This window comes from Peribacillus sp. NPDC055009 (assembly GCF_053608705.1).
Map to the genome: position 1 here is coordinate 126,168 of NZ_JBSGVZ010000004.1, position 115,343 is coordinate 241,510.

The 115,343-nt window shown below is 41.5% G+C and carries 118 protein-coding genes and 2 riboswitches (1 of these 120 only partly in view); of the genes, 96 read left to right on the top strand and 22 right to left on the bottom strand.

The genetic code is table 11. The features are described from left to right. The 3 genes from ACWF5P_RS08855 to ACWF5P_RS08865 all read left to right on the top strand — a co-directional run. The coding region (locus ACWF5P_RS08855; RefSeq protein ID WP_452444810.1) for a hypothetical protein at positions 1 to 294 on the top strand (294 nt) is incomplete at its 5' end. Beyond that, a complete protein-coding gene (locus ACWF5P_RS08860) occupies positions 275 to 1,588 on the top strand; it encodes a DEAD/DEAH box helicase (RefSeq protein ID WP_434167405.1) in 1,314 nt (437 codons plus the stop codon). The genes ACWF5P_RS08855 and ACWF5P_RS08860, both read left to right, overlap by 20 nt. A 12-nt stretch (positions 1,589 to 1,600) precedes the next feature. Further along, entirely contained in the window at positions 1,601 to 2,497 is an 897-nt protein-coding gene (locus ACWF5P_RS08865) for a deoxyribonuclease IV (protein ID WP_101222586.1), read from the top strand. Between the two features lie 89 nt (positions 2,498 to 2,586). Here ACWF5P_RS08865 and ACWF5P_RS08870 read toward each other — a convergent pair whose 3' ends face one another. Then, positions 2,587 to 2,847: a DUF2624 family protein gene (locus ACWF5P_RS08870; protein WP_063233031.1), complete on the bottom strand. Its 261-nt coding sequence runs from the start codon at positions 2,845 to 2,847 to the stop codon at positions 2,587 to 2,589. A 215-nt stretch (positions 2,848 to 3,062) separates the two neighbouring features. On the opposite strand from ACWF5P_RS08870, the gene ACWF5P_RS08875 reads away from it, so the two are divergent. From ACWF5P_RS08875 to ACWF5P_RS08885, 3 genes are read left to right on the top strand one after another with little or no spacing between them, the layout of a single operon-like run. After that, a complete protein-coding gene (locus ACWF5P_RS08875; RefSeq protein ID WP_053535720.1) occupies positions 3,063 to 3,827 on the top strand; it encodes a metal ABC transporter ATP-binding protein in 765 nt (254 codons plus the stop codon). Positions 3,828 to 3,848: 21 nt separating this feature from the next. Next, positions 3,849 to 4,682: a metal ABC transporter permease gene (locus tag ACWF5P_RS08880; RefSeq protein ID WP_063233033.1), complete on the top strand. Its 834-nt coding sequence runs from the start codon at positions 3,849 to 3,851 to the stop codon at positions 4,680 to 4,682. A gap of 13 nt (positions 4,683 to 4,695) precedes the next feature. Then, positions 4,696 to 5,121, top strand: coding sequence for a Fur family transcriptional regulator (locus ACWF5P_RS08885; RefSeq protein ID WP_101222584.1), 426 nt, complete (start codon positions 4,696 to 4,698; stop codon positions 5,119 to 5,121). A 36-nt stretch (positions 5,122 to 5,157) separates the two neighbouring features. On the opposite strand, the gene ACWF5P_RS08890 is transcribed toward ACWF5P_RS08885, so the two are convergent. Continuing rightward, complete coding sequence (locus tag ACWF5P_RS08890) at positions 5,158 to 5,742, bottom strand: 5' nucleotidase, NT5C type (RefSeq protein WP_260358089.1); 585 nt, start codon at positions 5,740 to 5,742, stop codon at positions 5,158 to 5,160. 168 nt (positions 5,743 to 5,910) lie between these two features. Here ACWF5P_RS08890 and ACWF5P_RS08895 point away from each other — a divergent pair, with 168 nt between their 5' ends. Continuing rightward, complete coding sequence (locus ACWF5P_RS08895) at positions 5,911 to 6,381, top strand: DUF4190 domain-containing protein (RefSeq protein WP_232782915.1); 471 nt, start codon at positions 5,911 to 5,913, stop codon at positions 6,379 to 6,381. A gap of 104 nt (positions 6,382 to 6,485) precedes the next feature. Here ACWF5P_RS08895 and ispG read toward each other — a convergent pair whose 3' ends face one another. From ispG to ACWF5P_RS08915, 4 genes are all read right to left on the bottom strand, one after another. Continuing rightward, entirely contained in the window at positions 6,486 to 7,598 is a 1,113-nt protein-coding gene (ispG, locus tag ACWF5P_RS08900) for a flavodoxin-dependent (E)-4-hydroxy-3-methylbut-2-enyl-diphosphate synthase (protein ID WP_185116202.1), read from the bottom strand. A gap of 214 nt (positions 7,599 to 7,812) precedes the next feature. Further along, positions 7,813 to 8,145 carry a LysM peptidoglycan-binding domain-containing protein gene (locus tag ACWF5P_RS08905; protein WP_230177020.1) on the bottom strand — a complete coding sequence of 111 codons (333 nt, stop codon included), beginning with the start codon at positions 8,143 to 8,145 and terminating at the stop codon, positions 7,813 to 7,815. A gap of 114 nt (positions 8,146 to 8,259) precedes the next feature. Continuing rightward, on the bottom strand, positions 8,260 to 8,403 hold the full coding sequence (locus tag ACWF5P_RS08910) for an anti-repressor SinI family protein (protein ID WP_101222582.1): 144 nt from the start codon (positions 8,401 to 8,403) through the stop codon (positions 8,260 to 8,262). A gap of 364 nt (positions 8,404 to 8,767) precedes the next feature. Next, positions 8,768 to 9,535, bottom strand: coding sequence for a DUF1189 domain-containing protein (locus tag ACWF5P_RS08915; RefSeq protein WP_157831004.1), 768 nt, complete (start codon positions 9,533 to 9,535; stop codon positions 8,768 to 8,770). 163 nt (positions 9,536 to 9,698) lie between these two features. On the opposite strand from ACWF5P_RS08915, the gene ACWF5P_RS08920 reads away from it, so the two are divergent. The 9 genes from ACWF5P_RS08920 to phoU all read left to right on the top strand — a co-directional run bounded on the left by ACWF5P_RS08920 (position 9,699) and on the right by phoU (position 20,501). Further along, positions 9,699 to 10,184, top strand: coding sequence for a DUF456 domain-containing protein (locus ACWF5P_RS08920; RefSeq protein WP_101222580.1), 486 nt, complete (start codon positions 9,699 to 9,701; stop codon positions 10,182 to 10,184). A gap of 145 nt (positions 10,185 to 10,329) precedes the next feature. Then, entirely contained in the window at positions 10,330 to 10,938 is a 609-nt protein-coding gene (gene sodA, locus ACWF5P_RS08925) for a superoxide dismutase SodA (protein ID WP_034308436.1), read from the top strand. 1,376 nt (positions 10,939 to 12,314) lie between these two features. After that, on the top strand, positions 12,315 to 13,535 hold the full coding sequence (locus tag ACWF5P_RS08930; protein ID WP_101222578.1) for an MFS transporter: 1,221 nt from the start codon (positions 12,315 to 12,317) through the stop codon (positions 13,533 to 13,535). A 193-nt stretch (positions 13,536 to 13,728) separates the two neighbouring features. Beyond that, positions 13,729 to 15,897, top strand: coding sequence for a penicillin-binding transpeptidase domain-containing protein (locus ACWF5P_RS08935; protein ID WP_434167401.1), 2,169 nt, complete (start codon positions 13,729 to 13,731; stop codon positions 15,895 to 15,897). A 204-nt stretch (positions 15,898 to 16,101) separates the two neighbouring features. Continuing rightward, the gene (locus ACWF5P_RS08940) at positions 16,102 to 17,064 is read left to right on the top strand and encodes a PstS family phosphate ABC transporter substrate-binding protein (protein WP_452444811.1); all 963 of its coding nucleotides are present in this window, start codon (positions 16,102 to 16,104) and stop codon (positions 17,062 to 17,064) included. 138 nt (positions 17,065 to 17,202) lie between these two features. Further along, on the top strand, positions 17,203 to 18,102 hold the full coding sequence (gene pstC / locus ACWF5P_RS08945) for a phosphate ABC transporter permease subunit PstC (RefSeq protein WP_434169698.1): 900 nt from the start codon (positions 17,203 to 17,205) through the stop codon (positions 18,100 to 18,102). Positions 18,103 to 18,105: 3 nt separating this feature from the next. Beyond that, positions 18,106 to 18,984 carry a phosphate ABC transporter permease PstA gene (pstA, locus tag ACWF5P_RS08950; RefSeq protein WP_101222575.1) on the top strand — a complete coding sequence of 293 codons (879 nt, stop codon included), beginning with the start codon at positions 18,106 to 18,108 and terminating at the stop codon, positions 18,982 to 18,984. Between the two features lie 21 nt (positions 18,985 to 19,005). After that, positions 19,006 to 19,827 carry a phosphate ABC transporter ATP-binding protein PstB gene (pstB, locus tag ACWF5P_RS08955; RefSeq protein WP_397315861.1) on the top strand — a complete coding sequence of 274 codons (822 nt, stop codon included), beginning with the start codon at positions 19,006 to 19,008 and terminating at the stop codon, positions 19,825 to 19,827. Positions 19,828 to 19,847: 20 nt separating this feature from the next. Next, positions 19,848 to 20,501: a phosphate signaling complex protein PhoU gene (gene phoU, locus ACWF5P_RS08960; protein ID WP_230177017.1), complete on the top strand. Its 654-nt coding sequence runs from the start codon at positions 19,848 to 19,850 to the stop codon at positions 20,499 to 20,501. A 68-nt stretch (positions 20,502 to 20,569) separates the two neighbouring features. Here the strand turns inward: phoU and ACWF5P_RS08965 are convergent, their stop codons facing one another. Together ACWF5P_RS08965 and ACWF5P_RS08970 are read right to left on the bottom strand one after the other, a co-directional pair. Continuing rightward, on the bottom strand, positions 20,570 to 21,022 hold the full coding sequence (locus ACWF5P_RS08965) for a hypothetical protein (protein WP_434167399.1): 453 nt from the start codon (positions 21,020 to 21,022) through the stop codon (positions 20,570 to 20,572). A 2-nt stretch (positions 21,023 to 21,024) separates the two neighbouring features. Continuing rightward, positions 21,025 to 21,405 (bottom strand): hypothetical protein, encoded by a 381-nt coding sequence (locus ACWF5P_RS08970; RefSeq protein WP_434167398.1) that lies wholly within the window; start codon positions 21,403 to 21,405, stop codon positions 21,025 to 21,027. A 428-nt stretch (positions 21,406 to 21,833) separates the two neighbouring features. On the opposite strand from ACWF5P_RS08970, the gene ACWF5P_RS08975 reads away from it, so the two are divergent. The 5 genes from ACWF5P_RS08975 (at position 21,834) to ACWF5P_RS08995 (ending at position 25,418) form a co-directional block, all read left to right on the top strand. Then, the gene (locus ACWF5P_RS08975; RefSeq protein ID WP_434167397.1) at positions 21,834 to 22,442 is read left to right on the top strand and encodes a hypothetical protein; all 609 of its coding nucleotides are present in this window, start codon (positions 21,834 to 21,836) and stop codon (positions 22,440 to 22,442) included. 118 nt (positions 22,443 to 22,560) lie between these two features. Then, positions 22,561 to 22,710 (top strand): 50S ribosomal protein L33, encoded by a 150-nt coding sequence (gene rpmG, locus ACWF5P_RS08980; protein WP_028391797.1) that lies wholly within the window; start codon positions 22,561 to 22,563, stop codon positions 22,708 to 22,710. Between the two features lie 167 nt (positions 22,711 to 22,877). After that, positions 22,878 to 23,450: a 5-formyltetrahydrofolate cyclo-ligase gene (locus ACWF5P_RS08985; protein ID WP_434167396.1), complete on the top strand. Its 573-nt coding sequence runs from the start codon at positions 22,878 to 22,880 to the stop codon at positions 23,448 to 23,450. Positions 23,451 to 23,525: 75 nt separating this feature from the next. Next, positions 23,526 to 23,714: a hypothetical protein gene (locus ACWF5P_RS08990; RefSeq protein ID WP_101222568.1), complete on the top strand. Its 189-nt coding sequence runs from the start codon at positions 23,526 to 23,528 to the stop codon at positions 23,712 to 23,714. Between the two features lie 165 nt (positions 23,715 to 23,879). Further along, positions 23,880 to 25,418 carry a rhomboid family intramembrane serine protease gene (locus ACWF5P_RS08995; RefSeq protein ID WP_427572026.1) on the top strand — a complete coding sequence of 513 codons (1,539 nt, stop codon included), beginning with the start codon at positions 23,880 to 23,882 and terminating at the stop codon, positions 25,416 to 25,418. Here ACWF5P_RS08995 and ACWF5P_RS09000 read toward each other — a convergent pair. Then, positions 25,413 to 26,270 (bottom strand): hypothetical protein, encoded by an 858-nt coding sequence (locus ACWF5P_RS09000; RefSeq protein WP_434167395.1) that lies wholly within the window; start codon positions 26,268 to 26,270, stop codon positions 25,413 to 25,415. The genes ACWF5P_RS08995 and ACWF5P_RS09000 overlap by 6 nt on opposite strands. Positions 26,271 to 26,483: 213 nt before the next feature. On the opposite strand from ACWF5P_RS09000, the gene ACWF5P_RS09005 reads away from it, so the two are divergent. The 5 genes from ACWF5P_RS09005 (at position 26,484) to ACWF5P_RS09025 (ending at position 33,007) form a co-directional block, all read left to right on the top strand. Beyond that, a complete protein-coding gene (locus ACWF5P_RS09005; RefSeq protein WP_101222565.1) occupies positions 26,484 to 26,693 on the top strand; it encodes a YqgQ family protein in 210 nt (69 codons plus the stop codon). A 14-nt stretch (positions 26,694 to 26,707) separates the two neighbouring features. Then, on the top strand, positions 26,708 to 27,679 hold the full coding sequence (locus tag ACWF5P_RS09010; protein ID WP_434167393.1) for an ROK family glucokinase: 972 nt from the start codon (positions 26,708 to 26,710) through the stop codon (positions 27,677 to 27,679). Positions 27,680 to 27,859: 180 nt separating this feature from the next. Beyond that, positions 27,860 to 29,713 (top strand): sulfatase-like hydrolase/transferase, encoded by a 1,854-nt coding sequence (locus ACWF5P_RS09015; protein ID WP_434167392.1) that lies wholly within the window; start codon positions 27,860 to 27,862, stop codon positions 29,711 to 29,713. 781 nt (positions 29,714 to 30,494) lie between these two features. After that, the gene (locus ACWF5P_RS09020; protein ID WP_434167391.1) at positions 30,495 to 31,661 is read left to right on the top strand and encodes a M14 family zinc carboxypeptidase; all 1,167 of its coding nucleotides are present in this window, start codon (positions 30,495 to 30,497) and stop codon (positions 31,659 to 31,661) included. Positions 31,662 to 31,834: 173 nt separating this feature from the next. Beyond that, positions 31,835 to 33,007, top strand: coding sequence for a YqgU-like beta propeller domain-containing protein (locus ACWF5P_RS09025; protein WP_434167390.1), 1,173 nt, complete (start codon positions 31,835 to 31,837; stop codon positions 33,005 to 33,007). A 41-nt stretch (positions 33,008 to 33,048) separates the two neighbouring features. Here the strand turns inward: ACWF5P_RS09025 and ACWF5P_RS09030 are convergent, their stop codons facing one another. Further along, a complete protein-coding gene (locus tag ACWF5P_RS09030; RefSeq protein ID WP_101222560.1) occupies positions 33,049 to 33,222 on the bottom strand; it encodes a DUF2759 domain-containing protein in 174 nt (57 codons plus the stop codon). Between the two features lie 231 nt (positions 33,223 to 33,453). Between ACWF5P_RS09030 and ACWF5P_RS09035 the strand changes: the two genes are divergently transcribed. Together ACWF5P_RS09035 and ACWF5P_RS09040 are read left to right on the top strand one after the other, a co-directional pair. Next, complete coding sequence (locus tag ACWF5P_RS09035; RefSeq protein WP_101222559.1) at positions 33,454 to 34,080, top strand: MBL fold metallo-hydrolase; 627 nt, start codon at positions 33,454 to 33,456, stop codon at positions 34,078 to 34,080. Between the two features lie 298 nt (positions 34,081 to 34,378). Next, positions 34,379 to 35,479, top strand: a complete 1,101-nt coding sequence (locus ACWF5P_RS09040) for an SAM-dependent methyltransferase (RefSeq protein WP_434167389.1) — start codon at positions 34,379 to 34,381, stop codon at positions 35,477 to 35,479. Between the two features lie 52 nt (positions 35,480 to 35,531). Here ACWF5P_RS09040 and ACWF5P_RS09045 read toward each other — a convergent pair whose 3' ends face one another. After that, positions 35,532 to 35,774, bottom strand: a complete 243-nt coding sequence (locus ACWF5P_RS09045; RefSeq protein ID WP_076365317.1) for a DUF2626 domain-containing protein — start codon at positions 35,772 to 35,774, stop codon at positions 35,532 to 35,534. 85 nt (positions 35,775 to 35,859) lie between these two features. Continuing rightward, positions 35,860 to 36,561, bottom strand: coding sequence for a helix-turn-helix domain-containing protein (locus ACWF5P_RS09050; RefSeq protein WP_434167387.1), 702 nt, complete (start codon positions 36,559 to 36,561; stop codon positions 35,860 to 35,862). A gap of 214 nt (positions 36,562 to 36,775) precedes the next feature. Between ACWF5P_RS09050 and ACWF5P_RS09055 the strand changes: the two genes are divergently transcribed. The 9 genes from ACWF5P_RS09055 (at position 36,776) to ACWF5P_RS09095 (ending at position 41,622) form a co-directional block, all read left to right on the top strand. Then, a complete protein-coding gene (locus ACWF5P_RS09055) occupies positions 36,776 to 37,156 on the top strand; it encodes a Spx/MgsR family RNA polymerase-binding regulatory protein (protein WP_101222556.1) in 381 nt (126 codons plus the stop codon). A 96-nt stretch (positions 37,157 to 37,252) separates the two neighbouring features. Next, entirely contained in the window at positions 37,253 to 38,338 is a 1,086-nt protein-coding gene (gene comGA / locus ACWF5P_RS09060) for a competence type IV pilus ATPase ComGA (RefSeq protein WP_434167386.1), read from the top strand. Then, on the top strand, positions 38,322 to 39,356 hold the full coding sequence (gene comGB, locus ACWF5P_RS09065) for a competence type IV pilus assembly protein ComGB (RefSeq protein WP_434167385.1): 1,035 nt from the start codon (positions 38,322 to 38,324) through the stop codon (positions 39,354 to 39,356). The genes comGA and comGB overlap by 17 nt, the downstream gene beginning before the upstream one ends. A 76-nt stretch (positions 39,357 to 39,432) precedes the next feature. Next, positions 39,433 to 39,744, top strand: a complete 312-nt coding sequence (gene comGC / locus ACWF5P_RS09070; protein WP_290370120.1) for a competence type IV pilus major pilin ComGC — start codon at positions 39,433 to 39,435, stop codon at positions 39,742 to 39,744. A gap of 7 nt (positions 39,745 to 39,751) precedes the next feature. Further along, positions 39,752 to 40,195, top strand: coding sequence for a competence type IV pilus minor pilin ComGD (gene comGD, locus ACWF5P_RS09075; protein ID WP_101222554.1), 444 nt, complete (start codon positions 39,752 to 39,754; stop codon positions 40,193 to 40,195). Then, complete coding sequence (locus tag ACWF5P_RS09080) at positions 40,182 to 40,520, top strand: hypothetical protein (protein WP_101222553.1); 339 nt, start codon at positions 40,182 to 40,184, stop codon at positions 40,518 to 40,520. The genes comGD and ACWF5P_RS09080 overlap by 14 nt, the downstream gene beginning before the upstream one ends. Next, positions 40,468 to 40,950, top strand: a complete 483-nt coding sequence (gene comGF, locus ACWF5P_RS09085; protein WP_101222552.1) for a competence type IV pilus minor pilin ComGF — start codon at positions 40,468 to 40,470, stop codon at positions 40,948 to 40,950. Before ACWF5P_RS09080 ends, comGF begins: the two co-directional genes overlap by 53 nt. Next, complete coding sequence (gene comGG / locus ACWF5P_RS09090; protein WP_452444812.1) at positions 40,943 to 41,329, top strand: competence type IV pilus minor pilin ComGG; 387 nt, start codon at positions 40,943 to 40,945, stop codon at positions 41,327 to 41,329. The genes comGF and comGG overlap by 8 nt, the downstream gene beginning before the upstream one ends. Positions 41,330 to 41,436: 107 nt before the next feature. After that, positions 41,437 to 41,622 carry a YqzE family protein gene (locus tag ACWF5P_RS09095; protein WP_063233067.1) on the top strand — a complete coding sequence of 62 codons (186 nt, stop codon included), beginning with the start codon at positions 41,437 to 41,439 and terminating at the stop codon, positions 41,620 to 41,622. A gap of 46 nt (positions 41,623 to 41,668) precedes the next feature. Here ACWF5P_RS09095 and ACWF5P_RS09100 read toward each other — a convergent pair whose 3' ends face one another. Next, the gene (locus ACWF5P_RS09100; RefSeq protein ID WP_230177008.1) at positions 41,669 to 42,466 is read right to left on the bottom strand and encodes a YqhG family protein; all 798 of its coding nucleotides are present in this window, start codon (positions 42,464 to 42,466) and stop codon (positions 41,669 to 41,671) included. Beyond that, positions 42,444 to 44,132 (bottom strand): DEAD/DEAH box helicase, encoded by a 1,689-nt coding sequence (locus ACWF5P_RS09105; protein ID WP_101222549.1) that lies wholly within the window; start codon positions 44,130 to 44,132, stop codon positions 42,444 to 42,446. Before ACWF5P_RS09105 ends, ACWF5P_RS09100 begins: the two co-directional genes overlap by 23 nt. Before the next feature lie 376 nt (positions 44,133 to 44,508). Beyond that, positions 44,509 to 44,596: riboswitch (glycine riboswitch) on the top strand. Positions 44,597 to 44,599: 3 nt separating this feature from the next. Beyond that, positions 44,600 to 44,683, top strand: a riboswitch (glycine riboswitch). 138 nt (positions 44,684 to 44,821) lie between these two features. Between ACWF5P_RS09105 and gcvT the strand changes: the two genes are divergently transcribed. The 3 genes from gcvT to gcvPB are packed head-to-tail and all read left to right on the top strand — an operon-like array spanning position 44,822 to position 48,742. Next, positions 44,822 to 45,928, top strand: a complete 1,107-nt coding sequence (gcvT, locus tag ACWF5P_RS09110; RefSeq protein WP_230177007.1) for a glycine cleavage system aminomethyltransferase GcvT — start codon at positions 44,822 to 44,824, stop codon at positions 45,926 to 45,928. Between the two features lie 17 nt (positions 45,929 to 45,945). After that, positions 45,946 to 47,292: an aminomethyl-transferring glycine dehydrogenase subunit GcvPA gene (gcvPA, locus tag ACWF5P_RS09115; RefSeq protein ID WP_434167383.1), complete on the top strand. Its 1,347-nt coding sequence runs from the start codon at positions 45,946 to 45,948 to the stop codon at positions 47,290 to 47,292. Continuing rightward, positions 47,285 to 48,742, top strand: a complete 1,458-nt coding sequence (gene gcvPB, locus ACWF5P_RS09120) for an aminomethyl-transferring glycine dehydrogenase subunit GcvPB (RefSeq protein WP_101222547.1) — start codon at positions 47,285 to 47,287, stop codon at positions 48,740 to 48,742. Before gcvPA ends, gcvPB begins: the two co-directional genes overlap by 8 nt. Positions 48,743 to 48,881: 139 nt before the next feature. Here the strand turns inward: gcvPB and ACWF5P_RS09125 are convergent, their stop codons facing one another. Continuing rightward, complete coding sequence (locus ACWF5P_RS09125) at positions 48,882 to 49,265, bottom strand: rhodanese-like domain-containing protein (RefSeq protein WP_076365383.1); 384 nt, start codon at positions 49,263 to 49,265, stop codon at positions 48,882 to 48,884. Between the two features lie 203 nt (positions 49,266 to 49,468). Between ACWF5P_RS09125 and ACWF5P_RS09130 the strand changes: the two genes are divergently transcribed. Beyond that, positions 49,469 to 50,305 (top strand): lipoate--protein ligase family protein, encoded by an 837-nt coding sequence (locus ACWF5P_RS09130; protein WP_101222546.1) that lies wholly within the window; start codon positions 49,469 to 49,471, stop codon positions 50,303 to 50,305. Between the two features lie 388 nt (positions 50,306 to 50,693). Then, entirely contained in the window at positions 50,694 to 53,264 is a 2,571-nt protein-coding gene (locus ACWF5P_RS09135; RefSeq protein WP_452444813.1) for a vitamin B12-dependent ribonucleotide reductase, read from the top strand. Between the two features lie 150 nt (positions 53,265 to 53,414). On the opposite strand, the gene ACWF5P_RS09140 is transcribed toward ACWF5P_RS09135, so the two are convergent. Continuing rightward, positions 53,415 to 53,603, bottom strand: a complete 189-nt coding sequence (locus ACWF5P_RS09140) for a hypothetical protein (protein ID WP_434167382.1) — start codon at positions 53,601 to 53,603, stop codon at positions 53,415 to 53,417. 126 nt (positions 53,604 to 53,729) lie between these two features. Between ACWF5P_RS09140 and splB the strand changes: the two genes are divergently transcribed. Both splB and ACWF5P_RS09150 read left to right on the top strand, forming a co-directional pair. Further along, complete coding sequence (gene splB / locus ACWF5P_RS09145) at positions 53,730 to 54,755, top strand: spore photoproduct lyase (protein WP_350299455.1); 1,026 nt, start codon at positions 53,730 to 53,732, stop codon at positions 54,753 to 54,755. Positions 54,756 to 54,839: 84 nt separating this feature from the next. Then, positions 54,840 to 55,721 carry a patatin-like phospholipase family protein gene (locus ACWF5P_RS09150; RefSeq protein ID WP_434167381.1) on the top strand — a complete coding sequence of 294 codons (882 nt, stop codon included), beginning with the start codon at positions 54,840 to 54,842 and terminating at the stop codon, positions 55,719 to 55,721. A 22-nt stretch (positions 55,722 to 55,743) separates the two neighbouring features. Here ACWF5P_RS09150 and ACWF5P_RS09155 read toward each other — a convergent pair whose 3' ends face one another. Next, the gene (locus ACWF5P_RS09155) at positions 55,744 to 56,118 is read right to left on the bottom strand and encodes an SA1362 family protein (protein ID WP_048677789.1); all 375 of its coding nucleotides are present in this window, start codon (positions 56,116 to 56,118) and stop codon (positions 55,744 to 55,746) included. 137 nt (positions 56,119 to 56,255) lie between these two features. Further along, positions 56,256 to 57,209, bottom strand: coding sequence for a DUF1385 domain-containing protein (locus ACWF5P_RS09160; protein WP_434167380.1), 954 nt, complete (start codon positions 57,207 to 57,209; stop codon positions 56,256 to 56,258). A gap of 332 nt (positions 57,210 to 57,541) precedes the next feature. Here ACWF5P_RS09160 and ACWF5P_RS09165 point away from each other — a divergent pair, with 332 nt between their 5' ends. The 28 genes from ACWF5P_RS09165 (at position 57,542) to ACWF5P_RS09300 (ending at position 83,617) form a co-directional block, all read left to right on the top strand. Then, a complete protein-coding gene (locus ACWF5P_RS09165) occupies positions 57,542 to 58,054 on the top strand; it encodes a YqhR family membrane protein (protein ID WP_101222540.1) in 513 nt (170 codons plus the stop codon). A 94-nt stretch (positions 58,055 to 58,148) separates the two neighbouring features. Continuing rightward, complete coding sequence (gene aroQ, locus ACWF5P_RS09170; protein WP_434169697.1) at positions 58,149 to 58,595, top strand: type II 3-dehydroquinate dehydratase; 447 nt, start codon at positions 58,149 to 58,151, stop codon at positions 58,593 to 58,595. Then, positions 58,596 to 59,657, top strand: a complete 1,062-nt coding sequence (locus ACWF5P_RS09175) for a M24 family metallopeptidase (protein ID WP_434167379.1) — start codon at positions 58,596 to 58,598, stop codon at positions 59,655 to 59,657. Positions 59,658 to 59,683: 26 nt separating this feature from the next. After that, positions 59,684 to 60,241, top strand: a complete 558-nt coding sequence (efp, locus tag ACWF5P_RS09180) for an elongation factor P (RefSeq protein WP_034308328.1) — start codon at positions 59,684 to 59,686, stop codon at positions 60,239 to 60,241. 745 nt (positions 60,242 to 60,986) lie between these two features. Further along, entirely contained in the window at positions 60,987 to 61,919 is a 933-nt protein-coding gene (gene spoIIIAA, locus ACWF5P_RS09185; RefSeq protein WP_101222537.1) for a stage III sporulation protein AA, read from the top strand. Continuing rightward, positions 61,912 to 62,427, top strand: coding sequence for a stage III sporulation protein SpoIIIAB (spoIIIAB, locus tag ACWF5P_RS09190; RefSeq protein WP_434167378.1), 516 nt, complete (start codon positions 61,912 to 61,914; stop codon positions 62,425 to 62,427). The genes spoIIIAA and spoIIIAB overlap by 8 nt, the downstream gene beginning before the upstream one ends. Before the next feature lie 21 nt (positions 62,428 to 62,448). Continuing rightward, on the top strand, positions 62,449 to 62,652 hold the full coding sequence (gene spoIIIAC / locus ACWF5P_RS09195) for a stage III sporulation protein AC (RefSeq protein ID WP_034308319.1): 204 nt from the start codon (positions 62,449 to 62,451) through the stop codon (positions 62,650 to 62,652). A gap of 23 nt (positions 62,653 to 62,675) precedes the next feature. Further along, positions 62,676 to 63,056: a stage III sporulation protein AD gene (gene spoIIIAD, locus ACWF5P_RS09200; protein WP_230177096.1), complete on the top strand. Its 381-nt coding sequence runs from the start codon at positions 62,676 to 62,678 to the stop codon at positions 63,054 to 63,056. A 33-nt stretch (positions 63,057 to 63,089) separates the two neighbouring features. Then, a complete protein-coding gene (spoIIIAE, locus tag ACWF5P_RS09205) occupies positions 63,090 to 64,298 on the top strand; it encodes a stage III sporulation protein AE (protein WP_101222534.1) in 1,209 nt (402 codons plus the stop codon). Between the two features lie 16 nt (positions 64,299 to 64,314). Next, positions 64,315 to 64,923 (top strand): stage III sporulation protein AF, encoded by a 609-nt coding sequence (gene spoIIIAF / locus ACWF5P_RS09210; protein WP_101222533.1) that lies wholly within the window; start codon positions 64,315 to 64,317, stop codon positions 64,921 to 64,923. Positions 64,924 to 64,930: 7 nt separating this feature from the next. Further along, complete coding sequence (spoIIIAG, locus tag ACWF5P_RS09215) at positions 64,931 to 65,602, top strand: stage III sporulation protein AG (protein WP_260359032.1); 672 nt, start codon at positions 64,931 to 64,933, stop codon at positions 65,600 to 65,602. A gap of 14 nt (positions 65,603 to 65,616) precedes the next feature. Continuing rightward, positions 65,617 to 66,210, top strand: a complete 594-nt coding sequence (locus ACWF5P_RS09220; RefSeq protein WP_101222531.1) for a SpoIIIAH-like family protein — start codon at positions 65,617 to 65,619, stop codon at positions 66,208 to 66,210. 615 nt (positions 66,211 to 66,825) lie between these two features. After that, the gene (gene accB, locus ACWF5P_RS09225) at positions 66,826 to 67,317 is read left to right on the top strand and encodes an acetyl-CoA carboxylase biotin carboxyl carrier protein (protein WP_260359030.1); all 492 of its coding nucleotides are present in this window, start codon (positions 66,826 to 66,828) and stop codon (positions 67,315 to 67,317) included. 14 nt (positions 67,318 to 67,331) lie between these two features. Next, positions 67,332 to 68,684, top strand: a complete 1,353-nt coding sequence (accC, locus tag ACWF5P_RS09230) for an acetyl-CoA carboxylase biotin carboxylase subunit (RefSeq protein ID WP_101222529.1) — start codon at positions 67,332 to 67,334, stop codon at positions 68,682 to 68,684. 37 nt (positions 68,685 to 68,721) lie between these two features. Next, positions 68,722 to 69,126: an Asp23/Gls24 family envelope stress response protein gene (locus tag ACWF5P_RS09235; protein WP_222620245.1), complete on the top strand. Its 405-nt coding sequence runs from the start codon at positions 68,722 to 68,724 to the stop codon at positions 69,124 to 69,126. Positions 69,127 to 69,575: 449 nt separating this feature from the next. After that, entirely contained in the window at positions 69,576 to 69,968 is a 393-nt protein-coding gene (gene nusB, locus ACWF5P_RS09240) for a transcription antitermination factor NusB (RefSeq protein ID WP_101222528.1), read from the top strand. A 69-nt stretch (positions 69,969 to 70,037) separates the two neighbouring features. Continuing rightward, positions 70,038 to 70,913 carry a bifunctional methylenetetrahydrofolate dehydrogenase/methenyltetrahydrofolate cyclohydrolase FolD gene (folD, locus tag ACWF5P_RS09245; RefSeq protein WP_101222527.1) on the top strand — a complete coding sequence of 292 codons (876 nt, stop codon included), beginning with the start codon at positions 70,038 to 70,040 and terminating at the stop codon, positions 70,911 to 70,913. Between the two features lie 129 nt (positions 70,914 to 71,042). Further along, a complete protein-coding gene (gene xseA / locus ACWF5P_RS09250; protein WP_101222526.1) occupies positions 71,043 to 72,395 on the top strand; it encodes an exodeoxyribonuclease VII large subunit in 1,353 nt (450 codons plus the stop codon). After that, positions 72,392 to 72,625: an exodeoxyribonuclease VII small subunit gene (locus tag ACWF5P_RS09255; RefSeq protein WP_034308286.1), complete on the top strand. Its 234-nt coding sequence runs from the start codon at positions 72,392 to 72,394 to the stop codon at positions 72,623 to 72,625. The genes xseA and ACWF5P_RS09255 overlap by 4 nt, the downstream gene beginning before the upstream one ends. Position 72,626: 1 nt before the next feature. Next, on the top strand, positions 72,627 to 73,520 hold the full coding sequence (locus ACWF5P_RS09260) for a polyprenyl synthetase family protein (RefSeq protein ID WP_101222525.1): 894 nt from the start codon (positions 72,627 to 72,629) through the stop codon (positions 73,518 to 73,520). A 248-nt stretch (positions 73,521 to 73,768) separates the two neighbouring features. Then, positions 73,769 to 75,661 carry a 1-deoxy-D-xylulose-5-phosphate synthase gene (dxs, locus tag ACWF5P_RS09265; protein WP_101223461.1) on the top strand — a complete coding sequence of 631 codons (1,893 nt, stop codon included), beginning with the start codon at positions 73,769 to 73,771 and terminating at the stop codon, positions 75,659 to 75,661. Between the two features lie 4 nt (positions 75,662 to 75,665). Next, the gene (locus ACWF5P_RS09270) at positions 75,666 to 76,493 is read left to right on the top strand and encodes a TlyA family RNA methyltransferase (protein ID WP_230176999.1); all 828 of its coding nucleotides are present in this window, start codon (positions 75,666 to 75,668) and stop codon (positions 76,491 to 76,493) included. 329 nt (positions 76,494 to 76,822) lie between these two features. Then, positions 76,823 to 77,272: a transcriptional regulator AhrC/ArgR gene (gene ahrC / locus ACWF5P_RS09275; RefSeq protein WP_034308279.1), complete on the top strand. Its 450-nt coding sequence runs from the start codon at positions 76,823 to 76,825 to the stop codon at positions 77,270 to 77,272. A 22-nt stretch (positions 77,273 to 77,294) separates the two neighbouring features. Further along, entirely contained in the window at positions 77,295 to 79,010 is a 1,716-nt protein-coding gene (gene recN / locus ACWF5P_RS09280; protein ID WP_101222523.1) for a DNA repair protein RecN, read from the top strand. Between the two features lie 161 nt (positions 79,011 to 79,171). Beyond that, a complete protein-coding gene (spoIVB, locus tag ACWF5P_RS09285; protein ID WP_101222522.1) occupies positions 79,172 to 80,464 on the top strand; it encodes a SpoIVB peptidase in 1,293 nt (430 codons plus the stop codon). 329 nt (positions 80,465 to 80,793) lie between these two features. After that, a complete protein-coding gene (spo0A, locus tag ACWF5P_RS09290; protein ID WP_137016177.1) occupies positions 80,794 to 81,585 on the top strand; it encodes a sporulation transcription factor Spo0A in 792 nt (263 codons plus the stop codon). A gap of 1,058 nt (positions 81,586 to 82,643) precedes the next feature. Then, positions 82,644 to 82,811 carry a hypothetical protein gene (locus ACWF5P_RS09295; protein ID WP_157831001.1) on the top strand — a complete coding sequence of 56 codons (168 nt, stop codon included), beginning with the start codon at positions 82,644 to 82,646 and terminating at the stop codon, positions 82,809 to 82,811. 71 nt (positions 82,812 to 82,882) lie between these two features. Beyond that, positions 82,883 to 83,617: a glycerophosphodiester phosphodiesterase gene (locus ACWF5P_RS09300; protein ID WP_434167377.1), complete on the top strand. Its 735-nt coding sequence runs from the start codon at positions 82,883 to 82,885 to the stop codon at positions 83,615 to 83,617. A 43-nt stretch (positions 83,618 to 83,660) separates the two neighbouring features. Here ACWF5P_RS09300 and ACWF5P_RS09305 read toward each other — a convergent pair whose 3' ends face one another. Then, positions 83,661 to 83,897 carry a DUF2627 domain-containing protein gene (locus ACWF5P_RS09305; protein WP_101222519.1) on the bottom strand — a complete coding sequence of 79 codons (237 nt, stop codon included), beginning with the start codon at positions 83,895 to 83,897 and terminating at the stop codon, positions 83,661 to 83,663. 205 nt (positions 83,898 to 84,102) lie between these two features. On the opposite strand from ACWF5P_RS09305, the gene ACWF5P_RS09310 reads away from it, so the two are divergent. The 15 genes from ACWF5P_RS09310 to ACWF5P_RS09380 all read left to right on the top strand — a co-directional run bounded on the left by ACWF5P_RS09310 (position 84,103) and on the right by ACWF5P_RS09380 (position 103,325). Next, on the top strand, positions 84,103 to 86,160 hold the full coding sequence (locus tag ACWF5P_RS09310; protein ID WP_434167375.1) for a sigma 54-interacting transcriptional regulator: 2,058 nt from the start codon (positions 84,103 to 84,105) through the stop codon (positions 86,158 to 86,160). A 368-nt stretch (positions 86,161 to 86,528) separates the two neighbouring features. After that, positions 86,529 to 87,626, top strand: a complete 1,098-nt coding sequence (gene bcd / locus ACWF5P_RS09315) for a branched-chain amino acid dehydrogenase (RefSeq protein ID WP_101222517.1) — start codon at positions 86,529 to 86,531, stop codon at positions 87,624 to 87,626. A gap of 131 nt (positions 87,627 to 87,757) precedes the next feature. Next, complete coding sequence (lpdA, locus tag ACWF5P_RS09320; RefSeq protein WP_434167374.1) at positions 87,758 to 89,179, top strand: dihydrolipoyl dehydrogenase; 1,422 nt, start codon at positions 87,758 to 87,760, stop codon at positions 89,177 to 89,179. A 24-nt stretch (positions 89,180 to 89,203) separates the two neighbouring features. After that, on the top strand, positions 89,204 to 90,199 hold the full coding sequence (locus ACWF5P_RS09325) for a thiamine pyrophosphate-dependent dehydrogenase E1 component subunit alpha (protein ID WP_101222515.1): 996 nt from the start codon (positions 89,204 to 89,206) through the stop codon (positions 90,197 to 90,199). Between the two features lie 12 nt (positions 90,200 to 90,211). After that, positions 90,212 to 91,195 (top strand): alpha-ketoacid dehydrogenase subunit beta, encoded by a 984-nt coding sequence (locus ACWF5P_RS09330; RefSeq protein ID WP_101222514.1) that lies wholly within the window; start codon positions 90,212 to 90,214, stop codon positions 91,193 to 91,195. 26 nt (positions 91,196 to 91,221) lie between these two features. After that, positions 91,222 to 92,508 (top strand): dihydrolipoamide acetyltransferase family protein, encoded by a 1,287-nt coding sequence (locus ACWF5P_RS09335; protein ID WP_402938328.1) that lies wholly within the window; start codon positions 91,222 to 91,224, stop codon positions 92,506 to 92,508. Between the two features lie 634 nt (positions 92,509 to 93,142). After that, positions 93,143 to 95,020, top strand: coding sequence for a methylmalonyl-CoA mutase family protein (locus ACWF5P_RS09340; protein ID WP_434167373.1), 1,878 nt, complete (start codon positions 93,143 to 93,145; stop codon positions 95,018 to 95,020). A gap of 1 nt (position 95,021) precedes the next feature. After that, entirely contained in the window at positions 95,022 to 97,214 is a 2,193-nt protein-coding gene (gene scpA, locus ACWF5P_RS09345; RefSeq protein WP_434167372.1) for a methylmalonyl-CoA mutase, read from the top strand. After that, positions 97,214 to 98,341 (top strand): methylmalonyl Co-A mutase-associated GTPase MeaB, encoded by a 1,128-nt coding sequence (gene meaB, locus ACWF5P_RS09350; RefSeq protein ID WP_434167371.1) that lies wholly within the window; start codon positions 97,214 to 97,216, stop codon positions 98,339 to 98,341. Before scpA ends, meaB begins: the two co-directional genes overlap by 1 nt. 210 nt (positions 98,342 to 98,551) lie before the next feature. Then, positions 98,552 to 98,989, top strand: a complete 438-nt coding sequence (locus tag ACWF5P_RS09355; protein ID WP_034308239.1) for a BrxA/BrxB family bacilliredoxin — start codon at positions 98,552 to 98,554, stop codon at positions 98,987 to 98,989. Between the two features lie 312 nt (positions 98,990 to 99,301). Continuing rightward, positions 99,302 to 100,105: a transporter substrate-binding domain-containing protein gene (locus ACWF5P_RS09360; protein WP_202190591.1), complete on the top strand. Its 804-nt coding sequence runs from the start codon at positions 99,302 to 99,304 to the stop codon at positions 100,103 to 100,105. Between the two features lie 117 nt (positions 100,106 to 100,222). Next, a complete protein-coding gene (locus ACWF5P_RS09365) occupies positions 100,223 to 100,882 on the top strand; it encodes an amino acid ABC transporter permease (protein ID WP_101223460.1) in 660 nt (219 codons plus the stop codon). Next, positions 100,875 to 101,597: an ATP-binding cassette domain-containing protein gene (locus tag ACWF5P_RS09370; protein ID WP_434167370.1), complete on the top strand. Its 723-nt coding sequence runs from the start codon at positions 100,875 to 100,877 to the stop codon at positions 101,595 to 101,597. The genes ACWF5P_RS09365 and ACWF5P_RS09370 overlap by 8 nt, the downstream gene beginning before the upstream one ends. Before the next feature lie 191 nt (positions 101,598 to 101,788). Beyond that, entirely contained in the window at positions 101,789 to 102,778 is a 990-nt protein-coding gene (locus tag ACWF5P_RS09375) for an aromatic acid exporter family protein (RefSeq protein ID WP_434167369.1), read from the top strand. A gap of 31 nt (positions 102,779 to 102,809) precedes the next feature. Beyond that, positions 102,810 to 103,325, top strand: coding sequence for a L,D-transpeptidase family protein (locus ACWF5P_RS09380; protein WP_434167368.1), 516 nt, complete (start codon positions 102,810 to 102,812; stop codon positions 103,323 to 103,325). 40 nt (positions 103,326 to 103,365) lie between these two features. Here ACWF5P_RS09380 and prli42 read toward each other — a convergent pair whose 3' ends face one another. After that, a complete protein-coding gene (gene prli42, locus ACWF5P_RS09385; protein ID WP_155726463.1) occupies positions 103,366 to 103,461 on the bottom strand; it encodes a stressosome-associated protein Prli42 in 96 nt (31 codons plus the stop codon). A gap of 166 nt (positions 103,462 to 103,627) precedes the next feature. Here prli42 and mce point away from each other — a divergent pair, with 166 nt between their 5' ends. The 5 genes from mce (at position 103,628) to gndA (ending at position 110,066) form a co-directional block, all read left to right on the top strand. Beyond that, a complete protein-coding gene (gene mce / locus ACWF5P_RS09390; RefSeq protein ID WP_434167367.1) occupies positions 103,628 to 104,053 on the top strand; it encodes a methylmalonyl-CoA epimerase in 426 nt (141 codons plus the stop codon). Further along, the gene (locus tag ACWF5P_RS09395; protein WP_434167366.1) at positions 104,050 to 105,600 is read left to right on the top strand and encodes a carboxyl transferase domain-containing protein; all 1,551 of its coding nucleotides are present in this window, start codon (positions 104,050 to 104,052) and stop codon (positions 105,598 to 105,600) included. Before mce ends, ACWF5P_RS09395 begins: the two co-directional genes overlap by 4 nt. Positions 105,601 to 105,832: 232 nt before the next feature. Next, positions 105,833 to 106,954, top strand: a complete 1,122-nt coding sequence (locus ACWF5P_RS09400) for a tripeptidase T (protein ID WP_101222503.1) — start codon at positions 105,833 to 105,835, stop codon at positions 106,952 to 106,954. Positions 106,955 to 107,336: 382 nt separating this feature from the next. After that, positions 107,337 to 108,611 (top strand): DNA polymerase IV, encoded by a 1,275-nt coding sequence (locus tag ACWF5P_RS09405; RefSeq protein ID WP_434167365.1) that lies wholly within the window; start codon positions 107,337 to 107,339, stop codon positions 108,609 to 108,611. A gap of 42 nt (positions 108,612 to 108,653) precedes the next feature. After that, positions 108,654 to 110,066 carry an NADP-dependent phosphogluconate dehydrogenase gene (gene gndA / locus ACWF5P_RS09410; RefSeq protein ID WP_101222501.1) on the top strand — a complete coding sequence of 471 codons (1,413 nt, stop codon included), beginning with the start codon at positions 108,654 to 108,656 and terminating at the stop codon, positions 110,064 to 110,066. A gap of 104 nt (positions 110,067 to 110,170) precedes the next feature. Here gndA and ACWF5P_RS09415 read toward each other — a convergent pair whose 3' ends face one another. Beyond that, the gene (locus tag ACWF5P_RS09415; RefSeq protein WP_034308217.1) at positions 110,171 to 110,344 is read right to left on the bottom strand and encodes a hypothetical protein; all 174 of its coding nucleotides are present in this window, start codon (positions 110,342 to 110,344) and stop codon (positions 110,171 to 110,173) included. A 297-nt stretch (positions 110,345 to 110,641) separates the two neighbouring features. On the opposite strand from ACWF5P_RS09415, the gene ACWF5P_RS09420 reads away from it, so the two are divergent. Then, a complete protein-coding gene (locus ACWF5P_RS09420; protein WP_157831000.1) occupies positions 110,642 to 110,803 on the top strand; it encodes a hypothetical protein in 162 nt (53 codons plus the stop codon). A 44-nt stretch (positions 110,804 to 110,847) separates the two neighbouring features. Here ACWF5P_RS09420 and zwf read toward each other — a convergent pair whose 3' ends face one another. After that, the gene (zwf, locus tag ACWF5P_RS09425) at positions 110,848 to 112,347 is read right to left on the bottom strand and encodes a glucose-6-phosphate dehydrogenase (RefSeq protein ID WP_434167364.1); all 1,500 of its coding nucleotides are present in this window, start codon (positions 112,345 to 112,347) and stop codon (positions 110,848 to 110,850) included. A gap of 231 nt (positions 112,348 to 112,578) precedes the next feature. Here zwf and rnz point away from each other — a divergent pair, with 231 nt between their 5' ends. From rnz to ACWF5P_RS09440, 3 genes are all read left to right on the top strand, one after another. Then, complete coding sequence (gene rnz / locus ACWF5P_RS09430; protein ID WP_101222499.1) at positions 112,579 to 113,520, top strand: ribonuclease Z; 942 nt, start codon at positions 112,579 to 112,581, stop codon at positions 113,518 to 113,520. Positions 113,521 to 113,583: 63 nt separating this feature from the next. After that, positions 113,584 to 114,399 (top strand): squalene/phytoene synthase family protein, encoded by an 816-nt coding sequence (locus ACWF5P_RS09435; protein WP_230176986.1) that lies wholly within the window; start codon positions 113,584 to 113,586, stop codon positions 114,397 to 114,399. Positions 114,400 to 114,605: 206 nt separating this feature from the next. After that, positions 114,606 to 115,343, top strand: the 5' portion of a protein-coding gene (locus tag ACWF5P_RS09440; RefSeq protein WP_101222497.1) for an ABC transporter substrate-binding protein. It continues 258 nt past the right edge of the window; only the first 738 of its 996 coding nucleotides appear in the window; it begins with the start codon at positions 114,606 to 114,608; its stop codon lies off the right edge, out of view.

Here is a 115,343-nt window from a genome sequence, read left to right on the forward strand (position 1 = left end):
GTGAAAAAGATGATCGCCCTCATAAGGCAAAAAGCGCCTTATGGGTCAATCCCTATTTTCTTCACGAGCAACCCAGGCGCTTGCGCTTTTTGTGTAATCCAGCTTCAGCACCTAGCTCGTTGTGAAAAAGATGATCGCCCTCATAAGGCAAAAAGCGCCTTATGGGTCAATCCCTATTTTCTTCACGAGCAACCCAGGCGCTTGCGCTTTTTGTGTGAAATTTATTATAATAACAGGACATGTCTAATGACTGACAGGATAAAGGAGTTTTTTGATGAAACAAAATCAATTTGAACGATTTAATTTGAAAAGCTACATTCTAGATGCGGTTCGTACTTTAGGGTTCGATAAGCCGACGGAAATTCAAGAGCGCGTGCTTCCGTCGCTTTTAAAGGGAAGTAGCTTAATTGGACAGTCGCAGACAGGAACAGGGAAGACACATTCCTATTTGCTGCCGATCATGAACAGGCTTGATGCCGGTAAGAATGAGGTTCAAGCGATTATTTCCGCACCAACCCGTGAGTTAGCGAACCAAATCTACAAAGAAGCTTTGAAAATTGCTGATCATTTCCCTGAGGATGAGCAGATTCAGGTCCGTTGTTTCATCGGTGGTACTGATAAACAGCGAATGATAGATAAATTGAAGACACAGCCGCAATTGGTAATCGGTACACCGGGCCGGATCAAGGACTTGGTTGCAGCTCAGGCATTACAGGTTTATACAGCAAAAATGCTTGTAGTCGATGAAGCGGACCTTATGCTAGACATGGGCTTCATTGAAGATGTCGATATATTTGCATCACGTATGGCTGAAAAAATTCAAATGCTTGTCTTTTCGGCAACCATCCCAGAAAAATTGAAGCCGTTTTTAAATAAATATATGGAGAATCCAAAGTATGTTCAAGTGAATCCCAAGCAGGCGACCGCTTCGAAAATTGAACATGTTCTCGTACCGCTTCGTCACCGTAACAGAGAGCAGTTACTTCATGATATCATCGTTCGTTATAATCCATATTTGGCGATTATTTTCACAAACACAAAAAAAATGGCGGATCATGTGGCTAACTCCTTGATTGAAAAAGGGTTGAATGTCGGCCGTATTCATGGTGATTTATCGCCTCGTGAGCGTAAAAAAATGATGAAGCAAATCAATGATCTGGAGTATCAATTCATCGTTGCGACAGATCTGGCTTCCCGTGGAATCGATATTGAAGGTGTAAGTCATATCATTAACTATGAATTGCCTTCAGATTTGGATTTTTATATCCATAGGACGGGAAGGACGGCTCGTGCCGGATATTCAGGCATTGCCACTACCATTTACGATACATCCGATGAAGATTCACTGAACCGCCTTGAAAAAATGGGCATTGAATTCCGTGATGCGGATATCCAAAACGGTGATTGGGTTGATATCGATGAACGTAATAAACGGAAAAACCGTAAAAAACAAAAATCTGATATCGATGTTAAAGCGAGCAGGCACGTCAAGAAGCCAACTAAAGTCAAGCCAGGATACAAGAAGAAAATTCAACGAGATGTGGAAAACTTTAAAAAACGTGAACGTCGTATACAGAGAAAGAAATAGGGGAGAAATCAGATGCTGAAGATCGGATCGCATGTTTCAATGAGCGGGAAAGGTATGCTACTTGCTGCGAGTCAAGAAGCGGCTTCGTATGGCTCCAACACATTCATGATCTATACAGGGGCCCCTCAAAACACAAGACGTAAAAAAATCGAGGATTTAAATATCGAAGCCGGAAGACTGCATATGGAGGAGAATGGAATCAGCGATATCGTAGTCCATGCCCCGTATATCATTAATATAGGAAATACAACGAATCCAGCCACATACGAGCTTGGAGTTAACTTCTTACGCAGCGAAATCGATCGGACCGAAGCCATTGGCGCAAGGCAGATCGTACTTCATCCAGGTGCGCATGTTGGTGCAGGCAGTGAACTGGGTATCAAGAGAATCATCGAAGGTTTGAATGAGGTGCTGACTGCCGACGATAAAGTTCAGATTGCCCTTGAAACGATGGCGGGCAAAGGGTCTGAATGTGGCAGGTCTTTCGAAGAGCTGGCGATGATCATTGATGGTGTAACCCATAATGAAAAACTATCGGTTTGCTTCGATACTTGCCATACTCACGATGCCGGATATAATATCATCGAGGATTTTGATGGCGTACTGAATGAATTTGATAAATTGGTCGGTGTTGACCGCATCAAGGTCCTTCACATAAACGATAGCAAAAATGAACGCGGCATGCGCAAGGACCGCCATGAAAACATTGGATTTGGTCATATTGGTTTTAAGGCGTTGAATGCTATTGTTCACCATCCGCAATTAAGCAGTGTTCCGAAAATCCTGGAAACACCTTATGTAGGGGAAGACAAAAAAGACAAAAAGGCACCATATAAATTTGAAATTGATATGTTCAAGAATAATCAATTTGATGAAGATCTATTGGATAAGATCAGATCTCAACAATAATCATAATAGGGACGATTCATCGAAAAAGATGAATCGTCCTTTCATTTGCATAAGTATGCTCAGATAAAGCTGCAGCTGGCTTAAGATCTCTAAAAAGTGGAAGTAAGGTTGTTGAAGAGGGATTCTATTTCCCTGGCTGTGCTTGCTCCGGCAACTTTTGTAATTTGACCAAGCACGTTCTGTCTTTGACGTATATCAAAAATGTTAATATTTTTACCTGCTAGAAGTGCAGTGATATCCTGTGCTTGTTTTTGAGTGAGTGCAACCTTATGCTGTTTAGCAAGGGAAAGCAGTTCATCGGGGCGAATACTGTTGATTTTATGATTGACCATCATTTCAAATAATTTCAAACGATCTCCTCCTTTGTTAAAACATATGAAGGAGGAAGACGTATGTGAACATGAAACTTTGTTTGATTACTGTAAGTTTGGTTCAGCTCACACTTTTTTGTGGTTCAGGGTGTACCGGCACTTGTTCAGAGTACCGGTTTCTTTACATCTTGGCTTCTTTGATTTATACTAACGATTGTTAATCGTAATGATTCTTAAAAAAATAGGTGATCTCTTTGGATAATGTAGTAAACCCCATAGTTAAATTTGAAGATATATCTTACAAATATACAAAAGATCTAGTGCTGGAACATGTTTCTCTTGAAATCCCTAGAGGGGCCTTCTTAGCAATCGTTGGGCCGAATGGATCCGGTAAGTCAACGCTTTTGAAGTTGCTGCTTGGTCTGTTCAAGCTCCAAAAGGGAAAAATTGAAATTTTCGGTGAAGACATACGACGCTTTAAAGATTGGCAAAAGGTCGGTTTCGTTTCCCAAAAGGCCAACTCCTTCAACTCTGGGTTTCCTGCCACAGTTTTTGAAGTGGTTCAGAGTGGTTTGACCAAAAAAATCGGCTTGTTTAAGTTTGCAGGCAAAGAGGATAAGCAAAAGGTGAAGAAGGCTCTGGAATCCGTGGATATGCTTGAATATCAGAACCGCAATATCGGGGAATTGTCCGGAGGCCAGCAGCAGCGGGTGTTCATTGCCCGGTCACTGGTCAGCGAACCGGAATTGATGATATTGGATGAGCCTACGGTTGGCGTTGATTCAAAAAACGTCCACCAATTTTATGAAATGCTTGAGATGTTGAATAAAAAATTAGGTATAACCCTGATTTTAGTAACTCATGATGTTGGTACTGTGACCGATAAAGTCACACATGTCGCCTGTTTAAATAAAAAGCTTCATTTTCACGGGGATGCCTGTGAATATAATGAGCTGGATGAAGGTGAGCTCTCGTCCATTTATGGACATGGGGTCCAATTTTTAAATCATGATCATTAATATGTTTTGGAGGATAGCCCAATGATATCGGGGATATTGCAATTTGAATTTTTGCAGAACGCATTTTTGACCGGAATCATCATCGGAGCGATTGCGCCATTAGTGGGCGTTTTTGTCGTGGTAAGGCGGATGTCGATGATTTCCGATGCGCTAAGTCATGTTGCGCTTGCTGGGATAGCGTTTAGTTTATTGCTGCAGAAGAGCTTTCTATCTTTAGCAGGATTGAATCCACTTTATATAGGAATGGCCTTTTCTGTAGGTGGTTCATTATTCATTGAAAAATTAAGAGGGGTGTACAAGCATTATCAAGAGCTTGCAATCCCGATCATAATGTCAGGCGGCATGGGTCTCAGTGTCATTTTCATATCCATTGCAGATGGTTTCAATACGGATTTATACGGTTATTTATTCGGCAGTGTCAGTGCCGTCAGCCGGGCGGACTTATATGTCATTTTGGCAGTGGGGATAGTCGTAGCCTTGATGCTCACCCTATTGTATAAAGAACTATTTCTGTTATCTTTTGATGAAGAGCATGCGAAAGCGTCCGGAATACCTTATAAAGCGATTCATTTTATTTTTATTGTAATGGTCGCATTGGTCATTGCCGCTTCCATGAAAATCATTGGTATATTACTTGTTTCTTCGCTCATGACGCTCCCGGTAGCTGCTAGTCTCCGCTTTGCAAAGGGTTTTAAGCAGATGATTGGATATTCGGTCTTATTCGGTGAAGTGTCTGTCATAGGCGGATTATTCTTATCATATAACCTTGACCTTGCTCCTGGCGGGACCATTGTAATAATAGCTGTACTAATTCTCATCTTGTCAATTTTGTTTGATAAGTGGAAAAATCGATAGATGGGGTGATGTAATGAACGTAACTACTGCCATGCAACTATTAAAAGATAAAGGTTTTAAGCATACAGGAAAGAGGGAAGAAATGCTGCAGCTTTTCTCTTCCAGCGATAAATATTTAACGGCCAAAGATGTATTGGAGAATATGAAACAGGATTATCCAGGTTTAAGCTTCGATACGATTTACAGAAATCTTTCCTTATTTGTAGAACTGGGCATCTTTGAAGCGACCGAGTTGGAAGGGGAAAAGCGTTTTCGTTTTACATGCGGTCATTCTTCCCACCATCACCACTTCATCTGTTTAAATTGTGGAAAAACGAAAGAAATCGAACTGTGCCCGATGCAGGAACTTCAGGAAAGCTTGAAGGACTACGATGTTTCGGGTCATAAATTTGAAATTTACGGACGCTGTCCCGCATGTAGCGTATCTTTGGATGCATAAAAACCATTGACCTCCAGTCAATGGTTTTTTCTTGTCTCATTTTATAGTTGCCGGTTGCCCTGACATCCAATTATTCACCCATGCAGACGCTTCTTGCCAATTGTTGACCCGAATCACCCTTTCAGGCACGGGATCTTGGTTGTAAGGAGTATTAAATAAAATCACGGGTATTTTACACTCTTCCGAAATCGCCACTGCATTATCGTGCTTGTCCTCTAAAAAGAGATCGACTTCGAATTTTTTGGCTGCAGCCACTTTATCGTGTGAGCCTACAAGCTCAATATGATCATATAGGACTTCATTCGACGTGAACCAATTTTTGGTTACATCAAATAAACGGTTACTTCTGGCACTTATGAAATAAAGGTTAGCGTGTTCAGTCCATTTTTCCAATACATCTTTCGCACCTTCAGCCAATAATGATTCCGAATAGATGAGTGGCTCGCTCTCAATGAACCATTTAGTGAAATCCTCTTTTGGAACATTCACGAAAGGGAATAAGTCATATTCGGTAATGTCCTCATAAGCTAAATTCAGCTGGAAAGCTTTATTTAAAAAGGGGACCATGGAATCAGGTCTTGTAACAGTCCCGTCTATATCGATGCCAAAACGTTTTTTCATGATGAATCTCTCCCTCATTTTCAATACTTGTAATAGTGTAACATATCCCATCATAGCTTTGGTAAATACCCGTATTTATTTCCAAGATATGAAACCATTTTCACGATGGGATCCGCGATTTTTACATACACTATAAATGCTTCACAAATGAAAGTGAGGGATGCACGAATGGAAAAAGATCAATACTCCAGTATTGACGACGAAATGCAATTGGCGAAAGAGGGCAGTGAACCAACCGTTGTGGATGATCAGCATCATGAGCGGTATTATAATGAAGATACACCTGAAGATGACAGACGATATGAAAGTCGTGGGACCATAACCAATATGGATAACCGGTATCAGGAAGAAACGTCTGCCGAAATTTCAACACCGCCTCAGAGAATCAGGTCATATAAAAATGATGGACGTGCAGAGGATAATGGTTCTGGGGATGTGGCATCAAGAGGGAAAGCGATTGGTGTCATAGCTTTGATCATCTCCATTATATCTTTATTCATGATGCCCTTCATTTTAGGGATTGTGGGTATCATTGTAGGGATAGTGGCCAGAAGCCGGGGATCGAACTTAGGTACTTGGGCCATCGTCATTGGTGCAATCTCCATCATCGTTGGCATATTCATCCTGCCGTTCTTTTAAACACCATTAAACCCTTTGATGTCATTTTCCGAAATGCATCAAAGGGTTTTTTCAAATGGTATAAAACAAAAAATCCCGATAATGAAAATTCGGGATTCTTTGTTTTATTTATTTAGTAAAGCTGCAGCAGCAGCTTCGGCTCTTTGTTTTTCATAGTACTCTTCAGCGATTTTGTCAATTTCTTTTTTAAGTTCCTCGACCATCGTCTCTTCAGGCACTTTACGAACAATTTGACCTTTTCTAAACAGTAAACCTTCACCTCGGGCCCCGGCAATGCCGATATCAGCCTCACGGGCTTCTCCAGGGCCGTTTACCGCACAACCAAGCACTGATACCTTGATTGGCGCTTTGACCGTCTGGATGTACTCTTCAACTTCATTGGCGATGGAAATCAAATCAATCTCGATTCGACCGCAAGTAGGGCAGGAAATTAAAGTGGCCATGTTGGAAGCAAGGCCAAATACTTTTAGAAGCTCCCTTGCCACCTTCACCTCTTCGACAGGATCGGCACTTAAGGAAACACGCATCGTGCTTCCGATGCCCTGACTTAGGATGGCACCTAGTCCGGCAGCGCTTTTTACGGTTCCTGAAAATAGCGTACCTGATTCCGTGATCCCAAGATGTAAAGGATAATCGAATGCTTTCGAAGCTTTTTCATATGCCTCGATGGCTAAATTCACATCGGAAGCCTTCATGGAAACGATGATGTCATGAAAGTCCAGATCTTCCAGGATCTTAATATGGTGTAAAGCACTTTCTACCATTCCATCAGCAGTCGGGAAGCCATATTTCTCGATGATTTTCTTCTCTAGAGAACCAGCATTGACCCCGATGCGAATTGGTATTCCTTTAGCCTTCGCAGCTTTCACTACTGCTTCAACCTTTTCACGGCGACCGATGTTACCAGGATTAATCCTGATTTTATCAGCTCCGCCCTCGATTGCCTTCAGAGCAAGTTTATAATCGAAATGAATATCGACTACAAGAGGGATGTTTATCCGTTTTTTTATCTCAGAGATTGCATCAGCTGCCCTTTCATCCGGACAGGCGACACGTACGATTTGACATCCAGCTTCTTCAAGGCGAAGAATCTCTGCAACCGTTGCTTCAACATCATGTGTTTTTGTCGTTGTCATGCTTTGTACGATAACTTCATTATTGCCGCCAATCGTTAAGTTTCCGACTTTAATTGGCCGCGTCTTGGTGCGATGTATGATTTCACTCAAGTGGAATTCTCTCCTTTAGGAAAAAATCAGTTTTGATTTTTAATTTGTTTCTCTGAAATATTGTATCAATGTACATACCGCTTGACAAGGAAATAGGACGCATAATGTTTTTTCATCACGAGACATCCCCTAATTTCTGGATACAATCGATGCTGGGAAATCCCCTTAATGGTTCTTGTGAAGGGGGAGATTCCTATTATGGGGGTTATTTGTAAACGGGAATCTTATATGTTTTGCCAATCTGCATATCCTCGGGCTTCAATCCTTCATTCAAACTTTGAAAGTCAGTGATGATCGTTTCGATTGGCTGATTGGATCCGCCTTTTTCCGTTTCGACGATGGAAAGTAAGGTATCACCCGGTTTCATGGTAATTTCTTTATAGGCGGCAGATGGTGCGGATGCAGGCTTGCTGGCCGGGACGGCCTGTTCGCCTGTAGAGGCCGGTGGATGGGAAGCCGGCAGGGTACCCGTAGTCATATCAAAATAAATAATAAATAAAGTGAAACAGAATGAGATAAAAAGCAGTAGCCGTTTCAATTTTCCATCCTCCCAAGCTTGTCTTTAATTCATCTATACTTGGAGGGGGCAAAAAATATGCCTAAAAATGGGCAATTCTTCAAATGGAATATGAGAGTGGCCATTCAAATTTTTCTATTTCATTTGAGTAACATCCTTATTATTTGAATGAGTGTTAAGAAAGGAGCGAATTTCCTTTGGGGTCAGACCACTCTTTTTTGCCTCCATTATGAGTAACAACCACTGTACATCAATATGACTCTCCTTCACATCTATCACCTCTTAATTACTATTTCAACCATAAGTATAGGAATAACTTAGTGAGTATTTTGTCGAATTAAGTAGATTAAAAAAATGATGACTGTAGTCATATGCTGCAAAGGCATGGATTACCCGATTCTATTTAAGCAAAAAGAGCTGGACCCGGTGGTCGAATCAAATGGGGTTCTGTCTGAATTTAAAAAAAGTTGATTGGAACAGGTGGGCGAGACTCCTGCGGGAAAGCGTGTATTAGGGAGACCCCGCAGGCGCAAAGACCGCACTGGTTCCAATCAATGTTCGAATTTTACAAAGCCTTAAAAGACTGTAGGGAAACTCGATTCTCATCGAGCTTCCCTACAGTCTGAGTCCAATCTTATTAATGTCAATTTCCGATCTTATTGGCTGATGTTTCTTTAATCGATAAGAATAACATCATCAATGTCACAAACCAGCTAATGATGGAAGCGAACGGTACCATTGCTTGAAAAGCATCCATGATGGCGAAGAATACCGTGGCAAGCGTTATGCTGTAAGCACCGATTCTCCATAGATGCCTATAGGAAAGAGGACGGCCAAGAGCATTTTTGAAAAAAAGACCGAAAGCGGCAAGGATCGTCACTTTAATGAAGATACCGCTAGCAGTAAACAGGTATAATATAAGTAGAAGCAATGGAAGGATAATAGGCAGCACAGATTCAACTGAATCAAGCCAAGTGGATATTTCCTTATTATCTCCCTCCAGAACTGAATATGGAGAGGATTGCACATTGCCTCCGGATACGAAAACCAGATCAGACTTTAAAAGCGCGACAGCTTCATCAGCTTTAGTGGCTACATCTTCCGGGGTCAAAGCTCCCGTGCCATCTACAAAAATTTGATATCCGTTTTTATTCAGGCTAAACGGCTCATCTTGTTCAGTTGTCAACGTGCCATTTTTGATTTCAAATGCCGGTAAGTCTTCGGATACTGTTTCGTGCATGGCATCTATCCCGTTAACTATCATTGTCCCGAAATAAAAAGCTGAAGGGAGAAAGGCGATGAGACTTATAAAGAAAACGAATAATATCGTTTTCCCGATACCTTGGTTTTGAAAGGAAGCAATATCTTTAGGAGAATACAAGCTAACCCATAGTTGTTTGAATATGTTCAATGTTTTCAGCACCTAACTATATAAGATTCCTAACCAATTTTAACTATATGGGAAAAATAAAACAACCTGTATTCTGCTTCATTGGTTTCAACCATCAGTAATGAGGTAATTATGGAGAGATAAAGTCAAATTATATATCAAATGAGAAAGGGGCGTTTTAGTAATGGATACACTATTTTGGATAATAATTACCCTGATGTTCATAATGGGGTTTGTCGGTCTGATTTTTCCAATCATCCCAAGTGTTTTATTCATTTTCGGCGGAATATTGCTATATGGACTATTTTATTCTTTTGAACCATTTGGCTGGTTTTTCTGGACGGTCCAAATTTTATTCGTCATCCTTTTATTCGCAGCTGATTACATTGCGAACATGGTCGGGGTCAAAAAGTATGGAGGCACGAAAGCGGGAATTTGGGGCAGTACGATTGGGCTACTGGTCGGGCCATTCGTGATCCCGTTCCTCGGAATACTAATAGGACCATTCATCGGGGCATTCCTGGCAGAAATCCTAGTACATAAAAAAGACCCGGTCACTGCTTCGAAAATCGGGCTTGGTTCCGTTGTAGGCTTTATAAGCAGCGTCATCACAAAAGGCATCATCCAAGTTTTGATGATTGGATATTTTCTATTCGTGGTATTCTCATAGGAAATATAATCGAAAAATGAAAAATTGAGGCATAAGGTTTGAAACGGTTACAAAAATTTGATACTCTATTTCTAGCGAGCTTTATGTATCTTTCGAGAACTGAAGCCCTCAAAAAATAAAAGCTTACATAGGGAGGAATTTTATTATGGCTTTTGAACTTCCACAATTACCGTATGCATATGATGCATTAGAACCACACATCGACAAAGAAACAATGAACATTCACCACACTAAACATCACAACACATATGTGACAAACCTGAACAATGCCCTAGAAGGTAACCAAGAACTTCTAAGCAAAAGCGTTGAAGAAATCGTCGCTAACCTTGACGCAGTACCTGAAGCTGTTCGTACAGCTGTACGCAACAATGGTGGCGGACATGCTAACCACACTTTATTCTGGGAAATCCTTTCACCTAACGGTGGCGGACAACCGACTGGTGAATTAGCGGATGCTATCACTTCAAAATTCGGAAGCTTTGACAGCTTTAAAGAAGAGTTCGCTAAAGCGGCTACTACTCGTTTTGGATCTGGCTGGGCTTGGCTTGCAGTCAACAATGGCGAGTTGGAAGTAACAAGTACACCAAACCAAGACAATCCATTATCAGAAGGTAAAACACCGCTTCTTGGATTGGACGTTTGGGAACATGCATACTACCTAAACTACCAAAACCGTCGTCCTGAATACATCAATTCTTTCTGGAATGTTGTAAACTGGGATGAGGTTGCAAAACGTTACAGCGCTGCAAAATAATTTGTAATTAAAAAAGACAGGGTTCCTTTTCTGAAAAGGAACCCTGTCTTTTTTTTTGTTTCTCTAATCCGAACGGGAACATTGAAGAAAAACTATATAAAGGCAACTCGTATGCTGTTTCGCCAAAAGAAGTGAAAGAAATTCACGAGAAAACACTCCGAATTCATGAACATCCCCTTCGTCATCGCCAATCAAAGAGTTTTCTTTATACTGTTCTTCTGATTTTAAGGGAAAAGCTATTAAGGAAAACAGTATAAGGGCAACTACTTCTCTGTCATCGCCATCCTGGCTCGCCAATCGAAGAGTTTTCTTTATACTGTTTTTGATTTATTCGGGAGAGAACTTTTAAGGAAAACAGTATAAGGGCAACTACTTCTCTGTCATCGCCAATCGAAGAGTTTTCTTTACACTGTTATTAATTTTATTTGAGAGAGAGATTTATGGAAAACAGTATAAGTTCAACTACTTCTCTGTCATCGCCATCCTGGCTCGCCAATCAAAGAGTTTTCTTTACACTGTTCTTGATTTAAAGGGAAAAGCTTTTAAGGAAACAGTATAAGGGCAGCTACTTCTCTGTCATCGCCATCCTGGCTCGCCAATCGAAGAGTTTTCTTTATACTGTTTTTGATTTATTCGGGAGAGAGCTTTTAAGGAAAACAGTATAAGGGCAACTCCTTCTCTGTCATCGACATCCTGGCTCGCCAATCGAAGAGCTTTCTTTACACTGTTATTAATTTTATTTGAGAGAGAGCTTTTAAGGAAAACAGTATAAGGGCAACTCCTTCTCTGTCTTCGCCAATCGAAGAGTTTTCTTTACACTGTTATTAATTTTATTTGAGAGAGAGATTTATGGAAAACAGTATAAGTGCAACAACTTCTCTGTCATCGCCATCCTGGCTCGCTAATCGAAGAGTTTTCTTTGCACTGTTATTAATTTTATTTGAGAGAGAGATTTAAGGAAAACAGTATAAGTGCAACTACTTCTCTGTCATCGCCATCCTGGCTCGCCAATCAAAGAGTTTTCTTTATACTGTTTTTGATTTATTCGGGAGAGAGCTTTTAAGGAAAACAGTATAAGGGCAACTACTTCTCTGTCATCGCCAATCAAAGAGTTTTCTTTACACTGTTATTAATTTTATTTGAGAGAGAGATTTAAGGAAAACAGTATAAGTGCAACTACTTCTCTGTCATCGCCATCCTGGCTCGCCAATCGAAGAGTTTTCTTTATACTGTTCTTTTCCAAATTCAAAAGGAAAACAGTATAAGGGCAACTACTTCTCTGTCATCGCCAATCGAAGAGTTTTCTTTACCTTTTTTTACATAAATTCTTTTGTTTTTTCAAACACTAGAGTGGAATTTAAAGGAGAGTTAAAACAATGGGTATTTTAGAGAGATGGTTGGGTGAAGCGGGGGGAAAGAAGGATCTGCACCTCCTTTTGTTTATTGGCGGGCTGTACAGCCTAAGTATTGCTTTATCCAATACATTCGTTAATGTGTACTTGTGGAAACAATCCGGTCAAATTGTTGATATTGCCGTATATAATCTAACCGTGGTGCTTTTTCAACCGCTTACCTTTGTCTTTGCTGGCAGGTTGGCGAAAAAAGTGGATCGAATCATTGTTTTGCGTCTGGGTGTTATCTTTTTGGCCCTATTTTATTTATCAGTCCTATTGGTAGGCACACGGGCAACGGATTTCCTTTGGTTGCTTGGTGGACTGTTAGGAATCGGTTATGGGTTTTATTGGCTTGCCTATAATGTCTTGACTTTTGAGATAACTGAACCGGAAACAAGAGATTTCTTCAATGGTTTTTTAGGGATTTTATCATCCCTTGGGGGAATGGTCGGTCCGATTCTTTCAGGGTTCATCATTTCGAGGCTTGAAAAATTCACGGGATATTCCATTGTATTCGGATTGTCTTTGCTATTGTTCTCCGTTGCGGTGTTTCTTAGCTTTTCTTTAAAAAGACGTCCAGCACATGGCAGATACTGTTTCCTTCGGATATTGCAGGAACGGAAAAATAATCGGAATTGGCTTTTGATCACACGTGCTCACTTTTTCCAAGGGATACGAGAGGGCACCTTCATGTTCATCATTTCGATTAACGTTTTCATTCAGACGGATAGTGAACTTGCCTTAGGGAGCTATGGTCTGTTAAATTCGGCCATTTCATTCGTTGCGTATTTTTTTGCTTCACGATATATAAAACAGCCGATGCGAAAAAAGGCCATTCTTATTGGAGGAATCCTGTTGTATGCAGGGGTCTTATTGATTGCATTTGATATCACATTCGGGAAGCTTCTCATTTATGGGGCAATTGTAGCTACCGCTTATCCTATTCTTTTGGTCCCTTATATATCGTTGACGTATGACATTATAGGCCGTGCTTGGAAGGCAGCGGAAATGAGGATTGAATATATCGTTGTCCGGGAACTGTTCGTTCATCTTGGAAGGATCGTCTCGATATCAGGATTCATACTTTCCGTCATGTTATTCGACCTAAAGGAAGTACTGCCGATCTATCTGTTAATCGTCGGGGCAGGGCATACCGTGATATATTGGTTTATACGGAAAATCGATATCATTGACCAAGATTGAAAAAGAGGCCTTAGAGGCCTCTTTTCCAATATCAGGACTTACCGTTTTAGGATTTATGAGCCGTAAGTCACTTTTTATGTAAAGTTCGTTATATGTTTAATATTTCTAGAACACTAAGGTAGAAAAAAATATAAATGTTCTATAGAATAGTATAGGACTATTATGACTATGTAAAAAGGATGTGTGGCTTAGTGTGAATAAAAAGAAAAAGAAAAAGACGCATGTGCCTTTCAGATTGAATATTCTTTTCTTTTTAGTGTTTGTTTTGTTTTCCGCTTTAATTTTACGCTTGGGTGTTGTACAGATTGTTTATGGTGATGATTACCGGCGTGAGATTGAAAGAACAGAGGAAGTGACCGTGAATAATTCGGTGCCCCGTGGGAAAATGTATGACCGGAATTTGAAACTGATGGTCGATAACCAACCACTGGATGCAATTACATATACACGTAAACAAGGTACGAAACAAACAGAAATGGTGGAAACGGCTGAGAAACTAGCGAAGTTGATCGAAAAGGAAACAGACAAAGTAACTGAACGCGATAAAAAGGATTTTTGGATTTTGAAGAATCCAAAGCTGGCCGAGAAAAAGATTACCGATAAAGAACGGAAAAAAGTGGAAGAGGGCGAGATGGAAGAAAGTGATTTGTATAAGCTTCAGCTTGATCGGATTACTGAAGAAGAAACAAAGCTTTCGGAAAAGGATCTTGAAGTTCTTGCCATCTATAGGGAATTTGCAAGCGGATATGCCCTTACCCCACAAATTGTGAAAAACAAGGAAGTAACAAAAGAAGAATTCGCCAAGGTGAGTGAACACCTTGATTCGCTCCCAGGGGTCGATATATCTACAGATTGGGATCGTTTTTATACATATAATAAAACACTTAAATCTGTATTGGGTAAAGTTTCCTCATCTGAAGAAGGGTTGCCTAGCGAAAGCCTGAGCTACTACCTTGCACGTGATTACAGCCGGAATGACCGTGTAGGTAAGAGTTATATCGAGGCGCAATATGAGGATATCCTCCAAGGTCAGAAAGCGAAAGTAAGGAATGTGACCGATAAGTCAGGAAATGTCGTCGATTCCGAAGTGATTACTGAAGGTTCGCGAGGAAAAGATCTTATATTGACAGTTGATATGGATTTACAGCTTGCAACTGAGGAAATCATTGAAAAGCAATTGATTGCCAAGAAAAAAATGGGTAACACCAAATTCTTGGACAGGGCCTTTGTTGTCATGATGGATCCCGATACAGGGGAAGTATTGACGATGGCTGGCAAGAAATATGAGAAGGACCCAAAAACGGGGAAATCCTCCATTGAGGACTTCGCATTAGGAAATATCACGACTTCCTATACGATGGGTTCTGCGGTTAAAGGTGCTACCGTTTTAACCGGTTATCAGGAAGGTGCGATCCAGCCGGGTACGTACTTTTATGATACGAAGTTGAAAATCAAAGGTACACCTGCCAAAGGTTCATATAGTGACTTCGGGAACATTAATGATCTGACCGCATTGAAAGTATCTTCGAACGTTTACATGTTCAGAACGGCAATTAATATTGCAGGTGCGAATTATGTGCCGAATGAACCTTTGAACATTAGTTCAGGCGCGTTTTCAACCATGAGGAATTCATTTGCCCAGTTTGGCTTGGGTGTCCGCACGGGTATTGATCTTCCTAATGAAATGAGCGGATTCAAAGGTTCCGAAACATCGCCAGGTAAGCTGCTTGACCTTGCCATCGGACAGTATGATACGTACACACCGATGCAGCTCGTGCAATATGTTTCAACCATTGCGAATGGCGGTAACCGCATGAAGCCGCATATGGTTAAGGAAATCCGCGATCCAGTTGATAATAATGAGGAATTGGGACCTGTTGCCGAAGACGTTTCACCGACTGTCCTTAATCATCTTGATATGAAGGACGAATGGATTGAACGTGTTCAGAGCGGTTTCGATAAAGTTGCGATGGAACAAGGCGGAACGGCTTATACCTATTTTGGGAATAAATCGTATACAGTGGCAGCTAAAACCGGGACGGCGGAAGCATTCTATGACGGCCCGAACCGGATGAATTATAGCGAGCCCCAAGAAACGATGAACATCACGCTTGTGGGTTATGCCCCAGCTAAAAATCCTGAGGTCGCTTTTGCGGTCGTTGTTCCGTGGGCATACCAAGGACATACGGGTCACAGCATGAGTAAAGAAATAGGTGAAGAAATCATGGATACTTATTTCGAACTGAAAAAAGAACGGGCTAAGAAGGAAAATACCGAAACCTCGACTGATTTGAAAGTGGAGAATGGTAAAGACGTTCAAAAGGACCAAGCTGAAGTTAGAAAAAGCCAGGAAAATGAATAAAAGGTTAAAAACACGTTTTTGGGTAAAACCGGAAACGTGTTTTTTGCATTTTAAGACTTAGTCAATACAGTTCTTTCGTCTTTACAATTAGCACACAATTATTTACTGAATATTTACATTTGCTTCAAACGGAGTTTACAGTCTAAAAGTATGATGTGAGAGTAGGACAAAATATTCATATAAAATTCTTAGGGGGATTTACAAATGAGACGTTTCAAAGGTATGGCAATGACTGTAATGATGGGTGGAGTAATTGCAGTAGCGGCGGGTTGTGGATCCGATGACACTAAGACAAGCAGCGGTGAAGGAAAAGGATCTGGCCAACTGCAGGGAGAAGTAATTACGGATGGTTCTTCAACGGTCTTTCCGATCATGGAGGCAGTTGCCGAAGAATATATGGCTACACAGCCTGATGTGAAGGTTTCAGTGGGATCGTCAGGAACAGGTGGGGGATTCAAGAAATTCATCGCTGGTGATACGGACCTAGCCAATGCTTCCCGCCCGGTCAAAGAAGAAGAAACTGCCTTACTTGATGAAAATGGAGTTAAATATACAGAGTTGAAACTGGCATTTGACGGTATTTCAATCGTCGCCAATAAAGATAATGAATTCATCGATTCACTAACAGTTGAAGAACTTCAAAAACTGTGGATTGATAATGGAAAGGTGAAGAAATGGTCTGATATACGTCCTGAATGGCCGAAGGAAGAAATTAAATTCTATTCTCCGGGAACAGATTCAGGCACATATGATTATTTCAATGAAGTGATCCTTGAAGAAAAACCGATGGTGGAAAATGCTACGCTTTCAGAAGATGATAATGTCCTTGTACAAGGTGTAGAAGGTGATAAAAATGCGATTGGATTCTTCGGTTATGCCTACTACTCTGAAAACAAAGATAAGTTAAAGATCATTTCCATCGACAACGGCAAAGGTGCCGTAGAGCCAACGCATGAAACGATTAAAAGTGGGGAGTATGCACCATTGTCACGTCCACTTTACACATATGTAGCTAATAAGTCAGTAGCCGAAAAAGAACAAGTTGCAGATTATACTCAATTCGTCATTGAAAATGCAGGAGAGCTTGCTGAAGAAGTGGGTTATATCAGCCTGCCGGAAGAAGAGTACCAGAAAGATCTTGATAAATTAAAAGAACTGGAAAAATAAACGATATTACAGGCTACTGAAATCCCGCCTTGACTCGATTAAGGCGGGGGTAACAGCTTGTAAATCCAAATATTGTGTGTCTGAAATGGAGGATGCAAGTTGGAACTTAGAAAAACAGATACCTATTCTGTACAGCAAATGATCCTGGAAAAGAAAAGTAAGAAAAAAATGAATATGGAAAAAATCATCCCTAAGCTTTTGTTCCTTACGGCGGCAATTTCCGTTTTTACTACAATCGGGATCATCCTGACGCTTATATTTGAAACATTTATCTTTTTTGACAAAGTATCTATCGTCGAATTTTTTACAGAAGCTAAATGGCTGCCATTTGCATCTACACCGTCCTATGGGATTATGCCGCTTATCGTGGGAACATTGAAGATAACAGTCATAGCAGCGGTGGTTGCAGTTCCAGTAGGGCTTGCAACAGCCATTTTCTTGAGTGAATATGCATCAGAGAAAACACGCAGAATCATTAAGCCGATTTTAGAAGTTTTAGCTGGAATCCCTACTATCGTTTACGGCTTCTTTGCCTTAACTTTTGTAACACCGGTTTTGCGGGATTTATTTCCTTCCCTTGACATGTTCAATGCTCTAAGTCCTGGGATCGTTGTAGGAATCATGATCATGCCGATGATCGCCTCTTTGTCGGAAGATGCCCTTGTATCAGTACCGAAGTCGATTCGCGAAGGTGCGTATGCCTTAGGAGCAACGAAACTCGAAACGACAATTAAAGTGGTATTGCCAGCAGCCGTTTCAGGAATTGTGGCATCCATCGTTCTTGCTCTATCCAGAGCGATCGGGGAAACCATGATTGTGAGTGTTGCCGGTGGCTCGACCCCAAATATGAGCATGGATATCACTTCATCGATTCAAACGATGACCGCTTATATTGTACAGGTAAGTTCGGGGGATGCAGGATATGGGACAACGATTTACTACAGCATTTATGCGGTTGGAATGACACTGTTCGTCTTTACGCTTATCATGAATTTACTGGCGCAGTTCATCTCTCGCAAGTTCAGGGAGGAATACTAAGACATGAAACTGATAAACAAAAGTCATGTTGCAAAAAAAATGCCTGTTAGGCTGGCTGTTAACACGATTTGTAAAGGATTATTCTTCTTGGCAACATTGGTTGGCCTCCTCGTATTGGCCATCTTATTTTATCGGATATTCACTCAAGGAATTGGCAGTCTGAATGGGGATTTCCTTCAGAATTTCGCTTCCAGGAAACCTGAAGAGGCTGGTATAAAGGCAGCGTTGATCGGTTCAATTTGGTTGATGGTAGTGGTGGCCCCGGTTTCCCTGCTGCTTGGCGTTGGAACGGCCATTTATTTAGAGGAATATGCCCGGAAGAATTGGATCACCACTTTTATCAAAGTGAATATTTCCAATCTGGCAGGTGTCCCGTCAATAGTATTTGGACTTTTGGGTTTAACGGTTTTCGTTCGTGCCCTAGCCTTGGACCGGTCCATATTGGCAGCAGGCTTGACGATGAGCCTACTTGTTCTTCCTGTCATCATAGTGGCTGCCCAAGAGGCCATACGTGCCGTACCTCGTGATCTAAGGGAAGCTTCATTTGGAATGGGTGCAACAAAGTGGCAAACGATATTGAAAGTGGTCCTGCCTGCTGCGATACCTGGCATTTTAACTGGGGGGATACTTGCTTTATCACGTGCAATCGGTGAAACGGCTCCATTGGTGGTGGTTGGCATACCAATGTTCATCGCCTTTTTACCTCAAACGGTCATGGATACATTCACAGTGCTGCCGATGCAAATCTATAATTGGACATCCCGTCCACAGGAGGAATTCCAGCAGGTTGCTGCCGCGGGAATCATCGTTTTACTCATCCTGTTAATATTCATGAATTCAATAGCGGTTATAATTCGAAATAAATTCCAGAAAAGATACTGATAGGAGGAAGGAAGCATGAATATGACCTTAACGAGAGAAAAAGAGTCAACGGCAATCGGAATCGAAAATGTCGAATCGGCTGCCTTGACGGAAAAGGTGTATGAAACATCCAATCTCAATTTATGGTATGGAGAAAACCATGCTTTGAAAAATATTAATCTGGATATGCACCAAAATGAAGTGACCGCCATCATTGGGCCTTCAGGATGTGGGAAATCGACCTACATCAAAACATTGAACCGAATGATAGAGCTAGTCCCGGATGTGAAAACGACAGGCCAGATTAAATATAGAAACAGGAATATCCTTGATCAGTCCTATAAGGTGGAAGATTTAAGGACACAGGTGGGAATGGTTTTCCAAAAGCCTAATCCCTTTCCAAAATCAATTTATGAAAATGTTGTATACGGACCAAAAATCCATGGAATTAAAAATAAAAAAATTCTTGATGAGATCGTCGAAAAGAGTTTAAAAGGGGCAGCCATTTGGGATGAAGTGAAAGACCGACTGCATGAAAATGCATATGGACTTTCAGGTGGACAGCAACAGCGCCTTTGTATTGCCAGATGTTTGGCCATCGAACCTGATGTCATATTAATGGATGAACCGACTTCTGCTCTTGATCCGATATCCACTTTGAAAATAGAAGAATTGGTCCAAGAACTGAAAAAGGATTTCAGCATTATCATCGTTACCCATAACATGCAGCAGGCAGCACGTATCTCTGATAGAACAGCCTTCTTCTTAAATGGGGAAGTCATCGAATATTCTGATACAAACACCATCTTCTCTAATCCGAATGATAAAAGAACAGAAGATTACATTACCGGACGCTTCGGTTAAAGAGAAAGGGAGATGCGATAATGATCGTTCGTGAAAATTTCGAGCTTCAATTGAAAGAGTTACAGGAGAAAATCGTGAAGTTGGCTAATTTAGCTTCAAATGCCATATCAAAATCATATGCCGCATTGGAAAACAATAATGTAGAAGAGGCTCTTGAAGTTATTGATGATGACACAATCGCTGATTTACTGGAAGAGGAAATTAATGACTTTGCGATTTTGCTGATTGCTAAGCAGCAGCCGGTTGCGATTGATTTAAGGCGTATCATTGCTGCCATAAAAATCGCCTCTGATATTGAAAGGATGGCGGACTTTGGTGTGAATATCGCTAAATCAGCCATCCGAATCGGTGACCAGCCATTTATTCTGCCTTTAACACCATTAAAGCAGATGCATGATATTACATTAAAGATGATTCAACTTTCAATTGAAGCATTTGAGAAGGAAGATGTTGTTCTTTCAAGAGAGATCATTGAAATGGATGACGAGGTTGATAGCTTTTATGGAGATATGATTCGGAGTCTCCTTCGCCTTTCAGATGAAAAAAACCTTCAGCAGGTTACACAGCTTTCCTTAATAGCTCGATATTTGGAAAGGACAGCGGACCATACAACGAATATCGCAGAGAATATTTACTTCCTGGTAAGAGGGAGATATATCAGCAGGAATGAATGAACCGATCCTAATTGAAAAAAAGAGAGGCTTTTTTCGGACATCGTCCATTTAAAAGCCTCTCTTATTCATTAATGGGTCAAAGTATTGGCCAATTGTCTATATTTCATATTATTCGTAACAACAAACTCACCGATTTGTATTTTTTTTGAGAAATCATGGTCATTCATGTAAGCTTCAAATTCAGCAGCATCATCGATGATTTTTTCATTGGCAAGGCTATCGGCAATTTCGGTTGTGGTCATATTCGTTTTCACTTTAATTGTATAGGTGACGATGGAGGGATCTTTTTTTGAAGCCCCTTTCTCCATTGAATCCTTATCTGGATCCTTTGGTTGGACGGTCTTTTTAGCTTCCTCCATAGGGTGTGTAACGACGAATCCTTTCTTCACGAGCGATTCCTTAGCTTCCTCCTCAGTGGGAGTGGTGCCTTCGAATAATCCGGTGCCATAATGAAAGCCAGCAAAGATTGTTGTTGTAAAAATGATACCGGCGGAAAGACCTTGCAGTCTTGCTTTGTTCATTCTCATTCACCCCGCAATCTTTGCTGCTCGATCACTGAAATTGTTTGTTCCTTCGTTAATGAGGATTGTTTGGCGATCTGGTCCAAAGAAAGACCTTGACTATATAAAGATAGAACCTGGCTTTTTAAAATTTCATGAATGGATTCGCTATCATTGGAATTGACAATTGATTTAACCTTTACAGAGGGAGCAGGATCGTCCTGGATAACGAATTCCTCTTCAAGAATCTTCACCTTCTTCTTTAATTGGTAGATATCCTGCATATACGTTAGTGTCATCTGCTCCAAATCTTCCTCTAATTTGGCAACTTTATCTTTACCGAAAAAGGAAATGATGAGAAGGACGATCGCTAAAGAAAAAAGAAGGATGATAAGTGTTTCCATGTTTTCACCTCAGAAGCTAATTTTCGACAATATATTTATATTTTACACATATTTTTAAAAAAATGGAGATTTTCATATTTTTATATTTTCCGAAATGGGCCGTAAACTTCATTTATTGTCTGTTTTGTTTCAAATATTGTCGAAAAGCTTAATGAGCGTCGTTGAATAAAAAAAATCAGGCATTAAAATGGGAAAAAAACCTTTAAGAGATAACATACATAAAATTCGACAAAATGTGTTTATTGTCCATCAGCCAATTCAGTGCTAACATAAAGATAGAATAAATCGAAAAAACAAAATATTTTGAATAGTTAAAAATCGGTTGACTATAAGAAAATGGTGTGCAGCTTCCAAAGTGGATAGATTCACTGTCAGCGCCTAACGATAAGCTATATATATAAGGATAAAGAAGGGGAAGGGATGATTATATGAATTCGCTATTCGCGTATATGCCGCAGGATAACCAGGATATATTTCGTAAGGGATTAAAGTCTGGGTTATGGATGGATGAGAGTTTTGATTGGTATCCTGAGGAAGATATGATGAGTCATCCGAATGGAGAGATCCGGACACTTTCACAAACATATACCCAAGGGCAGGTGACCTTTTCGAAGTTCACGATTAGAAATACATCATTCGAGACGAAGCGCCCAAAAGTGTTTTTTCACTATGAAAACGCTTTCGAAAGGCAGGCGGTGGCTTTTTACAGCCCGAATGAACGGGCGATTTTACATGTAGCTCCTCAATCGATTGCTTTATTGGGTGGATTGGTGAAAGGAAAAAGCATCTCTCAATATTGTATCCAAGGTAAGGGAAGCCTATATCAAGAGGGATGCTTCAAATCATTGAAGGAGGGGCTCTTGGCTTATTCACCGCTCGCCAAAGGGGAAGTTACCAGTGTGTTTACGCTAGAGACTGAAATCTTGCCGAAGGAATGTGTGGAAGCTGTGGCCTGGGTCATTCATGCTGAAACGAAAGAAGAGGCGAAAGTCATAAATAATCAGCTCCTCCTGACGATGCAAAACGTAAACAATTAAGAATTCAAAAAAGTTAAAGTTGGATTTCCCAAAAAACATACTAGCAATTCGCATTGAATAATGCTATTATAGAAAAGTCCTATGTGAAAAAGTCAATATGTTTGGAGGGAAATACACAATGCGCGTAAATATTACATTAGCTTGCACTGAATGTGGAGACCGTAACTATATTTCTAAAAAAAATAAACGTAACAATCCAGACCGTCTTGAGCTTAAAAAATACTGCTCAAGAGAAAAACGCAGCACGACTCACCGCGAAACAAAGTAAGCAACAGGATTTTTCCTGTTGTTTTTTTTATGCATTTTTTTAATCCCTTCTTCCTCTCTTTCCTTTCAGGTTGCATTAATGGATCGGCAATTTCCGACACCGTATTTTTCGTATATGAACAAATATTATGAGATAATGATAGAAGTAGACTAAAGGAGTCGGAAGAGATGAAAGAAAATAAAAAAAAGCTCCGCCAAGAAGCTAGGTCCCGTTTAATGGAGCTGACTAAAGAGGAACATGAGGAACTATCGAACCGAATCGCTGAAAACTTATTTTCACTGGAGGAATGGAAAAAAGCAAAAACCATTGGCATCACCATCTCCATACCGCCCGAAGTTCCAACGGTACGGATCATCGAACAAGCATGGAGTGAAGGAAAAGAAGTGGCAGTACCAAAATGTGATCATGAAAAAAGGACAATGGAATTCAAGAAAATCTCGTCCTTCAATCAGCTGGAGTCTGTTTATTACGGGTTGCTTGAACCAGTGGCTGAAACAGCCAAGGCTCGGAAAGAGGAATTGGATGCATTGATCGTACCCGGTCTTGCTTTTACCAAGGAAGGGTATCGCTTAGGCTTTGGAGGCGGCTATTATGACCGTTTCCTATCTTATTACCGAGGAGATACATTGGCCCTTACATACGAGCTTCAATTAATGGATGAACTCCCGATAGAGGTTCATGATATAGCGGTCGGCAAACTCATTACCCCATCCAGGGTAATACGTACGTACTCCCATTAGAAGAAGTTTATTAATTATCACTTTTAGCTCATAAAAATCCTGTCCTGTATCACACTATTGATAGGAGGGATTGTTATGCTTCGATTAATTATTCAAATCTTCTTGGTTGGTTTAGCTGTTTATGCAGGTTACAAAAACCGGTACCGCCTGATAAATGTTGCGCTGTCCAACGGCATTTTAAGAAGATTTCTAGTGACTAAATCCTTGGATATGCCAATGTTCAGGGATAAAATGATGCAAAGCATGTTCAGTCAGACCAAATGAGAAAGCCTGCATCTTAAAAAGGAACCTGATCAGGGGTTCCTTTTTTTATTTTTAAGGAGCGGGAAAGCAGTCTCCTTTTTTACTTTTTTCATGATTTCGTCTATAGTTTTAATTAAGAAACAGGAATTTCAGAAGCATAAGTTTCATTGGAAAGTGGGGAAGGCATTGGGATTTAAAGAGGATTATTTGTTTTGGGAAACCATAAGGGAGTTGTCTGCCCATTATGATTATCGAATGATCACTGTCACTGAAAACCATCAGGAGATTTGGCTAGAGAGCGATAAGAATAAAGAATTTCCAGTCATTAGACTCATTCGACATGATTTGGATTGGGCTAATTGGCTGAAACGCGATATCGACCGAACTTTGCAGAATGGAGAAAGGATCAGAAGGAAATTATACAAAAAGCCCATTGACATATTAAGTATCTATGTTAGTAAATTCGCCCCGGTGGATGATCATGACTTTAGCTCACGAGTGGCTTCCTTTAAAAAAACGAATGTTAACACGTTTCTTCTAACTTGTGAAAACTTTCATGATTCGTTGCAAAACCTTGAACATGTTTTGAAAAAACCACTGTCAATTCAAGTTCTTGAAGATAATGAAATAGATGAGGAAAAGATTCTCGCAGTAAAGAAAGACGCCATCTCTGAGTCAGTCAAAAAGGCTAAGGCTGAGCAGAAGGTATTTCAAAATGCCAATAAGCCATTCTTTACATATATATTCATGGCGTTACAAATAGCTGTATTCATCTTGATGGAGTTTAATGGGGGCAGCACCAATTCCAAAACTTTGATTGAGTTTGGCGCTAAATTTTCCCCTTATATCATGCAAGGGGAATGGTGGCGGTTCTTTACACCGATGATCGTCCATATTGGGTTCATTCATTTATTGATGAATACATTTTCATTGTATTTGATCGGAGCAGAGGTTGAAAGGATTTACGGTAATGCCAGGTTCCTTTTCATCTATATATTCGCTGGTTTCGCTGGAACTCTAGGCAGCTTCATCATGACCCCGAATCTTTCCGCAGGGGCGAGCGGAGCCATTTTTGGCTGCTTTGGGGCACTTCTGTACTTCGGCATCGTCTATCCGAAATTATTCATGCGCTCGATGGGCTCATCGGTGATTGTGTTGATCATCATTAACTTAATATATGGTTTCACCGTAGCGGGAATTGATAATGCAGGGCATATCGGAGGTTTGATCGGAGGGTTCTTGGCTGCTGGAGTGGTGCATCTGCCAAAGTCCAGGAATATCTTACGGCAGCTGGCTTTTCTGATCGGGTCGGCAATACTGACCTATGCCCTTCTTAACTTTGGATTCAATCATCAGGAAAGTGCAGCTATGGATGATAATACGATGGCCATGATGGCCCAAAAGTATATTGATGATGATGAAGAGGATAAAGCGGAAGAGATGTTAAACAATTATGTTGATGCAAATCCTGATGCACCGCTATCGCTTTTTATGCTGGGAAATTTATCTTTTGATAATAAGGACATAAATAAAGCCAGGGATTATTATGAAAAAGCGATTGAAAGCAATCCGGATTTGCATGAAGCCCATTACAATCTTGCCTTAGTCTACATGAATCTCGAATCATTCGATCAAGCTAAGGAGCAAGCTGTTCAGGCTATTGAGCTTGCCCCCGATAATAAATCATATACAAAACTGCTGGCAGAAATTGAAAAGCGACTATAACTTTTGACGCAGCATGATTGGGGAACCGTCTTCCAGGGTAAACAAGACAAGTATTTCACTTTGATTTTTAGCCATAAGCAATAGGGGGATGGTGCTGCCTTGTGGACTCACAGTGGATCCATCCTCCTTTTTTATTCCCAACACGTAATTTTTGTAAAGTCCTTCCCACAGTTTTCCCACAATTTCTTCCCGTTTGAATTGGGGGAAGTCAGCAAGCCATTGATTTTTCTTTGACGGCAAATCTGTTAAAGAGATGATTTTGTACTGATCCAGATTAACCTGAAATGCTTGACCGGCTTTTTCCAAACCATTTCGAACCGTTTGATCTGTAAAGCCGTCCAGCGTTTTTTTCCACTGAACCTGTTCTTCCGAAAGGGGACTGTGGAAAAATTGAAAAACCGGTGTCGTTACTGTATAGAGTTTATCTTTACTGAGCTGCTGGGCACTGGTGAAAATTGTGTCACTCGGATGAACCTCGGCATAATGAAACGTTACCGCTTCATAACGACCACTCTCGGTTTCTTTAGTTTTCGCTTTTTGAGAGAGTTCTTGTTTATTTTGGCGCCAATTTTTTAAGGCTCCTGCCAATTTTCCATTTTTGTATAAAAGCGATACGTCTTGACGCAAGTAAGCTGTCTGGTCCAATGAAGAATCCACCCTCCAAGTGATGGTATAGGTTGAATCCCCGGTGCCCTCCGGTGTCAGGTTGGTGGAAGCATGTTCAAAATGAAGCGAGGAATCGATGGGAAAAAAAATGATGGTTTCCTCTGCCCTTTTATGATTTGATAAATATAGGATGACAAAAATGGTGGTCAAGACCAAAAAGACGGTATACTTCAATTGTACTTTCATTTTTCCCCTCCGTTTTCGCGCGTGATGAGTGGTTAAAAATATTAAGCTGTTGAATCAAATCGAAAGAGTCCACATTCTTGATATTTCATCATATGAATACAGTTGGACATGTATGAGGGGGATGGGGGAAATTATCAAAGGGGGAATTGGTCGCTTGTTACCAAAAGGCTGATTCGATATACTTTCCTAAAGAAAAGAGTAAAGAGGTTTACTATGAAAACATATTATGATCTTCAACAATACTTGAAAAGATTCGGTACATTTATCTATATTGGTGATCGCTTAGCCGAGCTTGAAATGATGGAGGCCGAAATAAGGGAAATCCACCGTATGCAGATGATGGATACGAAAGATTATCAAATGGCGATCCTTTTAATTAGACAGCAATTGTCTCTTGAAAGGGAAAAACAGAAAAAAAATTGATAAAAAAGGTGAGAATGATGGAAAAATGGCTGATGGGTGTGGATTTAGGCGGTACAACTACCAAACTGGCTCTGATCAATTTATACGGAGAGATCATTCATAAATGGGAAATCAGCACGGACATCTCCGAAAAGGGAAAATTCATTACGATTAATATAGCAAAAGCAATTGATGCGAAGCTCGTTGAACTTAATGAACCGAAGAGTAAGATAGTAGGGATAGGAATGGGTGCTCCAGGCCCCGTGAAATTTGTTAACGGTTCCATATATGAAGCCGTCAATTTAGGCTGGAAGGACTATCCCTTAAAAGATTTACTGGAAGTGGAGACATCTCTTCCAGCTGTGATCGATAATGATGCCAATATGGCAGCTTTGGGAGAAATGTGGAAAGGTGCCGGTAATGGTGCCAAAGACCTCGTTTGTGTCACTCTGGGAACGGGTGTAGGCGGCGGGATCATTCATAATGGGCAAATCGTCCATGGTACCAGTGGGGCTGCTGGAGAAATAGGGCATATAACGGTCGTAACGGACGGAGGGGCACCATGCAATTGTGGCAAGACTGGTTGTCTGGAAACGGTTGCTTCGGCAACGGGAATCGTCCGTATGGCTTTAGAAGCCTTGAATACCGCCGATGAAAAGTCATTGCTTCAGCAGAAAGTCGACGAGGGAAATACGGTTACTTCCAAACTGTTATTCCAATGCGCTGCAGTAGGTGATCCTATGTCCAAAGCTGTGGTGGATAAGGTGGGCAATTACTTGGGGCTGGCACTATCACATGTTGGGAATGTCATGAATCCAGATAAAATCGTCATTGGCGGGGGAGTTTCACAAGCGGGAGACATTTTGCTTGATACTGTCCGTGCTGCCTTCGAAAAGTATGCATTCAAACGGGTTAGTAAATCAACGAAAATCAGCCTGGCCACACTAGGCAATGATGCAGGGGTGATAGGTGGAGCCTGGCTCATTAAAAGCCAAATGAATACGTGATGCCTTGCTGCCCTGTGCTAACAGGGGTATAAGAAAAAAAGATGGATTTTTGAAAAAATTTCCCCGCTTTGATGGGTGGGGCAATCGTTCCTGCATTTAAATAGAGGGGAGAACCATGACCCATGATTGAGGCGCTCAGGACCATGGCTCCAGCGCTTCTTCGATGAGGAGGGACCAAGATTGAAAAGGGGCTTCAAAAAACAGGGATATTCATTGTTTTGGGTCGTATTCATTTCACTTTGGCTTAAAACATATATTGCTTATAAAACAAGTTTTGAGATAGATATTGATAATTGGCTCCAGGAGTTCATACTATTCATCAATCCTTTCAGTTTCCTTTTGCTTACTCTTGGCGTGTACATATTTTTAAAAGAAAATAGAAGGACAGCATATTTATTGATCATGAGTTTTTCCATCACCTTCATCCTCTTTGCCAACCTTGTTTTTTTTCGCTTTTTCAATGACTTTTTAACGATTCCCGTTCTTTTTCAAACGAGCAATATGAACGATCTTGGAAGCAGTGTACATGAATTGATCAATCCGAGTGACCTATTGTATTTTGCCGATATCCTTTTCTTGATGCTGCTGCTGAAATACAAACCAAAAACATTCCATGAATGTCGATACAATCCAAAGGATCGTAAATTCTTCATGTTAATCGCTTTAGGAGTGACATTTTTTAACTTAGCTTTAGCTGAAGCGGCGCGTCCTGAACTACTGACAAGAACGTTTGACCGCGAAATCCTCGTTAAGAATATCGGTACGTACCATTATCACCTCTATGATGCAATATTACAGACGAAATCATCAGCTCAACGTGCCCTTGCGGATGGCAGTGAATTGTCGGAAATTGAAAATTATGTCCGTGCCAATCAAAAAGAGGTTAATGATGATCTTTATGGGCTGGCAAAAGGCAAAAATGTGATCCTTGTATCATTGGAATCCACACAAAGCTTTGTCATCAATAAAACTGTCAACGGTGAAGAAATCACTCCTTTTCTGAACGAATTCATTAAAGAGAGCTATTATTTCAATAACTTTTATCACCAAACTGGCCAGGGGAAAACATCCGATTCAGAATTCATTATTGAGAATTCCCTCTATCCTTTAGGCAGAGGTGCAGTATTTTTCACTCATGCCCAAAATGAATACAAAGCCACCCCCGAAATCTTATCGGAAGAAGGTTACTATACGGCTTCCTTGCATGCCAATAATAAAAGCTTTTGGAATCGTGACATAATGTACGATTCCCTAGGGTACCAGCGGTTTTATGACAGTGATGAATACAAAGTCTCTGAAGGGAATTCCATCAATTGGGGTTTGAATGATAAATCGTTCTTCAAACAATCAATCTCTCACCTGAAGAGGATGCCTGAGCCTTTTTATGCCAAGTTCATAACGTTAACCAATCATTTTCCATTCACTTTGAATGAGGAAGACCGGACATTGGAGCCGTACGATTCAAATTCCAAAACATTGAATCAATATTTTCCGACCGTACGTTATACGGACGAAGCCTTGGAACGATTTATCGGCGATTTGAAACGTGATGGATTATATGAGGATTCCATAATTGTGCTATATGGGGACCATTATGGAATTTCGGAAAATCACAACTCTGCCATGAGCCAGTTCCTTGGGAAGGAAATCACACCTTTCGAATCCATCCAGCTTCAGCGTGTCCCGCTCATCATACATATCCCCGGTCAGAAGGGAAAAACGATTTCCACCGTTTCCGGCCAAATTGATGTAAGGCCGACACTCCTTCATTTATTGGGGATTGAAAATGATGATTATATCGAATTCGGCAAAGATCTATTTTCTGAAGAGAAATTAGAATTCACCGTTCTTCGCGATAGCAGTTTCATCACGAAGGATTATCTCTATACGATGGATACCTGCTATGATAAAAAGACTGGGAGGGCGACTGAAAAGGGTTCCTGTGAGAAGTATTTGGAAAAGGCGAAACAGGAGCTTGATTACTCCGACAAAATCATTTACGGGGATTTGCTCCGATTTTATGAGCAACGTTGAAAAAAGAAACATGGCGCAATCCAGGTTTCAATTTGTACACAAAAAGGTTCCAAGATGGTTTCATTCCGGGACCTTTTGATTCTTTATTGGAATTGAAGCAGGTATGGAGAAACAGTTGACCTCTCCTGATACTTCCACTTATTCTTGCCAATTATGACGTGTCACTACTTTTGATGATCTTTGTGCTAAAAAAAAGAACTCGTTGCGCAATTATGTTTCGGTGATTGATACTCACGATAATAAGTAACTCGGTAATCGCAGGTGTTTTATAAGCTGCACGTGCGATTCAACAGCTTTCGGTTTTCCAACTCTTCCAATCAATTTTTCCGCTATAGACTTTTAGGATATTCCTATCATATCTCGTGTTACAATCGTGCCGACTACAAATCGTTCGATGGCATCAATTGATCTAAAGTAATCATTTCAAGCCGATATCGCTGAATAGACTCAAGTTACATCAGTTTAAATACTAAAACAAAAAGACTGTAGACAATAGTGTCCTATCTAAAAGTTAAAACAAAGTTGATTGGAATGTAAGGTGCGCGGCTCCCTTGGACGCGGAAAGCGAGTGCCTGAAGAGGACATCGACGTTCAAATTGTACAAACAAACTGAAGGTGATTTTCATCGAGTTTGTCTACTGATACCTGGCGCAATCCAGGTTTTTTTTGTTCCTTCAGGTAAATCGGTACCCATTACAATTATTGAAACACGTGAGACTTCCTGAACATCTTTCTGTCTTTCGCTTCATAAAGATAAAACAATGAAAGGGGCGGAGGCTGAATGAAAGTCGTGAGCAGAAGCGGGGATGATTTGGCATATTACAGTCAATTGTTCCAAATTCCCCTGGTTTTGATAGAGGATGCCAATCCCGCCATTACTGGCGGGGTTTTGCCAAATGGCATGGAAGTACAGATACCTGGATACATTGTTCAGGAAGAGTCCCGGTTAGATATCGATTTTGCCGAAATCGCATTACAATATCACCTGCCCATCGATGGGGTATCATTGTTGAATCAAGGTGGACAAAAACCTTTTTCCGTGCCCGTCCGGGTCATGAATCCCATGATTGTCACCGACAAGCCCTATGATTATCAATCACTTCTTGACGATCTGGATTCTCTATCTTTTCATTACCCCTTTATTAAGGTTGAATCGATCGGGAGGAGTGTGTTGGGAAAAGAACTCCTTGAGGTAAGGATCGGTCAAGGAGATAAGATCATACATTATAACGGTTCATTCCATGCTAATGAATGGATCACTTCCGCGGTTTTGATGAAATGGCTGAATGATTTTCTGCTGGCAGTAACGAATGATCGTACACTTTGCGGAATGGATTGTATGCCCTTCTATCGGGATATGACCATTTCGATTGTTCCAATGGTGAATCCGGATGGAGTCGAGCTTGTCCTGAAGGGGGAGGAGGCGGCAGAGGGGAAGGTCGATGTTTTAAAAATAAACAATGGCAACCCTGCCTTTTATGCTTGGAAAGCCAATATCCGCGGTGTAGACCTGAATAATCAATATCCTGCCAATTGGGAGATTGAAAAGCGTAGAAAGATTCCAAAAGCCCCTGCTCCAAGAGATTTTCCAGGAGAGTCCGCGTTATCAGAACCAGAAGCATTGGCCATGAAGGAGCTGGCAATGAGGCGGAATTTCGAAAGAGTGCTTGCACTTCACACCCAGGGAAAAGAATTCTATTGGGGATATGAGGGACATGAACCTGAAGAGGCAGCGAATGTTGCAAGGGAGTTTGAGGAACGCAGCGGATATCGGGCCGTACAATACGTTGACAGCCATGCCGGGTATAAAGATTGGTTCGTTCAGGAATTCAAACGCGGCGGTTTCACAATCGAATTGGGAAAGGGCATCAATCCGCTTCCGCTATCCCATTTGCCGGGTATATATGAAGATACCGTCAAGATATTGGTGGCAGGCCTTTATATGTGATACATTTCCCTCTAAGGGATATACTTCCAAAAAAATATAAGATCATTATTCGCCACATTTTCTCTTTTTTACTTTATAATGAAAGTCGTAAGGATTCGATTGGTTAATCCTTACTCTCTTTCTAATGTCTCGCTCACATATGCCAGGCGTTTTAGTTTTGAAGAGGGAGGTGTGTGGAGATTAAAGTATCCAAAGCAGCACTTTGTATGCGGCTTTCCATTTGTAAGATGTTGTGTATCATCCCATTATTTATCTCCACTATCCTTCTTATCTCGGCTTGTGAGCCTTCCAAGGACCTTAGTAAACCCGTAAATGATACGGAAAAAGAACACTCCCAATCAAACCTTGAAACTTCAGTAAGCAATTTAAAGGTCCCGACTGCAGAAACGGATAAAATCGAAGCCATTGTTGGATGGCTGGATTCCAAAACCATTTTATATTCTGTGAAGCGGGATGGTAATGAATTATCCCAGCTGATGGCATGGAATTTGGAAACGAATGATACTTCCGTTTTCTATCAGCCGGCTTTTGAGTTTTCTGAAGTATCGATCAGTCCGTCTGGTACGCATGTTTTGTTATCGTCCTTCACCTCTTCGGGTAAAGCATCCATCACAATACTCGATAAAACGGGAAATCCACTGTATTCCGTGGCGATCCCAGCCTATGAATTAGCTTATGAGTGGAATTCATTTAAAGATGGCCGGTTGTTTTTATCGAGTTTTTATGAAGATTGGACATACAACAGTTATGTGTTGAATCCAGATGAACAAACAATGGAAACTCTGGACTTTCCACAGCCCTTTGCTCAATGGGCAAGTGAAAAAGATTTGATGTTTCTCGATTGGGACAGGGAAGAACCTGCTTTGACGGCACCCCTAGAAAGAAAAGCGCTTAATGGGGATGGAACGGACAGCCTTATGCTCGATGTCATTCACTTTAAAAAAATGAAACAAGCGCTGATGACGATTCAAGTGGAGACAGAAAATCAAGATCGGGGTACATATGCATTTTATGATCCATCAAACAAGCCGATCCATTCTTTTTCCGTACCACTATTGAAAAGCTTTTCAGATTGGGTGATTCCATCCTATGATTTCATTGAAAAAGATAAGGAATTGATAACGTTTATTCCTAATGAATCAAAAGATGCGGACCAATATAAGGGAAGGTTTACCTTAACTAAATTTAATTGGGAAAAAGGCACACAAGAAGAATTGATGAAGGACATGGAAAATGAACCATTAAGCTGTTCGCTTGATGGCAACTTCTGCTTATATGGATATCAATTTGAGAAAATCATTGATATGAAAACCCATCAAATACAAAGATTGTTCAAACAAACATGATGACCTAAAACAAAAGCTCGCCGGATGGCGAGCTTTTTTCTTCAATGGGCAACTGGAAAACCGCTGTTGATGACAGTCATGACAGTGAACCAGCCAAACACGACTGCACTGCCGGCAGCAAAAATGAATCCTAAGAAGTTTCTCTTTTTTAATGAGGTAAACACAGCTACTACTCCTAATATAGCCACAAGTCCGAAAACTACCATTAATATCATGTCAAAACCCCCTTTTCGTAATGAATACTTAATCCCTAATAATATACCCAGAGAATAAAGCAACTACCAAAAATATGTAGAAAAGATTGCATTTGTTAATATCTTAATATTTTTTCAATTATTTGTCGAGGTTTAATAGGTGACACTTCTATGACTTGAGTAAACTGGATTAACATTAGCAGCCTAATTAGTGTAAGATGAAGATAGAAAATCATATTGGAGCTGATGGAAATGAAATGGACACAAATACCTCTAGGCCCGCTGCAAACGAATTGTTATGTAGTTTCCGATGGACAGGATTGCATCATTTTCGATCCGGGTGAAGAGCCGCAGAAAATCATACAGTACATACAAACAAAAAATTTAAAGCCTTTGGCGATTTTATTGACACATGCACATTTTGACCATATCGGTGCTCTTGATGCTATTCGGGAACATTATGGGATACCTGCATATATTCATGAAAAAGAGGCCAAGTGGCTACTTGATCCCGCATTGAATGGTTCTCAAAACTGGTTCCCGGAAAATCCAATGCGCATGAAGCCTGCCGATCACTTCCTCGCAAATGAGCAAGAACTTACTATTGGGGGATTCACTTTCGAAGTATTCGAAACTCCCGGACACTCACCAGGGAGCGTTTCGTATTATGCCAAAGAGCAACGGCTCCTATTTTCAGGGGACGTCTTGTTCCAAGGAAGCGTAGGCAGAACCGATTTAATAGGCGGAAGCGAGGCAGTGCTGTTAAATAGCATTGAAACGAAGCTGCTGTCACTTTCTGATGATACGATCGTATTTCCTGGACATGGGCCTGTCACGACCATTCTGGATGAAAAGAATACTAATCCCTTTTTGAGATAATGACCTTTGCAGGTGCCGTATGGCACCTGTTTTTTTAAAAAGTTCTTAATTATGTAAGAATATTGAAATGGGGCATTTCCAGAACTATACTGAATATAAAAACAGGGGCCTTGCCTTGTATGCATGACTTTGATTCAGCTTTGAACTAAGATTTGTCGAAAACATTCATTTTGTAATGATGGCACGCTTATGACTGTAAGATGAAAAAATTGAACATTTTGTGAACTTATGTGTTTTGTAAAGAAAAGGAACATTTAATTTTCATATGATTGAAGATCATGGAGACGGAGGCATTGTGTTGAAAAATCACTTAAAGGAATTGATTGCAGGAAGCCCCCAAAAAAGAATTTCCTATCATGACTATATGGAAGCTGTTTTATATGCGCCCAATATAGGCTACTATGTACGCGAAAAAAAGAAGATTGGCTCCAGAGGGGATTTTTATACGTCTGGCAATGTTGGGGATGCATTTGGGAGATCTCTGGCCAGATGGTTCGTTTATTTAATAAAAAGCTGCGGAGTTTCACCAAAAATCATCGAGGTCGGCGCAGGTGATGGTAAGCTCGCTTATGATATCCTCGTTTCCATGAAGGAATTGGAACCGCAGATATGGGACTCTTTGACTTATATCCTTGTGGATGAAAGTCCATTTCATAGAAGGCTTCAGCAAGAACGTATAGGGATGTTCAAACAGGCAGTTTCTGCTGCCAGTTTGGAAAAATGGACGAAGGTAAATGGTATCCTCTTTTCAAATGAACTTTTCGACGCGTTGCCTGTACATGTGATCGAAAAGTATAAGGGAGCCCTCGTTGAGGTTTTCGTCACTGAAAAGGAAGGAGATTTTGTAGAGATGAGGGAACCTTTGGACAACCCTGACATTCTATCTTACCTTACAGAACGAACTATCACCTTAAATGAAAGACAACGATATGAAGTTCCGTTAAAAATGGTCCGTGAATATGAGAAGATCGTTTCCTGTATTGAATCGGGTATACTCCTTACAATTGATTATGGCTATACCGAAAGGGAATGGAAGGAGCCAGCTCATCTTCAAGGGAGCTTGAGGGGCTATTATGAGCACCAAATGATTAAAGATCCACTTATGTATCCTGGTGATATGGATCTGACGACACATATCCATTTTGACACATTAATCGAGATTGGAAAAAGAAAGGATCTTTCCAATCATGGGCTTTTTCCTCAAAATGAATTCTTGCTTAAGGCAGGAATATTAGAGGAATTGAGGGACCATCAAGGAACTGATCCATTCTCGAAAACGGCGAAGCGTAATCGTGCAATTCGCGGGCTAATCGTTCCAGGGGGATTTAGTGAACATTTCAAAGTGTTGCTTCAATCGAAGAATTTAGCAGACGATGTAAGGATCTTTCCTGAATGGTGACAAGTAAAAACCCATGAATCAAAATTCATGGGTTATGTAATATTGCTTGTTCTTAATGCGCAGTACCAGGAGTCATCATAAATACGCTCCAGTAGGAAAATCCTGCAAAGAAAACGGTAAGATAGGCGCCGAAAACATAAATATACATGCGCTCAGATAATTTCAAATAACTTAAAAGAACAAAAAAGATCGTTTGTGCAAAGAAAAGCAAAGACGTTTGATGCATATGGCCAAGATAAAAGAAAATTGCCATAATTCCTGTCCAAAATCCACATACTCTGAACATGCGTTCCATCCGAATCCCTCCTTATGTCTAGTCGTGTACATTCTAAATAATTATAAATGAAATTGTAAGGTAATGTAAAGGATGCCTTTTGTTTCTATGTGAGAACCGAAGCCTGGTATGAGCATGCTGTACAATTGGACATCATGTTTTCTAATTCCACAATATTGACATTATCAAACAAGGCTTCGAACATACCTTCTAAAAATGAATTGTGCATGGAGCAGATTGTCCCTGGCTCCACTTCAGTAACTTCCTTAAACGGGCAATTGAAGATACGAAAGTATATTTTATTTTCTTCTTCGCTTGCTTGTATTTCAGGAGATAACCCTGCGATGGTAGCCGCATTTTTAAGCATGCTGACTTTTTCCTCAAAAGCAATTCGATCGATCGACTTCGAGTTCAGGGCTAGTTGCTGCTTTATCAGTTCCTCCCCGTAGCCTTTTCCCGTTTCATAAAGAGCCTGTTTTCCATGTTCCCCTAATGTCATCATCGTCTGAATTGCAATCCTGGAAAGCAGCTGATAGTTCCTATATGGAAAGTGAAGCTGAATGACTTTATCAGATAATCGATAAAGCCGGCTCGGGCGACCGCCTTTACCCGTCCTTCGGGCATCCGAGGTCAACATTTCGATATCTTCAAGTTTTGACAAATGTAAACGTGCAACATTTGGATGGATGTTAAAAGAATCGGCAATTTGCTGTACCGAAACATCGCCATGTTTTTTCACAATATGCTGATATATATAATATCTGGTGGGATCTGCTAACACGTTTGTTATTTTTAACGTTTGTTCCATTACACCCTCCTGTATTCCATAGTTTACCTATGTTCATTATAATGCAGGCAGAAAAAAATGGAATAATAGAAAGCGCTAACTCCCTTTAGTTTAAAAAAAGTTCACAATTTAAACTGTTTTATAATGCAAAAAAATATACATCCATTGTACAAATGTTATACAATCATTATATATATTATAATTGTATACAAAATGTGAACGGGGAGTGATTAGTATGGCACAGTTAACTTTCTTTTCGTACCCAAGTTGTACATCTTGCCGAAAAACAAAAAAATGGTTAAGGGCCAATCATGTTTCCTTCGATGAACGGCATTTATTCAGAGAAACTCCAACTGCAGCAGAGTTAAAAAGAATACTTGAATTGACAACGGAAGGACTTGATGAAGTCTTGGCAACAAGAAGTGAAGCTTACAAAGACTTACAAGTTAATATTGACGAAATGATGCTTTCTGATGTCATCCAATTATTAACAAAAGAACCGAAGTTATTAAGAAGACCCATCCTCATGGACGGGGAAAAGCTGGTGATAGGTCATAATGTAGACGCTTTAAGAAATTTGGTTTCCCAAAGGCTTGAATTGAAAGTGAGCATGTAAGATGATTCTCGAAGTTCTTTTCGGGAATTTTTTTTATTCTGGTGCAGGAATTTGTCGTGGATTGTCGAATCCTTACAACAAGAAATATAGGAGGTGATGAATGAATTGATATCGATTGAAAAGACCGCAGAAAAAATATTAACCCGTGCCATTCAGGAATCTGCATCGGATATCCACATTTTTTTTCGGAGGGAGGGACCTCTCATCCAATTCAGGATAGACAATAAGCTTGTACCCCAGGAAACATTATCATTCTTTGAAGCTGAAAGGCTGATCGCTCATTTGAAGTTCCTTGCCTCGATGGATATAGGGGAGAAAAGGAGGCCCCAGAGTGGTGCCCTCACCATTAATTTGGCTAACCAGGTTGTCGGGCTCCGCCTTTCCACTTTACCCACTGCCCATCTCGAAAGTTTGGTCATCCGCTTAATACCCCAACAGAATATCCTTCCTCTCGAACAGTTATCCTTATTTCCAAATACCGTCAAAAAATTGATTGCACTTCTGAAGCATTCCCATGGCATGCTCATATTTACCGGTCCGACTGGCAGTGGAAAAACCACGACATTATATTCCCTGCTTCACCATGCCTACGAAATGATCAATCGAAATATCATTACACTTGAAGATCCCATTGAAAATGTATCCGAAAAGGTACTGCAAGTCCAAATCAATGAAAAGGCGGGCATTACGTATTCTGTCGGTCTAAAAGCTGTCCTGAGGCACGACCCCGACGTGATCATGGTTGGGGAAGTCAGGGATGCAGAAACTGCCAAAATTGCAGTGCGTGCCGCATTAACCGGTCATTTGATACTTACAACCATGCATACAAGGGATGCCAAGGGCGCCATCTCCAGGTTACTGGAATTTGGTGTCAGCTTGCTTGAGGTTGAACAGAGCTTGATTGGCGTGACAGCACAGCGGCTGGTTGAATTGCGATGTCTTCCATGTAAAGGGGACTGTACTTTTGCTTGCAAGATGACTGCCAGGAATAAAAGGGCCAGTGTATATGAATTGCTCTATGGAAAAAGCCTGGCTGAGGTTCTCAGGATAATGAGAGATGAAAAAGGAATGGCAACGGTCAGCTACCGCCAATTGAAGGATGAAATTGGAAAAGCGGTTGCGATGGGCTATGTGGATTCAGAGGAATATGAACGGCTGGTATACCATGAAACCAAAAAGTAAATGGCGGGTAAAAGAGCAGGCGGTTTTTATTTCGAAGCTAGGTGAATTATTGAAGCATGGTTATCCCTTGGCGGAGGCTCTGCATTTTCTTGAATTTCAGGAATCAAAGAAGAAAGCGGAAGACTTCACTCAGGCTAAAGCCGATTTAAGGAACGGTTTCCCGCTGCACTTGGTGCTGACCCATCTGAATTTTCATCCGCAGCTTGTAAGTTATATATTTTATGGAGAACAATACGGCGACCTGGAACGGGCGTTGGTGGAAGGAGGGCGATATTGGAAGAAAAGAACCGAAGATATGGATAAAGTAAAAAAGTTAATGGTGTATCCTGTGTTCTTAGTCTTTTTTGTAGGTATTGTTTTTTATATTCTTCAGAGTGTTCTCCTTCCTAAATTCCAGACAATCTATTTCACGATGGATGTCGATCATCATACACTCTTGAGATTAATATCAGCTTCCACATTCATTCTTCCAGCACTCCCCTTCTTTTTACTCGGATTGCTCCTATTCTTGTATGTACTCAAACGATTTTGGTTTAACGGATTGTGCCCATTAAGGCAGCGGAGGATTTTGATGAGAATTCCGATATTCGGGAACTTCATCAAATTATACGAAACTTATTTTTTTGCAAGCCAATTAAGTGGCTTACTCTCCGGAGGGCTATCGATTAACGATAGCATTAAATTATTCTCGATAAACCAACAGCAGCCCTTTTACCAAAAACTATGCAATATCATTAAGGATGATCTGATTGAGGGCAGATCACTTGAATTGATTTTTCGGGAGCTTCCATATTTTGATGGTAATTTGCCGGTGGTCGCTGCAAATGGTCAAAAATATGGCAGACTTGATGCGGAGCTACTTCATTACAGTCGTTTTATACTGGAGAAAATTGAAGAGAGAATGAATGCAATCTTAAAAATCATTCAGCCTCTCATGTTTTCACTGATAGGTCTGTTGATCGTGTCCATTTATTTGGCGGTTTTGCTGCCGATGTTCTCACTGCTCGAAAGTATATAGGATTTTATTATTGTATTCCGGAGGTGAAAATGCTCGAAGCCATCTAGTATTCAGGTGGTTCAGGAGCATGATGGATATGTTGAAGAACGTGATGAATGAACGTGGGTTTACACTAATTGAAATGCTTATTGTTTTACTGGTAATTTCCATCCTTTTGATTATAACAATCCCCAATATCACAAAGAACCAATCTACGATTCAGTCCAAAGGTTGTGAAGCATTCGTGAAGATGGCCCAAGCACAGGTACAGGCTTATGAGATTGATAATGCTAAACTGCCCGGAAGTATCGGTGAATTGGAAAGTCAAGGCTATCTCAAACAGACATCCTGTCCTAATGGGGATGATATTAGTTTGGATAGTAAAGGAAAGATAACGGTCGTTGAGTAGGAGGGAAGTGAATATACGGCAGTCCAATGGGGGGTATACATTATCTGAAACCCTTATTGTCCTCGTTATTTTTGTACTACTGATTTCCATCGGTCCTAATCTATATCCTAGCTTCACTAAAGGCATGGAAAATAGGCTATTTCTTTCTCAATTCCATGAAGATATCTTCTATGCACAGCAGTATGCCATCAGTCACGAGAGCTTGATCTACCTTCATATTAATAATGCCAAAAAGGTTTATACCGTGTCATCTTATAAGGAAGGGATCGTTCTAGAGAGGAGTATACCAAAGGATATTCAGTTTTTAAGTGGCACTTTGGGGTTTAGCTTCCATTTTAATCAGTATGGAAATGCTTCAAAAGCCGGAACGATTATGATTGACACGTCAAAAGGAATGTACAAATTGGTCCTCAATATCGGTAAAGGGAGGTTCAGGATTGAGAAATTGTAAAGGTTACGTTTACCTTGAGCTGATGGCCGCATTTTCCATTTGTATTTTCCTGGTACTTGCCATTTTACCGATTCTTGAAGAGTTAATGACGCATCGGAAAGATATTGCCGTAAGGACAGAAGCCCACCATTTATTATATGAAAGATTGACGGCGTTCATGGATGGGGAAATACAAGCAATTGGTCAGGAAATCATTTACAAAAGAAGATCCTATGAATTGGTTTGGAAGGACAATGGGGATTTCCCGGGGATGATTGAAGGGTGTGTACGTTATGAAGATGAATCGGGTAATCTTGAATCCATTTGTGATGCTGCGAAAAAATGATGGCTTTACGATGATCGAAATGCTTTTTTCTTTAATGATATTAATGACGACGTCCCTTTTTGTTCTACAGCTTTTTTCAATCATTCACACCCAGATGGGGTCCGTTGATAAATTGCATCCTAAAGAGTGGGAGGTCTTTACCATGCAAATGAAGCAGGAGGTCCGGAGTTCCAAAGCTCAGGATGTAATGGGAAATAAATTATATTTGATGCTTTCAGATGAACAATTATCATCGTTTGAACAATATGAAGATAAGGTCCGAAGACGAGTGAATGGCATGGGGCATGAGGTCATCTTACAGAACATTTCGAAATTCCGGGTTGAGAAGGATGGCAGTGTCATTGTTATAAATATAACGGATAAAGCAGGGACTACTTTCAGTCGAAGATTTCATCCTTTCTTTAGGAATGTCACGAAAGTCGATGAATAATCAAAAAGGAGTCGTTTTCCCGATGGTCATGATTGTAGCGAGTGTTTTCATCATGTTCACAATACTAATGATCGATCAGTTTATCATTGTTAAAAAATTTTATAAAGAAGTGGAAGAATCGCTTGTGGCCGACCATCTTGTCCATTTAGCGATCAAGGATGTGACGGCAGAGTGGGGCGAAGAGATCCCAAAAATCATCCAGGGGGAAATTTCATACCCTAATGGTGTGGTGCGGTATTCCGTAATGAAAGAAGAAGGTCCTTATGTCTATATCGAGTTCACATCCACGACTAAAAATGACCGCGAGGGAAGGGTCATCATTCAATACGATAAAGAAGCTGGGAAAGTGAAAGAATGGTTGGAAAAGCAGGCTGTTTAATACGCAAAATCAACATTCTTTTAAGTCAGGTACACGTGTTCAGGGAACAAGCAAAGGAATAAAAGCTGCGTAAACGGGGCATACTTTGCATAGGGTGATTATTTTATATGTCTACAAACGCTTATATTAAATATCTGACTCAGCAGCTTGTCGAGTATTTTAATCTGACGAAAAAAGAACGAAAAGAAAAGCGCCGTCACAGAAAAGAGGATAAAAATCATGGTATGTCCCATTGGTTTGGCATTGTCCCTTTTGCTTTGTCGATGTTCGTAAGGAAAAATATCAAAAAATAAAACAGATGTCCTGAATTTAGGGCATCTGTTTTTTTATTGTTCTTACTTATCCCAATGCCCTATCAGAAAGGTAAAATAACCCTCCGTTGATGATGGATATTCGGATGTTGGGTTCATATTGAGCTTTTAAGGCATCTTTTTCGGTAAAATAGCTCTCACTTTTTTCTTCCATATCCTTGTAAAAATGCTCCAATAAATTCAAGTCATTCTGCCAGCGAAGCATTGCTTCCTCTGCCCAGGAATGGTCATCATCCTCGAAACTGGTCCTGATGTATGTATCCAGTCTTGCCAATCCGCTCTTGGGCATTATGAGCGGTGAAAGCGTAAAGGAGTAATCCGGTATTTTGGGGGTGACCTTTATCGGTAAAACCCGATGGTGAAACCTTTCCATGATCTCACCTGAGATTAAATTCAAACCGATCGACATGAAGGTATCCTTTTTACGATCGCATTGATAGGATATTTTCACATTCAGGGTCAGCCAAGGAAACAAAGGATTATTTCCCCCTTTTGATGGAGGGGTATCCTCAAAAAGTCTAGTATATCCTGCCAGCTTTTTGGTAGATTGAATAATCTGGTGAAGGCGAGGGGAGCCAAAATGAATCATTTCTCCCTTTAAATCGGATGGAGCTAGTTCTGGATCGGTAATGAAAGTCATCTGTGCTGGGTTTGGAACGCCGCCTGTTTTTTCTAGATAATGCCAATAAAAGGGTCTGTTCATTAATTCTTTATCCATATCAATCGTCAATTGGACTGTAAGGTGGGTTGGTGCATTATCCAGTATTTCACAATCATTGGCTTTAAAGTAAGTTATTAAAAAATCATGAATTTCCCGTTGCTGCATGAACCTCACCTTCCTTCATTGATTGGGCGAATTGGATTAACGATGAAAAATTATCCATCTTGATTTTCATTTCGCCCTCTGTTTTGGATTCACCGACTACATCAATCAAATATTCTTCAATGTTGTTAATATCCAGTTTGGTTAGAATATCATCCAATTCGCCGATTACTTTCTCGAATAAATTTATTTTTTCATATAGTAACTTTAGAATATGTTCTTCCACTGTATTTTTCGTGGCAAAGTTATAAATCATCACATCTTCTTCCTGACCAAGGCGGTGTATCCGTCCGATTCTCTGTTCGAGCCTCATCGGGTTCCATGGCAGGTCAAAATTAATCAAGTGATGGCAAAACTGAAGGTTTATCCCTTCCCCGCCAGCTTCTGTTGCAATCAATACCTGTATATTTTTTTGGAATAATTCTCGCATCCAGTCTTTCTTTCCGCGCTTAAAACCGCCTCGGAAAGGAACTGAAGAAATTCCATTCTGCTGTAGATACCATTGTAGATATAGCTGAGTCGCCCGGTATTCGGTAAAGATAATGACTTTATCATCAATTTTCTTGATCAGTTCCAAAGCTTTTTCAGCCTTTGAGTTCTGAACCGTTTCATTCACTTTAGAAAATAAATCATCAAGCTTTGCCAAAAAGTCAGGGGAAGGCTGATCATATTTATTTTTCATATTCTTTAATGTATAAAAGACCGCCTCTCTGCTGCTGCATGCTTCCCTTTGGAGAGTGAGAGCCGAAAAGGCGCTTCCTTTAGAACCATCCGAAATAGGTTTGAATTTGGAAACAGCATCGTACAATGCTTGTTCCGTTGGAGAAAATTCAATGGTGATGGTCTCCACATGCCGTTTTGTCCATTCAATGCCAGTATCGGCCCGCCGGTTTCGAATCATGACAGTGTTGACAAGTTCCTTTAGGTGTTCATCTTCAATTATGTTCCGGCCTTTCCCTTTATACTTTTCTGAAAAAAGTGAGGCATTTCCCAAGTGGCCTGGTTTCAATAACGAAACGAGGTGGAAAATTTCCTCGACTTTATTTTGAATCGGAGTGGCTGTCAGGAGTAAACAAAATTTCTTTTTCAGATTTTGGACGAATTCATAGTTCTTCGTCTTATTATTTTTAAGTTTATGAGCTTCATCAATAATGATGAAGTCGTATTCCTGCTTGAAAATGATATCTCGATGTGGAGCTCGTTTCGCTGTATCAATGGATGAAATGACCACATCACAGGAGTCCCAAACATAGCTTTTTCTCTGAACGACTGCCGGTATATGAAACTTGGTATTCAATTCAAAAGCCCATTGTGTGACAAGGGAAGCCGGAACAAGGATCAAAACTTTTTTTACAAGGCCCCTAATCATATACTCTTTTAGGATCAATCCAGCTTCAATTGTTTTTCCGAGCCCTACCTCATCAGCTAAAATGGCCTTTCCATTCATCTTTTCCACCACTTGCTTGGCTGCTTCCAATTGATGGGGAAGTGGGGTTAACTGCGGAAGGTGCTTGGGCGCCTGTAAACCTTCAAAATCAGGGATGATAAGATTTTCCTCCATTTGAACCGCGAGCTTATAAAGCTCCCAGTTTCCCCATGGACCGTCATTTTCCATCTTTTGCAGAAACTCGTCATTCCATTCAGAATTAAAGGATATATTGATTTTCATAGAAATAACTCCCTCTTAAATCATATTTTCCTTAATAAAAGGTCAAAACCCGAACATTTCATATGTGAAGTAAGAAAAATATTTCTCTTCAAAAGATATTGCAGAGATAAGTTTCTTAGGGTAGGATATAAGTATATTTAGAAAATTCCAATTTCCCAACGCTACAAAGAATCTTTGTACATCGATTTTGCAGTTCGCGTTTTCTTAGTATGGGCTATAGGCTTCTAATTTATCCAAGATTACTGAAGGAGACCAATCAAACGGTTTCTGAGGTTTCAGGAGAATTGGCAGAGAATGCATTCCACGATGCTCAGAGGTTTTACCGATGTTTGGTGGCTTATTCGCTTCCTTTCATTGGTAGACCATTTATATGCGGGTGAAGATAAGGGGAGAGACTACGGATGTAGCGCCGAAGGAGCAAACTTAGCAGTGAATCTCTCAGGCAAAAGAACTCTTATTGGACGCAACTCTGGAGAGCGCCGTCCGTTTTGGGACGGCCACCAAAGGGGAAAACCTATTACATAGGTAAACTTTCAGGTTTCAGGACAGAGAAAAAGCTCAAACGGGCTTTCTCTGTCCTTTTTTGTGCTTTTTTCACATCATGAATCAGGATATATCTGATGCGTAATGACAAGAAGCTTTTGATAATGAAGCCAATTAATTTAAAAAAATCTGAAGGGGGTCATTTTTTGACCGATTTAAAAAGAACACCACTATTTGAGGTTTATCGTGAATACGGAGGTAAAACGATTGATTTTGGCGGCTGGGAACTTCCTGTCCAATTTTCGGGTATAAAGGACGAACATGAAGCCGTACGTACAAAAGCTGGGTTATTCGATGTTTCCCATATGGGTGAAGTCGATGTTAAGGGTCCTGGGAGCCTTTCCTTTTTACAAAAGATGCTGACTAATGATATATCAAAGCTGAAACAGGGCGGTGCCCAATATTCCGCCATGTGTTATGAAAACGGAGGCACGGTTGATGATCTAATCGTGTATAAAAGGTCTGAGGATGACTATCTGCTCGTGGTCAATGCAGCGAACACAGAAAAAGATTTCAATTGGCTGCAAGCTCATTTATCGGAAGATGTCCAAATCAAGAATGTATCTAGTGACTATACACAGCTGGCACTTCAAGGGCCAGCTGCAGAGAAGATTTTACAAAAACTATCGGGAAATACTGCTTTAAGTGAAATTGGATTTTTCAAGTTCAAGGAAAATGTCATGATTAACGGTATCTCCACGATGGTATCCCGTACTGGATACACTGGTGAGGATGGCTTTGAGATATATAGTGACAGTGAAAATGGTCCAGCCCTTTGGAAGGCGATTATGGATGCCGGAAACGAAGAGGGAGTTCAGCCGATTGGATTAGGTGCTCGTGATACCCTGCGTTTTGAAGCGAAACTGCCGTTGTATGGGCAGGAGCTTTCAGCAGACATCACCCCGATAGAAGCCGGGATTGGTTTTGCAGTAAAAGTCGATAAGGAAGTTGATTTTTTCGGGAAAGCCGTTCTTGCTGAGCAAAAGGAGAAAGGAGCTCCTCGCAAGCTTGTGGGAATTGAAATGATAGACCGTGGCATTCCACGTCATGGGTATAAGGTCTACAGCGGTGATAAAGTCATTGGCGAGGTCACGACCGGTACCCAATCACCAACGTTGAAGAAAAACGTGGGTTTGGTACTTATCGATAAGGAATTTTCAGTGCTGGATGCGGAAGTCGAAGTGGAGATCCGTTCCAAACGTTTGAAAGCCGTTATAATACAAACACCTTTTTATAAAAAACCACGTAAATAGAGGGGAATGGTCATTAGATGAAACATCGTTATTTACCCATGACAGAGCAAGATAAACAAGAAATGCTGAAAGCGATAGGGGTATCCACTGCTGAAGAACTTTTCAATGATATCCCTGAGAGCGTTCGTTTTCAAGGAGAATATGATATCAAGCCTGCTAAATCGGAACCAGCATTAATGAAAGAATTATCAAGGCTTGCTGCCAAGAATGCGGATCTTAAAAACTATGCTTCCTTCCTTGGTGCGGGTGTCTATGACCATTATGCACCGGTCATCGTCGATCATGTTCTATCCCGTTCTGAATTTTACACGGCTTATACACCCTATCAGCCTGAAATTTCACAGGGAGAGCTTCAAGCAATCTTTGAATATCAAACGATGATATGTGAATTGACGGGCATGGATGTGGCTAACTCCTCCATGTATGACGGCGGGACAGCGCTGGCTGAAGCAGCCATGCTTGCTTCAGGACAGACACGCCGCAAGAAGATTCTCATTTCAGGAACCGTTCATCCTGAATCAAGAGAAGTCGTGAAAACTTATGCGAAAGGGCAACGCGTGGAAGTGATCGAAATTCCTTATAAAGACGGTGTGACGGACTTAGCTGCTTTAAAGGAATTGGCGAATGAGGACATTGCAGGAGTGATCGTGCAATATCCGAACTTTTTTGGTCGGATCGAGTCATTGAAGGAAATGGAAGAAATCATTCATGGCGTCAAATCCATGTTTATCGTTTCCAGTAATCCGCTTGCATTGGGAGCTTTGACATCCCCTGGTGCACTCGGTGCAGATATCGTAACGGGGGATGCTCAGCCATTCGGCATTCCAGCGGCATTCGGTGGACCTCATTGTGGATATTTTGCGGTTACTAATAAACTTGTTCGGAAAGTTCCGGGCCGACTCGTCGGTCAAACCGTGGATGAAAATGGTAAAAGGGGATTTGTACTAACGCTACAAGCTCGTGAACAGCACATTCGCCGTGACAAAGCCACATCCAACATTTGTTCCAATCAAGCTTTGAATGCGTTGGCAGCTTCTGTTGCAATGACCGCCCTTGGGAAAAAGGGTGTCAAGGAAATGGCCGTGCAAAATATTCAAAAAGCACATTATGCGAAAAAAGCAATTATGGCAGTAGGGGTGGAAGTGATATTCGACGGTCCTTCGTTCAATGAATTTATCATTAAACTGCCTGCTTCGTTTTCAGAAATCAATAAAAGCCTTTTTGAAAAAGGGATGATCGGCGGCTTTGATTTAGGGACGGTTTATCCTGAGCTGAAAGACCATATGCTGGTTGCGGTAACTGAACTTAGAACAAAAGAAGAAATTGATGCACTTGCGCAGGAATTGGGGGATCAACATGAATAATCAAGATCAATCACTCATTTTTGAAATCAGTACTTCCGGTCGAATCGGGTACAGTCTGCCAGAAATGGATGTTGCAACTATTCCGCTCGAAGAAATTCTTCCTGCCGACTACATCCGTGAAGAAGAGGCAGAACTGCCTGAGGTGTCCGAACTGGATATCATGCGTCACTATACAGCACTCTCCAAACGGAATCATGGGGTGGATTCGGGTTTTTATCCGCTGGGTTCATGCACGATGAAATATAATCCGAAAATAAATGAAAACGTGGCACGTTTCAACGGCTTTGCCCATATCCATCCATATCAAGATCCGGCTACCGTTCAGGGAGCATTGGGACTCTTATTTGATTTGCAGGAACACTTAACTGAAATCACCGGGATGGACCAAGTGACATTACAGCCTGCAGCAGGTGCACATGGTGAGTGGACAGGGTTGATGATGATTCGCGCTTTTCACGAAGCGAATGGCGATACAGAACGGACGAAAGTGATTGTACCTGATTCTGCACACGGTACGAATCCTGCCTCTGCCACTGTTGCCGGACTTGAAACGATTACAGTGAAATCCGATGAAAATGGATTAGTCGACCTTGAAGATTTAAAGCGTGTTGTCGGACCTGATACGGCGGCCTTGATGCTGACGAACCCCAATACATTGGGATTATTTGAAGAAAACATCTTGGAAATGGCACAACTTGTCCATGATGCAGGTGGGAAGCTTTATTATGACGGAGCCAATCTGAATGCAGTCCTTTCAAAAGCACGCCCGGGTGACATGGGCTTTGATGTGGTTCACTTAAATCTCCATAAAACATTCACAGGTCCGCATGGCGGCGGCGGTCCGGGTTCTGGTCCTGTAGGTGTGAAGTCGGACTTGATTCCTTACTTGCCTAAACCTCTTATAATTAAACAAGGTGAGCAATTCGCTCTTGATTATGATCGTCCGCAATCCATTGGCAGGGTAAAACCTTATTATGGTAATTTCGGGATTAACGTGAGGGCATATACGTACATTCGTTCAATGGGGCCTGATGGCCTTAAAGCCGTCACCGAAAATGCGGTCATCAATGCCAATTATATGATGCGCAAGTTGGAACCTTATTTTGACTTACCATATAATCGTCATTGTAAGCACGAATTCGTATTAAGCGGACGCCGGCAAAAGAAATTGGGGGTTAGGACTCTCGATATAGCCAAAAGATTACTGGATTTCGGGTATCATCCTCCAACCATTTACTTCCCGTTGAACGTGGAGGAAGGAATGATGATAGAACCGACTGAAACCGAGTCAAAAGAAACGCTGGATGCGTTCATCGATGCGATGATCCAGATTGCCAAGGAAGCGGAAGAAACCCCGGAAATCGTTCAGGAAGCTCCGCATACAACCGTTATAAAGCGGCTTGATGAAACTCTTGCTGCAAGAAAACCTGTTCTGCGTTATCAAGCCTAGATTGATAGCTTATACGAAAAAAATCCCTGCCTGCCGGCGGGGATTTTTCATGTTTATGTAAGATTTCATTAAAGTCCAGCAGTTAACTTTCTTTTCCTTGAGCTATTGAATTAAAAAGAGCCCATGCGGAGATGGGGTCTTATTTCTTTGCTTTGATTTTCCCGGTCCACATTTTGAAACCGCCCTTTAGGTGAAAAAGTTCCCTGTAGCCCTTTTTGTATAGCATGGCTGCAGCTCTGCCGCTGATGATTTCGCTTTGAGCGTACAAATATACAGGCTTGTCCGGCCTAATTTCGACCAAGCGTGTTTTCATTTGAGTCATAGGGATGTTTCTTGCGCCTAAGATATGGCCATTATCGAAATCATTCGGTTCCCGCACATCGATTAGCTGCACTTTTCTGTAGTTAGCGATAAATTCGTCCTGTGTTAGTGTTTTAACGATTTTACGCTGGCGGTACCAATTAAAAAGTGAATACGCAATAACCACTCCTAAGATGATGAGCAGTGTATATAATATTTCCAAACATAAAAACTCCCTTCTACCTTAACGAATACAGACAATCTTTATTATATAATTGCTTTACCCAATAATCAAAAAGAATTTTCATCAAATTCTTCATGGACTTGATAGTACTTTCTTTTTTAGAGTGTTAAAGTCTGTTAAACTACTACATGTGAGTTTTTTGTGGGGTATTGAAAAACAGTCTATCGAAACGAGGGGTAAGGATGGCTAAAGATAAATGGGGTTTTATAGATTCGGGGTATTGTTCACCGGCTTTTAATATGGCACTGGACGAAGCTCTGTTAAACTGGCAAAGCAAAGGGGAAATTCCGCCAATCATACGCTTTTACGGCTGGGATCCAGCTACATTGTCGATCGGTTATTTTCAAAAGGCGGAAGCGGAAATTGATATCGAAGAGGTCAAAAGGCAGGGCCTTGGTTTTGTACGCAGGCCAACAGGAGGACGAGCGGTCCTGCACGAGCATGAATTGACTTATAGCGTAATCGTTCCAGAATCCTATCCGGGAATGCCGACTACCGTTACTGAAGCATATCGTGTCATTTCTGAAGGAATATTAATGGGATTCAGGAATCTGGGATTGGATGCTTATTTTGCCGTGCCCCGAACCGATCAGGAAAAAGCGGCTTTAAAATCGCCCAGGTCTTCGGTTTGCTTTGATGCTCCAAGCTGGTATGAACTGGTCGTTGAGGGCAGGAAGGTCGCTGGCAGCGCTCAAACCAGGCAAAAAGGCGTCATCCTTCAGCACGGATCCATTTTGCTTGAACTTGATGATGATAAGCTTTTTAGCGTATTTAAATTCTCAAATGACAGGGTTAAAGAGAGAATGCAAAAAAACCTAAAAAACAAAGCTGTGGCCATAAATGATATTGCAGGGAGAAAGATTACCATCCCTGAAGCGAAAGAAGCTTTTGAAAAAGGTTTTGCCGAAGGACTTTCGGTCGATTTAGAGCCATACGTCCTCACCGAAAAGCAATTGCTGGAAGTGAAGTCCATTGCAGAAAGCAAATATGAAAGCGATGATTGGAATTTCATGAGATAGAGGAAGCATAATTAGAGTGGATAATAAAAAAGTTTTTTCAGATTTGTTTGACCAAATAACGCATCCCTTGCAGGGATAAGCCCTAAAAGGGATGGGGAAAAAGCAAGGTCCAAATTAATTGAAATCTGATGAAAAATTATTGTAAATCGACATTTTCCTCCTTTTTGCTAACTATATTAATTGATTTATCGTTTGACAAAATTAAAAGTTATTCAAAACAAACACAATATATAGTAGTTGAAATATTTAATGCGACACTATATGTTGATTTTTGAGTTTCGCTATGATAAATTTAGGGTACTTGTTAAGCGAAACGGACATGTAAGGTTACATAAGGATTTTTGCGGCAGCAAGAACGGATCTTGAAACATATAAAGGAGAGGGAATTATGTCGGTTGTAATAAAAGAAGCTTTAAAGGTTGATCTAGAAAGGTTGAATAAGGATATTTCTTTATTTCCCCAGGTTCACCCTGTAACTGCTGATATGAAAATGGCGCATAAGGGAGTGTCCCGTCTAGTCATGCTTGACCGCTATTCTTTTAAGGATACTGAAAAAATCACACTCTCGGCAGGCGATTTCGTCGTGTTGACGATTAAGGAAGATCCGAAATTCCCGGCAAGGGGTCTCGGTTACATCGTTGAAATAGATTGGGAAACCAAAAAAGCGAAGGTTTTGGTGGATGAAGAGTTCCGTGGCGTTCTGGATAATCCGGAAGAAATGGAGACGGGAATTGTAAACCGTCCTTTGGATATTATCGAAAAGCCGCTTGAAATATACTATGAACAAATTGCGAAACGTAATGCAACGGGATTGGCATCAGTGGAAACCACGGAAGAAAAGAGAACGGAATGGTTCAATAAATTCTATGAAGAATTAAAGAACCTTAATTTCGTCCCGGCAGGACGAGTATTATATGGTGCAGGTTCCAATACGGATGTTACTTATTTCAACTGTTATGTAATGCCATTCGTACCGGATTCACGTGAAGGTATTTCAGAACATAGGAAACAAGTGATGGAAATCATGAGCCGCGGCGGCGGAGTGGGAACGAACGGGTCGACACTGCGTCCAAGAAACACTCTGGCAAAAGGCGTAAACGGAAAATCCTCGGGTTCTGTGTCGTGGCTTGACGATATTGCGAAACTGACGCATCTTGTTGAACAGGGCGGTAGCAGACGCGGCGCGCAAATGATCATGCTTGCTGATTGGCATCCTGATATTGCAGAGTTCATCATTTCTAAAATGCAAAACCCAAGGATTCTGCGTTACCTAGTGGAAAATACTAAAGACGAAGCAATCAAGAAATATGCGACGGATAAATTGAAATTCACGCCGCACACGGAACAGGAAACGGCTATGTATCAAGGGATCATCAATTATAAGGAGATTCCTGGCCAAGGTGGATTCAGCGAGAAAATCATTAGGGATGCAGAGGAAAAGCTCCGTACAGGGGGAACATACAGTGTCCATAATTCTGATTTTCTGACTGGAGCCAACATCTCGATTTGCCTGACTAAGGAATTCATGGAAGCGGCGGAACAAGATGCGGAATACGAATTGCGTTTTCCTGATGTTGAAAGCTATAATGCCGAAGAAATGGCCATTTACAATGAAGAATGGCATAATGTCGGCGATGTTCGCGAATGGGAGAAAATGGGTCACAAAGTCCGTGTTTACCGTAAAATCCGCGCTAAAGAGCTTTGGAATTTAATAAATATTTGTGCAACATATTCTGCTGAACCAGGTATTTTCTTTATCGATAATGCTAATGAAATGACGAATGCCAAAGCATACGGTCAACAGGTCGTAGCGACGAACCCTTGTGGAGAACAGCCATTGGCCCCATATTCAGTATGTAACCTTGCGGCAGTCAATCTGGCTGAGATGGCTGATAAAGAAAGCAAAACCGTTAATTTCGAGAAACTTAAGCAGACTGTCGAAGTCGGTGTGCGTATGCAGGACAATGTCATTGACGCAACTCCTTATTTCTTGGAAGAAAACAAAAAACAGGCACTGGGCGAGCGACGGGTTGGACTTGGTGTAATGGGTCTGCATGACCTTTTGATCTACTGTGAGACGGAATATGGCTCTGAAGAAGGAAATATCCTGGTTGACAAGGTGTTTGAAACGATTGCGACGACAGCTTACAGGGCTTCCGTGGAACTTGCTAAAGAAAAAGGCAGTTTCCCGTTCCTGATCGGGTCAACGGACAAAGAAACCGATGAGCTTAGAACACGTTTCACACAAACCGGATTTATGGAAAAAATGCCTGAAGATATCAGGGAAAGTGTTGCTGCACATGGCATCCGTAACTCTCATTTATTGACAGTTGCTCCTACAGGAAGCACAGGAACTATGGTCGGGGTATCAACAGGTCTTGAACCATATTTCTCCTTCACGTATTTCCGCAGCGGCCGTCTTGGTAAATTCATTGAAGTTAAGGCTGACATTGTACAGGAATACTTGGACCGTCATCCAGAAGCCGATACAGAAGAGCTTCCAAAATGGTTCATTTCCGCTATGGAATTAGCTCCAGAAGCACATGCTGATGTTCAATGCATCATTCAACGCTGGATTGACAGCTCGATCAGTAAAACGGTAAATGCTCCAAAAGGATATACTGTCGAACAAGTTGCAAAAGTATATGAACGTCTATACAAAGGCGGAGCAAAAGGCGGTACTGTATATGTGGATGGCAGCCGTGACAGTCAGGTTCTTACGCTCAAAGCGGAAGAAAACCAAATGGACGAGCAGCTTGAAATGGATGAATTGACAGATGTGGAAGTAAAGAAAAAAGTCGTATTGGTCGATACGATAAATGAACTGCGTTCGACTAACGTTACGATTGGGTCGGAAGTGGGCAACACTTGTCCGGTGTGCCGTAAAGGCGAAGTCCAGGAAATGGGCGGATGCAATACTTGCACGAATTGCGGAGCACAATTAAAATGCGGGCTATAAGCTGATGTAAGGGAAGCCGTTAAGTATGCTGCAAAGCCTATCTTAACGGCTTTTTTAGTGTCTTAAATGTTTGTTAGTTACCGTCTGTTCAATTACAAACCAATAGAGAAGACCGAATCATCGTAAATTCGGTCTTCTTTTTGCGTTCAATCAACCATTTTCATTTTGCTGCCTTATTTCCTTCTCGGCTAGATATTGGTTTCCATCTTTCAATACCGAAAATTCATCGACCGAGTCTCCAGGTATATTCCTTGGATTTGGATATTTATTATCTGTTTGGACGGTGATCGCTTGTTTCCCCGTTCCATTTGTCAAGAAATCTCGTTTTTTATTAGCCATATGGCATCTCCTTCATTTTGAATTTCCAAGTAAAAACAATCATGATGATAACAGAATTAAGAAAAACTATCCTTATGAATTAGATTGTGTAGTTCGATTAAAAGTATGAACAGAATGGAGAACGGAATGAAACCATTTATGCCACAATTAGTGTATATAGAGCCCAGGGCACTGGAATACCCTCTTGGCCGGGAATTGAAGAAGAAATTCGAAGATTTGAACATTGAAATCCGGGAGACCACATCCCATAACCAAATTAGGGACCTTCCTGGGGAAAACGATTTGCAAAAATATCGCGTCGCCAAATCGACGCTTGTGGTAGGAATAAGAAAAACATTGAAATTCGATTCCTCAAAGCCATCTGCTGAATATGCCATCCCTCTTGCTACAGGGTGTATGGGGCACTGTCACTATTGCTATTTACAGACGACACTCGGATCGAAACCATATATTCGGACATATGTGAATCTTGACGAGATTTTCGAGGCAGCCGAAAAATATATAAATGAGAGAAAGCCTGAAATCACACGTTTTGAGGCAGCCTGTACATCGGACATTGTCGGAATTGACCATTTGACACATTCTTTAAAAAGGGCCATAGAATATTTTGGCAAAAGTGAATATGGGGTTTTAAGGTTCGTAACTAAATTTCATCATGTCGACCATCTGTTGGATGCTGAACATAATGGAAAAACGAGATTTCGGTTCAGTATAAATTCGCGTTTTGTGATAAAGAATTTCGAACCCGGGACTTCGAGCTTCGAAGAACGGATGGAAGCGGCACGCAAAGTGGCAGGTGCCGGATATCCCCTGGGTTTTATCGTAGCTCCAATATATCGTCATGAAGCATGGAAGGAGGGCTATCACGAATTATTCGAACGATTGAGTGAGGCGTTAAAAGGAGTGGATATACCGGATTTGACTTTTGAATTAATCCAGCATCGGTTCACTGGTCCAGCAAAAAAAGTGATTCAAAAAAACTACCCGAAAACAAAATTGGAACTGGACGAAACGAAGCGTAAATATAAATGGGGCCGATATGGCATTGGTAAATATGTTTACCAAACCGAAGAAGCCGCAGAACTGGAAACGACCATTCGTGGGTATATCGCTGAATTTTTCCCGAAAGCGGAAATTCAGTATTTTACCTGATGAAGGTAATTTTCTATTCAAAACTGTCATAAATCCCTCTAATCCTGCTTAGAAATGTAAAGACCGGATTAGGGGAGGGCAGCTATGATTATTGACGGCGTTTTTTCCGGAGGCGGGATTAAAGGCTATGGTTTAGTGGGAGCCCTGCAGGAATTAGAAGAACGGGGATTTGTATTCCATCGGACAGCAGGTACAAGTGCAGGATCCATAATTGCAGCTTTCGTGGCAGCTGGGTACACCGGAAAAGAAATGGAAAAGCTATTTATTGATATAGATTTAAGCGGCCTGCTGGATAAAAGGCGTGGTCTTTTGCCTATCCCGCTTGCCAAATGGCTTCTTGTATACTGGAGACTTGGCCTTTATAAAGGCGATGCATTGGAAGGTTGGGTTGCGAGTAAACTTGCCGAAAGGAATGTAGTCACCTTTAAGGATGTTCGACCGAAATCCCTTCGTATCATAACCTCTGACATCACAAATGGGAAATTGGTGGTTCTGCCTGATGATCTACCGAACTATGGCATTGATCCGATCACTTTTCCAGTTGCAAAGGCAGTAAGAATGAGTTGTAGCATTCCTTATTTCTTTGAGCCAGTCAAACTCGATGTCGGAAAAAGCAAGTTCCTTTTTGTTGATGGAGGTGTTTTAAGCAATTTTCCTATGTGGTTATTCAATTCAGATCATGTAAGGAAGGAACGGCCGGTCATAGGCTTGCGGCTGAGTGTCGATGAGATATGGAAACCGCATGAGGTGGATAATGCGGTTGAATTATTTTCCGCACTATTCAAAACGATGAAAGATTCCCATGATGCACGATATATCTCCAAGAAACACGTCCATAATATTGTATTTATCCCGATGAAGGGAGTTTCTGCAATGGATTTCAATCTGAATGATGAACAAAAGGGTGAATTGATGAATCGGGGAAGGCAGTGCACGAAAGAATTCCTAAAAAAATGGACTTATTGATTATAAATAAAAAATCGGGCTCTTAAAAAGAAGCCCGATTTTTCTTTTTATTCTTTTTCCCTTCGATAACGGTTAAGTGACTATCCGTTTTCTTTCTCCATTTTATTTTCTTGGATGATTTTGCTGCAGAGAAGCTAGCCACATTATCTTTTTTCGAAGTTCGGTTTTTTAGCCTTTTTTTCGATTGGCGGGCAGCCTTTCGGAATGCTTGCTGCTCTTTCTTAACTGGTTTTCCCTTTGTTAATCCGGTATAAATCATATAAATAATCCCTGCGACAATGGCTATTATGAGAATGTTTCTAAAAAAGCCAATCGGGTCATTAAATAGTCGGCTCAATAGTCCGAGGACTCCGAGGGCGATGATTCCGTATATCATGAAAGATATGAAACGTTTCAACAAAGACACCTCCTTAAGAGCATCATAAGCATTTTCAGCTTATTTTAAACATTCTTCATGTAAAATATTTGAAAAAATGAAGGTCATTCCCTTAGTTTAGTATATGATTTTTCATAATCAAAATGTGTATAGATGTTTTACACAATTACATCCGATTCTAAACCTTTTTTGGTCTCTTTTTCCATCCTCAACAGTTCTTGGAATGAGGCTAATGCGACTTCGACTTGATCATCTGTCGGGGCTTTGGTTGTCAATAACTGAAGCCAAAGGCCGGGATAGCCAAGGTAACGCAGGATGGGAGTGTCCCTTACTTTGTTAGTCAATTGCAAGACTTCGAAGGCTATGCCAAGCACGACGGGGATAAGCAAAATGCGATTGACGACACGTACCCATAGCGGATCAATTGGTACAAGAAGATAGACAAACATCCCTACAATGACAGTAAATAAAATAAAACTGCTGCCACAGCGATAATGAAGGCGGGAACTTGCCTGCACATTTGCAACCGTCAATTCTTTTCCGCTTTCAAAGCAATTGATCACCTTATGCTCTGCTCCGTGATACTGAAAGACCCGCTTGATTAATGGCGTCAAGGAAACTACATAAATATATACAAGCAGTAAGATCAGCTTGAACAAGCTTTCCACTAATACCTGAGCCGTATGGCCACTGAAAATGGGTTCTGTCAATTTTGCGAGGAAGACAGGAATCAAGGTGAAAAGCAATTTCCCAAATAGGAAGGAGATCACACCGATCACGGCAACACCTAGCCAAAGACTTAATTTAGATGGGTCTTTCGTTTCTTTTTTCTTTTCTTCCTGCTTTTCCCCGTCTTCTTCTTCATACTGTTCAGTTGAAAAGTTAAGATGTTTCGAACCGGTGGCACTTGACTGAATCAGTGATACGATACCTCGCAGAAACGGTATTTTTTTTAAGCGGTTTACAACAGGTTTCGATTCACGCGGCAGATGATAATATACAATCGTCGAATCTTTGCGGCGTACCGCAGTGACTGTGTGATGTTTGCCACCGAACATGACGCCTTCCACAACAGCCTGCCCTCCGTAAACGGGTTTTTGAACCTCAGACATTTCTACACCAACCTAATAGTTATTCACGTAGCTCTCTCAAGGGTGCTAACATGTTTATTATCAAGCATCACAAGGGTAAAGGCGCTCCTCCAAAATTGAATGGAAGCTTTAACCCTGCAATTACTTTATGAATGTTGAATCACAGGAAGGTAGTATCCCGTGTACATTATAAATTTCAACAGAGGATGTGTATTTTCCTCTGAAAAAAGCAGATTATTTATGATTTAATCATACAGAATAAATAACAAAACCTCTAGTGATTCTCCTTCCTAAAAATAAAAAAAAATAGTTCTATTTAACAAAGGGCATACTACGTAGCGGAGGTGATTGATATGTCTTCTAATGAAAAAGGACAAATTCAACAGGAATATCAAAGCATGTTAATCTACAATGTACTTGCTGTCGGTTTTGTTGGGGGGGCTTTAGCCAGTTTTATCGGAATCATAGCCCATTATATTAACTTTATGGATTTTAGCCCAAAATTCATACTTACCTCGTGGTCCAATATGACCTGGATCGATCATTGGCTTGGTACGGTAATGACCATAATTTTGTTCGGAATTCTATCCGTGGGGATCGCTTTTATATACTATAGTCTTTTTAAAAGGATGAAGAGTATTTTTCCGGGTATTATTTTGGGGGTGGTTTGCTGGGCTTTGCTGGTATTTATCCTGAAACCGATGTTCGTCGATTTGCCAACCTTTTCTAAAATGTCAGCAAATACGGTTATAACAAGTGTATGCATTTTTATTATATACGGTCTTTTTGTAGGGTTTTCTATATCATACGATCAACAGGAATATATCCGTCAAAAAAACAAAGCCGAGAAGCAATCGGAAAGCTGATTGCTTCTTGGTTGTAAAAAAGTAGTAAGACAATTTGCAATTATGATAGAATGTTCATGGAAAGCATTCTTTTAACATGAGCAGGTGTTTGATGATGACAAAAATCTTACTAATCAATGGTCCGAATTTAAATCGCTTGGGGAAGCGTGAACCTGCGCATTATGGATCCTCGACGCTTGCGGATGTGGAAGCGCAATTAATGAAGCAAGCTCAAGGGCTAGATGTGGAATTGACTTCTTTTCAAACTAACCATGAAGGAGCGATTATCGACAAGCTCCATTGGTCGGAGGATCATGGGATCGACGGGATTATCATTAATCCTGGAGCTTTTACTCATTATAGCTATGCGATTCGTGATGCAATAGCCGGAATTGATGTTCCAGTGGTGGAAGTGCATATTTCGAACATACATGCCCGTGAAAGCTTTCGGCATGAATCAGTGACCGCACCGGTAACGGCGGGACAGATTGTCGGCTTGGGGATACACGGATATGAATTGGCGTTGCAGGCGATCACAAAGATTGCAAAGGGGAGAAATTAAATGAATAAACTAATGCGCTTAAGAGCCTCAATGGAAAAGACGGGCATTGATGGTTTTTTGATTACCAGTACATATAACCGTCGATTCATGACCAACTTTACGGGAAGTGCAGGTGTTGTACTTATTTCCCAAAAAGAAGCTAAATTCATCACTGATTTCAGATACGTGGAACAAGCGGGCAAGCAAGCGCCGGACTATGAGATCGTTCAACACAAAGGAACCATCATCGAAGAAGTCGGCAAGCAGGCTAAAGCGATGAATATCGGCAAGCTGGGCTTTGAGCAAGAACACCTGACTTATGCTACATATAAGGCATACGAAGCGGCCATTGATGGTCAACTTTTGCCGGTGTCGGGGGTAATTGAGAATTTACGCTTGATAAAGACTTCATCAGAGATTAAGATATTAAAGGAAGCGGCTGCTATTGCTGATGCTGCGTTTACACATATTCTGGATTTCCTGCGTCCAGGGATCTCGGAACTGGATGTATCCAATGAACTTGAGTTCTTTATGAGGAAACAAGGCGCAACATCTTCTTCCTTCGATATTATTGTAGCATCCGGCTTAAGGTCCGCGCTTCCGCATGGAGTGGCTACGGATAAAATCATTGAAAAAGGCGATTTCGTCACATTGGATTACGGGGCATACTATAATGGGTATGTGTCTGACATCACTCGGACATTAGCGGTTGGCAAGCCAAGTGAAGAACTTATTAATATTTATGACATTGTTTTAGAAGCTCAACTGCGAGGAATGGCTGGGATTAAACCTGGTATGACTGGCAAGGAAGCGGATGCACTAACTCGAAATCTAATTGAAGAAAAGGGATATGGGCAGTATTTTGGACATTCGACCGGACATGGAATCGGACTTGAAGTTCATGAAGGTCCAGCATTATCCTTTAGGTCGGATATCATTTTAGAACCAGGTATGGCCGTAACCGTTGAACCGGGCATTTACTTACCGGGGGTAGGCGGAGTGCGGATTGAAGATGATACAATCGTTACACTTGATGGTAACGAAGCACTTACCCATTCAACCAAAGAGTTAATCATTCTGTAAACATGTACATGTAGGAGGACAAATTTATGATTTCTGTAAACGATTTTCGCACGGGTGTTACGATTGAAGTAGATAATGGAATTTGGCAGGTTATCGAGTTCCAACACGTTAAACCTGGTAAAGGTGCAGCTTTTGTACGTTCTAAACTTCGTAACCTTCGTACGGGTTCAATCCAAGAGAAAACATTCCGTGCTGGTGAAAAAGTCGCTAAAGCACATATCGAAAACCGTAAGATGCAGTACCTTTATGCAAGTGGGGATAGCCATGTATTCATGGATAACGAAACATATGACCAAATCGAGCTGCCTGCATCAAGTATTGAACGTGAACTTAAATTTCTTAAGGAAAATATGGAAGTTCATATCATGACTTTCCAAGCGGAAACACTTGGGGTCGAGCTTCCAAACACAGTGGAACTTGAAGTGGCGGAAACGGAGCCGGGAATTAAAGGCGATACATCTTCAGGCGGCACGAAGTCAGCCGTACTTGAGACGGGCCTTTCGGTTCAAGTTCCATTCTTCATCAACCAAGGTGACAAACTATTGATCAATACAAATGAAGGATCATACGTATCACGTGCATAAAGAAGACCGAGGTGAAGATCTCGGTTTCAGTTTGTAGACAAAAAGGTTTCGGAATGGACTCATTCCGAAACCTTTTTGATTTTTTAGTGGATTTGACTTGATGACGCAGATGATTCCATATATTCTTGCCGAATATGGCGTGTCACCACTATCTGATGGTCTTTATTTTCTGTACACTGTAGGATTTGTACTCACGATAGCCCTTTTTATTTGTTGTTGTGTACTTTAAATCTCCATTTTACAAGCTGGAACCAGTTGGTCTAAAGTAATCATTTCAAGCTGATCTCGCTGAATAGAATCATGTTAAAAAAGAAAACACATCACTCAAGTTTTAATAATTCTATTTTAAAACAATAAAGACTTTAGGTAAAAGGGATCTATCTAAAAGTTAAAAAAAGTTGATTGGAGCGGGTGTTCGAGACTCCTGCGGGAAAACCGCGTCCAGGTGAGAACCCACAGGCGGCAATGCCGCCAAGGGCGGACCGCCAGCGGAAAGCGAGTGCCCCTACGTTATAATCAACTTCTAAATTGTACAAGCCATAAAAACCTGTGGGCAAACTCGCTTTGTTCGAATTTTTTTACAGCCTGAGACCGAGATTAATTTCTCGGCTTTTTTTTGTGTGTTTTTTAGACCCCGAAGTATAAAAAAATCAATAAATGGTCTGTTTCTTTAATAGCCTGTCATCATTGCAGGCTGGTCGGCATATATTTTATTGAAAGTGGTGTATACAGGAGGATTGTCAAAATGGAAACGATTCTTTCTTTTTTACCGAAAAAAATATGTGAGCAACTCCGGGGTATGACACCGATGATGATCGATAAGATGGAAGAGCTGAGAATTCGGGTTGGAAGGCCGCTTGAGGTCATTGTAGGTGGGGAACCATACTTCTTTTCCTATGAAGTGACCCATTCGGATGCGGATCAATTATTGAATCAAATAGGTCAATTTTCGTTATATACACTTGAGGAAGAATTAAAGCGAGGTTATATAACCATAGCAGGCGGACATCGGGTGGGGCTTGCTGGCAAGGTGATTTTGGAAAATGGATCTGTCAAAGCGATCAGGGATATTTCCTCCTTCAATATTCGGGTTGCACGTGAAAAAATAGGTGCAGCTGAACCGCTCACTTCTTACTTATATGACGGGGAATGGCAGCATACAATGTTGATCGGTGCTCCGCAAACGGGAAAAACGACCATATTACGTGATATTGCAAGAATGATATCCAGTGGTAATGAAAAACACGGCATTGCCCCTCAAAAGGTGGGGATAGTGGACGAGCGCTCGGAAATTGCCGGATGTGTTCATGGAGTGCCGCAGCTCCAATTTGGAACAAGGGTTGATGTGCTCGATGGATGTCCTAAAGCGGAAGGGATGATGATGATGATCCGTTCGATGTCCCCGGATGTATTGATCGTGGATGAAATAGGCCGCGCGGCGGATACGCAGGCTGTGCTGGAAGCGGTGAACGCAGGTATTAAACTCATGATAACTACACATGGCCATACACTGGATGAAATTAAGAAGCGACCTTTTATAGCCGAAATATTAAAGCAAAACATCTTTGAACGTTTTATAGAATTACAGAGATGTAAATCAGGTAAGAGGAGCTACAAAGTCCTTGATGCTGCTGGAGTTCCCATTTTCTTAGGGGAAGGTGTGAACCCGCATGTTTAAGTTAATAGGAGCTGCGATCATTATTATTGCAACGACATGGGCAGGTTTCGAGGCTGCGAAAAAATTAAGTATGAGGCCTCGTCAACTGAGACAGCTGAAAGTCGCCATGCAATCGCTTGAAGCCGAAATAATGTTTGGTCATACACCTTTGAAAGAAGCGGCGAGGAAACTTTCTAAACAGATGGCCAAACCTTTATCCATCTTTTTCGATGCATTTGCAAACCGGCTCGAGTCCGGAGAGACCACCGTCAAGGAAGCATGGAATGATAGTTTGAAGAAAATATGGCAATCCCTTGCTTTAAAACAGGGAGAATTCGAGATTCTTTCACAGTTTGGGGAGACGCTTGGAAAAAGCGATAAATATCATCAGCAAAAGCAAATCATGCTAACGATGGCACACTTGGAACGGGAAGAGAGCGATGCACTCGACCGACAGGGGAAATATGAAAAAATGATGAAAAGTCTTGGTTTTTTATCAGGGCTATTATTGATCATCTTGCTGATGTAGGAATATGTGGGGGGAATGAAAATGGGCATTGATGTGGACATCATATTTAAAATAGCGGGTGTGGGGCTAGTAGTGGCATTTCTTCACACGATACTCGATCAGGTTGGGAAGAAGGAATATGCCCAGTGGGTGACACTTTTCGGATTCATCTATATTTTATTCATGGTAGCTTCTGTAGTAGAGGATTTATTTCAAAAAATTAAATCTGTATTTCTATTTCAGTAAGGGAGGGATTCGCGATTGAAATCATAAAAATCGTGGCCATTGCCCTAGTTGCCACCTTCTTGGCATTGATCGTCAAAGAGCAAAAACCAAATTTAGCATTCCTGCTTGTCGTTTTTGTAGGATGTTCCATTTTTCTTTTTTTAGCTGACAAAATATACGAAATTATTTTAATGTTAGAAAAAATTGCGGTTAATGCAAATGTAAATACCGTGTATCTAGAGACCATCTTAAAAATAATCGGAATTGCCTATATTGCAGAATTCGCTTCTCAAATTACAAAAGATGCAGGGCAAGGTTCCCTCGCTTCCAAAATAGAATTAAGCGGAAAAATCTTGATACTTGCCATGGCGATTCCGATTTTAACGGTCATTATCGAAACGATTATACAGATGCTTCCAAGTTAACGGATTACTCCTACTAGTCAATGAGGTGAATGTATGAAGCAGCGGATGCCTTACTTATCCATTCTATTCGTTTTACTCTTTTTTTTGCATGCATCTATTGGACAAGCTGCCGAAAATCCTGAAAATGGTGAAATCGAACAAGAGCCCATCATGCAGTCCGAGCTGGTACAAGCCCAAATAGAAAGGCTGGGTGTCGATGAGCTCAAACAATATTGGGATGACATCGTTACGGAATATGGAGGATTTCTACCGGAAAGCCAGAAAGGGAGCTTTATGGACTTCGTAAGCGGCGACAAGAAATTTTCCTTTGAGCAATGGATGAAGGGAATGACAAAATTCATTTTTCATGAACTGCTCGTGAATGGAAAGCTGCTGGGATCACTCATTTTATTAACCGTTTTCAGCATGTTCCTTCAGTCTTTGCAGAATGCGTTCGAGCAAAGCTCAGTGAGTAAGGTCGCTTATGCAATCGTTTATATGGTGCTGATCATTTTGGCCCTTAACAGTTTTCATGTGGCGATTGAATATACAAAAGATACGATAGATTTGATGATTTCCTTTTTAATGGCACTCATCCCTTTACTCTTGGCATTGATAGCTGCTTCAGGGGGACTTGTATCGGCAGCTTTCTTTCATCCGGTTTTGATGTTTTTGATGAATACAAGCGGTATCTTGATCCAGTTTGTCGTCCTTCCGTTATTATTCTTTGCAGCGATTTTAAGCATTGTCAGTACGCTGACGGAACATTACAAAGTGACACAGCTGGCACAGCTTCTCCGTAATTTTGCTATCGGTATCCTTGGGGCTTTCATGACCATATTTCTTGGTGTGATATCCGTTCAAGGGGCATCATCTGCTGTAGCTGACGGAGTGACGATCAGGACGGCCAAATTCGTGACAGGTAACTTTATACCGGTAATAGGGCGCATGTTTACCGATGCAACGGATACGGTCATAAGTGCCTCCGTTCTATTGAAGAATACAGTCGGCTTGTCTGGCGTCATCATACTCTTGCTCATTACCACGTTTCCCGCCATAAAAATCCTGATGATTTCTTTTGTCTATAAATTGGCAGCGAGCCTTTTGCAGCCGCTTGGCGGAGGACCTGTAATAAAATGCCTAGACATTATTAGTAAAAGCATGATTTATATTTTCGCTGCATTGGCCATTGTCTCACTCATGTTTTTTTTAAGTATCACGGTAATTATCGCCTCTGGAAACATTACCTTGATGGTTCGTTAGAAAGGAGGAGGGCTTGGTGAGTTTTTTAGCTGGCTGGGTATCCAACATCATCATATTTGTATTGCTGGCTACTGTGATCGATATGCTTCTTCCGAATTCGGCTTTACAAAAGTATGCCAAAATGGTAATCGGACTTTTACTGATTGCGATCATCATCACTCCTATATTGGGATTATTCAATAAGGACTTCGACGAAATCCTCTCTGCGGCTACTAGTGAATTTGAGGATCAGAAAAAAAAAGATTTAGGAAATTTGACAGAAATGAAGAAAAAAGAAATACAAGCAGCACAGGGTGCATATATTTTAGAACAAATGGCTGTCCAATTACAGACAGAAGTGGAAGAGGAGCTGATGGTGGATTATAACATGAAGATTAGTTCAATTGATGTAGGGGTCAAGAATGAGGAAGAACCTGGTGTTGATGATCTGCAGAACATAACCATCTCATTGGAAAAGGCAGAAGGGAAAGAAAACTCGGAGATAGAGGCAGTAGCGAAGGTTGATATCAATGCAGATAGCCCATCCACTTCAAATGATGCCAATCTGGATGCTGTCAAAAGGTTTCTGGCAACAAGTTGGTCCGTTGATGAAGAGATCATTGAAATCGCCGGGGAAAGGAAGTGACTGAGTATTGAACAAAGACAAAGGTCCATTATCCTGGCTGCAAAAACTATTAAATAAAGACCCTGACCAAAAAGAGCCTAAGGAAAAAAAACCTTCCCTGTATGTCTATGCTCTAATAGTTGTCCTTTTGGGATCGGGAATCATGATGGCCGGGAATTTGTTAACCACCAACCAGACGGGACAAACATCTGAAGTGACGACTGTATTCAATAATGATAAACAGCAGGATGATGAAGAGGATGTCGAAACATTCGGTCAGAAGAAATCAGAATTCAAGACTACAAAAGACTATGAAATATATCTACAGAATGAAATGAAGGAAGCGCTTGAATCCATTGCAGGTGTCCAGGATGTAAAAGTCGTAATCTACGTCGATGCATCCGAGAAGAAAGTATATGAACGAAACAAAGTCACCCAAAAACAAGTCACCGAAGAAACCGACCAGGAAGGCGGCAAAAGGACGGTCGAAGACACATCGGTTGATGAACAGCTCGTTTTGGTCAAGAGCGGTGAGAAAGAAGGACCGATCATTTCGGAAACGAAAAAACCTAGTGTACGAGGAGTCCTGGTAGTCGCAAAAGGGGCCGAAAACATTCAAATAAAGAAGTGGATCATCGAGGCTGTCACACGCTCACTTGATGTACCGAGTCATAGGGTTTCTGTCATGCCTAAAAAATAAGGGGGAAAATCTACATGTTATTAAAAAAACAAACCGTTTGGTTATTGACTATGCTAAGTTTGGTCGTTGTGCTTTCAGTCTATTATTTAACAGCTCCGGAAGAAAATGCCGCCGATATGACGTCAACAGAGCAAATGGAACAGAAAGAAAATAAAACTGAAAGCAAAACAGAGAACAAAGCGGATACAAAAGGGGAAACTAAAAGTGAAAAAGAAACGTCCAAAAATACAGAAGGTTCCTCTGTAACCATTGCATCTGGAGATGAGTTCGAATCTTTAAGGATGCAGATTGAAGATGAACGGGCGAAGCTGAATGAAGAATTGACTGCAAAGATGGGCAACACAGAATTATCAGCTGAAGAACGAGACGAGGCTTATGCAAAAATCGAACAATTAAGTGAAACGAAAGTAAAAGAAAATATCATCGAAAACTTAATTGTTGCCATGGATTACAATGCCGCACTGGTCAGGGTGGACGGAACGGATGTAAAGGTGAGTGTCAAGGCCGATAAACAAACGAAAACAGAGGCTAATAACATTATCCGCCTCGTAAGGAAAGAAGTGAGCGATGCGCAAAATGTAGTGGTCGACTTCCAACCGGAAAAGTGATGACACATACAGAACGCTGATACAGAACAGTGCAACATCCTAAAAATTAGAAAGCCCTCCTTAATAAAAAAAGGGAGGCTTTTTATTATGATTTTTTTAAATAGCTTAATCCGGGAAACTTTAGAGGAAAAGTTTTTTTATGTCAATTGATATCAGGAACTCAAATAGAATCGGTGATAATGATCCTCCGTAATATTCTAGAAAAGTAATTATAGTGGATATTATTGCTGATTTTCTACGAATGAAATGCAAAATTCAAGAGAAAGCGTTAAGGTGCCCCAGTTGAAAAATATTCACAATATTATAATAAAGGTGTAATATAAAAGTATGGATAACAAGTTACAACTAATCTATCATTGAATTTGTATAAGCTAATATTGTATGATGTTAGAAGCTGGTCATAAACTTTTCAATTCTCTAAGGGAAACAATATTTTGAGAAAGTGAAATATCTGTTATAATACAGATGAGGTTTGTATTCAGTTTATTCGCATTCGCATAAAGAAGGCGGCTACTTTGTGCAGTATTGGACAAAGTAGGATAAGCTAAGGGTAAGGTTACATAAAATATTATTGCCTCACAAACTCATATTAAATTAGACAAGGGGTGCCACAAAATGAAAGTGCAAGAAATTCGTGAAATTATTAAGCTAGTCGATCAATCAAATATCAGTGAATTCGTTTTTGAAAATGAAGGAACGAAAATTAAATTGAAAAAAACTGAAACGGGTACAGTATTACAACAAGCAGCAGCTCCAGCAGTTGTTCAAACCAATGCAGCTGTAGAGGTCAAGCCCGCAGCGGCCCCTGCCCCTGAAGTGCCGAAAGCTGTTGAACCTGCAAAACCGGCTGCAGCAGACACTGAAAATTTACATAAAATCACTTCTCCGATGGTTGGGACATTCTACCAATCTCCTGCACCGGATTCACCTGCATACGTAAAAACAGGTGATAAAGTAACGGGGGATTCCATCGTCTGCATCGTGGAAGCCATGAAGCTTTTCAATGAAATCGAAGCCGAAGTAAGCGGTGAAATCGTTGAAGTCCTTGTAAAAGAAGGCCAGCTTGTAGAATATGGTCAACCATTATTTTTAGTAAAGCCGGAATGAGGAGCTGTTTCTAAATGATTAAAAAGGTATTAATTGCCAATCGCGGGGAAATTGCTGTCCGAATCATCCGGGCATGCAAGGAATTAGGAATCGAGACTGTTGCGGTCTATTCAGAAGCTGATAAAGAAGCATTACATGTCCAGCTTGCGGATGAAGCATATTGCATCGGTCCTAAATTATCAAAAGACAGTTATTTAAATACAACGAACATTATCAGCACAGCCAAGAAAACCGGATCCGATGCGATTCACCCAGGATATGGCTTCCTTGCTGAAAATGCTGACTTTGCTGAGCTATGCCGTGAATGCAATATCATTTTCATCGGTCCTAGCCCCGAAGCTATCAATAAAATGGGAACAAAGGACGTAGCAAGGGAAACCATGCGTAAAGCTGGTGTACCGATCGTTCCAGGTTCTAAAGGCATAATCAAGGATACGGATGAGGGTGTAGCTTTAGCTAATGAAATGGGCTATCCAGTCATCATCAAAGCTACTGCCGGCGGGGGCGGTAAAGGTATCCGCGTCGCAAGGACGGAAGAAGAGCTCATTAAAGGCATTAACATCACACAACAGGAAGCCGCGACGGCATTTGGGAATCCAGGCGTGTATATTGAAAAGTTCATCGAGGACTTCCGACACGTTGAAATACAGGTCATGGCAGATAATCATGGCAATGCCATCCATTTAGGTGAGCGTGATTGTACGGTCCAGCGACGTTTGCAAAAGCTTGTTGAAGAAACCCCTTCACCGGCATTGGATGGTGAAACACGTGCGGAAATGGGGCAGGCTGCAGTAACGGCAGCACTTGCCGTTAATTATTCAGGTGCCGGAACAGTAGAATTTATTTATGACTATGTGAATAGAAAATACTACTTTATGGAAATGAATACACGTATCCAGGTTGAACACCCTGTTACAGAAATGGTAACGGGCGTGGATTTGATTAAAGAACAGATCAAAGTTGCTTCAGGCAGCAAACTATCGCTTTCGCAAGAGGATGTCACTTATAACGGATGGTCTATCGAATGCCGGATCAATGCTGAAAATCCAGAAAAGAATTTCATGCCTTCCGCAGGTAAGATTCAAATGTATTTACCGCCAGGCGGCTACGGAGTTCGTGTTGATTCCGCGGCATACCCTGGGTACTCGATACCGCCGTATTACGATTCCATGATCGCTAAATTGATTGTCCATGCACCTACTAGGGAAGAGGCAATCGAAAAGATGAAACGCGCCTTAGGTGAGTTTGTCATTGAAGGGATCAGTACCACAATTCCTTTCCATATTAAGTTACTTCAGCATGAACAATTTGTTTCCGGAGAATTTAATACCAAATTCCTTGAAATATATGATGTAATGAACTCATAATGTAAAGGAAGACAGGAGGTGCTTTTGAATGAGTGAAATGGAAGGCCAATTACTCGAAATGAATGATTATAATAGTGGGCTGGGCAAAGTGGAGATCGCACCTGAGGTAATAGAGGTGATTGCGGGTATCGCTGCATCGGAAGTTGAAGGTGTTGCACATATGCGCGGGAATTTCGCCACGGGTGTTGTTGAAAAGCTTGGGAAAAAGAACCACGGTAAAGGTGTTAAAGTGGACTTAACGGGAGAATCCATCAAAGTCGAACTTTATTGTGTCATGAAGTTTGGTGTTTCAATTCCGAAAGTTGCTCAGGAAGTGCAAGATAACATTCGTGAAGCTTTGTTGAATATGACCGCTATCGACGCGGGCGAAGTGAACATTCATGTAGTGGGCATTGCGTTTGAAAACGCTAAACAAGAAGCGGATTACGAACAAGAAGTGTAAGTGGCTTCATTCGATTCGCACCTGCAAAAACCCGGCAAAAGCCGGGTTTTTGTTTTTTTGAATGTTAACTCCAGATACCCCGTTTTTGAGGCCTGCTTATAATATTAAATTTAAATGAACATAATAAGGCGGTGTCTGGAAGTTTCCCTTTAATTCAAGGGTGATTTCTGTTAGAGTGTAAAAGGTGAAATATGAGCATGAAAGCTAGGCATGAGCTTTTTGACACTTTCAAAAAGTATGGGACTGTGTTGGCCGTTTAATTCCGAATGTAATCTTGTATTGTTATCCTGAATCAAGATATTTGAGTCTTTTGGCCTTAATTTTAGTGGGATTTAGCTTATTTTTTTAATAATATAGCGAAAATCTTAATATTTTTGAAAAAATGTTATTTAATGTTCGTTTGTTCTAGCATTTTCATATATAATAGTAGATGTTAAAGGAGTAAGATTATGAAAAGAAGAGAAGCCCGTGAAAAATCCCTTCAAGCACTATATCAAATAGATATTGCCAACTCGAATGCAGAAGAAGCAATGGAAAGCGTACTGGATGGTGCTCCTACTGATGAATACTTCAAGAAATTAGTAATGGGGATAACGGAAAATCGTGAACAAATTGATGGAATGATCAGGGACAATTTAGAGAATTGGACGTTGGAAAGACTGGCGAACATTGATCGGAATTTACTGCGTATCGCGGTTTATGAAATGATTCACAGTGAAGATGTTCCTGTAAGTGTTGCAATGAATGAAGCTATTGAAATTGCTAAGAAATTCGGTGATGATCAATCGAGCAGCTTTGTAAATGCCGTTTTATCCAAAGTGAAGGTGAAAAGCGGCAGCTAAAGCTGCAGCCTTGAGCAAGGATTCTCTCAGCAATTTCTTTAGCAAAATTAACTTGGGAGGAATAAACACATGTCAGCTCAAATCATTAATGGTAAAGAAATTGCAGAGTCAGTTAGGCAGGAAATCAGTAAGGAAGTTCAACAGTTACGTGAAAAAAATATCGTTCCAGGTTTGGCTGTAATCCTGGTGGGTGACAATCAAGCATCACAAACCTATGTGCGCAATAAGCAAAAGGCCTGTGAGGACTTGGGCATGCATTCCGTATTAATTAAAAAGCCTGCGGAGCTCTCTCAGGAGGAATTAATTCAGAGCATTGCTGAATTAAACCAGGATGACAGCATTCATGGTATATTGGTGCAGCTGCCATTGCCTGGACATATTCAGGAAAAAGCGATCATTGAAGCGATTTCCCCTGAAAAGGATGTAGATGGTTTCCACCCGATTAATATTGGGCGGATGATGACGGGACAGGATGCATTTTTACCTTGTACCCCATACGGCGTCATGGTGATGCTTGAGTATATCGACTATGACCTTGAAGGTAAGCATGTTGTCATCGTAGGGAGAAGTAATATCGTCGGAAAACCAGCCGGACAATTGTTCTTGAATGCAAATGCAACCGTTACTTACTGTCATTCACGGACAAAGGATCTTGCATATTATACCAAGCAAGCCGATGTCGTTGTCGCAGCTGTCGGAAAGAGGGACACGATCACGAGTGACCATATTAAAGAAGGCGCAGTCGTCATTGACGTCGGAATGAACAGGAATGATGAAGGGAAGCTTTGCGGTGATGTGGCGTTTGATGAAGTGAAAAATAAGGCTTCATACATTACACCTGTTCCTAAAGGCGTTGGTCCCATGACGATTACGATGCTTATGAAGAATACGGTCAAATCTGCTCAAAAAGCACTTGAACTGAACAAGCAAGCATTAAAAAGCTGAAAAAAACGTTAAATTATTTTAAAGAAGCGGACCTCTTGTTTTATAATAACGGGAGACCGCTTTTTTTCCATTCATGGATCCATAGGTGAGTTTTCTTTAAATCCGATTTCCATCGGAAGGAGACAATATATGAGCAACCAACAATATTTGAGTGTGTCGGCTTTAACTAAGTACATCAAAAGGAAATTCGATGCCGACCCCCATTTGCAAAATGTATACATAAAAGGTGAAATTTCGAATTTTAAACAACATACAAGCGGACATATGTATTTTACTTTAAAGGATGAGAAGGCCCGACTTCTTTCCGTTATGTTTGCCGCCAATAATAAAGGGATGAAATTCCTGCCCGAAAATGGTATGAAGGTACTTGTTAAGGGCGATATATCATTATATGAAGCTGGGGGACAGTATCAGCTTTATGTGAAAAGCATGGCCCCTGATGGTGTGGGGGATTTGTATCTTGCTTATGAACAGCTGAAGAAAAAGCTGGAGGCGGCAGGTTTGTTTTTGGCCGAACATAAGAAGCCGATCCCGCAGTACCCTAAGTCTGTAGGAGTCATAACATCTCCGACCGGAGCTGCATTAAGAGATATCCTGATAACCATCAAGCGGAGATATCCAATCGCCAGGATTATCGTTTATCCGGCACTTGTACAAGGGAATAATGCCGCTAAATCGATTGCCAAGGCAATTTCAATGGCTAACGCAAGGGCGGAAAGTGATGTTCTCATTGTTGGAAGGGGCGGCGGGTCGATCGAGGAGCTATGGGCCTTTAATGAGGAGATAGTGGCTGAATCGATTTATGATTCCGATATACCGGTAATTTCTGCTGTCGGTCACGAAACCGATTTTACCATTGCTGATTTTGTCGCCGATATGCGTGCTCCTACACCGACTGGTGCAGCGGAGTTAGCGGTTCCTCACTTAAATGAAATACTCGAACGCCTGATGAACCGCAAAAATCGGTTGACCCGCTCCATTCAAGAAGCGGTCAATTTTGAACGAACCCGTTTGACCAGGATGGAGAGGTCTTATGCTTTCCGTTATCCGCATAAAATGTATGAACAGAAGCTGGAACAGCTAGACAAGACGATGGACAGGCTAGGGAGGACCAGCACGCGATATTTCATGAAAAAGAGAGATGAGCTGAATCAGCTGAACGAAATTCTGAAAAAGCAGCATCCTGAACAAGCGGTGAAAAATGCGAAAGATGAATTGCAGCAGCATGCAAAGGTTTTACGTAGGGCCATGGAAGCCATCTATCGGCAAAAATCACAGCAATTCGTTCATATTACAGCCACTTTGTCTGCCCTCAGTCCACTAAAAATCATGGAACGGGGCTATGGATTGGTTTTTGCTGAAGATGAGACATTAGTGAAAAGTACACAGCAAGTATCCAAAGGGGATAAGATAGCGGTTTCGATTAAAGATGGAACCCTTGAATGTGAAATTAAAGAAATAAAGGAGCGGATTGAACCATGACAAAAAAACAAGAAGCTACATTTGAAGAAGCGATGGAGAATCTCGAAAAAATTGTGGAACAGTTGGAAGAAGGCGATGTGCCCTTGGAAGAAGCCATCTCCATATATAAACAAGGAATGGATTTATCAAGGCTTTGCCATTCAAAGCTTAAGGCTGTTGAAGATCAGTTGACTCAAATTTTACGCGAAGATGGGGAACTTGAAAACTTCGCTGTACAGGAGGAAGAATGACATGGGTACGGCGTCCTTTGAAATGTTTTCTAAAGAATATAAAACGGTTATAGAACGGGAAATCGTAGAATATGTCAATAAACTTAAAGCACCGGCAGTGGTCAAAGAAGCCATGATCTATTCGCTGGAGGCAGGGGGTAAACGGATTCGCCCGTTATTGGTCTTTGCGGTTCTGGAGGCCTTTGGGAAAAGCTTGAGGATCGGGATACCTGCAGCGGCTGCCATTGAAATGATCCATACATATTCTTTGATTCATGATGATCTTCCAGCGATGGATGATGATGATCTCCGCCGCGGAAAACCGACTAACCATAAAGTGTTCGGTGAAGCGGTTGCAATATTGGCAGGTGACGCGCTTCTTACATACAGCTTTCAATTGGTGACGGATATGATCGATCCCGAGGTGACGGCTGAAATGAAGCTGAACCTTGTAAGTGAAATTGCGAAGTCTGCCGGAGCCGAAGGAATGGTTGGAGGTCAAGTTGCCGATATGGAAGGTGAAAATAAACAGCTGACCCTTCAGGAATTGGAGTATATCCATGAACATAAAACAGGGAAGTTATTGACTGCAAGCATCCTTTCCGGTGCTATATTATCCGGAGCGAATGAAGAACAGCAACTCCATTTACGTGACTTTGCATACCACCTGGGGCTTGCATTTCAAATTCGGGATGATATTCTGGATATTGAAGGGTCCGTCGAGTTGATCGGCAAGCCGGTTGGCAGTGATGTGGGTAATCATAAAAGCACATATCCTTCTTTACTTACGCTTCAAGGGGCAAAGGAAAAGTTGGAGCATCATATAGAACTTGCCCATGCCGCTTTAGGAAAAACAACCCTACAAACGGGTTTGTTGAATGAACTAACCGATTTAATAGCGAACCGTAACCATTGATTGAGCTAAATTTGTTATCAATTGAGGTTTTATGGTATACTCATTGTGCAAAAATATGTGAAAATCATAATGAATTTTTTAATTGAGATACGTGATAAAATAGGTATATTAAGCCGCCGAAATCACCTGGGTGTTGGCGGCTATTTTTTAACTTAAAACCAATTTTTCGGTCAAGTCCCCCATAGCCTTCTTTTATGAGGCTTTGTTTATGCTTACAACCGAAAATGACAGAAAGTGAGTGGTCCTGTTTGGATCTTCTATCTATAAAAGACCCTTCTTTTTTGAAGAAGATGAATAATGAAGAACTTGTCGAGTTAAGTGTGGAAGTACGTAAATTCCTTGTGGAAAAATTATCGGTGACTGGTGGGCATATTGGTCCGAATTTAGGTGTCGTCGAGTTGACTATAGCCTTGCATAAAGAATTCGACAGTCCGAATGATAAAATTTTATGGGATGTCGGACATCAATCCTATGTCCATAAGATCCTGACTGGCAGAGCAGGAGAGTTCGATACCTTAAAGAAATACAAAGGTCTTTGCGGTTTTCCTAAAATGATTGAAAGCCCCCATGATGTTTGGGAAACCGGTCACAGTTCGACTTCCCTTTCAGCTGCAATGGGAATGGCGGCTGCCCGTGATATCAAAGGTGAAAACAGTTTTATTTTGCCAGTGATCGGGGACGGTGCCCTAACAGGCGGAATGGCGCTTGAAGCATTAAATCATATCGGTGATGAAAAAAAGGACATGATCGTTATCCTGAATGATAATGAAATGTCCATAGCCCCTAACGTAGGTGCCCTGCACACGATATTGGGAAGATTGCGTACAGCAGGCAAATATAACTGGGCAAAAGATGAATTGGAGCTGCTTTTGAAAAAAATCCCTGCAGTCGGTGGCAAACTTGCAGCTACAGCTGAACGCCTGAAGGATAGCATGAAGTACTTATTGGTTTCAGGAATCTTTTTCGAGGAGCTCGGTTTCACATACCTAGGACCAGTGGATGGTCATAATTATGAAGAATTGCTGGAGAATTTAAGATATGCCAAGAAAACGAAGGGGCCTGTACTGCTGCATGTCATCACGAAAAAAGGCAAGGGCTATTCACCTGCCGAGCTGGATACAACAGGAAACTGGCATGGGACAGGCCCATACAAAATCGAGACAGGCGATTTCGTGAAATCCCCTAGTAAAGGTCCTGCTTGGAGCGCTCTTGTAAGCGATACTGTCAGCAGGCTAGCACGTGACGATGAGCGGATTGTCGCAATTACACCTGCAATGCCCGTAGGTTCGAAATTGGTGGGCTTTTCCCAAGAGTTTCCAGAGCGTTTCTATGATGTAGGGATTGCCGAGCAGCATGCTGCAACTTTTGCAGCCGGATTGGCAACGCAAAAAATGAAACCTTTCCTGGCTATATATTCAACATTCCTGCAAAGGGCTTATGACCAGGTGGTGCATGATATCTGCCGTCAGAATTTGAACGTATTCATCGGGATCGACCGTGCCGGATTGGTTGGCTCCGATGGTGAAACGCATCAAGGCGTTTTCGACATTGCTTTCTTACGCCATGTACCGAATATGGTATTGATGATGCCGAAAGATGAAAACGAAGGTCAGCATATGGTCAATACGGCCTTAAACTATAATGATGGTCCGATTGCTATGCGTTTCCCTCGTGGGAATGGTTGGGGAGTTGTGATGGATACTGAATTACAGCAGATTCCAATCGGTTCGTGGGAAGTTCTTAAAGAAGGAACGGATGCTGCCATCTTAACGTTCGGTACAACGATTCCGATGGCTCTTGAAGCGGCAGAACTGCTCGAGAAAGAGGATTATTCAGTTAAGGTGATCAATGCCCGGTTCATTAAGCCTTTGGATGAGAACATGCTAAGCAGTCTCCTTGGTGAAAAAATGCCGATTTTGACAATAGAAGAAGCGGTTCTTCAAGGTGGTTTTGGTAGTTCAGTACTTGAATATGCCCATGATCAAGGATTTTATGGGGCAATTATAGATCGAATGGGGATACCTGATTATTTCATTGAACATGGAAGTGTCGATGAACTGCTTGAAGAAATCGGTTTAACGACTGAGACCGCGATCAAAAAGATTAAAATGATAACACCCAAAAAAGAAAAAAGGGCCTGACAATATGAAAGTGATGAAAGAAAGAGTAGATGTATTACTTGTAGAACAAGGCTTGGCCGATACACGTGAAAAAGCGAAGCGTATGGTCATGGCAGGCCTTGTCTACGCGAATGAAGAAAGGTACGAAAAACCGGGGGAAAAAGTGCCGGTCGATCTCGAATTTACGATCAAAGGAAAAGTCATGCCTTACGTTTCAAGAGGCGGTCTTAAACTTGAGAAGGCATTAAGGGAATTCGATTTACAAGTTAATGGGAAAGTACTGCTTGATATCGGTTCTTCGACTGGTGGGTTCACGGATTGTGCGTTGCAAAATGGCGCTCTCATGTCATATGCGCTTGATGTGGGCTATAATCAACTTGCCTGGAAGCTCAGGCAGGATGAGCGGGTTAAAGTAATGGAACGAACCAATTTCCGTTATGTTACACCCGCCGATCTCGATGGGGAGATGCCAAACTTTGCAAGCATTGATGTTTCTTTCATCTCGCTTACGTTAATTTTACCTGTGCTAAAGACCTTGCTCGTCCCGAATAGTGATGTCGTTGCATTGGTTAAACCGCAATTCGAAGCTGGAAAGGATCAAGTGGGTAAAAAGGGGATTGTTCGCGATCCCAAAATTCATAAACAAGTATTGGATAAGATCATTTCTTTTTCTATAAAGGAAGGCTATGATATTAAGGATGCCTCCTTCTCACCGATTACAGGCGGTGATGGGAATATTGAATTCTTACTTCATTTACACTGGCAAGGGTCGAAGGATGATGGAGCGATATTGCTTTCGAAAACGGTTGATGACATCGTTGGAGAGGCCCATGCTCAATTTAAAAAAGAATAGTTAGAACTTGTATGGGCTCCTTTGGCTGAATGGTTGGCTAAAGGAGCTTTTTAACTTTACATTGTGGTAATCCCCTTGAATCATTTAAGGGTACATACATAAAATAGGTACGTACAAAAAATAGACTTGTATTCATTTTTAGAGAAAAAGTTGTACAATTGCATAAAAATCCGATAACATTAATATTAGCCACTTTCTAAAGCGGCCTATTTGCACGTACTGAAGATAACGAAGCAATCCCATATTGGGGCAGCTTGCTTAAGTGAAAAATGAAAGTGATACCAATTACCATTAATATGAGCAACAGTTGAGAAGAGGTGCTTCTACTTATGAATAAAGGACAACGACATATAAAAATAAGGGACATCATAACGAATAATGATATCGAAACCCAGGATGAGTTAGTTGAAGAATTGAAATTAGCTGGATACAATGTAACTCAAGCTACTGTTTCAAGGGATATTAAAGAGCTTCACCTTGTAAAGGTTCCATTGACGGATGGAAGGTATAAATACAGTCTGCCGGCCGACCAGCGCTTCAATCCACTTCAAAAATTAAAGAGAATCCTTGTCGATGCATTTGTACGCATTGACTCAGCCAACAATTTACTGGTTATGAAGATGCTCCCAGGTAATGCCCAGGCAATCTGCGCATTGATTGATAATTTAAATTGGCAAGAAATACTCGGGACGATCGGCGGCGACGATACTTGTTTGATTATCTGCCGTTCTGAGGAAGATGCAAAGATCATTTCCGGCAAATTCTTGGACATGCTCTAATAATGTTGTGAGGTGACCTAGTTTGTTAACAGAACTATCGATTAGGAATTTTGCGATCATAGACAGCCTGTCCGTTTCATTTGAGAAAGGCTTGACGGTCTTGACAGGAGAAACAGGGGCAGGGAAGTCAATCATAATAGATGCCGTTCATCTTTTGGTTGGGGGACGTGGTTCAGCAGAGTTCATTCGGCATGGAGAGTCTAAGGCCGAAATAGAAGGATTATTCCAAATTGAAGATGAAAAACACCCGGTCTTTGCCAAAGCGGAAGAGTTTGGCCTGGATATGAATGATGGGATGGCGATACTTCGAAGGGACATCTCACAAAGCGGCAAAAGCGTTTGCAGGGTGAATGGTAAGCTTGTTACGATTTCCACTTTACGCGAGATAGGCCGGACATTGATAGATATCCATGGTCAGCATGAGCATCAGGAATTAATGGATGAACGACTCCATCTTCCACTGCTCGATCAATTCGGCGGTGAAAAAATCGCATCTGCGCTCACTGAATACCAAAAGCTATTTAAACGTTATGAAACAGCTTCTAAACAATTGAATGGCTTGAGCCAAAATGAACAGCAAATGGTCCATCGCCTTGATTTGATCCAATTTCAATTCGATGAAATCCAAAAAGCTGATTTGAAGTTACGCGAAGATGAAGAATTGATGGAAGAGCGGAAGAAAATTAATAATTTCGAAAAAATTCATGAAGCGCTGCAAACCAGTTATAATGCTTTAAATGGTGAGCAGCATGCAATTGATTGGCTTTCCGTAGCCATGAATAATTTAGAGGAAGCGGCAGGGCTTGATGAGGGTTTAAAGAATAGCTCTGAAACCGTTTCAAATAGCTACTTCCTGCTTGAAGAGGCCGTGTCAAACATCCGAGACCAATTAGACTCCTTGGATTATGATACAGAACGTGTGGAATTCATTGAAGGCCGCCTTAATGAAATAAATCAATTAAAGCGGAAATACGGGCGGACCATCGAGGAAATCCTGGAATATGGAGCCGCTATAGAAGAAGAAGTCGAAAAACTGCAAAATAGGGAAACCCATATAGCGAAGCTCGAAAAGGAAATGAAATCCATCAAGGCAGATTTAATTGTCGAAGCAAAGAATCTTTCTGAACTTCGCCAGAAATTCGCTCAGCAGTTAACCAAAAAGATCCATCAGGAATTAAAAGATTTATACATGGAAAAGACAATTTTCGAACCACATTTCCTTCAAACGGCTTATACTTTCGATGAATTGTCAGATAGGGGCATTAATCAGTCAGGTCTGGATTCAATGGAATTTTATATTTCCACCAATCCAGGTGAACCGTTAAAACCTCTATCCAAAATCGCATCTGGGGGAGAACTGTCGAGGATCATGCTGGCTTTGAAAAGCATTTTCTCCAAGCATCAAGGCATAACATCCATTATATTTGATGAAGTTGACACAGGTGTGAGCGGACGGGTTGCACAATCCATTGCCGAAAAGATCTATAAAGTGGCAACTGGATCACAAGTATTGTGCATATCCCATTTGCCACAAGTGGCCGCTATGGCGGATACCCATCTTTTTATAGCGAAAAATGTAAGGGCCGGACGCACGAATACCTCGGTCAAGCCGCTAATTGAAACCGAAAAAGTAAAAGAAATCGGCAGGATGATTTCAGGAGTCGAGATAACGGATTTGACGAAGCAGCATGCTAATGAATTAATCCAGCTGGCCAAAAGGCTGAAGATTACATCATGAAGGGCCGGTAAGAACATTATTTAAACTTATCATAAGCATTCATTGTAAAGCTATCCAAAAACGGATAGCTTTTATTTTTTGCACCTGTTATAAATGATTGTCATGAGGGCTAAATTAAAGGTGTAGCCATAAAGTTTCAGAGAGCGAGGAGAGTGAATGGATTGAAATTTATATGGATAAACAGGATCATCGGTGGAATTCTCCTTGTTTCGCTATTAACATTAGGGTTATACCAGCCATCTCGTGAATATTTTTTAATTCCAAATCATCTTGTACTATTTGAAGGAAGTCAATATAGTATTTCCAAATCATTGCCTGTTACTGCAAAAACTTCGGGATCCAGTGATGGAATTTCGCTTCATGATGAACAAGCCTCGATTACACTTGGTGCTGAGAAACCAGGTACGAATGAAGTGTTACTCGATGTAGCAGGCTTACCTGCCAAAAAGGTCGACATCAGGGTGTTAAAAGACTTTAAGGTCATGCCTGGAGGCCAATCCATTGGAGTAAAGCTTAATACTCTTGGGGTTCTCGTAGTAGGTCATCATCTTATTGATACTGCGCAGGGGAAAAAATCACCGGGAGAAAAAGCAAAAATTGAAATCGGTGATATTATTACAGAAATCAATGGTCAGACGATAAAGAAGATGGGGGATGTAACCCCTTTTGTTCAGCAGGCAGGTGAAAAGGGTGAGGCGTTGAATCTTGTCATTAACCGTGATAATGAAGTGCTTCACAGTACCCTATTACCTCTAAAAGATAAGAATGAAGGAACTTACAAATTGGGTTTGTATATCCGTGATTCGGCAGCTGGCATCGGAACGATGACGTTTTATCACCCGGATTCGAAAAAATACGGGGCTTTGGGACATGTCATATCCGATATGGATACAAAGAAGCCGATTGTTGTCAAGGACGGACAGATTGTTCAATCGACGGTCACATCCATCGAAAAGGGAAGCAATGGTGATCCGGGAGAAAAACTTGCACGCTTTTCTTCCAATAAAGAAAAAATAGGAAATATCAATCGCAATAGTCCCTTTGGAATTTTTGGGAAGTTAAATCAAGATTTTAAAAATGGAATTAACGATAAGCCACTCCCCATCACCCTTTCCCATGAGGTAAAGGAAGGACCAGCAAAAATCCTTACAGTGGTGGATGGTTCTGAAGTGGAGGAATTCGATGTTGAAATCGTCAGTTCCATACCACAGAAGTTCCCTGCAATTAAGGGAATGGTCTTAAAAGTGACGGATAAGGAATTGCTTCAAAAAACGGGTGGGATCGTTCAAGGTATGAGCGGCAGTCCTATCATACAAAATGGGAAATTAATCGGTGCAGTCACCCATGTATTCGTTAATGATCCTACAAGTGGGTATGGAGTCCATATCGAATGGATGTTAAACGAAGCCGGTATTAATATATACGACAAAGATAATTATGAAAAGGCAAGCTAAGAATCCGGGTATCCTTTTGGATGCCCCTTTTTAATGGAAAGTTATGATTAGCATAGATTTTGGGTAGGAATTAAATTGATTTCTTCAAAAAATAGAGGTTTTTTTGAAACGATGTGATAAAATGATAACGAAATGAAGATTTTTCGACAATCGCTTTATTCGAATAGCAAACGAAGTCGAAAACAAGAGATATCCGGAGAATAATATTGAATTCCTTATATTTTTTCAAAAATAAAAGGAATTTAGTTTCCATTGTCGAAAAGTTCAATTACAATAGAATTTAGTCATATAGAAAAAAAGACCAATTGTAGTTGAGGAGGAAATCAAGCGTGAAAAAAATTAAGGTGTGCGTTGTAGATGATAATAGAGAACTTGTTGGCCTTCTGGAAGAATACATTTCTGCACAGGATGACATGGAAGTAATTGGGGTGGCACATAACGGTCAAGATTGCCTGGGTATGCTTGAAAGCGTTGACCCGGATATATTGATCCTCGATATTATCATGCCTCATTTAGATGGGTTAGGTGTGCTAGAAAAACTTCGTGAAGTAAAACGGGGTGCCATGCCTAATGTGATTATGCTTACTGCCTTTGGTCAAGAAGATGTAACGAAAAAAGCTGTTGATTTGGGTGCGTCTTACTTTATCCTGAAGCCATTTGATATGGAAAATCTGGCCAATCACATACGTCAGGTAAGCAGTAAAGGTCAGGCAGTTTTAAAAAATCATAGTCAGTTTAGCTATCGTCCCCAAAATGAATCCAAGCCGAAGAACCTCGATGCCAGCATCACAAGCATCATTCACGAGATTGGAGTCCCTGCACATATAAAGGGCTATTTGTATTTAAGGGAAGCCATATCCATGGTATATAATGATATTGAACTATTGGGTTCCATCACCAAAGTTTTATATCCGGATATCGCAAAAAAATACAATACTACGGCGAGCCGTGTTGAACGTGCTATCAGGCATGCGATTGAAGTGGCCTGGAGCCGTGGCAATATAGAATCCATTTCATCCCTTTTCGGATATACCGTAAGCATGACTAAGGCAAAACCTACAAATTCCGAATTCATTGCCATGGTTGCCGATAAGCTGCGCCTCGAACACAAAGCTTCTTGACAAGTGTAGGATCGTTGATTTGACGGCAATTTGGACGGGAATTTAACCGTGAATTTATCGCTAATCCGATAAACTTTCCGGTGGAATATCAATAAAGACTGATCGTATTTTGCGGATAAACGGCATCGTTACGAGTCAGTATATAGGAAAATTCCGCAGTCGTCCAAACTGGGCGGCTATTATTTTTGTATAGGGGCCTGGTATTTATGTCAATTCGTATCGATTGAAAGAATGACGTCATGACCCATCGTATGACCCGAACGGAATTTGCGCAATTATAGGGCTAAGCGTATATCAGTATAACCGCTACGAAAAAGAGGCCAGTGAACCTTTTTAACAATGCAAAGCTCATTAGTGAAAGGAAATCACGGTCAATCAAATATTTTATAGGGAAGAGTCATGACGTCCATTGTTGGGCGTTTTTTTTATGATTTCGACTTGCCGACTTCGTTTGTAAATTTGTAAGGTCAGGCATCTTTATACGCACATTTTCAAACACTCGACTATGCGCATTGCAACACAGTTGGAAAATAGTTGCGTAATAATGTCGGTTATTTTACCTTTCGATTCCGTAACAGATTCAACTCAGTTAATAAAGTGGACTTAAACGAGTGATAAAGCTGGTGTAATAGGAATCCGGAAACCTGTTAGAAAAGGACCGGAGGGGAGAAATGTTTAAAAAAGTAGAAGAAGCTCGTTAAAAAAGAAGCATAGTTTAATCTTAAGTTATAAAGTTCAGAGGCGCAAAACATATTGGAGGTTTTCCATTTTGGACAATCTTTTTTTGTACACTATTGAAACGGATATTAAACTAAATTTATGATATTTTTTTGTGAAATTTCTTTCAGGTTATTTATAGACGCTGATTGAGGAATTGGGAAGACAAAATATGTTTCAATAATAATGAAACTTGAATCAATAATGAAAAGCTTGAAGTGTATCAAACGCCTCTTGGAGAATTGACTTGTGAGCAAAATTTTCAATATGAACAAACAAGAAATCAATACGAGAGGTTGATGGTTCAAATATATATATAGGATGAAAAACGGAAGTCAATCATGGATATGCTTGAATCAAAAGGGGGAGGGGAAATTACGATTGGTCAAATGGCTTTTCCGGATGCTTGCTTGCAAATCAAAAGCATGCAAAAAAAATTGAGTGATTTGACGAAAGGAACCTTCTATGCAGAAAATAATCAACTGCATTTTATTAAAGTATTGAACTAGATGAAAATAATTTGCTGTTTCTGTTCATAACATTGGGATATAACCATTATTGAGAGAGGCGGCGTTTCTCCATGACCTTAATCTTTGCACATCGAGGCTCAGCAGGAACACATCCGGAAAATACGATGTCGGCGTTCAAAGAAGCTGCCCGTGTCGGGGCGGACGGTATTGAAACGGATGTCCAGCTCTCAAAAGATGGGGAAGTGGTCATCATTCACGATGAAAAGCTCGATCGGACCACGAATGCCTCGGGATATGTAAAAGACAGGACCTTGAAGGAGTTGAAAACCCTTAATGCTTCTTCAAACTATAATGGTAAATTGGGTAAAGAAAAGATTCCGACACTTGAAGAACTATTCATTTGGCTTGACGATAATCAGCTTTTTTGCAACATTGAGTTAAAAAATACACTTTTTTTGTATCCAGGCTTAGAAGAGAAAGTCATCCGACTCATTCGTACTTACGATATGGAGGAAAGGATTATCCTTTCTTCTTTCAATCATTATAGCTTGGTCAATTGCCATCAATTGGCACCTGAATTGGAAACCGCACCGCTTTATAGGGATGGTCTATACATGCCTTGGATATATGCCAAGGCAATAGGCGGAAGTGCAATTCATCCAAATATCCGGGCTGTCCCTGATGCGCTCATTCAAACATCTGTGAGTATGGGTGTTCCTGTACGGCCATATACCATTAATAAAGAAGCCGAGATGAAGAGGCTATTCAAATTGGGGTGCAGCGGCATCATAACCGATTTTCCCGAGGCAGCCGTACGGGTCAGGGAAGGATTGAAATCAAGATAATGAAAGAAGGTGCCATATGATACATGGCACCTTCTTTTTGCGTTTAAAATTTATTGAACCTGCTTTGGACCTTATTTTGTTTTCGATCTCGATGAAGGACGAAGCCGGCGATGAAGGCTATTCCGCCAATCGTAATGAGTAGTCCTATTAAAAATTGCAGCCAAAGGACTGGATAGGGAGGCTGTAGAATACCGAACACCATGTCCCTCATTATTTTTATGCCATAGGCAGCAAAGGCACCGGGTATAAAAAGAATCAAAAAAGCGATTAAACGTTTCATGCAGTCAAATCCCTTCCGAAAATTCCGTCTTTAAAAAATGATAAAGGATATAAATTATTTGTCAAGTTTCGGGAATGTAGATAATGACTGGGAGTTGGTGGCTGTTTTTAAAGGGAGCCGATATGGTAAAATGGTGTGAAGTATGAAAAAAATTGCATAGATTGATCTAATAAAAGGGGTAATTATATCTTAAGGGGGATGGCTCATGCAAAAGGTCATGATAGTAGGGGGAGGAGTGGGAGGGACAACCGTGTTGAAACTCCTATCGGAAAGTGAAGTATTCTCCATTGTTTGTATGGCTGATACGAATGAATCCGCTGAAGGGATGCTTGCTGCAAAGGAACGAGGGATCCCTTCAGTGACTAATTGGAGCCTGGGATTGGAGCGGGATTTGGACATCATTTTTGATACGACCGGAGACCCGTCTGTCTATAAAAAGATAAAAAGGGACATGGACGAACAAACGATTCTCATTCCTGGAAGTGTCGCCCTCATTATGACTAAGTTGTTTGAAGAGAAAAATCGTTTAATAAGTAAACTGGAGAATACCTCGGCAAAAATGGACTTGATTCTTAATACGACCAGTGAAGGGATGGTGGTGATTGATCATGGAGGATTCATCATCATGTTCAATGATAGTGCCGAACGAGCAACAGACACAAAGCGCGAGGATGTGATAGGCAGACATATCAAAGATTTCATCCCTTCAACTGGATTGCTGCGAGTGATGCAAACAAACCAAAAAGAAGTGAATCAGGAAATCACCCTTAGCAATGGAATGGAACTCATAACGACAAGGATACCTCTTGTGAATGCCGATAAGGAAATCATAGGGGCTTTTTCAGTGTTTAGGAATAAAACGGAAGCTGTACAATTGGCGGAGCAGATCACCGATTTAAAAGAGATACAAACGATGCTTCAGGCGATCATTCAATCCAGTGATGAAGCCATATCCGTTGTGGATGATCAAGGCAGGGGGCTTTTGATCAATCCGGCATATACAAGAATCACGGGATTAACAAAGACCCAAGTGATCGGTAAGCCGGCTTCCATCGATATTTATGAAGGTGAAAGTATGCATATGAAAGTACTTCAGACAAAAAAGCCTGTTCGGGGTGTCAATATGCGTGTCGGCCCAAAACATAAGGAAGTGATCGTGAATGTTGCTCCAATCATTGTGGACGGGTGCCTGAAAGGGAGCGTTGGCGTCATTCATGATGTATCGGAAATTCAAGCCCTGACCCACGAACTGAATCGGGCAAGACAGATCATCCGGACATTGCAGGCTAAATATTCCTTTGATGATATAATCGGGGCTTCCGAAGAGATGAAGCTTCCCATTGAACAGGCGAAATTATCGGCAAGAACACCTGCTACTGTCTTATTAAGAGGGGAATCAGGGACTGGCAAAGAGTTATTTGCACATGCCATCCATAATGCGAGCGATAGGAAATTCAATAAATTCGTTCGTGTAAATTGTGCGGCCATCTCGGAATCATTACTTGAAAGTGAACTGTTCGGTTATGATGAAGGAGCCTTTACAGGAGCAAATAGGGGCGGAAAGGTCGGTTTTTTTGAAGAGGCAAATCAAGGGAGTATCTTTTTGGACGAAATTGGTGAATTACCAGCCAACATCCAAGCTAAGTTACTTCGGGTTTTACAAGAAAAGGAAATCGTCAGAGTGGGGGGGACGAAGCCGATTCCCATCAATGTCCGGGTCATAGCCGCTACGAATATCAATCTCGAAGAGGCCATCTCAAACGGATCATTCAGGGAAGACTTATATTTCAGGCTGAACCGCATGCCTATTTTCATTGCTCCATTAAGAAAGAGAAAAGAGGATTTGAGAGAATTGGCGGAGCATTTGATTAATAAAATCAATCAGGAGTATGGACGAAGCATAGAGGGAATTACAGCAGCAGCTATACATAAAATGCAAATCTACAACTGGCCAGGTAATGTTAGGGAACTGGAAAATATCTTAGGACGGGCAATCATTTTCATGAAATTGAACGAGACGATCATTGATATACAGCATATTCCGGATTTTATCGAAGAGATTCCAGTAAAACAAGAGAAATTATTAATGAACCCTTCTGGCTACGTATCGGGGAAACCGCTCTCGGAGATAATAGACCAGTATGAAGCCGATATCATTCAGCAAGCGTTCCATACCCACAAGGGAAATAAAACACTTACGGCAAAAGCTCTTGGGATATCTGTCAGAAATCTATATTACAAAATGGAAAAACTAAAACTGTGAAATTTTTTGCACGCAAGTAATTGCGCACTATGAAAAAAACTGCACGGAATTTTCTGATTTATTTTAATTTAAGCGAGACTCCACTTCTAACATGAAATTTTTTTCAATTTGTTATAGGCTATAGTTGCCCAACATATAAACCAGCATCTCCTTATTTTGGATAAAAACGCTCTCATTATGTATTTTATTGGCATGTTATTTGCATATTTAAAGGTGTATGGATTTTTCAAGGGAACCATTCCCCATAGGGAAAATATCATGTGAGTAGCGGATTTTATTTAAAATGAACGTGGAAACAAGTAGGAATGAGGAGAAATTCAGTGTCCTCATATCTGACATGTATTAAAACATCTAGGGAGGATTCCTTTATGGAAATTTTTAAATATCTTGAGAAGTATGATTACGAGCAACTGCTATTCTGTCAGGACAAACAATCGGGTTTGAAAGCGATTATTGCCATTCATGATACAACATTAGGGCCTGCGCTTGGAGGCACAAGGATGTGGACGTATGCATCTGAAGAAGATGCCATTGAAGATGCCTTAAGGCTTTCGAGAGGAATGACATATAAGAACGCCGCTGCAGGTTTGAATTTAGGCGGGGGGAAGACAGTCATCATCGGCGACCCGCGTAAGGATAAAAATGAAGAGATGTTCCGTGCATTCGGAAGATATATCCAAGGGTTGAATGGGCGTTATATAACAGCTGAAGATGTAGGTACAACGGTTGAGGATATGGATCTCATTCATGAGGAGACGGATTTTGTCACTGGGATTTCCCCTGCATTCGGTTCTTCGGGTAATCCTTCCCCTGTAACTGCATATGGGGTATACCGAGGTATGAAGGCTGCTGCAAAAGAGGCTTTCGGAACTGATTCTTTAGAAGGTAAGGTGGTTGCGGTCCAAGGCGTCGGGAATGTTTCTTATAACTTATGCCGTCACCTTCATGAGGAGGGCGCCAAGCTGATCGTTACGGATATCAATAAAGAAAGCGTGGCCCGTGCGGTTGAATCCTTTGGGGCGTCCGCAGTTAATCCAGATGAAATTTATGGAGTCGACTGTGATATCTATGCACCGTGTGCTTTAGGGGCTGTCATAAATGATCAAACAATCAATCAAATCAAGGCGAAGGTCATTGCAGGTGCGGCCAATAATCAGTTAAAAGAAACTGTTCATGGCGATCAAATTCATGAAAAAGGTATTATATACGCCCCTGATTATGTTATTAATGCAGGTGGAGTCATAAACGTGGCCGATGAGCTTTTAGGGTATAATCGGGAAAGAGCCCTTAAGAAAGTGGAAACGGTTTATGATACAATTGAAAGAGTCATCGAGATTGCAAAACGTGATCAAATCCCAACTTATAAAGCCGCGGATAGGATGGCAGAGGAGCGAATTGCTCGCATGAGGAATTCAAGGAGCCAATTCTTGCAAAATGAAAAACATATCTTGAATGGAAGAAAATGAATGTAGTTTTACAAGATTAGATTCCTGTGTTTTTTTTAATAAACACAGGAATTTTCAACATGGATAACGTAATAAACATAGGACAAGTAAAAATGGTGACAAACTGTATGTATTTGTGAGGAGGAGTGGTTTTGGCTGAAGAATTTGACCTCGTTATCCTCGGAGGAGGAACAGGCGGGTATGTGGCGGCAATAAGGGCTGCTCAATTAGGATTGAAAACGGCTGTCGTGGAGAAAGGCAAGCTCGGCGGAACGTGTCTACATAAAGGCTGTATCCCTTCGAAAGCACTTTTAAGGAGTGCGGAAGTTTATCAGACTGCAGTGAAAAGTGAGGAATTCGGTATTGTTACCGGGGATGTAAAGGTAGATTTCCTTAAGGTGCAGGAAAGAAAGAATAAAGTGGTCGATCAACTCTATAAAGGTGTTCAGCACTTGATGAAACAAGGAAAGATAACGGTTTATGAAGGGTTAGGGCGTATACTGGGTCCTTCTATATTTTCACCGATGCCTGGGACAATTTCCGTGGAAATGAATGATGGCAGTGAAAATGAAATGCTCATTCCTCAGAATGTCATCATTGCAACGGGTTCGCGTCCGAAGACACTTCCCGGTTTAGCGATTGATGGGGAATTGGTGCTTACATCGGATGAAGCTCTAAAGCTTGAGAGCCTGCCAAAATCAATGATTATTGTAGGAGGTGGAGTTATCGGCATTGAATGGGCTTCGATGCTTAATGATTTTGGTGTGGAAGTGACAGTACTCGAATATGCAGATAGAATTATCCCGACTGAAGACCATGATATTTCCAGTGAAATGCTTCGTCTCCTAACGAAAAAAGGCGTCAAGTTCGTTACAGGTGCCAAGGTATTGCCTGAAACCCTGAAAACGGATGCTTCAGTATCCATTTCTGCTGAAGTCAAAGGTTCGGTAGAGGAATTCACAGCTGAAAAAATGTTGGTGTCCGTAGGCAGATCAGCAAATGTTGAAGGGATCGGCCTTGAAAATACGGAAATTGTGAAAGAAAAAGGTTTTATTGAAACCAATGACTTCTTCCAAACGAAGGAATCACATATTTATGCGATCGGTGATTGTATCGGCGGTCTGCAATTGGCTCACGTTGCTTCCCATGAAGGCATTACGGCCGTTGAACATATCGCAGGCCAAAAACCGGAACGGCTGGATTATTCGCTCATTTCAAAATGTGTGTATTCAAGCCCTGAAGCTGCAAGTGTCGGTTTGACGGAAGAACAGGCAAACAAGGAAGGCTTTGATCTTAAAATTGGGAAATTCCCATTCCGTGCAGTTGGTAAGGCCCTTGTTTTCGGGGAAGCGGATGGTTTTGTCAAAATCATCGCCGATAAGAAAACGGATGATATATTGGGCGTTCATATGATCGGGCCACATGTTACGGATATGATTTCTGAAGCTGGACTTGCGAAAGTGCTTGATGCGACACCTTGGGAGATAGGCAAGACAATCCATCCGCACCCAAGTCTTTCTGAAGCAATCGGAGAGGCGGCCCTTGCTGTCGATGGACGTGCCATACATTCTTAAAGAATAAGGTCAGGAGGTTTTATGATGGTAGAAAAACGTCATGAACAATTAGGCTTAAATGAGGAAACGGTTTTAGATATGTACCGGACAATGCTTTTGTCCCGCAGAATTGATGAGCGCATGTGGCTTTTAAACCGATCCGGGAAAATTCCCTTCGTGATTTCCTGCCAGGGGCAAGAAGCTGCACAGGTTGGGGCAGCGTTTGCGCTAGATCGGCAAAAGGATTATGTACTGCCTTATTATCGGGATGTAGGTGTGGTACTTACCTTCGGAATGACCGCTAAAGACTTGATGCTTTCCGGTTTCGCCAAAGAGGAAGATCCCAATTCCGGCGGGCGCCAGATGCCTGGTCATTTCGGTCAAAAGAAAAATAGGATTGTCACTGGATCATCACCTGTAACGACACAGGTCCCGCATGCTGTTGGAATTGCCCTTGCAGGGAAGATGGAAGGTAAGGATTTGGTAACATTCGTAACGTTTGGGGAAGGTTCATCCAATCAGGGCGATTTTCATGAAGGGGCCAACTTTGCAGGTGTGCATAAGCTACCGGTCATTTTCATGTGTGAAAATAATAAATATGCGATTTCCGTTCCTATTTCGAAACAGCTATCGTGTGAAAATGTTTCCGACAGGGCGATTGGCTATGGGATGCCTGGAATAACGGTGGATGGCAATGATCCGTTGGAAGTGTATGCAGCGGTGAAAGAAGCGGCTGACCGTGCACGAAGGGGAGAAGGTCCTACACTGGTAGAAACCGTTTCATACAGGCTCACACCTCATTCAAGTGATGATGATGACCGAAGCTACCGGACGGCGGACGAAGTGGCCGAAGCCAAAACGAAGGATTCCATAATGACATTTGGAGCGTATTTAAAAGAAGTGGGAATCATGGATGATGACCTAGAGAAACAAATGAATGATGAAGTCATGAAGATAGTCAACGAAGCAACCGATTATGCTGAAAATGCTCCATATCCGAAGGCTGAAAGTGCTATGAATCATGTGTATGCACAAAAGTAAGGGGGTAATAGAATGCCAGTGATTTCATATATAGATGCCGTGACAATGGCAATGAGGGAAGAGATGGAACGTGATTCCCGTGTATTCGTATTGGGTGAGGATGTAGGAAAAAAAGGTGGGGTCTTTAAAGCCACTAATGGTTTATACGACCAATTCGGTGAAGCCAGGGTCATCGATACCCCGCTCGCTGAATCTGCAATTGCAGGAGTGGGAATTGGAGCCGCCATGTATGGGCTTCGGCCGATAGCTGAGATGCAATTCGCTGATTTCATCATGCCTGCCATTAACCAAATCGTTTCAGAGGCAGCCAAAATTAGATATCGTTCTAATAATGACTGGAGCTGTCCAATGGTAATCCGTGCTCCATATGGCGGAGGGATTCATGGAGCTCTTTATCATTCACAATCGGTTGAAGCAATCTTTGCCAATCAGCCGGGTTTGAAAATAGTGATGCCTTCCACTCCTTATGATGTAAAGGGTTTGCTTAAAGCTGCCATTCGCGACGAAGATCCAGTGCTTTTCTTTGAACATAAACGCGCGTACCGCTTGATCAAGGGTGAGGTACCCACTGAAGATTATGTACTTCCCATCGGTAAGGCGGATGTGAAAAGGGAAGGGGAAGACATTACTGTCATCTCCTATGGCCTTTGTGTGCATTTTGCCCTTCAGGCAGCAGAAAAATTAGCTGCAGATGGAATTTCTGCACATGTTCTTGACTTGCGTACCGTCTATCCTTTGGATAAGGATGCTATCATAGAAGCGGCTTCTAAAACGGGGAAAGTATTACTGGTTACGGAAGATAATAAAGAAGGAAGCATCATGAGTGAGGTCGCAGCCATCATTGCCGAGCATTGCCTTTTTGATTTGGATGCCCCTGTAAAACGATTGGCCGGACCTGATGTACCAGCCATGCCATATGCGCCTACGATGGAAAAACAATTTATGGTGAATCCTGATAAAGTGGAAAAAGCAATGAGGGAATTGGCTGAGTATTAATGACTGTTAAGAAGGAGGAACGATTTATGGCTATGGAATTAATGAAGATGCCTCAACTAGGCGAAAGTGTCACAGAGGGAACCATCAGTAAATGGCTAGTGAAGCCTGGGGATCATGTCACCAAATACGATCCGCTAGCTGAAGTGATGACGGATAAAGTAAATGCTGAGGTTCCTTCTTCCTTTACGGGCATCATCAAGGAATTGAAAGCGGATGAGAATCAAACATTGGCAGTCGGGGAAGTCATTTGCTCGATTGAAGTTGAAACGGCAAAGACGGATAACGATAATGCTGGGCAAGCTGTTTCTCAGAATGAGGAAAATGTTGATGCACCTGTTACAAGAGAAGTGCAGCAAGCGGCCGAACCATCAAGGAAAGCTCGCTATTCGCCTGCCGTGTTAAAACTTTCCCAGGAGCATGGAATCGATCTTTCAAAGGTTAAAGGAACGGGGAATGAGGGACGGATCACCCGTAAAGATTTACTGAAACTTGTTGAATCAGGGAATCTTCCTAAGGCGGATGAGCCTTCCGTGATATCCGATCCGGCTCCAAAAGAGGTCGCCCCTCAAGTTAGTCGTCAAACCAGTCCAGTAACAAATGTGCCGACTGCTGCTGGTGACAAGGAAATACCCGTTACCGGAATCCGTAAGGCAATTGCGTCCAATATGTTGAAAAGTAAGCACGAAATCCCGCATGCTTGGACGATGGTGGAAGTTGACGCAAGCAATATGGTGAAATTGCGTGATAATCTAAAATCCGACTTTAAACAAAAAGAAGGCTATAATTTAACGTACTTTGCCTTTTTCGTAAAAGCGGTTGCTCAAGCCCTTACGGAATTTCCAGAGCTCAATTCGATGTGGGCAGGCGAAAAAATCATACAAAAGAAAGAAATCAATATATCGATAGCCGTTGCAACTGAAGATGCATTATTTGTACCGGTCATTAAAAATGCAGATGAAAAATCAATCAAAGGTATAGCAAGGGAGATACAGGAACTTGCATCCAAAGTGAAGTCGGGTAAGTTAAAAGCAGAGGATATGCAAGGTGGTACGTTCACTGTTAATAACACTGGCTCATTCGGCTCTGTCCAGTCCATGGGAATCATCAATTATCCACAGGCGGCCATTTTACAAGTTGAAACGATTGTAAAACGCCCAGTGGTCATAAATGACATGATTGCAGTACGAGATATGGTAAATCTCTGTTTATCACTTGATCATCGTGTTTTGGACGGACTGGTATGCGGACGATTCCTCGCGAGGGTTAAAGAAATCATCGAAAAGATTTCCAAAGATAACACTTCCATATACTAAAATGAAAAAAAGGAAGGCCGAAGGTTATTCCTTTAGACTGTAGGCAAACTCGATGAATCGAGTTTGCCTACAGTTTTTTTATGATTGCTACAATTTGAACGTTGTTTGGAACTCCAGGCATGGGGTCCCACTGGACGCGCTCTTCCAAGCAGGAGTCTCGCAAACCTGTTCCAATCACCATTGTTCTAAAATTTTGAAACCATACCTAAGGTGATGAGGGTGGTTCCTGAACTTCATTTAGTCTAGCAGTTACCGATTTCCCTTTCACTTTTGATTTAGTCAAAGATGAAGTATGCCGATTCGTTCGCCAAAGTTTAACCCAGTTATTTCTCTTTTCCGTAGAAAAACATCGACAAAAATTTTATTTTTGCTATTATTTTATTAAGAGCTGTTCTAATACAGATCAGGGCTGTACTTGATTTATAAAGAGGCGAAATAGGCTAGTGTTTTCCCTTATAACAGATTTGCTAATTTCTATTGTCTTAAATTTCAAGAAAAATATGGTAGAATGTTAGTATAATCCAGATTAAATTGACGGGAGGGTGGTTTTCTTATCCAAAACTGACTGAGCGTTCGTTCTCCGAATGAAGGGACAGGGCGTATGAAGCGGCAATAGATAAGAAAGCGATTACAGATGGAACTGAAAGATGTAAAAAACATAACCTTTCCTAAGCCTTCTTTTGAAGAGTGGAAAGAAGCTGCGGAAGCAAGTTTAAAAGGGAAAAGTGTAGAAAAGCTAAAAACGAATACATATGAGGGCATCACTTTATATCCGCTCTATACAGAAAAGGCGGAATCAACGGAAAAAGTAGCCGAATTGCCAGGATTCTTCCCTTTCACCCGAGGAACGTCCCCAACGGGATATCATGAGAAACCTTGGCTTGTCGTTCAACCTGTAAGCGGTATCACGGCTGAAGAAGCAAATGAAAAGATGAAGGCTTCATTCAAACGCGGTCAAAATGTCGTGGCATACCCTGCACGATTGCTTGCCGAGGGAGCAAGGGCTGAAAAATTGTTTAAGGATATCCCATTAAAAGAAATACCGGTTTTCATTGACCTTAAGGGGAAACAAAAAGGATTATTCCCTCAATTCAAAGCGGTTGCCGAAGCACAAAATACCCAAATGACAGGCGTTATTGCTGAAGATCCCATTGCAGAATGGCTCATTTGCGGTCAGCTGCCAGAAGATACGGATAACTATTTTGCAGACTGGCTGAAGACAATCCAAGATTATCAGAAGGTAGGCAGGGATTTAAAAACAGTTTTGATTAATACGGCAGTCTACCATAATGGAGGAGCCAATGCCGTACAAGAAATAGCTTACGGATTATCGGCAGCGGTCCAATATCTATTGGAAGGGCAAAAGCAAGGGCTTTCTATTGCTTCGGTTTCCGAAAGAATAGTATTCTCTTTTGCTGTGGATTCGAATTACTTCATGTCCATCGCTAAGCTACGGGCTGCAAGAAGGCTCTGGGCAGGTATTGCAGAAGCTTTTGATACAGCATCTGACCATTTTAAAATGGCGATACATGCCGTTACTTCCGAGTTGACAGAAACGCTATATGATCAGCACGTCAATATTCTTCGGACAACAAACCAAGCTTTCGCTGCCGCAATTGGAGGCATTCAATATCTTCAAATTCATCCATTCACACACGCAACAGGTGAAACCGATGATTTCTCAGAAAGAATTGCCCGTAATACTCACTTGATTTTAAAAGAAGAAACAAATATCACAACAGTGGTCGATCCTGCTGGCGGTTCATGGTATGTTGAGCAACTAACGGATGAATTGGCTGAAAAGGCTTGGGCGAAGTTCCTTGAAATCGATGCAGCTGGAGGGATTCTTGAGCTAATTAAACAAGGCACCCTTCAGAAGGAAATAGCTGAAGTTTACCAAGAAAAGGTTCAAAATGCGGCTTTCAGAAAAGAAAGTATCATCGGAACGAATGTATATCCGAATCCTGCTGATAAGATTAAAAACACGACACGGGATAACCATGTGTCATATATGAAAGTTGAGAAGCCGGTTGGCATTACACCACTTTACTTGGATCGGGTATCCATTCAGTTCGAACAGTTAAGGCTACGCAGTGAAAAGTATAAAGAAATGAGTGGAACGGCCCCAACTATTGGTTTAATTAATTTGAAAAATCTCAAATCTTATAAACCTCGTGCAGATTTCGTTACAAGTCTTGCTGCAGCAGGTGGTATTGAAACAACCGGCAGTAAGGGGTGTCAAACCGTTAAGGAAGCAGTCGATTATGTAGCTGGGACCAAGCTCCCTATCTATTGTGTTTGCGGCAGTGATGATGACTATTCGGAATTGGCGCCAATCACCATTAAAGAAATTAAAAAGCAATTCCCTGAAATCACTATTTATAGTGCCGGCAAGCAGCAAGAAGAATTTGAGATTACACTAAGTGAAGCCGGAGTCAAAGATTTTATCCATGTCAAAACGAATGCAATAGCCATTTTATCGGAATTATTGCAGAAGCTGGGGGTGAACTGAAATGAAAAAACCGAATTTTTCTGCTATAAATCCTGCTAAGTCTGAGGTTAAAGGTACGGTGGAGGCATGGAAAAAGGAAGCCGAAAAAGCCGTTGGGAAAAACATTGAGGATCTTTTGTTTGAAACCAATGAACAAATAAAAATCAAACCGCTTTATATTGAGAAAGATAATCGTGACTTGGAGCATATGGAAAGTGTGCCAGGCATCGCTCCTTTTACAAGGGGACCTTATCCTTCGATGTATGTCAATCGTCCTTGGACGGTACGTCAGTATGCAGGTTTTTCGACTGCTGAGGAATCCAATGCGTTTTACAGACGTAACCTTGCGATGGGGCAAAAAGGGCTCTCAGTTGCCTTTGATTTAGCTACACACCGCGGTTATGACTCCGATCATCCACGCGTTGTCGGTGATGTGGGGAAGGCGGGAGTTGCCATTGATTCAATTCTTGACATGAAAATCCTATTTGACGGCATTCCGCTTGATCAAATGTCCGTGTCAATGACGATGAACGGCGCAGTATTACCCATACTTGCATTTTATATCGTGACAGCTGAAGAACAAGGCGTAACACAGGATAAGCTTTCAGGCACGATTCAAAATGACATCTTAAAGGAATACATGGTTCGGAATACGTATATCTACCCACCTGAAATGTCCATGAAAATCATAGCTGATATATTTGAGTATACATCCAAATATATGCCCAAATTCAATTCCATTTCCATCTCCGGTTATCATCTGCAAGAAGCGGGGGCACCGGCTGATATCGAACTTGCCTATACGTTGGCGGATGGGCTTGAGTATGCACGTACCGGAATGAAAGCAGGTATTGATATCGATAAGTTCGCACCACGACTGTCTTTCTTCTGGGCTGTAGGAATGAACTATTTCATGGAAGTCTCGAAAATGCGGGCGGCTCGTTACATTTGGTCAAAACTGATGAAACAATTCGAGCCGAAAAATAATAAAGCGATGGCATTGAGAACCCATTCCCAAACCTCCGGCTGGAGCCTCTCCGAGCAGGATCCGTTTAACAATGTCGCAAGGACCCTTATTGAAGCGCATGCCGCTGCACTTGGGCATACACAGTCCCTGCATACGAACGCATTGGATGAGGCCATTGCCCTGCCAACGGATTTCTCGGCACGAATTGCACGTAATACACAGTTATATCTGCAGGAGGAAACGGGGATCACAAAAGTAATCGATCCATGGGCGGGTTCATACTATGTAGAATCACTCACAAATGAATTGATCGAACGAGCTTGGGCTCACATAGAAGAAATCGAAGGCCTTGGCGGAATGGCGAAGGCTATTGAAACCGGCCTTCCAAAAATGAGGATCGAGGAAGCCGCTGCAAAGCGTCAGGCTAAAATCGATTCTCAGGATGAAACGATCGTAGGTGTAAATAAGTATCGTTTGAAAAAAGAAGATCCGATTGAAATACTGGAGATTGATAATACAGCAGTTCGCGAAAGTCAGCTTAAGCGTTTGAGCGAATTAAAAGCGAAACGTGATCAGGAAAAGGTGGATGAAGCCCTTCAAGCGCTATCCATGGCTGCCAGAACTGGCGAAGGCAATCTTCTTGAACTGGCTGTGCAAGCTGCAAGAGTACGGGCTTCGTTAGGTGAAATCTCCGATGCGATTGAGGAGGTTGCTGGACGTCACAAAGCAACGATCCGTTCTATCAGCGGTGTATACAGCTCGGCATACTCAAAGGAAGCGGAAATTGAAGAAGTCGTCCGCATGACGGAAGAGTTTCTTGAAAATGAAGGAAGAAGACCGCGTTTGTTAATGGCTAAAATGGGTCAGGACGGTCATGATCGCGGAGCTAAAGTAGTCGGAACGGGGTTTGCGGATTTGGGCTATGATGTCGATATCGGTCCATTATTCCAAACACCGAAAGAAACCGCCATCCAGGCCGTGGAAAATGATGTGCATGTAGTCGGAATGAGTTCGCTTGCTGCCGGCCATAAAACATTGTTGCCGCAGCTTATGACGGAACTGAAGAACTTGGGACGTGAGGACATTATAGTGATCGTAGGCGGCGTCATCCCTGCACAGGATTATGATTACCTAATGGAAAATGGAGCTACAGCCATTTTTGGACCTGGTACGGTCATTCCGCAGGCAGCAAAGAAAGTGCTTCAGGAAATATACAATCGCCTCGGATATGAGGAAGTGGCTCAATAATGAGTGAAGACAAGAAGCCCGAATGGGTCGATCATAACAATCAGGAAGTTTTTGCTTCTTCATTAAAGCCAGGTGTAGAATTAGCAGCAAGCCATAACAAACCTTCTAAAAGCAAATTCGTCAAAAAACATAATGTAAATATACCGGTCCATGAACTTAAAGAGGGAATCATAAAAGGTGACAGGGCCAAGCTAGCTAAAGGGATTACATTGGTTGAAAGCAATGCATCCCACCACTTGGATCATGCACAGGAATTATTGCATAGCATCCTTCCTCATACAGGAAATTCGATTCGCATCGGGATTTCCGGAGTGCCCGGTGCCGGAAAAAGTACCTTCATCGAGACGTTCGGAACCTATTTGTGTGACAGGGGCCATAAGGTTGCCGTTCTAGCCGTCGATCCAAGCTCTTCGATCAATGGGGGAAGTATACTAGGCGATAAGACAAGGATGGAGGAGTTGGCAAGAAACCCCCATGCCTTCATAAGACCCTCTCCATCCGAAGGCACTCTAGGAGGAGTTCACCGCAAAACGAGGGAAACGATGTTGCTTTGTGAAGCGGCAGGATTTGATGTGATACTGATTGAAACGGTCGGTGTCGGTCAGAGTGAAGCTATAGTTCGAAGTATGGTCGACTTCTTCATGCTCCTTGTCCTTACAGGTGCCGGAGATGAATTACAAGGGATGAAAAAAGGGATTCTGGAACTTGTGGACGGAATTGTGGTCAATAAAGCCGATGGAGAGAACATTCCGCTGGCGATTAGGACGAAGTCCGAATATAGCAGAATCTTGCACTTCCTTCAGCCAGCAACAAAGGGTTGGGCAGGAAAGTCATATACTTGTTCAGCGATAACCGGTAAAGGAATTCCTGAGCTTTGGGATGTAATGAATGAATTTTCCGATTTGACCAAGGAATCGGGTGTTTTTCAAGAACGGAGAAGAATGCAATCTAAGGAATGGCTTTATTCATTGATGGATCACCAGCTTAAAACGATGTTTTATAAAAATGAAACCGTCAAGAGCCTTCTCCCAATTCTCGAGAACCAAGTGATGTCAGGGAATAAAACGGTCACTGCTGCTGTTAAGCAGGCCTTTCAATCTTTTACCGATACATTTAAGTCAAATTAAAAAGAAATGGGATGGGGCAGGCGTGGATTGTCTCCCACGCCTGCCCCATCCTTTTGTAAGTCTTGTTGTTACACACATGATTCCCGCATACCTTTCGTTTTAAACGTGTTCGGAAATGGTTTATGCAGTTTTGACAGGTAAATTTATTGAATCACGAAGTGGCAATTGTTATGATAGGATTGAAGAGAAAACTTGGAAGGAGCACATGCCATGAATATGGATTTTAATTTTTTAATGAACGACGTAGTCAAACAGGCTCGCGATGAGATAAAGACTGCTGGATATACAGAATTGACTACTCCCGAGGAAGTTGAGGAAGTATTTGCACAAAAAGGAACGACACTTGTTATGGTCAATTCCGTTTGTGGCTGCGCTGGGGGAATAGCTAGACCTGCAGCGGCACATGCAATCCATAATGATAAACGCCCAGATCAGCTTGTAACCGTTTTTGCTGGGCAAGATAAAGAGGCGACGGAGAAAGCCCGTGATTATTTCGAAGGATATCCGCCGTCATCTCCATCATTTGCATTGCTGAAGGATGGAAAAATCATCACGATGATAGAGCGCCATGAAATTGAAGGACACCACCCGATGTCTGTAGTGGAAAAATTACAAGACTACTTCGATCAATATTGTGAAGAAGTGTAACCCATAGCGATAACCTTAAAAACCCGCCCAATCGGCGGGTTTTTTTATTCATGAATCTGCATAAGTTAGGAACATTTAGGAAAGAAGATAGATAAGGAAGCAGAAATATTCCCTTTTGAGAAAAAGCGCGATTCCAGAAATGGAGTTATAGTAATATTCTGAAAAATGAATCTATTATTTACGTTATTGAATAATTATTAGAGTGTGTTAAAATACACATTAGTGTATGAATATTAGTTATTCAAATTTTAACTAAACCGAATTTAATAACAAGAGAATTGAAAATATCATTTTGGAGGAATAATAATGAAGTTGAAAAAGCAGTTAGCATTGTTGCTTACTTCTGTTTTATTAGTAGGTATTTTAGCGGCATGCGGAACATCAGAGAAAGAAGATAAGAACACAGCTGACAAAGAAGACAAAAAGGTTCTGGTAATGGGTACATCTGCGGATTATCCGCCATTTGAATTTGTTGAAACGTCTAAAAGTGATGAAATCAAAGGATTTGACATTGATATCGCTAAAGCAATCGGAAAAAAATTAGGTTATGAAGTCCAAGTGAAGGACATTGACTTTAATAGTCTTGTGCCTGCTCTGGAAAATAAATCGGTCGATTTCGTTATCTCTGGAATGACTCCAACTGAAAAACGTGAGCAATCAGTCGATTTCAGTGATATTTACTATACAGCTAAAAACATGATCATCACGACAGAGGATAGTAAAATCAAAACTGTTGAAGATTTAAAAGGGAAAACGGTAGGCGTACAGCTTGCATCCATCCAGGAGACATTGGCAAATGACTTGAATAAATCCCAAGATATCGGAATGAAAGTTGAAAAACGGAATCGTATTCCTGAGGTTGTTCAAGAAATGTCAACAGGACGTTTTGACGCCGTGATCATGGAAGATACTGTTGCAAAAGGCTACTTGAAAGATAATAAAGAATTGGTGGGCCATTTGATCAAGTCTGGTGATCAAGATGCCGGTTCGGCAATCGCTTTCCAAAAAGGAAGCAAGTTAACTGAAGAATTCAATGCCGAGTTGAAAAAAATGATGGAAAATGGTGAAATGGAAAAATTAATATTAAAATGGTTCGGTGGCAGTGAAACTGAATAAAACAGAGAGATGAAAAGCGTTCAGAATGCCTTCTGAACGTTTTTCCGCGCTTTATTGCTAATAAAATGAAGCAGGAGAAAGGCCCGATAACGGCCTTCATAAGAGAGGATGAATGGAGTGAATCTTGAATTTGAAAGGATTATTCCTTCCCTTCCATATATCCTGGAGGGGATACCGACTACATTAAAGGTTGTAGCGGTAGCGGCAGTAATCGGATTTGTTTTGGGAATATTATTATCTATACTTAAGATCAGCAGAATCAAGCCCTTAAATTGGATTGCTGACTTTTATACATCCATTTTTCGCGGTACCCCTTTAGTGCTGCAATTAATGCTGATTTATTTTGGTTCACCACAAATATTAGGGATTCAAATCGAAGCGTTCCAAGCAGCATTTTTAGCATTCGGGCTAAATTCAGCAGCATACATCTCTGAAATTATCAGGGGAGGCATTTTAGCTGTCGATAAAGGCCAACGTGAGGCTTCGCTTGCACTTGGTGTTCCCTATTCAGGAATGATGCTAAATATTATCCTACCGCAGGCCATCAAGAATATCCTGCCATCCCTTGTGAACGAATTGATTTCCTTAACGAAGGAATCAGCCGTCGTCACGATTATTGGATTAGGGGATATCATGCGCCGTTCTTATATTGTCGGCGGTGAGACATATAAATTCTTCGAGCCGATATTATTTGCCGGCCTCATTTATTATGTGATGGTCATGGTTCTCACCATCTTAGGCAAAGTGATTGAAAGGAGAATGAGACGCAGTGATTAAAATTGATGGACTCAAAAAAAACTATGGCAAGCTCGAAGTATTAAAAGGAATCAGCACCGAGATAGGGCAAGGTGAAGTGTTAGCGATCATCGGTCCATCAGGGTCGGGAAAATCAACTTTCTTGCGCTGCATCAATATGCTTGAAACTCCAACTGATGGTCAAATCAGGTTTAAAGATCAAATCATCACTGAAAAAAAGACCAATATCATGAAGGTGCGTGAAAATGTCGGAATGGTTTTTCAGCATTTTCATTTATTTCCGCATAAAACAGTACTGGAGAATCTAACATATGCACCAATGAAGGTGAAAAAATTATCAAAGGCCGAGGCTGTAAAGCAAGCTCGTGAGCTTTTGACTAAAGTCGGTTTGGCCGATAAAGAATCGGCTTATCCAAATCGACTGTCAGGCGGACAAAAACAAAGGGTCGCTATTGCACGGGCATTGGCAATGAACCCGGAAGTAATGCTTTTCGATGAGCCGACTTCAGCGCTTGATCCCGAAATGGTAAAAGAAGTGCTTGAGGTTATGAAGTCACTGGCACATACGGGGATGACCATGCTGATCGTAACGCATGAAATGGGGTTTGCCAAAGAAGTGGCCGATCGAGTACTATTCCTGGACGGAGGTCTGCTCGTTGAGGAAAGTGCTCCGCAAGAATTCTTTTCCAATCCGAAAAGCCAGCGTGCAAAAGACTTTTTGGAAAAAGTTTTATAAGTTAAAGTGAATAGTATATAATTGTGAAAAAAGGTAACGTTTAGGTTACCTTTTTTATTTTTTTCCTATAATGTATTTTTGCGTGAATGTATTTAGAAAAATTGGAAATTTAACTCGCAAAGGACTGTGAAAATATCTCATTTCCTGATAGTATTATAATAGATAGAGAAAGAGCCAGGTGATACATAACAATGTTTAAAATCGGATACAGGACGATTAAAACTGCTTTGGGGGCCACCCTGGCAATTATTATTGCACAAATGCTTAATCTCGAATATTTCTCTGCTGCGGGAATCATTGCGATCTTATGCATTCAAGTTACGAAAAAGAAGTCGGTGTTTGCCTCCTGGCACCGGTTATTAGCTTGTTTGATTGCAATGGCCTATGCATCCCTATTGTTTCAGTTCATCGCATTCCACCCGCTGGTAATAGGTTTAATCCTCTTGATTTTCATTCCAACGACAGTTGCCTTGAAGATTAATGAGGGGATTGTAACGAGCAGCGTCATCATCATGCACCTATATGGGTCTGGTGACATCACTTTTTCCCTGCTGATCAATGAAACGATATTAATTGCAGTTGGAGTTGGAGTGGCGCTTGTCATGAACCTGTACATGCCCAGTGTCGATGACAAACTGCTGGCCTATCAGGAAAGTATCGAAACTAATTTTAGTGCGATCTTGATGGGGATTGTCCGCTACTTAAGGGATAATGATCACACATGGGATGGTAAGGAAATCACCGAAACGGCCAATCTTCTTAATCAGGCCAAAAGCCTTGCCTTCAGGGATGTGGAAAATCATTTTTTAAGGGAAGAAGACCTGTATTACCATTATTTCAAAATGCGTGAAAAGCAATTTGAAATAATTGAACGAATTCTTCCCCTAGTCACGAATATTCCCTTGGTCGTGAAGCAAAGCGGGATAGTGGCTGATTTTATAGAAGATTTGGCAGAAAACGTCCACCCGCAAAATACGGCCATTCTTTATCTGAAAAAACTTGAAGAAATGGAGATTCATTTTAGGGGAATGGCACTGCCGCAGACACGGGAAGAGTTCGAATCCAGGGCCGCATTACTGCAGCTCATGAAGGAAATGGAGCGCTATTTATTGTTGAAGCATTCTTTCAAGGGGTTGCCCAAGCTGACCAGCAACCGAATGAAAAAGAGGCACTTGGCTTAAACTAAGCAAAAAAGTAAAGGAATTGATACAAATGAAATGGATCCTTTCTTTGTTGCTTATGCTATCGTTGTGGCCGCTTCAGGTACAAGCCCAACCTCAGCCGGTCAAGCCTGGCGATCCGTTTATCATCATCAATAAAGCCAACAATAAATTGGCGTTCATTGATGATAACGAGGTCAAGGAGATTCTGCCGGTCGGTACGGGAAAGAGTCAGGAACTGACGCCTGAAGGGATTTTCACGGTAAAAGTAAAAGCGGTCAATCCATATTACCGGAAAAAGAATATTCCTGGAGGCGATCCAAGGAACCCTCTGGGGTCGCGGTGGATTGGATTCGATGCACGAAATACCGATGGGAGGATTTACGGCATCCATGGTACGAATCAGCCATCATCAATTGGTAAATACATATCAAATGGCTGTGTACGGATGCATAAATCCGATGTAGAGCGTTTGTACGAAAAAGTCCCCATCGGCACTAAGGTGTTGATCACCATATCGAACGAGGATTTCAAAACGTTGGCAAAGAAAAATGGAGCGATAAAATAAAGAGAGGGAAGCTTTGCTTCCCTCCCGATTACGGTGTCTATTACAAAAGAAATGCGATACCTGATAATAAGCTTGTTAATAACATTGAGATAAGCATTAAATACACGACGATTTTTCTGATTTTCTTGTTTCCCATATGCCCTCTCCCTTAAAACAGTTTAATTGATTTTATTTTAACTTGAACATTTAGTAGAAACAAGTAAAAGTATAATGTTCATATTATTCCGAATCTTAAAAGGTTTTATGCAAGATTAGTAGTATTTTAATGGAGTCATCCAATAATACATAGCATGGAGGTTTTTATGATGATTAAAAATATCGATCATATCGGTATTGCCGTCAAGTCCCTGGATGAAGCCTTGCCGCTTTACACGGAAACGTTGAAATTGCAACTTGAAGGAATCGAGACAGTGGAGAGCCAAGGAGTGAAAGTGGCCTTCATCCTGGCAGGCAATACGCGTTTGGAGTTGTTGGAAGCGTTATCACCGGCAAGCCCAATCGCCAAATTCATTGAAAAACGCGGTGAAGGGATTCATCATGTTGCCCTTGGGGTCGATGATATTGAAGATAGAATAAAGGAAATCAAAGAATCTGGATTGCGCATGATTGATGACTCATCAAGAAAGGGAGCGCACAATGCGGATGTTGCTTTCGTTCATCCTAAGTCAACCGCGGGTGTATTATATGAGCTTTGTGAACAAGCATTATCAAAGGAGGAGCAGAAATGACAGACATATATGATACAATCAATGACCTTTATGACAGACGCCGTAAAGTGGAAATGGGCGGCGGTGAAGAAAGAATCGATAAGCAGCATGAAAAGGGCAAACTAACTGCAAGGGAAAGAATTGAACTTTTAGTTGATCCGGGTACTTTCATAGAGCTTAATCCTTTTATCAAACACCGTAATACCAATTTTGGCATGGAAAAGGAAGAAGGGCCGGGAGAAGGGGTTGTCACCGGTTACGGTAAGGTCAACGGCCGCGACATTTATCTGTTTTCACAGGATTTTACTGTTTTTGGCGGAGCACTCGGTGAAATGCATGCTCTGAAAATTGCCAATGTTATGGATTTGGCAGCGGAAAATGGAGCGCCATTCATTGGTTTGAACGATTCTGGCGGGGCTCGTATTCAAGAAGGTGTAGTTTCGCTTGACGGATATGGCCAAATATTTTACCGGAATTCGATTTATTCAGGGGTCATCCCACAGATTTCGGTTATTATGGGACCTTGTGCAGGCGGAGCCGTATATTCCCCAGCCATAACCGACTTTGTCTTCATGGTTGAAAAAACGAGCCAAATGTTCATAACAGGGCCTAAAGTCATTGAAACGGTTACAGGTGAAAAGATTTCATCTGAAGGATTGGGTGGAGCGACTGTACATAATACCATAAGCGGTAATGCCCATTTCAAGGGGGCATCTGAGGAGCAAGTACTGGCAGACGTTAGACGCCTCCTGAGCTATCTTCCACAAAATAATGAAGAGAAGCCGCCGGTTTTGGAAGCTGACGATGGAGATGACTACCGTCCGGACTTAACGGATGTAGTACCTTATGAAGGGATCCGTCCATATGATGTCCGGAAAGTATTGGAGCAGGTTGTCGATGGGGATTCCTTTATGGAAGTTCAAGAGGGTTTTGCAAAAAACATAGTTGTCGGCTTGGCGCGCATCAAAGGGAAATCAGTGGGGCTTGTCTGTAACCAGCCAAAGGTGTTGGCAGGGGGGCTTGATATTGATTCATCAGATAAGGCTGCCCGTTTCATTCGTTTCTGTGACTCGTTTAACATTCCGCTAATTACGTTTGAAGACGTTTCGGGTTTTTTCCCGGGCGTTAAACAAGAACATGGCGGGATCATTCGCCATGGTGCAAAGCTCCTGTATGCTTATTCGGAAGCGACAGTACCAAAATTGACGATCATCCTGCGTAAAGCATACGGAGGAGCTTACGTGGCACTTAATAGTAAATCCATCGGTGCGGATCTTACGTTTGCATGGCCGAATGCTGAAATTGCGGTAATGGGCTCTGCTGGAGCGGCAAATATCATTTTTGCCCGTGAAATACAAAATAGCGAAGATCCGGAGGCGACACGTGCAGCTAAAATTGAAGAATACCGTGAGAAGTTCGCCAATCCATATGTTGCCGCAAGTCTTGGAATGGTGGATGATGTTATTGATCCCCGTGAAACCAGGATTAAGATCATTCAATCTCTAGAAATGCTGCGCAACAAAAAAGAAACTCGACCATGGAAAAAGCACGGAAATATCCCGTTGTGATCAACATGGAAAAGAGCCCAAACCATCTGTTTTGGGCTCTTTTCCATACTGGGAAGCTATCATTTTAAAGAAAACAATATTTAAGTCTTCATTCACCTTTTTAACAAGGCCCCTCCGGCAGGGAAATGACCAGCATGTTTTATCAGGCTGGTTCTTCCTATCACATTATTTGCCGGGGCGCGGCTTTTAGAAGTATAATTAAAGAGGAAAACTTTTTTGGAGGTTTTATTTTATGATTAATGAAGAACGTTTAGTTAATGAATTTATGGAATTGGTGCAGATTGATTCCGAAACGAAAAATGAAGCAGCCATCGCCAAAGTGCTGAAAGAAAAATTCGGGGCACTGGGTGTAGAAGTTTTTGAAGATGATACAACAGCAGTTACCGGTCATGGTGCAGGGAATTTAGTATGTACTTTAAAAGGAATGAAAGAAGGCGTAGATACCATTTATTTCACCTCCCATATGGATACGGTTGTTCCAGGGAACGGAATCAAGCCTTCCATCAAAGATGGATACATAGTGTCAGACGGAACGACCATTTTAGGGGCGGATGACAAAGCTGGATTAGCGGTCATGCTAGAAACGCTTAAAGTGTTGAAAGAACAGAATATCGAACATGGAACAATCGAATTCATCATAACAGTCGGTGAAGAATCTGGCTTGGTTGGTGCAAAGGCATTGGATCGCTCCCTTGTAACGGCTAAATTCGGTTTTGCACTTGATAGTGATGGAAAAGTGGGCAATGTGGTTGTTGCTGCACCTACTCAGGCGAAAGTGTCTGCAACCATTTTAGGCAAGACTGCTCACGCTGGTGTCGCTCCTGAGAAAGGCGTTTCGGCCATTACGATCGCTGCCAAAGCAATCTCTAGAATGCCATTAGGCAGAATCGACGAGGAAACGACAGCCAATATCGGACGTTTCCAGGGTGGACAGCAAACCAATATTGTTTGTGACCATGTGGAAATCCTTGCAGAAGCAAGATCCTTGATTCCTGAAAAAATGGAAATACAGGTAGCGAAAATGAAAGAGGCATTTGAGACTGCAGCCATTGAAATGGGCGGACGTGCTGAAGTTGAAGTTAACGTCATGTATCCTGGTTTTAAATATGGTGCTGGTGATCATGTAGTCGAAATTGCAAGGAAGGCAGCAGAGAAAATCGGCCGTCCATGCGAGCTGGTTAAAAGCGGCGGAGGAAGCGATGCGAATGTCATTGCAGGCTTTGGCATCCCTACTGTCAATCTCGCAGTGGGCTATGAAGATATCCATACTACGAATGAAAGAATTCCGGTTGAGGAATTAACGAAGCTAGCTGAAATGGTCGTCGCTATCATCAAAGAAGTATCAGGGGAATAATCACCTGCAATATGACAGTGTAATGTAGGAGTTTTCCTGAGTGAATCGAAAAGGTGGTCGCATTTCTTGCGAAGGATAAGGGATATGCCTTTTCGATTGAACCCGTGAAATTCTTGATTTATACCCATTGAACGGTGCCTTATTAAGTAATCGGTATTGCCGTTTGATTACGACATTGATCAGCAAGAACTCGTATATATTTGGAAGGCGTTCAAAGTATTGAAGGATTACAGTCATCAATGACATGATGGCTGTTTTTCTTGGAGTGGAGCATCTTTCACCGAGGTTACCAAAGATAAATAGGGGTACCTTAATAGAAATGGTTTTTTATTGTCCCAATAATCCGGTGTTTCTTATTTTTACAAGGATGTGACGGTCAAACATGAAGGACATGTATCCCAAAAATGGCAGGGTCATTCTCCATGTAGACATGAATAGTTTCTATGCTTCAGTGGAAATGTCATATGATGTTTCATTGAAAGGCAAACCGCTAGCCATTGCGGGCAATGTTGAAGAGAGAAGGGGGATAATCGTCACCTGCAGCTATGAGGCGAGGAAGTTCGGGGTTAAAACGACCATGCCGATTTGGCAGGCAAAAAAACTATGTCCTCAATTAGTCATTCAGAAACCGAATTTCGAGCGCTATCGAAAGGCATCACTGGCTATTTTTGATGTATTGAGGCAATATACAGAGATGGTTGAACCGGTTTCGATTGATGAGGGGTATCTGGATATTAGTGAATGCGCCGAGTTGGGTTCGCCTTTAGATATAGCCAATAGCATTCAGGAAAGAATTTTTAATACGATGGATCTCCCTTGCAGCATCGGGATTGCCCCTAATAAATTTTTGGCCAAAACTGCTTCCGATATGAAGAAACCTATGGGAATCACTGTGTTAAGGAAACGGGACATTCCGGAAAAGCTCTGGCCTTTACAAGTTGGCGAAATGCACGGCATCGGGGATAAGACCTCGGAAAAGCTTCAAACTATCGGGATAAAGACGATAAGGGACCTAGCACACGCCAATGATAGTCAACTTAAACAGCTACTTGGTATCAATGGCATCCGTTTGAAAGATAGGGCTAATGGAATCGACCCCAGAGTAGTGGATCCCGAAGCGATTTTTGAGCATAAGAGCATCGGGAACTCGACAACTCTTCCTCACGACTCTGCCAATCAAAAAGAACTGATTGCTGTATTGGATAAGCTTTCCGGCAAGGTAGCCGTCCGTTTGAGAAATAAACGCCTGCTTGGTCAAAAAATAGGTGTGACGATCCGTTACAAAGACCGCCGCACTATAACGAGAAGCAGAACGGTTCCTAATCCAGTTTTTGAAAAAAAGGATATTTTGGATGGAGCTATCGATCTATTCATGAAAAATTGGAATGGGGAAGGAATCAGGCTTCTTGGTGTCACTGCCTATGATGTCATCGAAAAAGAGTCGGCCTTCAAGCAACTGGATATTTTCTCCTTTCAAGAGGATGCAGAAAAAGAACCTCTGTATGAAGCGATGGAACACTTGCAAAATAAGTACGGAGAAAATATTATTAAAAAGGGATTACCCTTGAAAAATCGTTCAATTGGAACAGACACTAGCTTCAGTAAAGATTTCTTTGAGCAAACCAGGAGGAATGATCCTTCTTTTGGCAAAGATTAGCGTACAGGCTGTGTAAAGATATAGAGAAGGGAAAGATGAATCATGACAAAACAGCAGATTGGCGTTATCGGACTAGCCGTAATGGGCAAGAACCTTGCATTTAATATTGAAAGCAGGGGATATTCAATTTCCGTGTATAATCGCTCAGGATCAAAAACGGACGAAATGATGAAGGAAGCGGAAGGCAAAAACGTAACAGCCGCTTATACGCTTGAAGAATTCGTCAATTCTTTGGAAACACCCCGCAAAATTTTATTGATGGTTAAAGCAGGAGCGGCAACGGATGCAACAATCGAGCAGTTAAAACCGTTACTTGAAAAAGGTGATATCGTTATTGATGGAGGGAATACCTTCTTCAAGGACACTCAGCGCCGCAATGAGGAGTTAAGCAAGCTTGGCATCCATTTCATCGGTACAGGCGTGTCAGGAGGGGAAGAAGGAGCTCTGACAGGTCCATCCATCATGCCTGGAGGTCAAAAAGAAGCATATGAACTGGTTGCACCGATCTTGAAGGACATTTCAGCTAAGGTCGATGGGGATGCTTGCTGCACTTATATCGGACCGGATGGGGCAGGTCATTATGTTAAAATGGTACATAATGGTATTGAATACGGAGACATGCAATTGATTTCCGAATCTTATTTCCTTCTGAAAAATCTTCTTGGATTATCTGCTCAAGAATTGCATGAAGTCTTCTCTGAATGGAATGAAGGGGAACTTGATAGCTATTTAATTGAAATTACTGCTGATATATTTAAAAAATATGATGAAGAAACCGGCAAGCCGATGGTCGATGTCATTTTAGATAAAGCTGGCCAAAAAGGTACTGGGAAATGGACAAGTCAAAGTGCGCTTGATCTTGGTGTTCCGCTTCCAATCATTACGGAATCCGTATTCGCCCGGTTTATTTCAGCAATCAAGGACGAGCGTGTTGAAGCGAGTAAAATCCTTCGTGGGCCAAAAGCCGAATCATTTACAGGCGACAAAAAGGCTTTGATCGAAAGTATCCGTAAAGCACTTTATATGAGCAAAATCTGTTCATATGCACAAGGATTTGCACAAATGAAAGCAGCATCGGAAGAAAATGACTGGAACTTGCAATATGGGGACATCGCGATGATTTTCCGTGGCGGATGTATCATCCGTGCACAATTCCTCCAAAAAATCAAGGAAGCATACGATCGTGAAGCGAACTTGAACAACCTTCTTCTAGATCCTTACTTCCAAGGAATCGTCGAAAGCTATCAAGGAGCTTTGCGTGAGGTAGTATCAACGGCAGTGATGAATGGAATCCCGGTTCCTTGCTTGTCATCAGCACTTGCCTATTTCGACAGCTATCGTACAGAAACGCTGCCAGCTAATCTTATTCAGGCACAGCGTGACTATTTTGGAGCTCATACTTATCAACGCATTGATAAAGAAGGAACGTTCCATACCGAATGGATGGAAAAATAAAAAGTTCAAGCCGGCTTTGAAGGGGATTCCCTTTTAAACCGGCTTTTTTGTTTCGGGATCCAGTTGTAGTAAAAAAAGAGGGCGCTTGGCGCCCTCTTTTTTTACTATCTCCGATGCTCTACAAGGTCAATGACCCCTAATACAACATGTGCCAAACCGAAACCAAAAACCGTATTAGCTACCATTTTGTTTGAGCCACGGGTCTGCTTCATTGCATAACCCGCAGCTGTCACGGCTGTGCCCAAGGCTGTTGGAATTAATCCTTCACGAATGTCCATCGTTTAATCCCTCCACATCGAAGTTAGTGGTGCCGTCACTGGCGCCTTTTCTAGTGTAACCTTAGCAAGGACTTACCATTCTATTTCTATAAAGAGGTTGGAAGGGTTAAAATGGTAAAGATGAACTAGTTGTAAATAGTTCCAATTAATTTACCTTTTTTAGGAAAAACATAGTATGATGTATGCATTCATCCATTCTTTTTAGGTTTAAACACCTGCGGAAAAAGGAATATAAACAATGAAAGAGATGGACGGACCGTAGGATATAAGTAGGCAGAGAGAAGGAGCGGGTGACTTATGTTCATCATCTGGTGGGCTGTAGCCATATTTTTATTTTTCATCGCCTTAGAATTCGGTGTTTCATTTTGGCTCAATTCGGAAGTGGGGGAAGAAATGTCTAAGCCCAAGGAAATGTATCATATTATCCGTGATAAATTGCTGAGGAAGAGTGTTTCATGAATGAAAAAAGGGATGCAGATTCAAATCTGCGTCCCTTCTTCATTTCAATCATTATTATTTTGGTTTTTCTTGACTTGCCACCAGATATGTCCATCTTCTGCCAGGAGTTCATCGGATGCAAGTGGACCTGTGGATCCAGCTTCATAGTTAGGGAAAGACTCGTCTTTAGTGTTTTCCCATGCATTGGAAATGGTATCGACGAACTTCCATGAGAGGGCAACCTCGTCCCAATGCGTAAAGTTTGTAGCATCCCCGCGCATGCTGTCAAACAGTAGCTTTTCATATGCCTCGGGAGAATTGATGTGTTCGATCCCTTTGTTCGAGACGGTCAGCTTCATTGGCTTTGTATTGGATGTCGTCCCGGATTTCTTCACATTTAGGTACAATGTGATACCTTCGTCAGGCTGGATATTGATAACGAGAAGATTCGGGTTCAGTGTTTCTTCCGTTTTATAATACAGGTTCATTGGGATATCTTTGAATTGAACAACGATATTCGTTGATTTGACATCCATTCTCTTACCGGTGCGGATATAAAAAGGAACACCGGCCCATCGGAAGTTATCAATCATCAATTTACCCGCAACATAGGTCTCTGTGTTTGATTCCGGATTTACGTTATGTTCATTCCGGTAGGCCGGAAGTGTTTGACCGTCTATCGTTCCTTCACCATACTGGCCTCGGACGAAGTATTGATTGACTTCGTCCACTTTCATTGGTCGAAGTGAACGCAATGCCCGCACTTTTTCGCTTCGAATCTCTTCCGTCGTCAAAGCGATCGGAGGCTCCATGGCTAGCAAGGCCACCATTTGCAGCAGATGGTTTTGGACCATATCCCTTAGGGCACCGCTGGTTTCATAATAACGCCCGCGTTCTTCAACGCCGAGTGTTTCGCTTGAAGTAACTTGGATGTTGGATATATATCTGTTATTCCAAAGCGGCTCGAATAGGGCATTGGAAAAACGGATTACCTCGATATTTTGTACCATTTCCTTACCTAAATAATGATCGATACGGTAGATTTCATCTTCAGCGAATGCAGTTCGAATCTGCTCATTCAATTTTTGTGCTGTTTCGAAACTGTGTCCAAATGGCTTTTCTATGACCAGGCGCTTATATCCATTCGTGTCACTCAGGCCTTGTGCTTTAATCTGTTCGGCAATCGTTCCGAAAAACTCAGGCGCCATCGCCAAATAGAAGATCCGGTTTCCTTCTAATTGATATTGTCCGTCTAATTGTTCGGCAATGTCTTTTAACTGCAGGTATGATTCCGAGCTGGAAACGTCGTGAGAGTGATAATGGAAATGGGAAATGAATTCGTCGACCTTTTCTTCCGCATGTCCGAACGTAAGTATCGAGTCCTTGACACTTGTTTGAAACTCCTCGTTCGTCAATGGCCTCCTTGCCACTCCAACGACGGCGAACTTATTGATTTTCTCTTTTTGAAATAGTCGATATATGGAAGGAAACAATTTCCTTTTCGCTAAATCTCCGGTAGCACCAAAAATCATGATCAATGCTGTGGGTTTATTGTTTTCTGTCATGTTTAAAACCTCAACTTTCCGTTAAATCTGTCTATAAAGTTGGAATTCCCGAATGTGTACCAATTTCTAATTTTACGTTTAGCTTTCCCTCAAAGCAATCAATTTGCGCATTTTTTCTCTATATTTCATTAAAAGTTTAATTTGATTTCTGTTTTAATGGGTCATAAATGAAAGAGCACCTTGGTTATGCTATAGTTAAGTCATAAAGTATTTGCAACGGAGGTAGTATGAGTGGATTTCGTTTTATTGGGTACAGGCGCTGGGGTTCCGGCTAAAGCGCGTAATGTGACATCAATCGCCCTTCAATTATTGGAAGAACGTGGGACGGTTTGGTTATTCGATTGTGGGGAAGCAACACAGCATCAAATATTAAAAACGGCAGTCAAACCGCGAAAGGTTGAAAAGATCTTCATCACCCATTTACATGGTGATCACATCTTCGGACTACCTGGATTTTTAAGCAGCAGATCTTTTCAGGGCGGAGTGGATAAATTGACCGTATATGGTCCACAAGGCATAGAGGCATTTATTATGACGAGCTTACAGGTGAGTGGAACTCATTTAAAATATCCCTTGGAAATCATCGAAATAGAAGAAGGCGAAGTGTTTGAGGACGAACAATTCACAGTGACGGCCATGTCGCTTGATCATGGCATTTACAGCATCGGTTACCGGATTGTGGAAAAAGATCGTCCGGGAAGCTTACTGGTCGACCGGCTGCGGTCTGAAGGTGTGAAGCCGGGGCCTCTTTTTAAAGCATTGAAAAATGGGCAAACGGTCTCTCTCGATGATGGCCGTGTCTTAAATGGGAAGGACTATCTCAGTGCTCCGCAAAAAGGCCGGATCATCACGATTCTTGGTGATACAAGAATGTGCAGCAATGCGCTCATTCTTGCTGAATCGGCGGATTACCTTGTTCATGAAGCTACATTTTCAGCGGAAGAAGCGGAAATGGCATCAGCCTATTATCATTCGACCACCGTTCAGGCTGCAGAAACGGCTTTGAAAGCGGGAGCTAAGCATCTAATCCTTACGCATATCAGCTCACGGTATACTCCGGAGGATGCCGAGAGGCTGAAAGAGGAAAGTAAAGCGATTTTTCCAAACACGATTATGGGTGAAGATCTAATGGCCATTAAAATTCCTTTGTATTCAGAGGAATCGGGCAGCTGAAATCAAAGCTAATGTTTGATATAATTAATCAATTGTTCATTGGATATTTAAAGGAGTGTAAATATGACTGACAAAAGTGCCCTACATACTAAAGCAATGGATTTTCTCCTAAAAACAAGCCGGACTTTTTTCATTCCGATCAGCTATCTTCCAAAGGGGTTACAAGAGGCCATTGGAGCTGCATACCTTTGCATGCGCGCCATCGATGAGATCGAGGACCACCCAGGTCTTCCAGCAGATATTAAGGTTTCCCTGTTACAGGCCCTTAGTGAGCTTGATGCTGATTTCAGGGAAGAAGATCTTCAATCGTTATTTGAACCATATAAGGATGATCTGCCCGAGGTGACCCTGTTTCTTTCGGACTGGATTGAATTTTGTCCTCCCGGTGCAAAATCCAAAGTCTTGGAGTCGACTAAGGAAATGGCCGAAGGCATGGCAAAATGGGTTACTAAGGACTGGCAAATCCATAATGAAGAGGAACTCGATGATTACACATATTATGTTGCAGGTTTAGTGGGGGTCATGCTGTCCGATATGTGGAACTGGTACGATGGAACCGAAACGGACCGTGAACTTGCCATCGCATTTGGCCGTGGACTCCAAACGGTCAATATCCTGCGTAACCGTGAGGAAGATGCAGAACGTGGTGTGAACTTTTATCCGGATGGCTGGGGTTTCGACGAGATGCTTGCCCATACCGAACATAATCTTGCATTAGCCGATGCGTACATTGGAGAGATTGAAACGAAAGAGATCATCCAATTCTGTAAAATACCTTTGGAATTGGCAAAAGCCACATTGAAAGCCCTAAAAGAAGGCAAAGAAAAAATTGATCGTGCTACAGTTACCGAAATTGTCAGCCAGGTCGTCGAACACTGATTTTTCAAAAAGCTGCTGTGAAAGTTACCATACCTTTCACAGCAGCTTTTTTCATGTTTTATATTTAGAACTCAAAAAATTCTAAAAAGTTAAAAAATATATTGGAATAATTGGGACTAAACGATTATAATTTAGGAAATAAAAGCGAAAAAGCTGGCATCATTAGAAAAACATTATTTTAAATAAGGAAAAAGCGGGGGGAAAATATGAAAAAGAAATTATATTCAACAGCAGCCATGACATTGGTCGCAGGTTTATTATTGGCTGGGTGTGGAAATGACAAGGAAAAAGATACGGCAAAGGATGAAAGCGGAAAGGATACCTTCAACATTGGGGTAACGCAAATCGTTCAGCATGATTCCCTGGATCAAGCATATGAAGGATTCCAGGCGGCACTGAAGGACAGTGACATCAATGCCAAATATGATCTTCAAATTGCACAGGGTGACCAAAACAACAGTCAGACGATTGCCAATAACTTTGTTGGGGATAAAGTTGATCTGATATTTGCCAATTCGACTCCTAGTGCTCTTAGTGCTTTAAATGCGACCAAGGATATCCCGATCGTCTTTACATCGGTTACCGATCCTGTAGCGGGTGAACTTGTTACTTCTTTGGAAAAACCAGGCGGAAACGTGACGGGTACGACGGATTCCCATCCCGAAGCCATTGCAAAGTCAATGAAATTCCTAGCGGAAGAGCTTGGGGCGAAGACAATTGGAACTGTCTATAATACAGGGGAGCAAAATTCAGTCGTCCAAATAAAGAATGTGAAAGCGGAAGCGAAAAAAGCTGGTTTGAAAGTCGTGGAAGCATCCGTCTCGACTTCAGCGGATGTTAAACAGGCAACGGAATCTTTAATCGGAAAAGCGGATGCTTTCTATATCATTACTGATAATACAGTTGTCTCGGCATTGGAATCGGTCATTTCCGTGGCAAATGAT

Excerpts from the sequence above, each read along its gene's own strand:
- gcvPA (WP_434167383.1), top strand. The coding sequence starts at position 45,946 with ATGAAACATCGTTATTTACCCATGACAGAGCAAGATAAACAAGAAATG.
- prli42 (WP_155726463.1), bottom strand. The coding sequence starts at position 103,461 with ATGGGAAACAAGAAAATCAGAAAAATCGTCGTGTATTTAATGCTTATC.
- accB (WP_260359030.1), top strand. The coding sequence starts at position 66,826 with ATGAAAGTGCAAGAAATTCGTGAAATTATTAAGCTAGTCGATCAATCA.
- ACWF5P_RS08860 (WP_434167405.1), top strand. The coding sequence starts at position 275 with ATGAAACAAAATCAATTTGAACGATTTAATTTGAAAAGCTACATTCTA.
- accC (WP_101222529.1), top strand. The coding sequence starts at position 67,332 with ATGATTAAAAAGGTATTAATTGCCAATCGCGGGGAAATTGCTGTCCGA.
- rpmG (WP_028391797.1), top strand. The coding sequence starts at position 22,561 with ATGCGCGTAAATATTACATTAGCTTGCACTGAATGTGGAGACCGTAAC.
- ACWF5P_RS09000 (WP_434167395.1), bottom strand. The coding sequence starts at position 26,270 with ATGAAAGTACAATTGAAGTATACCGTCTTTTTGGTCTTGACCACCATT.
- ACWF5P_RS09405 (WP_434167365.1), top strand. The coding sequence starts at position 107,337 with ATGAAGGACATGTATCCCAAAAATGGCAGGGTCATTCTCCATGTAGAC.
- pstC (WP_434169698.1), top strand. The coding sequence starts at position 17,203 with ATGATCCTGGAAAAGAAAAGTAAGAAAAAAATGAATATGGAAAAAATC.
- ACWF5P_RS09100 (WP_230177008.1), bottom strand. The coding sequence starts at position 42,466 with ATGCAGCAACGGGAAATTCATGATTTTTTAATAACTTACTTTAAAGCC.
- ACWF5P_RS09325 (WP_101222515.1), top strand. The coding sequence starts at position 89,204 with ATGGTAGAAAAACGTCATGAACAATTAGGCTTAAATGAGGAAACGGTT.
- ACWF5P_RS08940 (WP_452444811.1), top strand. The coding sequence starts at position 16,102 with ATGAGACGTTTCAAAGGTATGGCAATGACTGTAATGATGGGTGGAGTA.
- mce (WP_434167367.1), top strand. The coding sequence starts at position 103,628 with ATGATGATTAAAAATATCGATCATATCGGTATTGCCGTCAAGTCCCTG.
- spoIIIAA (WP_101222537.1), top strand. The coding sequence starts at position 60,987 with ATGGAAACGATTCTTTCTTTTTTACCGAAAAAAATATGTGAGCAACTC.
- scpA (WP_434167372.1), top strand. The coding sequence starts at position 95,022 with ATGAAAAAACCGAATTTTTCTGCTATAAATCCTGCTAAGTCTGAGGTT.
- ACWF5P_RS09175 (WP_434167379.1), top strand. The coding sequence starts at position 58,596 with ATGAATAAACTAATGCGCTTAAGAGCCTCAATGGAAAAGACGGGCATT.
- ACWF5P_RS09375 (WP_434167369.1), top strand. The coding sequence starts at position 101,789 with ATGTTTAAAATCGGATACAGGACGATTAAAACTGCTTTGGGGGCCACC.
- ACWF5P_RS09220 (WP_101222531.1), top strand. The coding sequence starts at position 65,617 with ATGTTATTAAAAAAACAAACCGTTTGGTTATTGACTATGCTAAGTTTG.
- ACWF5P_RS09165 (WP_101222540.1), top strand. The coding sequence starts at position 57,542 with ATGTCTTCTAATGAAAAAGGACAAATTCAACAGGAATATCAAAGCATG.
- ACWF5P_RS09105 (WP_101222549.1), bottom strand. The coding sequence starts at position 44,132 with ATGAAAATCAATATATCCTTTAATTCTGAATGGAATGACGAGTTTCTG.
- ACWF5P_RS08920 (WP_101222580.1), top strand. The coding sequence starts at position 9,699 with ATGGATACACTATTTTGGATAATAATTACCCTGATGTTCATAATGGGG.
- spoIIIAB (WP_434167378.1), top strand. The coding sequence starts at position 61,912 with ATGTTTAAGTTAATAGGAGCTGCGATCATTATTATTGCAACGACATGG.
- ACWF5P_RS09305 (WP_101222519.1), bottom strand. The coding sequence starts at position 83,897 with ATGAAACGTTTAATCGCTTTTTTGATTCTTTTTATACCCGGTGCCTTT.
- xseA (WP_101222526.1), top strand. The coding sequence starts at position 71,043 with ATGAGCAACCAACAATATTTGAGTGTGTCGGCTTTAACTAAGTACATC.
- comGA (WP_434167386.1), top strand. The coding sequence starts at position 37,253 with ATGAATGAATTGATATCGATTGAAAAGACCGCAGAAAAAATATTAACC.
- ACWF5P_RS09030 (WP_101222560.1), bottom strand. The coding sequence starts at position 33,222 with ATGATATTAATGGTAGTTTTCGGACTTGTGGCTATATTAGGAGTAGTA.
- ACWF5P_RS08880 (WP_063233033.1), top strand. The coding sequence starts at position 3,849 with ATGATATCGGGGATATTGCAATTTGAATTTTTGCAGAACGCATTTTTG.
- ACWF5P_RS09300 (WP_434167377.1), top strand. The coding sequence starts at position 82,883 with ATGACCTTAATCTTTGCACATCGAGGCTCAGCAGGAACACATCCGGAA.
- ACWF5P_RS09130 (WP_101222546.1), top strand. The coding sequence starts at position 49,469 with ATGGCTAAAGATAAATGGGGTTTTATAGATTCGGGGTATTGTTCACCG.
- ACWF5P_RS09435 (WP_230176986.1), top strand. The coding sequence starts at position 113,584 with ATGACTGACAAAAGTGCCCTACATACTAAAGCAATGGATTTTCTCCTA.
- bcd (WP_101222517.1), top strand. The coding sequence starts at position 86,529 with ATGGAAATTTTTAAATATCTTGAGAAGTATGATTACGAGCAACTGCTA.
- zwf (WP_434167364.1), bottom strand. The coding sequence starts at position 112,347 with ATGACAGAAAACAATAAACCCACAGCATTGATCATGATTTTTGGTGCT.
- nusB (WP_101222528.1), top strand. The coding sequence starts at position 69,576 with ATGAAAAGAAGAGAAGCCCGTGAAAAATCCCTTCAAGCACTATATCAA.
- comGB (WP_434167385.1), top strand. The coding sequence starts at position 38,322 with ATGAAACCAAAAAGTAAATGGCGGGTAAAAGAGCAGGCGGTTTTTATT.
- comGG (WP_452444812.1), top strand. The coding sequence starts at position 40,943 with ATGAATAATCAAAAAGGAGTCGTTTTCCCGATGGTCATGATTGTAGCG.
- phoU (WP_230177017.1), top strand. The coding sequence starts at position 19,848 with ATGATCGTTCGTGAAAATTTCGAGCTTCAATTGAAAGAGTTACAGGAG.
- ACWF5P_RS09340 (WP_434167373.1), top strand. The coding sequence starts at position 93,143 with ATGGAACTGAAAGATGTAAAAAACATAACCTTTCCTAAGCCTTCTTTT.
- pstB (WP_397315861.1), top strand. The coding sequence starts at position 19,006 with ATGACCTTAACGAGAGAAAAAGAGTCAACGGCAATCGGAATCGAAAAT.
- spoIIIAC (WP_034308319.1), top strand. The coding sequence starts at position 62,449 with ATGGGCATTGATGTGGACATCATATTTAAAATAGCGGGTGTGGGGCTA.
- folD (WP_101222527.1), top strand. The coding sequence starts at position 70,038 with ATGTCAGCTCAAATCATTAATGGTAAAGAAATTGCAGAGTCAGTTAGG.
- ACWF5P_RS09095 (WP_063233067.1), top strand. The coding sequence starts at position 41,437 with ATGTCTACAAACGCTTATATTAAATATCTGACTCAGCAGCTTGTCGAG.
- ACWF5P_RS09400 (WP_101222503.1), top strand. The coding sequence starts at position 105,833 with ATGATTAATGAAGAACGTTTAGTTAATGAATTTATGGAATTGGTGCAG.
- ACWF5P_RS09395 (WP_434167366.1), top strand. The coding sequence starts at position 104,050 with ATGACAGACATATATGATACAATCAATGACCTTTATGACAGACGCCGT.
- gndA (WP_101222501.1), top strand. The coding sequence starts at position 108,654 with ATGACAAAACAGCAGATTGGCGTTATCGGACTAGCCGTAATGGGCAAG.
- meaB (WP_434167371.1), top strand. The coding sequence starts at position 97,214 with ATGAGTGAAGACAAGAAGCCCGAATGGGTCGATCATAACAATCAGGAA.
- ACWF5P_RS09035 (WP_101222559.1), top strand. The coding sequence starts at position 33,454 with ATGAAATGGACACAAATACCTCTAGGCCCGCTGCAAACGAATTGTTAT.
- ACWF5P_RS08930 (WP_101222578.1), top strand. The coding sequence starts at position 12,315 with ATGGGTATTTTAGAGAGATGGTTGGGTGAAGCGGGGGGAAAGAAGGAT.
- sodA (WP_034308436.1), top strand. The coding sequence starts at position 10,330 with ATGGCTTTTGAACTTCCACAATTACCGTATGCATATGATGCATTAGAA.
- ACWF5P_RS09150 (WP_434167381.1), top strand. The coding sequence starts at position 54,840 with ATGATTATTGACGGCGTTTTTTCCGGAGGCGGGATTAAAGGCTATGGT.
- ACWF5P_RS09310 (WP_434167375.1), top strand. The coding sequence starts at position 84,103 with ATGCAAAAGGTCATGATAGTAGGGGGAGGAGTGGGAGGGACAACCGTG.
- ACWF5P_RS09415 (WP_034308217.1), bottom strand. The coding sequence starts at position 110,344 with ATGGACATTCGTGAAGGATTAATTCCAACAGCCTTGGGCACAGCCGTG.
- ACWF5P_RS09055 (WP_101222556.1), top strand. The coding sequence starts at position 36,776 with ATGGCACAGTTAACTTTCTTTTCGTACCCAAGTTGTACATCTTGCCGA.
- ACWF5P_RS09420 (WP_157831000.1), top strand. The coding sequence starts at position 110,642 with ATGTTCATCATCTGGTGGGCTGTAGCCATATTTTTATTTTTCATCGCC.
- ACWF5P_RS09235 (WP_222620245.1), top strand. The coding sequence starts at position 68,722 with ATGGAAGGCCAATTACTCGAAATGAATGATTATAATAGTGGGCTGGGC.
- ACWF5P_RS09380 (WP_434167368.1), top strand. The coding sequence starts at position 102,810 with ATGAAATGGATCCTTTCTTTGTTGCTTATGCTATCGTTGTGGCCGCTT.
- ACWF5P_RS08895 (WP_232782915.1), top strand. The coding sequence starts at position 5,911 with ATGGAAAAAGATCAATACTCCAGTATTGACGACGAAATGCAATTGGCG.
- ACWF5P_RS09160 (WP_434167380.1), bottom strand. The coding sequence starts at position 57,209 with ATGTCTGAGGTTCAAAAACCCGTTTACGGAGGGCAGGCTGTTGTGGAA.
- ACWF5P_RS09045 (WP_076365317.1), bottom strand. The coding sequence starts at position 35,774 with ATGGAACGCATGTTCAGAGTATGTGGATTTTGGACAGGAATTATGGCA.
- ACWF5P_RS08865 (WP_101222586.1), top strand. The coding sequence starts at position 1,601 with ATGCTGAAGATCGGATCGCATGTTTCAATGAGCGGGAAAGGTATGCTA.
- aroQ (WP_434169697.1), top strand. The coding sequence starts at position 58,149 with ATGACAAAAATCTTACTAATCAATGGTCCGAATTTAAATCGCTTGGGG.
- ACWF5P_RS09260 (WP_101222525.1), top strand. The coding sequence starts at position 72,627 with ATGGGTACGGCGTCCTTTGAAATGTTTTCTAAAGAATATAAAACGGTT.
- ACWF5P_RS08970 (WP_434167398.1), bottom strand. The coding sequence starts at position 21,405 with ATGGAAACACTTATCATCCTTCTTTTTTCTTTAGCGATCGTCCTTCTC.
- ACWF5P_RS08890 (WP_260358089.1), bottom strand. The coding sequence starts at position 5,742 with ATGAAAAAACGTTTTGGCATCGATATAGACGGGACTGTTACAAGACCT.
- splB (WP_350299455.1), top strand. The coding sequence starts at position 53,730 with ATGAAACCATTTATGCCACAATTAGTGTATATAGAGCCCAGGGCACTG.
- pstA (WP_101222575.1), top strand. The coding sequence starts at position 18,106 with ATGAAACTGATAAACAAAAGTCATGTTGCAAAAAAAATGCCTGTTAGG.
- ACWF5P_RS09335 (WP_402938328.1), top strand. The coding sequence starts at position 91,222 with ATGGCTATGGAATTAATGAAGATGCCTCAACTAGGCGAAAGTGTCACA.
- ACWF5P_RS08965 (WP_434167399.1), bottom strand. The coding sequence starts at position 21,022 with ATGAACAAAGCAAGACTGCAAGGTCTTTCCGCCGGTATCATTTTTACA.
- ACWF5P_RS08990 (WP_101222568.1), top strand. The coding sequence starts at position 23,526 with ATGCTTCGATTAATTATTCAAATCTTCTTGGTTGGTTTAGCTGTTTAT.
- ACWF5P_RS09270 (WP_230176999.1), top strand. The coding sequence starts at position 75,666 with ATGAAAGTGATGAAAGAAAGAGTAGATGTATTACTTGTAGAACAAGGC.
- ACWF5P_RS09005 (WP_101222565.1), top strand. The coding sequence starts at position 26,484 with ATGAAAACATATTATGATCTTCAACAATACTTGAAAAGATTCGGTACA.
- ACWF5P_RS09330 (WP_101222514.1), top strand. The coding sequence starts at position 90,212 with ATGCCAGTGATTTCATATATAGATGCCGTGACAATGGCAATGAGGGAA.
- ACWF5P_RS09050 (WP_434167387.1), bottom strand. The coding sequence starts at position 36,561 with ATGGAACAAACGTTAAAAATAACAAACGTGTTAGCAGATCCCACCAGA.
- ahrC (WP_034308279.1), top strand. The coding sequence starts at position 76,823 with ATGAATAAAGGACAACGACATATAAAAATAAGGGACATCATAACGAAT.
- ACWF5P_RS09140 (WP_434167382.1), bottom strand. The coding sequence starts at position 53,603 with ATGGCTAATAAAAAACGAGATTTCTTGACAAATGGAACGGGGAAACAA.
- ACWF5P_RS09355 (WP_034308239.1), top strand. The coding sequence starts at position 98,552 with ATGAATATGGATTTTAATTTTTTAATGAACGACGTAGTCAAACAGGCT.
- comGF (WP_101222552.1), top strand. The coding sequence starts at position 40,468 with ATGAAGATGAATCGGGTAATCTTGAATCCATTTGTGATGCTGCGAAAA.
- ACWF5P_RS09135 (WP_452444813.1), top strand. The coding sequence starts at position 50,694 with ATGTCGGTTGTAATAAAAGAAGCTTTAAAGGTTGATCTAGAAAGGTTG.
- ACWF5P_RS09255 (WP_034308286.1), top strand. The coding sequence starts at position 72,392 with ATGACAAAAAAACAAGAAGCTACATTTGAAGAAGCGATGGAGAATCTC.
- ACWF5P_RS09010 (WP_434167393.1), top strand. The coding sequence starts at position 26,708 with ATGATGGAAAAATGGCTGATGGGTGTGGATTTAGGCGGTACAACTACC.
- gcvPB (WP_101222547.1), top strand. The coding sequence starts at position 47,285 with ATGAATAATCAAGATCAATCACTCATTTTTGAAATCAGTACTTCCGGT.
- ACWF5P_RS08985 (WP_434167396.1), top strand. The coding sequence starts at position 22,878 with ATGAAAGAAAATAAAAAAAAGCTCCGCCAAGAAGCTAGGTCCCGTTTA.
- efp (WP_034308328.1), top strand. The coding sequence starts at position 59,684 with ATGATTTCTGTAAACGATTTTCGCACGGGTGTTACGATTGAAGTAGAT.
- ACWF5P_RS08885 (WP_101222584.1), top strand. The coding sequence starts at position 4,696 with ATGAACGTAACTACTGCCATGCAACTATTAAAAGATAAAGGTTTTAAG.
- comGC (WP_290370120.1), top strand. The coding sequence starts at position 39,433 with ATGTTGAAGAACGTGATGAATGAACGTGGGTTTACACTAATTGAAATG.
- spoIIIAE (WP_101222534.1), top strand. The coding sequence starts at position 63,090 with ATGAAGCAGCGGATGCCTTACTTATCCATTCTATTCGTTTTACTCTTT.
- ACWF5P_RS09295 (WP_157831001.1), top strand. The coding sequence starts at position 82,644 with ATGGATATGCTTGAATCAAAAGGGGGAGGGGAAATTACGATTGGTCAA.
- ACWF5P_RS09020 (WP_434167391.1), top strand. The coding sequence starts at position 30,495 with ATGAAAGTCGTGAGCAGAAGCGGGGATGATTTGGCATATTACAGTCAA.
- ACWF5P_RS08975 (WP_434167397.1), top strand. The coding sequence starts at position 21,834 with ATGAATTCGCTATTCGCGTATATGCCGCAGGATAACCAGGATATATTT.